This window comes from Arthrobacter sp. 10N44_2, from assembly GCF_056394385.1.
The window spans coordinates 502,039-607,385 of record NZ_JBFTHT010000001.1; the positions used below are offsets into that span (position 1 = coordinate 502,039).

Below are 105,347 nucleotides of genomic sequence, written 5' to 3' on the forward strand. Positions count from 1 at the left end.
ATTTGGTGACGTTGATCATGGCTTCGACGACGATGTTGCCGCTCATCTTCGAAGCGCCGAGCTCGCGCTCCACGAAGGTAATGGGCCGTTCCACGATGGTCAGGCCGAGCTTGGCCACGCGCCAGGCCAGATCCACCTGGAAGCCATAGCCAACCGAGTCGACCGCATCCAGGTTCAGCTTCTCCAGGGTGGTGCGCCGGAAGGCGCGGAAGCCGCCGGTGACGTCCTTGATCTTCACTCCGAGCATGATCCGCGCGTACGTGCTGCCGACGCGGCTGATGGCCTGGCGGTAGAGCGGCCAGTTGACCACACGGCCGCCGGGAACCCAGCGGGAGCCCATGGCGAGGTCCGCGCCCTGCTCCACGGCCTCGATCAGCTGCGGCAGCTGCTCGGGCTGGTGCGAGCCGTCAGCGTCCATCTCCACGAGGATGTCGTAGCCGGCGTCCAGGCCCCACTTGAAGCCCGCGATGTACGCCGCTCCCAGGCCGGCCTTTCCGGCGCGGTGCAGGACGTGGACCTGTCCGTCTTCTGCGGCCATGCGGTCCGCCAGCTGCCCCGTGCCGTCAGGGCTGTTGTCGTCGACAACCAGCACGTCGGAGGCGGGCACGGCTGTGCGCAGGCGACCGAGGGTCTTGGGCAACGATTCCAGCTCGTTATAGGTCGGGATGATGGTGAGGACACGCACAGCGAGGCCTTTCCTTGAAGGGAGCGGTCGGTGCGCCGAAAGTCAATGGTTCCGGATATTCAGGCGCAACTTCCCATTATAGGGAGTTGCGCGCCCGCGGGGCGCCCGTGCGGCCGCCCGGGCAGGTCCACCCGCTTCGGGCCAGTTCCGGCAGGCCACGAATTGCGGCGCCGGAACCGTTTTCTGCTGCGAAGTAGACCCGCCCCCTGGGGGTGCCCGTGGTCATGACCAAGTAAAGCTCCCGCGGGTGCGGCAACCTGGGAAGGACCGGGGACTGCCGGAGTCTGCGCGGTACGCAACCCTCCGTTGCCCCTCAATGCTACGGGGGCGGGCCGATCTGTCAACCGAGCCGTGACCTGCCGTTTCGTCTGTCGGTGCAGGTCAGGGCGGGGTCGCGGGTGGAAATGTTTCCGCTCCGTAAGCTGGATGACGGGACGGATCAGGCGCCGGGTGGTCAGGCGTGGAGGGCGCCGCTGGCATAGAGTTCCTGGCCGTCCCGTACCGTCAGGAGGCAGGCAGGATCGCTGCCGGTGTCCAGCGCCGGCAGCAGCGGGGTGCGGGCGCGCGGGTCGGTGCTCCACGACTGCACGCGCCCGTCGGCCACCTGGACCATGAGCTCCTCAACCTCCCAGACCGCAAAGCTGGCCGGAGCGCCCGGCACCAGTTGCCCGGCCATGGGGTTGGGGTAGCGGGCTGCCCGCCAGCCGGCCCGCGTGTGGCCGAGGAACGCGGCGCGGGCCGAGATCTGTTCGGCGGGATTGGTGTGCTGCAGGCACGCTCGCACGCTGGACCACGGCCGGAGCGGCGTCACTGGGCTGTCGCTGCCGAAGCAGATCGGCACACCGGCCGCGTAGAGGCTGCCAAAGGCATTCATTCCCAGCCGGCGGGAGCCGAGGCGCTGCTGGTACAGGCGGTCCCCGCCACCCCACAGGGCGTCGAAGACCGGCTGCGCGCTGACGCTGACCGAATAGCGGGCCAGCCGGCCGATGGCCGCGGCATCGGCGAGTTCGACGTGCTCGAACCGGTGCCCCGCGGCACGGACGCGCTGCTCCCCCACCTCAGCCGCGGCGAGGTCGAGGGCGTCGAGGGCCGCGTCCAGGCCGGCGTCGCCGATCACGTGGAAACCCGCCTGGATCCCCAGGAGGGAGCACGCCGCGAGGTGGGCGGCTGCCTCGGCCACGGAGAGGTACAGGTTGCCGCGCTCTCCGGGCGCGTCGGTGTAATCCTCCCGCAGGGCGGCGGTCCGTGAGCCGATCGAGCCGTCGATGTTCAGGTCACCGGCCAGGCCCAGTACAGGCAGGCCCAATTCGTCCAGGATGGACTGGGCATGTTCGGCGGATCCGGCGAGCTCGCCCCAGTACGGCAGGATCTCCGGCGCTGCCACGCCGTCCACCCCGGTCGGTCCTCCGCCGGAGGTGCTGTTCCAGGCCGCCGCGAGCCGCAGGTCCTCGATGCTTCCGATATGCGGCGCGGCCATCTCGGCGAGGGCCACGTAGCCGTTGGCCGCAGCCTCGGCGAGGGCGCGCTGCTGGTACGCGCGCAGGGCGTCCGCCGGCAGCCGGCGGGCCGCCAGGCGGGCCGCGGTGTGGGCGTCGCGTTTGACCTGGCTTCCGGCGCCTCCGCCGTCGAGCCCGTCCAGTCCGGCCGATGCGGCCAGGGAGTTCGATACCAGGGCCGAGTGGACATCCACGCGGGACAGGTAGACCTGGCGGCCGCCGGCCGCGCGTTCGATTTCGTCCCGGGAGGGCAGGGCGGGATCGGCCCAGGTGGTCTCGTCCCAGCCGTGGCCCAGGACGGGACCGTCCGCGCTGGAAGCGGAGGCGGCGGCGACGGCGTCGAGCAGTTCAGCGGAGGAGCGCACCCCGGCCAGCTGGAGGCCCTCCAGCGCGATTCCGGTTTCCGTCAGGTGGATGTGGGAGTCGACGAAGCCGGGTGCCAGGAGCGCGCCCTGCAGATCGATCACCTCCATGGAGGAATCGGCGATGGACGTGGCGGCCTGCTCGGAACCGACCCAGGCGACGGTGTCGCCGTCGACCAGCATCGCAGTCGCAAAGGGATCGGCCGCTGTGTAGACCGAGCCGTTGCGGTACAGCGTGACGTTGCGGGGGGCGGGGGCGGCCGGCGAATCGGTCATGGGGCGGGAACTCCTTGTTGCTGGGGCCGGCCGAGCGCCGGCGGGTTCGAAAATCTGGGAGGCCGCGGCAGCGGCCCAGCGAGTGGTGCAGGCAGCGGGCCGGTCCGGCCCGCGCCCTAGGCCACGGAGGAATAGGCGACGACGCCGCGTTTGACGAGCTTGATGGCCTCCGCGCACAGCCGCGCAATCCGGGGCTCGAGGTTCGGGATGTCGGCGAGCTGGTCCAGGAGGTCGATCACCTGTTTGACCCAGCGGACAAAGTCGCCCGCGGCCAGGTCGGTGCCGCTCAGCACGTCCTGGAGGTGCCGGCCCTTGGCCCATTTGAAGATCGGCCACACGAGGCCGAGCTCGGGCTCGCCAGTGAGGGGCAGCTTGTTGGCTTCCTCGACGTCCTCCAGCGCGGACCATTCGCGGACCACGGTGTCTACCGCGGATTCCAGGGACACGCTCGGCATCTTGGGCCGCAGGCCGCGGTCCTCACGCTTGGCCTGGTAGACGAGCACACTGGCCAGCGCGGCGATCTCGGCGGCGTCGAGGTCGTTGAAGGCCCCCATCCGCAGCGACTGCGAAATCAGCAGGTCCTTTTCGCCGTAGATCCGCCGCAGGCGTTGCCCGTCCGGGCTGATGGACAGCGCGCCGGTGTCCGAGGTTTCCAGGTAGCCGTAGCCCGTCAGGACGCCGCACACACGGTCGAACGTCTTGGCGATGGTGTTGGTCCGGCCCTGGATCTGGCGGATGAGCCCGTCCGTTTCCTGGCGGAGTTTCCACCAGCGTTCGGACCACCGGGCATGGTCCTCGCGTTCGCTGCAGCCGTGGCACGGGTGGGCGCGCAGTTCCCGGCGCAGCTCGGCGATCCGCTTCTCCTGGTTGGGCGCGGCGGAGGCCCGGCCGAAGTCGTCGTCGCGGCGCGGCGGCGCCGGCGGCCGGTGCTCGCGGATGGCGTTGCGCACCGAGGAGGCCAAGTCGCGGCGGGACTTGGGAACCTTGGCGTTGAAGGTCTTGGGAATCCTGATCCGCGTGATCGGCGACAACGGACCCTCGACGTCGTGCAGGCCGATCCGGCGGAGCTGGTTGTCCAGCGTCATGACGGCGGGGCGGGGCTCGCGGGATTCGTGGTCGGAGCTGAGCACCACCGCGAGCCCGGGCGACTTCCCGGCCGGAACATCCACCACGTCGCCCGGGAGCAGCCTGCTCAGGGAGTCCTCGGTCAAGGACTTCCTGGCCCGGGACGTGCTCCGGGAGGCCATGGTTTCGGCATCGCCCAGGGCCCGCCGCAGCCTCGCGTATTCGGTGAAGTCGCCCAGGTGGCAGGTCATGGCCTTGCTGAACCCGGCAATGGATTCTTCCCGGCTCCTGACCTGCCGGGCCAGTCCCACCACGGAACGGTCCGCCTGGAACTGGGCAAAGGATGATTCGAGGATCTCCCGGGCGCGCGGCCGGCCGAACTGCGCCAAAAGGTTGATCGACATGTTGTACGTGGGCCGGAAGCTGGAGTTCAGCGGGTAGGTCCGCCGTGAGGCCAGGCCGGCGACGGCGGCCGGATCCGTTCCGGGCTGCCACAGCACGACGGCGTGGCCCTCGACGTCGATGCCGCGGCGGCCGGCGCGGCCCGTCAGCTGGGTGTACTCCCCCGCCGTGATGTTGACATGGGCCTCGCCATTGAACTTGTCCAGCTTTTCGAGCACGACGCAGCGGGCCGGCATATTCACGCCCAGGGCCAGTGTTTCGGTGGCGAAGACGGCCTTGACCAGCCCGTCGACGAACAGCTTCTCCACAACCTCCTTGAAGGTCGGCAGCATGCCGGCGTGGTGCGCGGCGAGCCCGCGGAGCAGGCCGTCCCGCCAGCTCCAGAAGCCGAGCACATCGAGGTCATCCGAGGGGATGTCCTGGGCCGCCTCGTCGACGCGCCGGGCGATGATCTGCTGTTCGGCTTCGCTGGTCAGCCAGTGTCCGGCCGCGACGCACTGGGCCACGGCGGCATCGCAGCCGGCGCGCGAGAAGATGAAGGTGATGGCCGGCAGAAGGTCCTGCCGGTCCAGGCTGGCGATGACCTGCGGCCGGCTGGCTTTCCGCACCGGGCTGCGCTGGGCTCCCTGCGGTTCGTCCCGCTGGCTGCGTTGCTGCCGGCGCTGGTTCCGGCCGCCGTGGCCGAAGCGGCCACGGAAATTCATCTGGCTCTCGGCCCGGGCCATGGACAGCAGTTCCGGGTTGACCTCGAAGCCGGCCCGCCCGGGCACTTCCGAGGTGACGGCGGCCGCCCGGCCCCCGACGACAGCCTCGGCTACGGCATCGGCGGACGCCTCACTGGCACTTGTCTCACTGGCCGTTGCCCCCCTGGCACTTGTCTCACTGGCAGTTGCCCCACCAGGCAGGGCGATCTCGTCAAAGCTCGTGTCGCCGGCAAACAGGTCCACGATCTTCCGGCCCACCATGACGTGCTGCCACAGCGGCACCGGGCGGTGCTCGGAGACGATCACATCGGTCTGCCCGCGGACGGTGTCGAGCCACGCACCGAACTCCTCGGCGTTGGAGACCGTGGCACTCAGGGACGCCACCTGGACCTCGCTGGGCAGATGGATAATGACTTCCTCCCACACTGCGCCGCGGAAGCGGTCGGCGAGGTAGTGGACTTCGTCCATGACCACGAAGCCGAGATCATCCAGGGTGTCCGAATCCGCGTAGAGCATGTTGCGGAGCACTTCGGTGGTCATCACCACCACCGGGGCGTCGCCGTTGATGCTGGTATCTCCGGTGAGCAGGCCCACCTGGGCGGCGCCGTACTTGGCGGCCAGTTCGGAGTACTTCTGGTTGCTCAGGGCTTTGATGGGGGTGGTGTAAAACGCCTTGAGCCCACGCTGGAGGGCCAGATAGATGGCGAACTCCCCCACAATCGTCTTCCCGGCGCCGGTGGGGGCGGCCACCAGCACGCCCCGGCCGGCCTGCAGGGACAGGCATGCTTCGCGCTGGAAGTCATCGAGTTCAAATTCGAGCGAGCGGATGAACCCGCCCAGATAGGTCTTGGCTTCAGCAGCCCGCTCGACGCTGGCGCGGTAACGTTCGGACGGTGATTCCGGCCCGGGGTGTGAGGACATGTTTCCAGCCTAGTGCGCGAAAGGCTAGAGATTCTCCAGCTCGGAGCTGGGGGTGGCGTGGTCGGCGGTGGCTTCGGTCTCGGCGTCGCGTTTGACGGCGCGCCGCTCGCGCCGGCGGTCGTTGAGCAGGCACAGCCCGATCGCGGCGAAGAACAGCGCCAGCATGGGTCCGGCCAGGTAGAACATGCTCATGGCGTCGGCGCCGGGAGCGGCCATCGCGGCGAACAGGCAGACCAGGAAGACTGTGATCCGCCAGCTCTTGAGCAGCTGCTGGCCCTTGATGAGCCCGGCCAGGTTCAGCCCGAACAGGACCACCGGGAGGAGGAAGGCGATGCCGAAGGCGAGCAGCAGCCGCAGCACGAAGGACAGGTACACCTGGGCGCTGATGAAGTTGGAGCCGCCCGACGGCGTGAAGTCGGTCAGGACACGGACCGCGTTGGGCAGCACGAGCCAGGCCAGCAGGACGCCGCCGACGAAGAGCGGCACGGCCGCCGCCACGAAGGACAGGGCCAGGCGGCGTTCCTTCTTGTGCAGCCCCGGCACGATGAAGGCCCAGAGCTGGTAGAGCCAGACGGGGCTGGCGATAATCAGGCCCAGGAACACGGAGACCTGGATCATGAGGTCGAACGAGCTCGCGACGCCGTCGAAATTCAGGGTCGCCTGGCGGCCTTCGTGTTCATTCAGGTCGCGGATCGGCTTGATCAGCGCCGCCAGCATTGGCTGGTAGACAAGGAAACCCACTACCGTCCCAAGGACGACGGCGATTGCCGCCTTGAAGAGCCGGTTGCGCAGCTCTTTGAGGTGGTCGAGGAGCGCCATCCTCCCCTCGGGGTTCGATCGACGGCTCATGGTTACTGCCATGCGGTCTTAGGCGCGGGTCGACGGCGGAACGTCGGTTCCGTCGCCCGTGCGGCTTTCCGGTGCGCCGGCCTGCGGGTGGTTGATGACCCGTCCTTCAACCGGCTCGGAGCCATCCTTGGCATCGGTGGTGCCGTCCTTCTTCATTTCCCGGACTTCCGACTTGAAAATGCGCATCGACTGGCCCAGGCTGCGGGCCATGCCCGGCAGCTTCGGCGCAGCGAACAGCACCAGTGCCAGAACGATGATGATGATGAGATGCCAGCCTTCAAGCCTCATGGGGAGAGGTCCTTTCGTTTGAATACATCCTATGTCTAACGCGTTTCGATGTCGCGCAGTGCCTGGGGTTGCCCGCGGTCCTTCTTGCGTTGGATGCGGCGCAGCCGGCGGGCGTTTTGCCGGGCGAGCTTGGATGCGTGGTAATCATGTCGCATCCGCGCGGGCGAGGCAAAAATGGCGTCGCCGGGCGCCGGCCGAAGGGACTCGTCCGCGCTGACCGGGTCACCAACGCCGGCCGCTGTCGAACCGGCCGCTGAAACGGTGCCGGTGCCCGCTGGTGCAGGCAGGGTGGAAAAGCGGTCCGCGGCTTCACCCAATTCGGTGAGCGTCGTCGTGGCCTGCCGGAACAGCCGGAAGCCGAGCACGCCGAAGAACAACAGCGACAACGCGACAAGCGCTATCCAAATAACGATCCAGGACCACCAAGGCATGCTGATCAGTCTATCGGGCGATCCGGGAAGGCTTCGTATTGCGTCAGGGCCGCGGCGAGCCACTCCCGCGACGCGGCCGCGAGGGCCTCTGGCTGCAGGATCCGGACCATCCCGCCGTGCTGGGCCACGAACATCGGCAGCCAGTCCGTGCTGCCAAACCGGATTTCGGCGAGCATTCCGCCGCCAGGCAGAGCCGCGGTCCGCTCGGCGTAATAGTCGTCAGCGAGGCCGGTGCCGCGGGGTGCGAGTTCCACCACGACCACCGTGTCGTCGTCGTTCGGGGTGAACAGTTTCACCGGAAAGCTGTCCGCCGGCTTTGCCGTCGCGGCCGCCCGCCGGCCGTTGGGCTCAAGGGCTTCGATCCTGTCCAGCCGGAAGTTACGGAGGCCCTGGGCGGAGTGGCAGTACGCCTCGAGGTACCACGTGTTGTCCAGCGAATAGAGCCGCAGGGGGTCCACGTCGCGTTCGGACACGGCGTCGCGCTGCGCCGAGAAGTACCTCAGGTGCAGCTGCGCGCCGGATTCGAGGGCGGCGCGGGCGGTGTCGAGGACGGCGGAATTGCCGGGGGCCACCTCGGGGCCGGAGAGCGCCGCCGCTTTGACGCCTTCCTCCCCCGCCGCGGCCATGAGTTTCAGCGTCACCGATTCCAGGGCGCCGCCTTCGGCGAGTTCGGGCAGGCTGTTGAGGGTCTCCAGGCCGGTCAGGAGCGCACAGGCCTCGTCCACGGTGAACCGTACGGGGCGGGTCAGGTCCAGTGCCTGGGTGATGAATACGTGGTCATCGTCCCACTGGATGTCCAGCAGATCGTCGGGGTACCCCTCCGGGAGGCCCGAGCAGATCAGGATCCGCAGGTCGTCCTCGAGTGCCTTGCGGGTGATGCCAAACCTGGCGGCGACCTCGCTGATGTGCAGTCCCTGGTTGTGGACAAGGAACGGGACGAGTTGCAGCATCCGCTTGAGCTGGTCCTCCGAGGTTCGTTTCCGGGTACGGCCGGCGCGGCCCGCCGCCGGGAAGGCCACATCCGGCAGGGGCCTGTCGGCGAACTCGGCGGCTGCCGTGAGGCGGCGGTGGACGGCGCCGGCGAGTTCGGGGGGTGAAATCACGGTGACGCGGGGACCATAGGAGGCCAGCTCCTCGCCCAGGGTCTCCGCATCGCGGAAGGGCACCGCGAGGCGGTCCGTCCCGGCCGAATGCCCCGGTGTTCGGGCTTCCGGCGCTGCGGCTTCCGGCGCTGCGTCCGGAAGCGGCTGGGCGCGTTTGCGGAGGCCCAGGAGCCGCCCGTGTTCGACGTCGACCACGGCGCTCTGCACCGGCAGCTCGGCCAGGCCGGCCAGCTCGGCGCGGACGTTGAACCCGGCCGGCGGCGTGAAGCTCTCCTTGTCCATGACGGTCACGGCGGACGTCAGGCGGGACAGGCGGAAGAACCGTTTGTCCCCCCGGCCCCGGTCGTGGCCCACGAGGTACCACTGGCCGAAGCGGCTGCCCAGGCCCCAGGGCTCCACCAGGCGTTCCTGGTCCTGGCCGGTGCTGCCGGCGAGGTAGCTGAACCGGACCGGGTGCTGGGCGTGTATCGCGGCGACCAGGTCCTCGAAGGCCTGGCCGGCGGGGCGGATGCGCGGCTGGACGCCGGTGGGGAGTTCGGCGTCGACCAGGCCGCCGGCGGCCTGCAGCTTCCGGACCGCGTCGACGGCGGCGGAGCCGAGGGCGGCGTGCTCCCAGAGCTGGGCCGCGAGGATCAGGACCGTGCACTCTTCGGGGGTGAGGGAGACGTCGGGCAGCCGGTTCGATTCCTTGCCGATCCGGTAGCGGGTGGTTGCCGGGTCGTCGGAGCCCCAGCCCGTGTCCGTCACGGCCTCGACGTCGAAGCCAAACTGGCGCAGCTCGCCCTTGTCGCGTTCGAACATGCGGCCGAAGGCGACGTCACTGCTCGTGGTGTCGTGGTAGACCTTTTCGCGCAGCTCGCTGCGGCGCAGGCCGTACTTGGTGTTGAGCAGGGCGATGAGCAGGTTCAGGAGGCGTTCTGTACGTGAGGCGGACACCCCGCAAGGGTACTAAAGCCGGTCGCGGAAAATGACGAAAGCGCGGCAACAGCCGGAAGAACTTTTCCGATTGTTACCGCGCTTCGTTCCCCGGGGGGCGGGTGGGGACTAGCGGACGGCGACGAGGTCCACGACGAAGATCAGGGCCTCGTTGGGGCCGATCGCCCCGCCGGCGCCACGGGAACCGTAGGCAAGCTCGGACGGGATCTCGAGCCGGCGGCGGCCGCCGACCTTCATGCCCAGCAGGCCCTGGTCCCAGCCCTGGATGACCTGGCCGACGCCGACCCTGAAGTCCAGCGGCGCGCCGCGGCCCCAGGAGGCGTCGAATTCTTCACCGGTGGACCAGGCGACGCCCACGTAGTGGGTGGATACGGTGTCGCCGGCTTTGGCCTCGGCGCCGTCCCCTTCGATCAGGTCGGTGATGACCAGTTCGGTGGGGACGTCTCCTGCGGGGAAGTCAATTTCCGGCTTCTCGCGGTCGAGGTTGCGCTGTCCAAATGACATGGTTACTCCTTTGAGGTGACGTGTAGTGGTGGCAGTTGTAGCGGTGGATTACTTGACGCCGAGGATATCGACGACGAAGACGAGGTCGCCCTTCGCGTCGCCCTGGCCCTGATCTCCGTAGGCGAGGTCCTTCGGGACGACCAGGAGGACGCGGGAGCCGACCGTCTTGCCGGTCAGGCCCTGGGTCCAGCCCTTGATGACGCCGGTCAGCGGGAAGGTGGCCTTCTTGCCACTCTCGAAGCTGGAGTCGAAGACCTTGCCGGTGGCGAGGGCGACGCCGACGTAGTTGACGGTGATCGTGTCGGTCTCCTTGAGGGCCTGGCCCTTGCCGGTGATGAGGTCCTGGGAGACCAGCGCGGTCGGAGCCTTGACGCCGGCGACGGAGATCTCCGGAACGCCCTTGTCGTTTTCCTTGACGGTCGGCAGTCCGGCCGGCGGGGTGACGGCGTCGCCTTCGGGCTTGTCCAGGACCGGCGGTGCGTCCTTGGCGGAGAGCACCTTGACGATCAGGAGCTGGGTCGGCTTGGCCTCGGCACCCTCGGCTGCGGCCTGGCCGGGAACGGCGAGGGCGAGGTGCGAGCCGATCTTGGCGCCCACGAACGCGTTGTAGATGACGGGGCTGCTGCCCTTGAGCTCGTCGTTCAGTTCCAGCGGCTCGGGATCGTTCGGGAACGTGTCCTCGAGGGTGGAGCCGTCCTTGCCGTTGAACGCCACAATCGAAATGTCGGCGATCTGGTTGGCCTTGACCCGGTCGCCACTGCCCTCGGTGACCACCTTGACAGTGGGTTCCTTGACGTCGAGGGGCTTGGTGAAGTCGACACCGGGGGCCTTCTTTTCACCGTTCTCAGTCAATTTGACCGAGTCCAGCTTGGCGGTCTCACCGGCGGACTGGCTGGTGGGTTCCGGAGCCGGAGGCGCTTCGTTGCCGCCGCAGGCGGTCAGCAGCAGCAGTCCGGGAAGAAGAATTGCTAGTAGTCGGCGCAATTGGAAACTTTCGTCGAGGCAGGGTGGACTCAGTGCCGTTCGGTTTCCCGTGGCAAAGAAAGCGGCGGCCGCAGGGCGGCCCTACCCCAGAATAACGTGCGAAGCTGGGTATCAGCCCATCGAGTCCAGCAGCGCATCCACCCGGTCGTCCATGCTCCGGAAGGGATCCTTGCACAGGATGGTCTGGTGGGCGCGGTCGTTCAGCTTCAGATGGACCCAGTCCACGGTGTAGTCGCGGCCGAGTTCCTGGGCGCGCCGGACGAAGTCGCCGCGGAGTTTGGCGCGCGTGGTTTGCGGCGGGGCATCCACCGCGTCCTTGACCGCGGTGTCGTCCACCACCCGGCGCACGGCCCCGCGGGCCTGGAGCAGGTAGAAGAGCCCGCGGCCACGGGAAATGTCGTGGTAGGTCAGGTCCAGCTGCGCAATCCTGGGAGCGTCAAGGCCCAGCCCGTGCCGTTCCCGGTAGTTGTCCATGAGCTTTTTCTTGATGGCCCAGTCCACTTCGGTATCGATCGTGCTCGTGTCGCCGCTTTCGATGGCGTCCAGCGTGCGCTCCCAGAGGTCCAGGATCAGCGGCACGTGGGGGTTGTGCGCGCCGTGTTCGGCCACGAACGCGGTCACCTTGCCCAGGTATTCGCGCTGGATTTCCAGGGCCGTGAGCTGCCGGCCGTTGGCGAGCCGGACCAGTGCCCGGCCGCTGAGGTCGTGGGAGATTTCCCGGATGCTGCGGATCGGGTTCTCCATCCGCATGTCGCGCATGATCACCCCGGCCTCGATCATCCGCAGGATCAGGTCCACCGTGCCGATTTTGAGCAGCGCCGTCGTTTCGGACATGTTGGAGTCGCCCACGATCACGTGCAGGCGCCGGTAGAACTCGGCGTCCGCGTGCGGCTCGTCCCGGGTGTTGATGATGGGCCTGGAGCGGGTGGTGGCGGAGGAGACGCCTTCCCAGATGTGGTCGGCCCGCTGGGAGAACGCGAAGGTCGCCCCGTGCGGGGTCTTGAGGATCTTGCCGGCCCCGGCGATCAGCTGGCGGGTCACGAGGAACGGGATGAGGATTTCCGCGAGCCGGGAAAATTCCCCGCGCCGCGGGATGAGGTAGTTTTCGTGGCTGCCGTAGGAGTTCCCGGCCGAATCCGTGTTGTTCTTGAACAGGTATACGGTGCCGTTGAATCCCTCCGCCGCCAGCCGTTCCTGGGCTTCGTCCACGAGGTCGCAGAGGATCAGTTCCCCGGCACGGTCATGGGCGATCAGCTGGGCGAGGTCGTCGCACTCGGCGGTGGCGTATTCCGGGTGCGACCCGACGTCCAGGTAAAGGCGCGAGCCGTTGGTCAGGAAGACGTTGGAGGACCGTCCCCAGCTGACCACCTTGCGGAAGAGGTAGCGGGCTACTTCCTCCGGTGCCAGCGGCCGGGACTCCGGGCTTGAATAGGAAATTCCGAATTCGGTTTCGATGCCGAATATGCGCTTGTCCATCTCACTTCTCCTCAGCCAGCAATGCCACGATGTCCGGGTCCTCAAGCCGGCGGAACGCCCGGCGGGTGCCGCGGCCGCTTTCCGATCCCCGGTCCAGTACCGCAACTTCCAGTGCGGATACGGGCAGGGTGGTGGTTTCCTTGTCCGCCACGAGCCCGGCGAGGGCCAGCCGGATGGCGCCCGCGAAGTCGAGTTCGCCCTGCCAGCCCGCCGCGACAGCCTCGGAGACCTTGTCCGCCTGGCCGCCCATCACAATAAAGCCGTGCTCGTCGGCGATGGACCCGTCAAAGGTCAGCCGGTACAGATGGTCCGCCTCCTGGGCCTGACCGACTTCGGCCACGGCCAGTTCGACCTCGAAGGGTTTCTGTTCGGCCGTAAACACCGCGCCGAGGCTCTGTGCGTAGACGCTGGCAAGGCCGCGGGCCGTGACGTCCTCGCGGTCGTAGGAATAGCCCCGGACATCGGCATACCGCACCCCGGCTTGCCGCAGGCTCTCAAACTCGTTGTACTTCCCGACGGCCGCGAACGCGATTTTGTCGTAGATCTCGCCGATCTTGTGCAGGGACGGGGACGCGTTCTCCGCCACGAGGGCAATCCCGTCCCGGCAACTGATGACCACCACCGAACGTCCGCGGGCGATGCCCTTCCGTGCGAAGTCCGCACGGTCCTTCATCAGTTGTTCGGGAGATACATAGAACTGCTGGGTCATCTCAGGCCTCCCGCTGGGCGACAGTGCGGGATTCGATGACGCGGCCGGCCACGGCGGCAAGGTCGCGGTCCGGTACCCGGAAGGCGCCTGTCCGGTTCACGATGTACACCACCGGCCATAGCTGCCGGACGGGGTCCGGGCCGCCGGTGGCGGAGTCGTCGTCGGCGGCGTCGTACAGGGCCTCGACGGCGACCGCCACGGCGTCCTGCTCCGAGAGGCCGGGACGCCAGAGTTTCTTCAGCGCGCCGCGGGCGAACATCGAGCCGGATCCCACCGCGTGGTGCTCCTGTTCCTCGTAGCGGCCGCCCGTGACGTCGTAGGAGAAGAGCCGGCCGAAACCTGCGGGCCGGTCGAATCCTGCGAAGAGGGGCACGACGGCGAGGCCCTGCATGGCCATGGGCAGGTTGCCGCGGACCATGGCGCCGAGCCGGTTCGCCTTGCCGTCCAGGCTCAGGAGCGTGCCCTCGATCTTCTCGTAGTGTTCAAGTTCAACCTGGAACAGCCTGGTGATGTCCAGGGCGATGCCGGCGGTCCCGGCAATGCCCAGCACTGAATACTGGTCGGCGGGAAAGACCTTCTCGATGTGCCGGCTCGCGATCACGTTGCCCATGGTGGCGCGGCGGTCCCCGGCCATCAGCACTCCCCCGGCATAGGTCATCGCCACGATCGTCGTCCCGTGCGGGGCCTGCAGCGGTGCTCCCGGCTGGCCGGCGTGCCCGCCGGCAGGCAACTGGTTGAAAGGCACTTGGCCGAAGGGCATCAAATCGGGCCGTTCGCGCTGCAGATGCTCGGTGAATGAGGACGTCGCGTTGGCTGCTACTCGGTTGGCTGTTGTTTCCTGCACTAACGCTCTCCCTCAACGTGGTGGATCAACGACTCTTCCGGCCCTTAGCCCCTCCCGCCGCCCTCATCCGGCGGCCGGCGGCGCTCCTACTGGCCGCCCTTTTGGACGAATGCGCGGACGAACTCCTCGGCGTTGGACTCCAGCACGCCGTCGATCTCATCGAGGAGATCATCGACGCCCTGGGTGGCTGCCGACGCCTGGGCGTCCGCCGGGGCCGGCGGCGCGGCGGGGACGTCCTCGTCAACCTCGGTGTCCCGCGACTGCGGCTGCTGCTGCTCCTGGCCTGCCATTGTTTTCTCCTTCATGTCCGTCCCTTTTCTCCTAAGGGACATCCTGTAGCAATAGTGCCACGCCCGGGGCGCCCGCGGGGGGCTTTGTTTTCAGGAACCGGGGCTGAGCCCGAGCAGTTCCGCCAGGAACGTCCCGGCCTCCCGGTGCCTGGCAAACAGGCCGCCGGTGAGGGCTTCGGTCCCGCGCAGCGGCTCGCGGGTAGGGACCCGCTGGAGCCTGCCGCGGCCGGGGACATCGAAGATCACCGAGTCCCAGCTGGCCCCCGCGAGGTCTGCACCGAACCTGCTGACGCAGCGCCCGCGGAAGTACGCCCGCGTGTCCGACGGCGGTTCGGTCACCGCACGGGCAATCGCGGCGTCGTCGACGATTCGGTGCATCCGGTCGCGCGCCAGCAGCCGGTAATAGAGCCCTTTTTCGGGGCGGATGTCGGCCCACTGCAGATCCACGAGGCCCAGCCGTGCGTTGTCCCAGCCCAGGCCGTCACGCTGGCGGTAGCCCTCGAGCAGGGACAGTTTGGCGAGCCACTCGACTGAGGATGCGGCCGCCGCCCGGTCACCGCCGAGTTCGCTCAGCGTGGCGAACCACCGCTCCAGGACCTCGTGGGTGTGGCCGTCACCGTCCACGGCGTCCGCGACGCCGGTGTCCTGCGCGTGCTTGGAGGCGGCCTCGAAATAGATCCACTGGAGGTCCAGGGCGCTGATCCGCCGGCCGTCGCCCAGGCGCAGCAACCCGGTGAGCGAGGTGTCGTGGCTGACGGCCTGCAGCGCGGCGACGGGCTCATGGACTTCGATCCGCGGCGCCAGCCCGGCCTCGATCAGGCTCAGGACCATCGCGGTGGTGCCGAACTTGAGGAAGTTGGAGGCCTGGCTGAGGTTGGCGTCGCCGATGATGACGTGCAGCCTGCGGTATTTGTCCGCGGTGGCGTGGGGCTCGTCCCGGGTGTTGATGATGGGGCGGCGGATGGTGGTTTCCAGGCCCACTTCGGTTTCGAAGAAGTCAGCGCGCTGGCTGATCTGGTAGCCGGCCCGGGCGCTGTCCTGCCCGAGGCCCACCCGCCCGGCACCGCAAATGATCTGCCGGGTGACGAAAAACGGTGTGAGGCCGCGCACGATTTCGCCGAAGGGCACCGAGCGGGGCATCAGGTAGTTCTCGTGCGAGCCGTAGGAGACCGATTTGTTGTCCGTGTTGTTCTTGTACAGGTTGATGGGCGGCAGTTCGGGATCCGCAGCGAGGCGCCGGACCGCGGCCAGTGCCACGAGGTCGCCGGCGGCGTCCCACGTGACGGCGGCGCGGGGGTTGGTCACCTCGGGGCTGGAATACTCCGGGTGGGCGTGGTCCACGTACAACCGTGCGCCGTTGCCCAGCACCATGTTCATCAGCAGCGTGCCGGACTCGTCCTCGCCGTCGGCCTCGAGTTCCTGCCGCCCGTAGGCGAGGGCGATCGCCTCGGCGTCGAGGACGGGAGGCTGGTCGGTGAGTTGTTCCGGGTCCGCGCTGCTGCGCTCCAAGGTCCAGCCGCGGGCGTCGTGCAGCGGTTCCTCGTCCGTGTAGTCCCACCGGGTCTCGGCGCCGCCGGCGGCCCGCTGCCGGGTCACCTGCGCGTACGCCTGAATGACCCGGGCTGACATCATCGTGGCGTTGGCTCCCGGGGCCGAGGGCGCGTGGATGCCGTATTCGGTCTCCGATCCCATGACCCGCATCGCCCCGCCGACCGGCAGCCCGCCCGCGGTGTCGGCGGGCTTGCCGGGGACAACAGCCGTCACAGGTACTGGCCTGTGCTGGGCATCGTCTCGATGGACTTCCCGGGCTCCTGGCCGGCCTTGCCCTGGACGATGGTGCGGATGTACGTGATGCGCTCGCCCTTCTTGCCGGAGATGCGTGCCCAATCGTCCGGGTTGGTGGTGTTGGGCATGTCCTCGTGTTCACGGAACTCGTCCACGACCGCCCGGAGCAGGTGGTCGATCCGCAGGCCCTTCTGGCCGATGGTCAACAGGTCCTTGATGGCGTACTTCTTGGCCCGGTCCACGACGTTCTGCACCACGGCGCCGGAGTTGAAGTCCTTGAAGTAGAGCATTTCGGTGTCGCCGTTGGCGTAGGTGACCTCGAGGTATTCGTTGGACTTCTCGGTGGAGTACATCGCCTCGACGGTGCGTTGGACCATGGCGTCCACGGTCGCCTGCACGTCGCCGTTGTGCTCGCCGAGGTCGGACTCGTGGAAGGGCAGGTCCGTGGTGATGTACTTGTTGAAGATGTCGGCCGCGGCCTCGGCGTCGGGGCGCTGGATCTTCACCTTCACGTCCAGGCGGCCCGGGCGCAGGATCGCCGGATCGATCATGTCTTCCCGGTTCGAGGCGCCGATCACGATCACGTTGTCCAGCCGTTCGACGCCGTCGATCTCGCTGAGGAGCTGCGGGACGATGGTGGTTTCGACGTCGGAGGAAATGCCGGTGCCACGGGTGCGGAACAGCGAGTCCATTTCGTCGAAGAACACCACCACCGGGCTGCCCTCGGACGCCTTTTCCCGGGCGCGCGCGAAGATCAGGCGGATGTGGCGTTCGGTCTCGCCGACGTACTTATCGAGTAGCTCGGGTCCCTTGATGTTCAGGAAGTAGCTCTTCATGTCCGTCTTGCCGGCGCGCTCGGCGGCCCGGGCGGCCAGCGAGTTGGCCACGGCCTTGGCGATCAGGGTCTTGCCGCAGCCGGGCGGGCCGTACAGCAGGATGCCCTTGGGCGCCTTCAGCCCGTGCTCCCGGTACAGGTCCGGGTGCAGGAAGGGCAGTTCGACGGCGTCGCGGATCTGTTCGATCTGCGGGCCCAGTCCGCCGATGTCCTGGTAGGTGATGTCCGGGACTTCCTCGAGCACGAGGTTCTCCACTTCGGAGCGCGGGATCTTTTCCAGCGCGTACCCGGTCCGGGAATCAATCGAGAGCGCGTCGCCGACCCGGAGCCGCTGGGCGAGCAGGGCACCGGAGAGCCGGATGACCCGCTCCTCGTCGGCCCGGCCCACCACCAGCGCACGGTCAGGCCCCAGCATTTCCTTGAGCGTGACGAGGTCCCCGGCCCGCTCGTAGCCGAGTCCGGCGACCACCATCAGGGCCTCGTTGAGCAGGACTTCCTGCCCGACGGCGAGCTGGCTGATGTTGACCAGCGGGCTGATCCCAACCCGCATCTTGCGGCCGGCGTTGAAGATATCCACGGATTCCTCCGTGGCCGCCTGGCCGCTGTTCCCGGCCGTCGGCTGCCGTTTGGGGTTGAGCTGGAGGATGGTGCCGAAGCTGTACGGCGGCTGTCCCTCCTGGTCGAGGGCGTTTTTCAGCCGCAGGATCTCGGCCTTGGCCGTTTCCAGCATGCTGACCAGTTTGGAGTTGTTCTGCGTCGCGGCGGCGAGCTGGCGGTCAATGTGGCGGAGCTTGTCCCGGAGGATGTTGACCTGGCGCTCGGCGACGGACAGTTCATTGGCGGCATACCGGTCACCCTCGCCGGCTGCGGCGCGCACCGCATCCGTGCGGGCGGCAGCATCTGCTGCGTCCTCGGCCGGTGTGCGGCCCGGGTCAGTATTCGGAGTCTCCATCGTGCATCAGCCCCTTCCTGCTCTTCTGTTAAGACCATAGCCCTAAGAAGGCGGGTGCCGCTGGAGACATCCGAAATATGCTGCCTAGTTCGTTATCTCCGGGGCGTCGACGACGTTCGTTCCGGCGATTGCGTCGCGGGCGGCGCGGCGCAGCTTTTTGTCCGAGACCGCACGCTCGCCCACAGCGCCCGGGGTCCAGGCGTTGACGTCTTCTTCGTTAAAGTCGGTCTTGGAGGGGCGGCGCTTTACCGAAATGCCCGTGACGCCGTCGGCGAGGCGGCGGGTTACCAGCAGGAAACCCGTGTGGGCGACCATGCGGTGGTCCGGGCGGACGGCCAGGCCTTCGAGATGCCAGCCGCGGACCATGGATTCCCACGCGTCGGGTTCGGTGAAGCGTCCGTCCGCGCGGATGGCTTCGGCTGTCCGCGAAAGCTGCGTCACAGTCGCGACATAATTGATCCACACGCCGCCGGGGGCCAGGACGGTGGCGACGGCGTCGAGGCATTCCCACGGCGCGAGCATGTCCAGGACCACGCGGTCCACGGAGCCGGGTTCCTCGGTGCGCACCACTTCCTCCTGGAAGTCGCCAAGGGAGATCTTCCAGGCCGGGTGCGGTCCGCCGAAGATGGTCTCGACGTTGCCGCGGGCGATGTCCGCGAACTCCTGTCGGCGTTCGAAGGAATGCAGGTAGCCGTTGTCCCCCACCGCGCGCAGCAGGGAGATGGACAGGGCGCCCGAGCCGACACCGGCTTCGACAACGCGTGCGCCCGGGAAGATGTCCGCCATGGTCACGATCTGGCCGGCGTCCTTGGGGTAGACGACGGCCGCGCCGCGGGGCATCGAGAGCACGAAGTCCGAGAGCAGCGGACGCAGGGTCTGGTACTGCTGTCCGACGTTGTTGACCACCACTGAGCCGTCGGGCTTGCCGATGATCTCGTCATGGTTCAGGAAGCCCCGGTGGGTGTGGAAGGCCCCGCCGACTTCGAGGGTGATCGTGTTCATGCGGCCGCGCTCGTCCGTGAGCTGGACGCGTTCGCCTTCGCGGAAGGGTCCGCGGCGGCGCGCCGCGCCGGTGGCACCATTAGCGCTGGCGGCAGTGCTGCCCCCGGCGGCGGGAGTGTCGGTGCCTGCGGCGGCGGTGGTGTTGGCAGTGTTAGTGCCTGCGGCGGTGTCGCTGCTCATGAAGATGTTCCTCGCTCCTGTAAAGCTGTGTGGCCGCGGACATGCCGGCGGGCGCCGGTCCTTGCGCGTGGGGGCCGGAAATTCACGACCGCCCAGTAACTCTACCGGTTCTGCCCCTGGTTCTGGCGTTCGTTCCGGTACTTGCCCGTTATGGCCCGGACGACGGCGGACTGGCGCAGCAGCCCGGTGACGGCGCCCTCGCGGTTCACCACCGCGTACTCCTGGCCCTCGAGCTGGGCCAGGTACTGGACGAGCTCCTGGCCCTTGGACCATTCGGGGACATAGGCGCCCGCGCCAAGGGGGTAGGAGACCGCGGTCAGGGCGGTCGCTGCGGCCAGTCCGGCAGGCACACTGGCTGCGGCGCCGGCGTCGACGATGGCCACGGGACGGCCGTCCCGGTCGCACAGCACCACGGCGGGCTTTCCTGCCGGCGCCCGGTCCAGGAGGTCCGCGACCGTCGCGGTTTCCGGAAGGCCGAGGGCGGGTTCGGCGAGGGCCGCGGCGTCGACGAGGTGCAGCCGGCCCCGCAGGCGGGCCTGCTGGATCGCGGCCGACGCCCCCATCCACAGGAAGCTGCCCACCAGGGCGGTGATGAGGGTGAAGGAAATATCCGGACGTGCGCCGCTGACCAGCGGCAGGACTATGAACCACAGGGCGAGGGCGATCACGATGATCCGGCCCGCCCAGCCTGCCGCAATTGTGCCCTTCTCCTGGCTGCCGGTGGCTTTCCACACGGCGGATTCGACCAGCCGGCCGCCGTCCAGCGGAAGGCCGGGAAGGACGTTGAAGATGCCGATCAGCAGGTTGGCCCAGACGAAGATGTTGGCCAGGATGTCGGCCACGCCGTTCAGGTTGCCGTAGGCAAGCGGGAGCCAGCCTGCGCCGGCAAGGACGAAGTTCGCGGCCGGCCCGGCCATCGCCACCAGGACGGAGCGGCCGGGTGAGGCCGTGAAGCTCTGGAACTGGGTGTGGCCGCCCCAGAGGTTGAGGACAATTTTCTCCGTGGGCCAGTGGAACAGCTTCGCGGTCAGCGCGTGCGCGAGTTCATGGGCCAGCACGGAAATCAGGAGCAGCAGCGCGTAGGCGAAGGCGACGAAGAAGGCGGTGACGCCGAGGCGCGGATTGTTGCTCTGCAGGACCGGCCCGTAGGCGATCACCGTGAAGGCCGCGATGATGAACCAGGAATACGCCAGAAATACCGGAATGCCGGCGATCCGGCCCAGCGGGATCCCTTCCCGGCGGTTAGCGGGAGTCTTGCCGGGTTGCCCCTGGCTGCCGGTGTCAGCCACGGGCGTGGCCCGCGGTCGAGAGTGTGGTCGAGACCGTAGTCGAGACCGTGCCTAAGCGGCCGGTTGGGTCCGCGGCGGCGCCGAAGGTGGCGTCGGGGAAGTCGTGCCGGAGGGCGACGAGCTCCTCCAGGTCAGCGACTGTCCTGCCCTCCAGGGTGTTCCAGGTGGCGCGGCGGGGATCGTGCGGGAGGGGCAGGATGTGCGGGATGGCGACCGTGACGACGCCGGAGGCCACGGCGGCGGCGACACCCGGCACGGAATCTTCCAGGGCCACGCAGTGGTGCAGGCCGAGCTCGGGATCCTGCTGCTGCAGGAGCTCAACGGCCGTGAGGTAAGCCTCCGGGTGCGGCTTCCCCTGCGTCACAGTGTCTCCCGTGACGAGGAACTCGAAGTAGGGCTCGGGCAGGCTCGCAACGATCTCCCGGGCCAGCGGGGCCTCGGACATGGTGACCAGGGCGCAACGGACGCCGGCGTTGTAGAGTTCGTCGAGCAGTTCGCGGGCCCCGGGCCGCCAGGGAATGGAGCTCCGGACCTGGCTGATCACGTGGCCGGTGAGGGTGTCGATGATCTCGCGCCGTTCCAGGGTCACGCCGGCTTCCTGCAGGATTCCCGCGGAAAACATCAGGGACTGTCCCACGAGCTGCATGGCCTGTTCGTGGGACCATTGTCCGCCGTGGGCTTCGACGAGTGCGTGTTCGGCTGCGATCCAGTAGGGCTCGGTGTCGACAATGGTGCCATCCATGTCCCAGAGCGCTGCTTTAAGGAGGGGCCGGGAAGCTGAGGATCGCATGCCTTCCAGTCTACGGGGAAGCCCGCGGCCGGGCGCCCGCGCTACGCCTACGGCGAATTCCGCGCGCCTGACCCTGGGATTTCGGGCGGAAATTGCGGTTCCTTGGCGCGCGATTGCCTGCGCGCGGCGGGTTCTTGGACGTAGGGTGATGGCATGAACAGCTTCGAGGCAGACCCCACCGAACCAGGCGCCGTCTCCGAGCCGGAGCGGCTGCTGCAGCCAGTCCCCGAGGGCCGGCGCATCACCGTCATGCTCGCGGCCTTCGAAGGCTGGAACGACGCCGGAGAGGCCGCCAGCGATGCCCTGCGCTACCTGAACAAGCTCTGGGGCGGCAAGAAGGTCGGGGCGATCGACGCCGACGAGTACTACGACTTCCAGTTCACCCGGCCCACGATCCGGCGGACAGCGGCCGGTGAGCGGAAGATCAAGTGGCCGTCCACGCGGATCTTCAAGGCCAGCGTCCCCGACTCGAATGTGGACGCCATCTTCGTCCAGGGCACCGAGCCGTCCTACAAGTGGCGTGCCTACACCGCCGAACTGCTGGTACATGCCGAGGCGCTGCATGTCGACTACGTCATCCTGGTCGGTGCGCTGCTGGCTGACGTGCCGCACAGCCGGCCCATTCCGGTCAGCACCTCCACGGACGACGCCGCCCTGCGTGAGCGGATGGACCTGGAGGCCTCGCAGTACGAGGGCCCGGTAGGGATTGTGGGCGTGCTCGGCGAGGTGGCCCTGCTGGCCGGGCTCCCGACCGTGTCGCTCTGGGCGGCCGTGCCGCACTATGTAGCCCAGGCCCCGTCGCCGAAGGCGCAGCTGGCCCTGCTGCACCGGGTCGAAGAGCTGCTCCAGGTCCCGCTGGACACCACGGAACTCGTGGAGGAGGCCGACGCGTGGGAACGCGGCGTGGACGAGCTCGCTACAGAGGATCCGGAAATTGCGGCGTATGTGCGCCAGCTGGAGGAGGCCAAGGACACCGCCGACCTTCCGGAGGCCAGCGGTGAATCGATAGCCCGCGAATTTGAGCGCTACCTCAAGCGCCGGGGCAAGGACAAGCCCTAGCCCGCGTCCCGCGTTTCCCTCCCCCTTCCCCCTCCCACCTTTCCCGCGCACTTCCCCTATGGGGGTCTTCCCCCGGACCAGAGTCTTATGACCCTGCCGGCGGCCGCCTGTCGCGGCGAGAGTTGGACCTGGCCGCGACGCCGGCCAACACCGAGTGGAGGGCACACCATGACAGATCACAACTACATCTTGTTCGTGTCGTCGTACGCCGACGAGGGCTCGGCGGCAGAGGATTTCAAGGCGATCAAGGGCTTGGACGACGCGGCCGTCGCGGCTGCCGTCGTCCTGTCGCGTGACTCCTCGGGCAAGACCGAGGTCAAGGAGCACGGCGGCGGACTGGTCGCCGGGGGCACCAAGGCCGGCGCAGTCGGCGGGCTGGTGGTCGGACTGTTCGCTCCGCCACTGCTGCTGTCCGGCGTGATCGGTGCCGGGATCGGCGCCGGTGTGGGTGCCATCAGGAAGCGGCACGAGGAGAAGTCCATCGGCGTCAACGCGGAGGAGTTTCTGCCGCCGGGCTCCTCGGCGATCGTTGCCATCGTCGATGACCTCTACCTCGACCGCGTCGACAAGGCGATCAGCAAGGCCACCAAGAAGGTCAGCAAGGCTGTCGACAGTGGTGACTACGACGCCGTCGTCAAAGCCGTGAACGAGGGCGACGAGAAGATCATCGAAGCCGCTTCGTCCTGACCGGCCGACGCAGCCACCGTGGAGACGGCCGCTGGGTTTTGGGATCTTCCTCCGGGCCGACCGAAAACCGGTTAGAGTTCGACGCCGAGCAGGGCGTTGACGGCGTCGCTCACCAGCGCGGCGTCCGTGGCCGAGGCCTCCCCCGGGGCTGCCAGGGCGGCCTTGGCCCAGGCGTCGACGGCGGCGAGTGCGCCGGGCGCGTTCAGGTCGTTGGCCAGTTCGGTCCGCAGCCTGCCAAGCAGGGCCGCGGCGGAGCTTTCCGGCGCCACGGCGAGGGCCTCGCGCCAGGTGCGGAGCCGGTCTTTGGCCTCGGCGAATCCGGCGGCGGTCCAGGACCAGTCCGTGCGGTAGTGGTGGGCCAGGATCGCGAGGCGGATCGCGGCAGGTTCTTCCCCGTCAGCCCGGAGCCTGGAAACCAGGACAAGATTGCCCTTGGACTTGCTCATCTTCTCCCCGTCGAGGCCCACCATGCCCGCGTGCGCGAAGTGGCGGGCCAGCGGCACGCCCGCCAGCGAGTACGCGTGGCCGGCGCCCATTTCGTGGTGCGGGAAAATAAGGTCCGAGCCGCCGCCCTGGACGGTAAACGGCTTGGGCAGGTACTCCTGGGCGATCACGGTGCATTCGACGTGCCAGCCGGGCCGGCCCTCCCCCAGTTCGCCACCGGGCCAGCTGGGCTCGCCCTCGCGGGCAACCCGCCAGAGCAGCGGATCCAGCGCCTGGCGCTTCCCGGCCCGGCCAGGGTCGCCGCCGCGTTCGGCGAAGAGTTCCAGCATTTCGGCGTCGGAGAGTCCGGAAATGGATCCCAGGGTCCAGGCGTCGACGTCGTCCGTCGAGTGCTTCCCGGCGGCTTCGACGTCGTAGTAGACGTCGCCGTCGGGCTCGCCGCCGGCGCCGGGGACGCGGTACGCGAGCCCGTTGCGCAGCAGGCGCTCGATGGCGGGAACGATCAGGGGAACGGCCTCAACGGCACCGATGTAGTGGTCCGGGGCGAGGACGTTCAGGGCCTCCATGTCGGTCTGGAACAGCTCGATTTGGCTCGCGGCGAGGTCGCGCCAGTCGACGCCTGTGGCCGTGGCGCGCTCCAGGAGGGGATCGTCGACGTCGGTCACGTTCTGGACGTAGGCGACGTGCTGGCCGCCGTCCCGCCACGCGCGGTTGAGGAGGTCGAAGGCGACATAGCTGGCCGCGTGGCCCATGTGCGTGGCGTCATAAGGGGTGATGCCGCAGACATACATGGACTGCTCACCCGTGGCCTCCAGGGTCACAATTCCGCCCTTGGCGGTATCGAAGAGGCTCAGGGCGGGCATGCTGCCGGGGAGCTGGGCAACAGGGCGGGAGGTCCAGGATTTCACAGACCAAGCCTAGTGCTAGGCACTGATGACATTGAAACCGAGCAGCAGGAACAGGGACATTCCCAGGATGATCCGGTACCAGACGAAGAGCCGGTAGCCGCGGGTGGAGACGTATTTCAGGAACCAGCCGATGATGACGTAACCCACAATGAAGGCGATCACGGTGGCCAGGGCGGTTTCCGGGAGACCGTACGGGCCGGTGATGCCTTCCTTGGAGACCACCTTGTACAGCTGGTACAGGCCGCTGCCGAAAACGGCAGGGATTGCCAGCAGGAAGGAGTAGCGGGCCGCCGCCTCACGGGTGTAACCCATCAGGAGCCCGGCGCTGATCGTGCCGCCGGAGCGGGACACACCGGGGAAAAGGGCCAGGGCCTGCGCCAGTCCGTAATAGAGCCCATGTTTGTAGGTCAGCTGCGTCAGTTCACGGTCCTGCCGGCCGATGGTGTCGGCTACCGCGAGGACCATGCCGAAGATAATCAGCATGGTCGCGACGCCCCACAGGCTGCGGAGTACCGATTCGATCTGGTCCTGGAACAGCAGGCCCAGGACGATGATCGGGATGCTGCCCAGGATCACCAGCCAGCCCATGCGCGCATCCGGGTCATGCCGGGACACTTTGCCGGTCAGCGAACCGGCCCAGGCACGGATGATCCGCAGGATGTCGCGCCAGAAATAGACGATCACCGCGGTCTCGGTGCCCAGCTGCGTGATGGCCGTGAAGGCGGCGCCGGGATCGGACGCTTCCGGGAGGAAGGCGCCGACAATCCGCAGATGGGCGCTCGAGGAAATCGGGAGGAACTCGGTCAGCCCCTGTACCAGGCCCAACAGAGCCGCTTGTATCCAGTTCACGTTTATAGACCCTACGTTACGAAGCAGCCCGACCCCGTAAGCTAGCTGACATGCAGCAGCGTTATGTCGGCAACAGTGGGTTGCGCGTGTCCGCCCTATCCCTCGGCACCATGTCCTGGGCCAGGGAAACCGAGGAACAGGATGCCGCCGCCCTGGTGCGCTCCTTCGTCGATGCCGGCGGAACCCTGATCGATACAGCGGCGTCCTACGCCGACGGGCAGGCCGAAGCGATGCTCGGCGGAATACTGGGCGACGTCGTGGCGCGCTCCGAAGTGGTGATCTCCACGAAGGCCGGACTGACGACGGCGGACGGTCGCCGCAGCGTCGACACGTCCCGCAACGGCATGCTCTCCGGGCTGGACGCGAGCCTGGCCCGGATGGGAACCGATTACGTGGATCTCTGGTTCGCGCACGCCTGGGATCCGAATGTTCCGCTGGAGGAAACCCTGTCAGCGCTGGACCACGCGGTGCGGTCCGGCCGGGCGCGTTACGCCGGTGTCTCCAATTTCAACGGCTGGCAGACTGCAAAGGCCGCCGCAATCGCGGGCTTCCCCCTCGTGGCCAACCAGTCCGAATACTCGCTCCTTCAGCGCAACGCGGAGATTGAGCTCATTCCGGCCATCGAGGACGCGGGGCTGGGCCTGATGGCCTGGGCTCCGATGGGACGCGGCGTCCTGAGCGGCAAATACCGTGGCCACATCCCGGCTGATTCCCGGGCCGCCAACCAGCGGTTGGCGACGTACGTGGAACCCTATCTCGGGGGACCGGCGTCCAGCGTGGTGGAAGCCGTCGCCATGGCGGCGAAGGGGCTCGGCCGGACTGCCCTGGATGTGTCGCTGAGCTGGCTGTTGTCCCAACAGGGGGTGGCAACCGCCGTCGTCGGCCCCCGGACACCGGTTCAGCTCAAGGAGATCCTGGATTCGGCGCTCGCGCCGCTGCCGCCGGAGATCGCGCAGGCGCTCGAAGACGTGTCCGACCCCGGCTGAGGCCGCGGGGATCCTCAGGTCGCCCTAGTTCTCGGAATTCTCGAGGATCTCGAGGTCCTCTTCGTCGTCGACATCGTCTTCGTCGCCGTCTTCGTCGCCGTCGATCACTTCGAGCGGCGTCACTTCCCCATACGCCTCATACAGGGCATCGTCGTAGACTTCAAAGGCATCGGCAACGGCGAAGAACGCCGCCTCGACCGCGGGATCCCCGTCACTTCTGCGGGCAGAGGCCGCCGCCAGGTGTTCTTCCAGTGCAGAGGTCAGGGACTGAAGCGCGACACGCGGATCGATGCTCATGACTTCACGTTAGTCGGAAAAAGACGAAAATGGAGAGCAATGAAAGAACATTTTCTGAGCAGCTCGGTCCGGCGGGAACGGGACTATGTCAAGCAGTACGAGTACCTCGTTCTGACGGTCGGCCCTGAGGATTCGCTCCCCGAGGCCCGCCGCCGGCTCGTGGAGCATTCCGAGTACGGCAAATGGGAACTGGAACGCAGCCGCCTCTACGTGGGCGGCGGGCGGCGTTTCTGGCTGCGCCGGAAAGTCATCCAGGTCCAGCGCACCGTCTAGGCCGCACACGGATCCCGGCCGCGCATCGGCCGGGATCGGCAGCCACGAACGCCGCGGGGAGTCCTGGGCGCCTAGTGTGTCTCCAGCGGGCCCAGCCAGGCGTTCGCCACGGTATTGTGCGCCGACTCGTCATCTGATGGGTGGAACATGCCGGCGAGCACGTCCCGGTACAGCCGCTCCAGCTCGGAGCCGCGGAAGTAGCTGGAGCCGCCGGATACCCGGATGGCGAGGTCCACCACGGTGCGCGCCGTCTCCGTGGCCCGGACCTTGAGCCCCACGAGCCGGGGGAACCATTGGCTGCCGTGGTCCGCGAGGGCGTCGACGTCGGCCGCCACGGAGGACAGCTGCGGGTAGAGCGCATCCATGGCCATCGCCGCCTCCGCCACCTTCCAGCGGATGTCCGGGTCCTGGGCGTAGCTGCGGCCGCCGTTCTTGAACGATGTCCGGCGCTGCACCGCTTCCACCCCGAGCGTGAGGGCCCGTTCGCCGATTCCGGTGTACACAGCGGCGAGGAGGGTTTCGAAGCAGGCGAAGATCGCGAAGATCAGGGGGTCGGCGTTCGGGCCCACCGGCAGTTTCCGGAAAATCCGTTCGGCCGGGACGACGGCGCCCTCCAGGAGGGTCGTGTTGGACTGGCTGGCCCGCATGCCGAGCGTGTCCCAGTCGGGCAAAATCTCGTAGCCGGGGGTTTCCCGGGTGATGAACCCGTGGACCAGTTCCCCGGCGCCGTCCGCGGCGCTGGCGTCCTTTCCGAAGATGCCCAGCCGGGTCCACGCCGGTGACAGGCTGGTGAAGATCTTGCGGCCCGTGAAGCTGTAGCCGCCGTCGTGCAGCGGGACGGCCTCCGTGCGGGAATCGAACAGCACGGAATCGTTGCCTGCCTCCGAATTGCCGAAGGCGAAGACCTCACCCTGTGCCGCCTCCTGGAGGATGAAATCCAGCGAGGAGTCACCGCGGGCGGCAAGGACGTGGGCGACGCCGGTCCACACCAGGTGCATGTTGACGGCCAGCGCCGTGGCCGGCGCCGCGGTCGCCAGCAGGCGTTGCAGCTGCGCCGCTTCCGCAAGCCCGAGTCCGAGTCCGCCGTCGATCACCGGGACGAAAATTTTCAGGTAGCCGGCCGCCGTGAGCTCCGCGAGGTCCTCGTGGAAGAAGGCGTTGTCGCGGTCGTAGCCGGCGGCGCGGCCGCGGATCCGTTCCAGCAGCGGACCACTCAGGATGTCCTCGGGCGTCATGTCAGGCGGTGTCCGCTCAGTAGTTGGTGAGCAGGGTGTCCAGCACCCGTGCGCCGAATTTCAGGGAATCCGCCGGGACCCGTTCGTCGACGCCGTGGAACATGCCGGTGAAGTCGAGCTCGTCCGGCAGCATCAACGGGGCGAAGCCATAGCCGGTGATGCCGAGCCGGCTCAGGGACTTGTTGTCGGTCCCGCCGGAGAGCGTGTACGGCAGCACCTTGGCGCCCGGATCCTCGGAATGCAGGGCGTCGATCATCGAATCGACGAGGTTGCCGGCGAACGGCACCTCCAGCGAGACGTCGTTGTGCACGTAGCTGATGTCCACTCCGGTGCCGGCGAGTTCGCGCACGATTTCCAGCACCTGCTGTTCCTGCCCGGGCAGGGTCCGGCAGTCGATGAGGGCCTCGGCCGATTCCGGAATGACGTTGTGCTTGTAGCCGCCTTTGAGCAGGGTGGGGTTGGTGGTGTTCTGCAGTGTGGCGCCGACAAAGCGGGCCACCGTGCCGAGTTCCTTGAGGATCTTCTCCGGATCGTCGGGATCGAATTCGACCCCGGTGAGTTCGGTAACGCCGTCGAGGAACTGCCGCGTGGTCGGCGTGAGCTCGATCGGCCAGTTATAGGCACCAATCCGGGATACCGCGCCGGCAAGCCTGGTCACGGCGTTGTCGGTGTTGATCTGGGAGCCGTGGCCCGCGCGGCCGTGGGCCACCAGGCGGAGCCAGGAGAGGCCCTTTTCCGCCGTCTGGAGCAGATAGGTGCGCTGGCCGCCGATGGTGGCGGAGAAGCCGCCGACTTCGGAGATCGCCTCCGTGGCGCCCTCAAAGAGTTCGGGCCGCTTCTCGACGGCGTAGCGGGCGCCGTAGGTGCCGCCGGCTTCCTCGTCGGCGAAGAACGCGAAGATGAGGTCGCGCTTGGGTTTGCGTCCCGTGCGGGCGAAGTTGCGCAGCACGGACAGGATCATGGCGTCCATGTCCTTCATGTCCACGGCGCCGCGTCCCCAGATCAGGCCGTCCTTCAGTTCGGCGCCGAAGGGGTCAACCGACCACTGTTCGCGCAGGGCCGGGACGACGTCCAGGTGGCCGTGGACCACCAGTGCGCTGGCGGAGGGGTCCTCCCCCGCCAGCCGGGTGACCACGCTGGCGCGGCCGGGGGCTGCTTCGAAGATTTCGGCGTCCAGCCCGACTTCGGCCATGAGCCCGGCGGTGTATTCGGCGGCCGCGCGTTCACCGGGGCCGGAGCCGTCGCCGTAGTTGGACGTGTCGATCCGGATCAGCTCCTGGCAGATCCTGACGACCTCATCCTCTGGCCTGGTTTCGGTCCGGGTGTCAGTCATAGCGGCTCCTCGTGGCGGGTGGCTCAATTGCTTGCTTCAGCCTACCCACACCACCCCCGCGGACCCCGATTATTTGTTTCCGGAAAAGTCGTGCTAGAGTCTTTCTCGCTGCTTCCGAGAAAAGCAAAACGCTGAAAGGCGAAACGAACTCGGAATTACCACCTGCGCGGGTGGCGGAATGGCAGACGCGCTAGCTTGAGGTGCTAGTCCTCGAAAGGGGGTGGGGGTTCAAGTCCCCCTCCGCGCACAAGGGAAAACCCCTGGAATCCACGGATTCCAGGGGTTTTTTTCTGCTTCCCCGCCGACGGGCCGCGGCTTCGCCCCCGCTGCCGCTGAATACCAATACCCGCTGCCCCGGCCCGGAGCCCACCGGACGTGCCCGCCAGAGGATGGCCGCGCAGCGTTCTCGCCCCGTGGTCGCCGGCGTAGAGTCTGCGCAAGAGACTTGCAAGCAGATCGAGGGATGACAAATGACAGTTAGAGGCTGGAACCCGCTGGTGCTGTTGCCCGTCGCGTTCATCGTCGTCTTCGTGGTTTGGGCAGCTCGACGGGCCCGAGGCCGGAAGTCCAAGGACTAACGACCCGCTGAGCCGCTGTGCGCTTGTCGGTACAAGGGTGCTGAGCCGCCGCGGCCGGGCCAACCAAAAGACCGCATCCCTGCCGGCCCCCCAAAAGCTCCTGCAGGAATGCGGCCGTCGTGGCGTCAGCCGGAGCGTGGCTCCCCTGACGGGCAACCCTTAGGCTGCGTGCCTCCACTATGGAGGCGGTACCGGAGGCGTGGCCCGGTGCCCCTCCGATGCAGAAATAGACATGTCCAATTCTGTTTTCAGAGGGTAATGCAAAATTATTGGACATGTCCAATCGGATGATATTGTCTTCTGGATCCACCCTTCGACCGCAGAAAAGGAGCCGCGCGATGAACGACGCGTCAGTCGATTCCGGGCCGGGCGCGGCACTCGCAAGGAAGCTGAACCTTCTCCTGGATTCCTCGGAAGCCGCCGGGAATAAGATCACCTTCAACGACGTCAGCGCCGCCATGAAGACGGCCGGCACCCCGATCTCCCGCGCCCGCTGGCACTACATGCGCACCGGGTCCGGGCCCGAGGTGAAGAAGACCGAGCTCCTGCAGAACCTCGCAAAGTTTTTCGGCGTGAACCGCGACTACCTGCTGCACGACCAGGACGAACTGCCCCGGAAAGTCGAAGCCCAGCTGGACCTCCTGGCCAGCATGCGGGCCAACAAGGTCCGCAATTTCGCTGCCCGGCAACTCGGCGGCCTGTCACCCGAGACGCTCCTTCAGATCCGGGACCTCATCGACGAGCAGCTGGCGGAGACGAACGTCACTTCTTCCGACACGCCGGGTGCCGGAAAGGCCTCTGAACAGGGCTGATACGCTCCTCCTTGGAGTCGGAGGGACTCCGGCCCCCTATCGGACCATCCCAAGGATCAGCGCCATGGACTACAGCGTCGCCCGAGCGCGGGCCCGGACTGCGGAAGAAGGCCTGCGGCTGCAGGAGCCGGTCTCCATGCGTTCCATCAAGAGCCGCCTGGAGACCGCGAGCGGGCGTCCAATTGTCATCAGGCCGATCGACAACACCCCCACCGACAAGGTCTGTGGCCTGTGGTTCGGCCTGGACGGCCTGGACCTCATCCTCCACGCCAAGTCGGCGTCAGAGGTGCACCGCCAGCAGATCGTCCTGCACGAGTTCGCCCACATGATCCTCCGCCACGAGCAGGAAGTCCTCTCGCACGACTACGCCCAGGTCTTCTTCCCGGACCTCGACCCGGAGCGCGTCGTCTCGGCCCTGAAACGCACCGACTTCGCCGACGAGCTCGAGGTAACGGCCGAACTCCTTGCCGACCGGCTTGCCTCCCGCATCCGCCGCTCCTACCAGCAGCCGGACGCGGAGCCGGGCAACTTCGGGGCGGTCTTCGGATGATGCAGTTCCTCATGGCCGCGGCACTGTTCCTGTTGGCCGGGGCCCGCATTCCCGCCCTGCTTCGCAGCCGGAGCGACCTGGTGTTCTCCTGTGCCGTGTACGGAGGCGTGGGCTCTTTGCTCATGTCCCCGATTGTCTACGTCCCCGTCGATACGGCCCTCGGCGGCATGAACCTGGTCAAACTGGTCCTGAACTCCCTGATGATTATCTCGCTCTGGTATCTGCGCCTCGCCGCATACGCCGCCATCGCCCCGGAAGCCGGCGGCCGCCGGACCTGGTGGACACGGACACTGCCTTTGACGCTCACGCTGAGCCTGCAGACCGCGTTCTTCCTCCTCACAGGACCCACCGTCACGACCACCGCCTGGGGCATCTACGAGGACCGTTTCCCGGCTCTCCTGTTCTCACTGATGCTCACCCTCTTCATCTGTTCGATGAGCGCGGAAATTGCCGTGATCTGCTTCCGCTACGTCCCGCGGATGAGCCGCCCGTTCCGCGTCGGTTTCTCCATGCTGGGCGCCGGCTGCATCATGGGCTTCCTGGTGATGGCCGAGATGTGTCTGTCCTTGTTGGCCCGGCACCTGACATTCCTGGCCGTACTGGTCAGGCCTGGCTTCCCGTACCATCAGCTGGAACTGGTTGCGACCGTCCTGGCCGGCGCCGGGCTCACGATCCCGGCGGTTGCCGGCAGGGCTGCCCGCAAAAACCTGCACCGCCGGAACACCGAAACCCTCGCACGCGTCGAGGCCATCTGGTCCAAGGCGCTGAAGAGCACGTCGCTTGACCGGACCCTTGAGGCCGACCCCCAGGCACCGGTACAGGACAGGCTGCACCGGATGGTTGTCGAAATCCGGGACGCTGAACTCGCTGCGGGCACTTCGGCGACGTTCCTGACCGCGGAGGAGCGCAGCTACCTGCTCTCCGTTGAAGCAAAGCTCCATAACTCCCCCGCCCCGGCATAGCCTGCGACAGCTACAGAAAGCCGCCATGCAACTCCTCACGCACCCGACCCGCCGAACACGCCCGAGCGGTACGGACATGTACGGGATCTACCGGAACATGGTCCTCTTCGATTTCAAGACTGAAATCCATTCGGGCTTCTTCGTCGCCTATTACCGCAACTTCGCCATCCCCTCCACAGCGAGGACCCTGGCGGCGACCGGAGAGATGAAATCCCGGCCGATGAAGCGCTCCTACGACACCGGCATCGTCCTCCACGAGATCATCGCCAACGGGTTCGAGCACGAACGCAGCCAGGCCATGATCAAACTGCTCCGCCGGGTCCACAACGGGGTGTCCGGCACCCCGGACGACTTCGTCTACGTCCTCATGACCTTGCTTGTCCTGCCGCTGCGCTGGACCGAACGTCACGGCTGGCGCCGGTTGACGGAGTTGGAGAAGCGGGCCGCCACGGATTTCTACGCCGAACTGGGCCGGCAGATGGGGCTTGAGGGCATCCCGGCCACCTTCGCGGAGGCGGAACGGTTCCTGGACGAATACGAGGACCGGAACATGGGCCCGAGCCCCGAGGGCTCGATGCTGTTCAATGCGACCGTCGCGGCCTTCGCCAGCCGTATCCCCGCCCTGCTTCGCCGATTCACCCCGACCATCCTGGCGCTGATGATGGACAAACCCCAGGTCGCTGTTGCCCTGGGCCTGAAACCTGCCCCGGCAGTGCTGCGCGTACCGTTCAACGCGGTGCTGCGGTTCCGCTCCCTCAAGGCCAGGTTGCGTCCCTTGCCGACCGAGCCCATATTTGTGCCGGGAAGGATGAACGTCGTGGCATACCCGGACGGATACACCCTGGACCAGATCGGCCCTTGGGGGAAATCAGCCAACGTCTGAGGCCCGGGCTGCTTACCGCCGTCGACCCTGGGGTGGACCCGACGCACCCGTGACGGGCCTGCGTGCTGACCGAAGACGACGACGCGGACTCCGACTACGCGCGAACAGGCCCGCCGGAACCTGAACTGCTCAAATCCCGGCGGGGCTGTTCGTTGTGGTTAGAGTGCGCTCTGCCTAGCCCACGTGGATGGCGGGCCGGAGTGCCTGGTCGGGCTCGGTCTCGCGGAGGATTTCGCGCACCAGCGGCGCGGTGTCGCCCTCGCCCAGGAACAGGTACCGCATGAGGTGGCCGACGGGGTTGCCCTCGGACCACTCGAAGTAGCACTGGGGCTTCGTGCCGGTCGAGTCGCGCATGGCCAGCAGGACGGCCGCGATCGCGTTCGGCACGGCCGGGGACTCCACCCGCAGGACCCGGTAGCCGTCCACTTCGACGCCTTCGACCCGGAGCGTGTGGCTGAACGCCGAAGGATCGGAGATTTCCACTTCCAGGAAGATGACATCCGCCGGGCCCGGGACGGGGTTCAGCCCGCGCTGTTCGTACTCTTTGTCCGCGTACTCAGCCTTGTCACCGGCTTGGCGCTTGTTGGCGATGACGTTCAGTTGCCCGTCGAAGGCAATCGAATCGGTGATGAACTGCCGGGCTGCCTCGTCGAACTCGATGGTTTCCAGCCGCAGTTCGGTGGTGCGCTGGACCCGGGAGATGAGCGAGACGACGATGATGCCGGCGATGAAGAACGCCGAGATCGCGATGCCGTCGGGCTTTTCGATGACATTGGCGCCCAGCGCGTACAGCAGGACCAGGGTCAGCGCACCGAAGCCGATGGTTCCGGCGCGGCTGTGCCGGCGGATCGCGGAGACGGTCACGGCGACGGCTCCGGATACCATCATGGCCAGGATGCCGGTGGCGTAGGCACCTGCCTGGGCGTTGACGTCGGCGTTGAAGGCGATGGTGATGCCGACGCTCAGCACGGTGTAGACGATTACGACCGGGCGGACGGCCCGGCCCCATTCCGGCGCCATGCCGTAGGCCGGCAGGTACCGGGGCACGATGTTGATGAGTCCGGCCATGGCGGAGGCTCCGGCGAACCAAAGGATCAGGGCGCTGGAAATGTCGTAAACGGTGCCGAACTCGGCGCCGAACAGGTCGTGGGCGAGGAACGCCAGGGCGCGGCCGTTGGCCTGTCCGCCCTCCTCGAACTCCTTGGCCGGGATCATGACCGTGGTGAGGAAGCTGGTGGACATCAGGTAGACGCTCATGATGGCCGCCGCCGTGGTGAGCAGCTTGCGGGTGTTCCTGACCCGGGACGCCATGATCTGCTCGGGGCTGTCGCCGGTGGCCTTGATCAGCGGCATCATCGAGACGCCTGTCTCGAACCCGGACAGGCCCAGGACCAGCAGGGGGAAGGCGATGACGGCGGGCCCGATCAGGTCCATGGGGCCGCCGCCGGCGCTGGCGAGCAGCCGGTCGGTCCAGCCGGCGATCAGGGACGGTTCGGAGAGAACATGGGCGAATCCTGCGGCGACGACCGCGGCGTTCAGGAGCAGGTAGACGGCCACAAGCGGAATGGCGACGCCGACGGCCTCGTTGAAGCCGAGCAGGAACACCCCACCCAGGATCAGCAGCAGGATCACCGTGATGATCACGGCACTGCCTTTCAATCCCGCAGGCACGATCGGGTTTTCGAGCAGGTGCACCGTCGCGTCCGCTCCGGAGAGGGTGATGGTGATGATCCACGAGGTCGCAACGAACCCGAGCAGCAGCAGGACGAAGAACTTGCCGCGCCAGAACGGGAGCAGCTTCTCCAGCATGGCAACCGAGCCCTGCCCGTGCGGGCTCTCCTGCGCGACCCGGCGGTACATGGGGAGCATGCCCAGCAGGGTCAGGGCCACAATGAGCAGGGTGGCCAGCGGCGACAGGGCACCGGCGGCCAGGGCGGCGATACCGGGAAGGTATGACAGGGTGGAGAAATAGTCGACGCCGGTCAGGCACATGACTTTCCACCAGGCGTTGGGCTTGTGATCTTCCTCGGCTTCGGGGCCGGCGGGTGCGACCTGGTTGGCCAGTAGCCAGCGGACCAGGGGCTTGTGGTCCGGGCGGTCGGCCTGCTTCAGGTCAACTTGCGCCGGGACGGCGTGGTCAGAAGTGGTCTGCATCGGATCTTTCTGTTGGTGGCCGGGCGTGTGCCGGGCAGGAGCAAGTCCTGGGAACCGGTCAATTGTAGTGCCGGGTCCCCGTTGCCGCGGTCAGCTTCAGGCAGCGTCCGGAACGGCGGGCCTACCGCGGCTCTGGTCCGGGCGGCTCTGGTCCGGGCAGCTCTGGCCCGGGCAGCTCAGGTCCGGCCAGCTCTGGCCCGGCCAGCTCAGGTCCGGCCAGCTCCGGCCCGGGCGGCTCAAGTCCGGGCAGCGGGTCCTTGCCGGTCCATGTCTTCACGACCGTCCACGTGACGGCGGTGATGGGCACGGCCAGCAGCGCGCCGACAATGCCGGCCAGTATGGTGCCCGCCGCCAGGACGAGCAGTATCGCCAGGCCGTGAATGCTGAGGACCCTGCCCATCAGGACCGGCTGCAGGAAGTGGTGTTCGAGCTGGTTCACGCCGATGACCACGGCCACAACAATGAGCGCCTGGACCAGCCCGTTGGAGACCAGCGCGACGACAATGGCGAGGGTTCCTGCGACGGTAGCGCCGACGATCGGGATGAATCCGCCGATGAAGATGAACACTCCCAGCGGCAAGGCCAGCGGCACTCCCATGATGGCGAGGGTGATCCCGACGACGAGACCGTCAACGGCGGCCACCATGGCCGTGCCGCGGACATACCCGCCCAGGACGACGGTACTGCGATCCGCCGCCAGCCGTGCCCTGGCGCGGTGGTCGGCCGGCAGCATGCCAATGAGAAAGGCCCGGATTTCGGGACCGTCCTTGAGGAAGAAGAACAGGGTGACGGCCATCAGCACCGCGCCAGTGAAGATTTCCACCGCGGTGCGGGCACCGGTGAGGGCTTCTGCACTGAACGTGCTCGAGGTGAAGAACTCCCGCGCCGAGTCCATGACGGCGGTGATCTGTTGGTCGCTGACAGGGACAGGTCCGTGGTTCAGGAATGAGTGCAGTTGCTCGACCCCCGCAGCGGCCCGGGCCGTGAGCTCGCCCCACTGGTTGGAGACCAGAATGACGATGCCGGCGATGACGCTGCCGAAAACGGCGAGAATGGCCACGAACGAGGCAACCACCGCGAGGGCGCGCGGCCAGCCGTGCCCGGTGAGCCAGCGGACCAGCGGGGAGATCGCTGCGGCCAGGATAACGGCGATGAGGACGGGGATGATGACGAGCGGGATGCGGCTGGCGGCCCAGATGATTGCCCACGCGAGGGCGGACACGGCGAGGACCTGCACGGAGCGGATGCTGGCGCGGCCCAGTCCGTCCGACCAGATGGCCGGCATTGCGTTGCGGGGCTCGATCATAGGGGTTCTCCCGGCGTTCGGACGCGGTGGCTAGGCCCAGCGCAGGGGTTTCGGCCTGGACTGTTGCCACGCATCGTAGAACCGCAAGCGGGCTTCGTTGCCGCGCTGCTGCTCGAGGGCGTGCAGGCGCCCGAAGGTAAATCCGCTGCCGGGGGCATCCGCGGCCTGCCCCGCCAGCACCAGTAGGGTTTCCCGGGTGACGACGCTGTCCTGGAAGTCTCCGAGGATCTCCTGGATGCCCTCCGCGGCCCGGGCAACGTTCGTTGCTTGAGTGCCGAAAATGGGGGTAGCCGCCTCTGCGGCATAGCGCAGCCGCTTGGCAGCCTTCGGAACTTCATGCAATGCGGCATCCTGCGGTGTCCCGCCTGTGCCGCCGTCAAGGGACCGGACCGCCGCCTTGAGGCGTTTTCGTTCCGCGGAGACGAGCCGGCCAACCGTCCCCGGCGCATCATTGCCTGCCCCGCCGCTCAGCGGAGGTACCGCAAGGAAGGCATCGAGGGCATCGAGGAGGCGGAAGTAGCGGGTGCTGTCCAGCGCCGCCAGTCCGGCGGCAAGGCCCTGTTGCTGGACAGTGCCGAGGTGCTCCTGGATCTGCTGCGCGACTGGCCCGATTAACAGCTCCGGAGGTTCGGCACTGATCATTTGCGTCAGCCGGGCACGGATGACCTCGGCGTCCCGGGCCTGGCCCACGTTGCCGGCGAGCCACTGGAGCTCGCCGCTAAGGAACCTGGCCGACGTCGTATCTGTGAGCGTTCGAAAGGTTGCCAGTGCCGACCGCAGCCGGCGGGCGGCCACCCGGAATTGATGCACGGCATCGGGCGCATTGACCCGGACGCGAGGATCATGCAGCTTCACGGCGCGTATCTGTTGGGATACGTACGAGAGCATGACGTCCGAGGCCGGCCCGCTCGGGCTCGGTTTCGGAACCGTGCCCGGATTCTCCGGATAGTCCGGTCCGAGCGCCCGGGCGAGCTTGGACGGGTGGGTGGCGATGGTGACTCCCTCTGCGGCGCACAGAGCGTCGGCGTCCTGCAGCAGCCGACGGGGGCCGCCGGCGAGTTCCAGTTCCCATTCCCGCCACCGCGACGGTCCCGCGCGGGTTAGCAGGGATTGGGCCTCGACACGGTCGTCACTGAAGTTGGCAAGGACTGCGCCGTCGGCGGCGTACAACCGCGTGACCCTCCGGCTGGTCCGGATGTGTGCAACCGGCATCAGCGCGTGGCAGCGGGTGTGGACGAGCACCAGCTGCCGCAAATTTTCCGGCACGGCATCCTGATCGCCGCCAAGCGGCTCCCGAATCGCCCGGCGCTCCCCCACGGCGACCGGCAGTTTGAGATGCCATCCTGCATCCCGACCGCCTGACCGCCGGCACAGGGTGATCCGTTGCCTGGCCAATGCCAGTGCTTTGGTATCAAAGTAGACGGCGTCCAGCAATTCGTTGACGGGCTGCCCGGCGCGATCTACCCCTGGGATTGATGCCAGTGGCGGGAGGGCGTCGGATTCCGAAGGGCTGTACTTGCGTTCCACCTCGATCGCGTCGGCGGCCATGCTTCATTTTAGGAACTCCCGCACGCGCCGGGCTTGTGCCCAAAGGCCCCTATCGGAGGAGATTGTCACGGGAACCGGGCGCTGGGGACGGGCGGCCGCCCAGTTCAGGGCGGCGGCCCTCCGTAAGGCACACAGACGCGCGGTATGAGGCTGGAAAAATGACTTGCCCGGGCATGCGGCGGCGAGTAACTTTCGGAGCAGTGGGCCGGCGGACCGCTGGCCCCCTGCGAGAGGACCGCCATGCCAACCATAATCGGCCACCACGATGTCAAGGACAAGGATCATTGGCTTGCCTCGCCGAAGCGCGAAGAGGTGTTCGGCCCACTGGGGATCACCAACATTCGTACGTTCGTCAACCCCGAGAACCCGACGCAAGTCGCAGTGATGATGGATGTCCCTGACGTGGATGCCCTCATGGCCGCGATGCAAAATGACGTAATGGGCGAGGCGATGGCCTACGACGGCGTACTGCCCGAGACCCTGGTCTTCCTCGTCGAGGCCAAGCCCTAGCTTCACCCGGGCGGACACCGCCGGCGGTGCAGGCGGATGTGGCGAAGCTCCGGTCAAATAGCGGTTGACCGGAGCTTCGGGTCCATTATGGGCAGTGGTTCCTGTGTATTGGCCGGGAATAGGCTGACCGCTAGTGGTTCAGCAATTCACCCATGAGCGGCGCATTGCGGACATCATCGGTCAGGGGGCTCAGCCCCCACACGTCCTCGATGGTGTGCAGCAAGGAATAGTGCGAGTAGGCGGCATTGGATGTGAAGTGCTTCCGCGCTGCCGGGCCGGCAAAAACCGTAGCCACCCGGTTGTCGTCTTTGCTGCCTTCATCCCACGTGATCACCAGCAGGGAGTTCTGCGTCGTGAAGGCCGGGGATCCCAGGATCCTCGGCACTTCGCGGGCGAGCCAGTCGTCTCCGGTGCCGATGGAGCAGTCGTGGGTGTCGTTGCACATGTCCGGGCTGATGAAAGAGTAGTCCGGCAGGGTCGACGGCGACCGCAGGTCCTGCCCCAGCCGGTCATACGGAACAACATGGTCCGAGCAGGAGGCCACGTCGTCCGTCACGGCAGGGTAATACATGAACGGATTATGCTTCACCGCATACCGGCGGGAGTCATGCGCGGCGCAGGGCGCGGGCATGCCCTCGGCGTACATTTTCCAGGTCCGTCCGGATTGGGTGATCTCATCGGCGATCGAGCGCACATCGGCGGTGCACGAGTCCGGCTTGCAGTCGCTAGTGATCCCCGCGCTGGTTCCGCTCGTGAGGGCGAGATAGTTGGGCAGGCTCGGGTGGGTGATGGCCCGATAGTTGGCGGCCACGGAGAATTCCGCTGCAAGCTTGTTGAAGTAGCCCGCTTCGCTGGCGCCCATGATCTGCGAGGCCGCCTTGTTCTCCTGGACGATGACCACAATGTGCGCGATTCCGCCGCTGGCCTGCCCGCCCGGAGCGGGGTGCGGGGCCGGCTGCGCGAAATACGGGGATGGTGGCGGGGTCGCGGCGGGCGTGTCCTGGCCGGGGGACGTGGGCGGCGATTCGGTCCCCGCCGGCCCGGCAGGCAGGGACCCGGCCGGTGGGGACTCGGCAGATGGGGACTGCGAAGGCGGGCCGGCCTGGAGGGGCTGCACCGACGTGCACCCCGCCAGCAGCATCGCCAGCGCCCATCCGCCGGCCAGGGAGAGTCGGCCGATCCGCGTCATCGGTCCATGCTAGCGGCCGGTATTGGTGCGGCCAATGCTGTCTGCATTCCCGGCCTCAGGCCAGGCTCAGGTCAAGAAGCTGCCCGCGCCCGGTCCACGGTCCGGCTCCCCCGTGTCCGGCCTCCCTCCGGGATGCAGCGCGCCGCGGACGGTGCCCAGCAGGGACAGGAACCGCTCGTTGTCCGGCAGGTCGTCTATCAGCACCACACCCTCGGGAGCGGCCAGCGGAATGCGCCAGTTCGGGTATTCGGTGCTGGTGCCCGGCTGGTTCTGGGTCCGGGTCTCCCCCACGGCGTCGACCAGCGCCACCCCCAGCAGCGCTGACGGGGCCAGCGCCGTGTAGGCGTACAGCGCCTCCACCGTGGTCCGGACGTCCGTGCCATTTTCCGCCAGCAGGCCGCGTGCCCGGACCCGGGCCAGCACGGCCTCCTGCTCGGCCGCGGCCTCGGCGCGTTCTTCCGCCACGGGCCGCCGCAACAGCCCGAGCGATTCGCGCAAGGTGACGTGTTCACCGGCGAGGTAGCCCGCCGTCGGGGGCAGATCGTGGGTGTTGACGCTGGTCAGGCACTGCTCGCGGTAGTGCTCCGGCGGAATCGGGCCATCGGCGTCGTGTTCGAACCACAGGATCGACGTGCCGAATATCCCCCGCTCGGCCAGGTAGCCGCGGACCCACGGCTCGAACACCCCCAGGTCTTCGCCAATCAAGATCGCCCCGGCCCGTTGCGCCTCGAGGGCAAGGATGCCGATGAGCGCCTCGTGGTCGTAGTGCACATACGTGCCGCTCTCCGGCCCCCCGCCCTCGGGGATCCACCACAACCGGAACAGGCCGAGGATGTGGTCCACCCGGATGCCGCCGGCGTGCCGCAGCACGGTCCGGAGCATGTCCCGGTAGGCGGCATAGCCGGATTCGGCGAGCCGGCCCGGATGCCATGGCGGCTGCGACCAGTTCTGGCCCAGCTGGTTGAACATGTCCGGAGGCGCACCAACGCTCACGCCCCGGGCAAGTACGCCGGAGAGGGTCCAGGCGTCGGCGCCGCCGGGTTTTACCCCGACGGCGAGGTCATGGACGACGCCGATCCCCATCCCCGCCTGGCGTGCCGAACGCTGGGCCGCCTCGAGCTGCTGGTCGCAGAGCCACTGCAGCCAGCAGTGGAATTCGATCCGGGCTGCCAGCCTCGGCCGCTGCTCGACACAGTAGGGCGACGCCGGGGATGCCGCCGCTCCGGCCCATTCCGGCGCCGACGGCGGCAGCTCTTCGGCGAGCGCAGACCACAGCGCAAAGTCCTCGAGCCCCTGCCCCTGCTCGGCGCAGAAGCCGGCGAACTGGCGGGTGCGGGCCGGCCCGCGGCGGACCGCAAACACGCGTTCCAGGGCGGCGAGCTTTGCCGCGTAGCTGGCGTTGCGGTCCAGGAGGTCCCGGGAACGGTTGGCCGCCTGCAGGCCTTCGGCCAGGCGTGCCACCTCGGCCCGGCCGGCTGCGTCCAGGTAACCGTATTCCGGGATTTCCTCCACCCGCAGGTAGAGCGGGTTGAAAAAGCGCCGCGTGGTGGGCAGGTACGGGGAGTCCTCGACCGGCGGCACTGGTTCGGCGGCATGCAGCGGATTGACCAGCACAAACCCGGCCCCCTGCTCCCCCGCAACCTCGGCGAGGTCCCCGAGATCGGCGAAGTCGCCAATCCCCCAGGACCGGGAGGACCGCACGGAGTACAGCTGGGCCGTCAGTCCCCAGGTGCGGCGTTCCTTGAGCAGGGCCGAGGCGCGGAGCCGGTCTGGCGTAACAACCAGCGGACACTGCGCCGCCGTGCCCGCGGCGTCGGCTCTCAAGGTGTGCCAGCCGAGACCGAGGCCGCCGGGTATGGCGAACGTGGCACGTCCCGTGAGAACGCCGTCGACGTCGACCGGCTGGTCCCAGTTCTCCCGCTGGGCGGCCTCATAGCTGCTTCCGTCCTCGGCGTCGATCCAGACGCGGACCTCGCTTCCGTGCGGGACGTGGACCTCGACGCGGGACTCCTGTCCCTCCCTCACTACAAGGACCGGGGGCAGGATGCGCCGCCAGGGTGCCAGCCGGGACTCGGCCAGGGAGCGTTGCTGTTCCTGGGGCCCGTTGGCGGGGACTCCGAGGGCCGCCAGCACGTCCTGCAGGGTCCCGGCGGCCACGGAACGCTGCACTCCGTCCCAGCCCCAGTAGCTGGTGTCGACGCCATAGGCTGCGGCGAGTTCGCGCAGGAGCGCGTCGGCCGTATCAGCGTCCCCGGTCTGCCCTGGACTCCCGGGGGCCGCGGCGTTGCCGGCGTCTGCAGGATGATCGGGGTTTGGACGGTCCTCGGGGTTTGCGGGGGTCTCGGGGTGCGTCTGGTCCACCATGCGCCCACTCTAGACGCTGCCCCCACCGCCCGCGCTCTTTCCGTGGATGTGGGAATCATCTACCAGTTCGTTGAGTCCTTGGCCGGCTCCCGGCGCGGACGGCTCCTTCGGCCCGTTTAGGCGCCCCCGCAGCGGCCGCGCTAGCCTTGAAGCCTATGGTTGACGTCGAACGGTTCCGGATCCTCCTGCGCGAGGAACGTGACCGGAAGCTTGCCCTCCTGCCCGCCCTCCGCCGGGACATCACCTCGGTCAATGCCGCCCGCCTCGACTCCAACGTCGACGACGAACACGACCCCGAGGGCACAACGATCGCCTTCGAACTATCCCAGGCCTCCGCGCTCCTGGAACAGAGCAGGGCTTCCCTGCTGCAGATCGATGCCGCTCTCGCGCGGATGGACGAGGGCACCTACGGAATCTGCGCTGTATGCGCCACCCCGATCCCCGAGGACCGGCTGGAGGCCAGGCCCTGGACCGCGTACTGCATCGCGCATGCCTCGGGCAGGGCATGACCCCGCCCGGCCTGCTGGGGGAACCGAACCTGGCCCTGACATGGTGGGAGCGGATCGTTGCCGGATTCACCCACGCCCCCAGCCCGCATGTGAGCAGTATTGAGCTCGTTGCGGTGGTCCTGCTGGCAGTGGCCGTCTCCCTGCCCCGCCTGTCCTGGCGCTACTTTGGCCTGCTCGCCACCGTGACCCACGAACTCGGCCACGCGTTTGCCGCCCTTACCACCGGCCAGCGGCTCGGAGGCATCCGGCTGGGCCTGGACCACTCCGGCACCACCACGACGTACAGCAGGAGCCGCCTCTCCGCCGCCTGGTCGACGTTCTGGGGCTACCCCGTGCCGGCCGTCGTCGGGGCGGCGATGGTCTGGTGCGGTTTCAACGGCTGGGGGCCGGCCGCGATGTCGGTGGGCACGCTCATCCTCCTGGCATCCTTCCTGTTCCTCCGCAACGGCGTGGGTCTCCTCATCACCGCCGCCGCCGTACTGGCCTCGGCGCTCCTGGTGCTGTTCGTGCCGCCGGTATTCAACGGCCACGTGATGATCGTGCTGGGCCTGGCGCTACTGGTCGCTGCCGTCAGGGACCTCGGCAAACTGGCCAACGTCCATTTGCGGCACCGGGACAGGCTCCCGACGTCGGACGCCTATCTGCTGGCCCGGGCCACCTCCATCCCCGCCGCGGTGTGGATTGCCCTCTTCGCCGTGGTTGTGGCCGGGGCATGGTGGTTTGCCTGGCAGCCGATGGCGCCCGTGTTCACGGCCGCGTTCGGGCCGTTCCCTTCCCGGCCTTAGGCTGGGACCATGAGCCTGAGTACCCACACCGACGATCCGGGATTCAGCACCAAGGGCGCGTATGTGACCGGCGGCGAGGAATTCACCCGGGATACCAACTACATTGAGGACCGGATCACCCGGGACGGTGCCACGGGCGCCCACGGCGAACCCGGCTGGCCCGTGGAACCTGGCCGCTACCGCCTCATCGCAGCGCGCGCCTGCCCGTGGGCCAACCGCACGGTGATCGTGCGCCGGCTCCTCGGCCTGGAGGCGGTCATCTCGCTCGGCCAGCCCGGCCCCACCCACGACGCCCGGTCCTGGACCTTCGACCTCGACCCGGACGGCTTGGATCCGGTCCTCGGAATCGAACGCATCCAGGACGCCTACTTCCGCCGCTTCCCCGACTACCCCCGCGGGATCACCGTCCCGGCGATCGTGGACGTCCCCAGCGGGCAGGTAGTCACCAACAATTTCCCCCAGATCACGCTCGACTTTTCCACGGAGTGGACCCAGTACCACCGCGCCGGCGCGCCGGAGCTGTACCCGGAGCACCTGAGGGAAGAAATAGACGCCGTCAACAAGCGTGTCTTCACCGAGGTGAACAACGGCGTCTACCGCTGCGGCTTTGCCGGTTCCCAGGAGGCCTACAACGCCGCCTACGATCGGCTCTGGACGGCCCTGGACTGGCTCGAGGAACGCCTGGCGGGCCAGCGGTACCTGGTCGGCGACACGATCACGGAGGCCGACGTCCGGCTCTTCACCACACTGGCCCGCTTCGACGCCGTCTACCACGGGCACTTCAAGTGCAACCGGCAAAAGCTCAGTGAAATGCCGGTGCTGTGGGCCTATGCACGGGACCTCTTCCAGACCCCCGGCTTCGGCGACACCACCGACTTTGTGCAGATCAAGCAGCACTACTACATCGTGCATGAGGACATCAACCCCACCGGAATCGTCCCGCGCGGGCCGGAACTGGGCAGCTGGCTCACCGGGCACGGCCGCGAAGAACTCGGCGGCCGGCCGTTCGGCGACGGCACACCCCCGGGACCGGTCCGGGCCGGCGAAGAGGTTGCCCCGGGACACGGCGCAGCCTGAAGCCGCCGGCGCCCGGGACGGCCGTTAGGGTGTTGGTCATGAATATGGGGTCCATGGAACACGCAGCGCAGTCCCTCTCGGCCGGCTTTGCCACCCGGGAGTTCGCCGAGGTGCGTGAGCTCTTCGACTCCTTCCTTTCCGAGGACCAGGACTACAGCGCGCAATTGGCCGTCTACCGTTTGGGAACGAAAGTGGTGGACCTCCGCGGCGGCCCGGGGTTCGCTGCCGGCGACATCACGGGCACGTACTCGTGTTCCAAGGGCGCCGCCGCCATGGTCATCGCCGTGCTCGTCCAGGACAACCTTCTCGATCTGGACCGGACCGTCGCGTCCTATTGGCCGGAGTTCGGCGTCCACGGCAAGGACCTGCTCACCGTCCGGCAGGCGCTGTCCCACCAGGCCGGGCTGCCCGGCGTCGCCGGCGGGTTCGCCCTGGCCGACTTCACCGAACCCGAGGCGGCCCGCTGTCTCGCGGCCTCAGCGCCGCTGTGGCGGCCGGGCACGGCTTTCGGCTATCACGCCCTGACCATCGGGATCCTCATGGAGGAACTCTGCCGCCGCACCGCCGGAGTGCCGCTCCAGCGGCTCTACGACGAGCGTATCCGCCGCCCGCGGGGCATCGACTTCTTCCTGGGCCTGCCCGAGGACCAGGAACCGCGGTACCGCGAGGTGCTCTACGACCCTGACCCGGCCCAGCCGTGGCTGGACCCGCTCAGCCTCGACGGCCTGAACAGCAACGCGCCGGTCAGCACCATCATGGAACTGCCCAACCACCGCGTCGTCCGTGCCGCGGGAATGAGCAGCGCCGGCGGCGTGGGCTCGGCCGACGGACTGGCCAGACTCTACGCCGCCGCCACGACCGGGGTGGACGGCGGTCCCGCGTTCCTGAGCCCGGCCACCATCGAACTCATGGCCGCTGAGCAGGTGTGGGGACTGGACCGGTGCTCCGGGCAGGACAACGCCTTTGCCGTCGTGTTCATGAAACCCCAGCCGGGGCGGAACTTCGGCAGCCACCTGGCCTTCGGACACGAGGGCGCCAACGCGGCCCTCGGCTTCGCGGATCCCGGTTACGGGCTCGGATTCGGGTACGTGCCGCGCCGCAGCGAAGAAGGCCGGACCAGCGGCCGGGCCCAGCGGTTGTCCGCGGCAGTGCGGCGGGCCGCCCGCGCCGCGTCCTGACCGGCCCCCTGCAGGCTCCTGCGGCGCCGCAGCAGGTTCGTCCATTTGTAGCAGCAACCACGCGGCCCTAGGGTGAGCCGGGATGGTCACTCCAGAAAAGACAACAGACAAGCCGCCCTCCTGGCTGCGCATACGGGCCCATGGCGCGGCCAGCGGCGTCGCGGCGGCGCTCGTGTGGCCGCGGCTCCAGCTGGCTCTGAAGGCGGCGCTGGCAGCGGGCATTGCTTTCGCGATCGCGCCCTTCATGCCGGGCTCCGCCGCTGACTACCCCTACTACGCCCCGCTCGGCGCCCTGGTGGCCATGTACGAGAACGTTGCCGGTTCCATGCGCCAGGGCCTGCAGGCGCTGGTCGGTCTGGCGATCGGGGTGGGACTGGCGTTCATGCTTTTCAGCCTCGGCTCGCCGTCGCCGTGGACGGTCGCGGTGGTCATGGGACTGGGCGTTATCCTCGCCGGCCTGCCCAAGATCGGTTCGGGCCGGGACTGGATCCCGACGGCGGCCCTGCTGGTACTGCTGGTGGGCGGCCACAACCCGGACTCGTTCTCGTTCGGGTATCTTTTCCAGATGGCGGTCGGCGTCACGGTGGGCATCGTCGTGAATCTGTTGGTCTTCCCGCCGCTGCATTTCCGGGCCGCGGCCCTGAGCATCGTGGAATTGCGCCAGGCGCTCGCCCAGCAGCTCTGGGACATGGGCAAGGCGCTCAAGGAGAGCTGGCCGCCGGAGCATGTTGACTGGTCCCGCCGCTCGGAAGCGCTCGCGGCGCACGCCCGCTCAGTGCGGCTCGCCGTCGAGAAAGCTGACGCCAGCCGCCGGGCCAATCCCCGCCGCCGGCTGCATCCGCGCGACATCACCCTCGACTACCGCAACCTGCGGGACCTGGAGCGGCTCACATTCCACGTCCAGGACGTCACCCAGGTGCTCTCCGACGTCATCTGGGCCGAGGACACCCCGTTCGTGATTCCGGACGAATACGCGGCACCCCTCGGTGACGCCATGTCCGCCGTCGGCGACGTGCTGCGAGCCACGGAGGAGGACAACCCGGATCGCCAGGCCGAGCTGGCCCGCACCGCCGACGCGGCGATCAACGAGCTCACCGCCAGGCTTGGCTCGGTGCCGCACACCCACGACGCCCCCAGCGCGGTGGAATCCATTCTCTTGAGCATGCACCGCATGCTGCGGGTGGCGAAGCCCGGCCGGCCGGAAGAGCAACCGGCGGACCCGTCCGAAACCCCGTCCGCAACCTAAGCAACCGGCAGGCACAACGACGGCGGCTCCCGCCGGGGTAACCCCACAGCGGATGCCGCCGTCGGACTGTCTGTCCTGCCCGGCTATGGCAGTACCGGTTAATCCAGCGCGGCGACCGATCCGCTGAAGTGCCGGCGACCGGACAGCGGGTTCCACGCCACGTAGTCCGAACGCCGCCAGCCGCCGCCCTCGGTCTGGACGGTGCTGATGTCCAGCGCCACCCGGGCGGGCAGGAACACGGGCGCCTCGAAGGCCACCTCCCAGCTGAACGCGTCGCCTTTGACGGCACCGACGTCGGCCAGTGCCCGCGACGCGAGGTACATGCCGTGGGCAAGGGACCGCCGCTGCCCGAGGGCCTTGGCGGTCAGGACGCTCAGGTGGATGGGGTTGAAGTCTCCGGAGACAGCCGCGTAGGCACGCCCGGTATCGACGCCCAGCTGCCACAGGGCCGTGGGATCCGGCACGGAGAACGGCGACGGCGGCACGGCCACCGAGGCCTTGTCGATCCCCGGGAGGAACACCCCCTTGGCCAGGTAGGTCGAAACCCCGCGCCAGAGGACCTCTTCCTGCCCGGCGGCGCGCACCTCCGCGACGACATCGAGCTGCGTACCGGCGCGGTGCCCCCGCAGGTTCTCCACGCGGGTCCGGATGTCCAGGGCCTCCGTGAACAGGACCGGCCCGGACTGCACCACCCTGTTCGTCAGGTGGATCATGCCCAGCAGGGGCAGCGGGAAATCGTCCCGGTTCATCACGCTCATGGCCAGCGGAAATGCCAGGGCATGAATGAGGCCCGCAGGCAGGATATCGCTCGCGGTCTCGCCGATCAGGTGCTGATACGCCGTCAGATTGGCGACGTCGGCCCGCACGCCACGGACCTCGTGGATGTAGGCGGGCAGTTCGGTGCCGCCGTGGGTGCCCAGGACCCGGCGCCGTGCCGCGGCGGCGGCCGCGTTGACGTAGAGCTTGGACAGGGCCGGCATCTCGCCCAGGATGACGGTCTGGAAACCGTTCATGCGCCCACCAGGTTCTGCCCGCAGACGCGCAGCACCTCCCCGGAAATCCCGCCCGCGGCGTCGCTGGCCAGGAACGCGATGGCCTCGGCAACATCCCCCGGCCGGCCGCCCTGCTGCAGGGAGTTGAGCCGCCGCGCCACCTCGCGGGTGGCGAACGGGATCCTGGCCGTCATCTCGGTTTCAATGAACCCCGGAGCCACGGCGTTGATGGAGCCGCCGCGCTCGCCGATGAGAGGCGCCGTGGCGCGGACCATGCCGATCACGCCGGCCTTGGACGCGGCATAGTTGGTCTGGCCGCGGTTTCCGGCGATCCCGCTGGTGGAGGCCACGGACACGATCCGGGGCGAGTCCTGGAAGTGCTCCGAGGCCAGGAGGGCCTCATTGATCCGCAGCTGCGCGGCGATGTTGACGGCGAGCACGGAGTTCCAGCGGCCGGCGTCCATGTTGGCCAGGAGCTTGTCCCGGGTGATCCCTGCGTTGTGGATCATGATGTCCAGCCGGCCGTGCCGTGCCGCGGCGTGGCCGATGATCCGCTGGCCGGCGTCGTCGCGGCTGATGTCCAGCTGCAGGGCCGTCCCATGGACCTCGTTGGCCACTGCCGCCAGATGCTCTCCCGCAGCCGGAATGTCGACGAGGATGAGCGTGGCGCCGTCGCGGTACAGGGTGCGGGCAATCGCGGCCCCGATGCCGCGTGCGGCGCCGGTCACCACGGCCACCTTGCCGGCCAGCGGCTTCTCGACGTCGTCGGGCAGCTGGCCGGCGCCGGAGCTGACGGTCAGGAACTGCCCGTCCACGAACGCCGAGCGGCCCGAGAGGAAGAACCTCACCGCCCCCAGTGTTGCCGGGCTCGTGGTCCGGGCGCCGTCGGCGAGCAGGATGCCGTTGCCGGTGGCGCCGGCACGGAGTTCCTTCGCCAAAGACCGCAGCAGACCGTCCACGCCCTGCCTGGCAGCCGCCGTTGCCGGTTCCGTGGCCGAGCCCGCCGTGCGGGACACGGTGATGACTCGGGCGTTCGGGGCGAGGTCACGCAGCGACGCGGCGGCGGTGAGGACCGGTTTCTCAAGATCGCCCGGGTGGGCCAGCTCGTCCAGCACCAGGATGATGGCGCCGAGCTTCTCCTTGGGTATCGCGTGGCGACGGACATCGAGGTTCCAGTCCAGCAGGGTGGCGGCGAGCTCGTCGGCGCCGCCGGTTGATCCCTGGACCAGGACCGGTCCGTCGATGAGGCGGCGGCCGGGCTCGTGCCGCCGGAGGACCACTGGCTGCGGGAGGCCGAGACGCTTGGCGAGGTCTTTGCCGAGTCCGTGGCTGACCAGCCGGGTGTACTTGTCGCTCATCCGGTTCTCCCTAGAGTGCTTCGAGGATTGCGACGACGCCCTGGCCGCCGGCGGCGCAAATGGACACGAGGCCGCGGGCCGGACGCCCGTTGACGTCGCCCTTTTCGTGCAGCATTTTCGCCAGCGAGGCCACGATCCTGCCACCCGTGGCCGCAAACGGGTGTCCGGCGGCCAGCGAGGAGCCATTGACGTTCAACTTGGCCCGGTCGATGCTGCCGAAGGCGCCGTCCAGGCCCAGGCGGGTGCGGCCGAATTCGTCGTCCTCCCACGCAGCGAGGGTGCTCAGCACCGTGCCGGCGAAAGCCTCGTGGATCTCAAAGAAATCGATGTCCGCGAGGCTGAGATTGTGGCGTGCGAGGAGCCGGGGCACCGCGAAGGCCGGGGCCATGAGCAGCCCGTCTTTGCCGTGGACAAAGTCGACGGCGGCAGCCTCGCCGTCGATCACCGCGGCGAGCTTGGGGAGGTCGTGGGCGTCGGCCCATTCCTCGGACGCCAGCAGAACGGTGGAGGCGCCATCTGTCAGCGGGGTGGAATTGCCGGCCGTCATGGTCGCCTCGGCGCCCAGGTTCTTGCCGAAGACGGGCTTGAGGGTGGCCAGTTTCTCCGGGCTCGTGTCGGCGCGCAGGTTGGAGTCGCGGCTCAGTCCCCGGTAGGGGGTCAGGAGGTCATCGAAGAAGCCGGCGTCGTAGGCCGCGGCCAGGTTCCGGTGGCTGTTGAAGGCCAGCTCGTCCTGGGCCTCGCGGGTGATCTTCCACTGCGCCGTGGTCAGCGCCTGGTGCTCGCCCATCGACAGGCCGGTGCGCGGCTCCCCCGTGTTCGGGGCATCGGGCGCCAGATCCTTGGGACGGAGCCGGCTGAGGACCTGCAGTTTCCGGGACATCGTCTTGGCGCGGTTGAGGTCAAGGAGCACCTCGCGGAGTCCCTCGCTGACGGCGATGGGGGCGTCAGAGGCCGAGTCGACGCCGCCGGCGATCGCGGAATCGATCTGGCCCAGCTTGATCTTGTTCGCCAGGCCAAGCACCGTTTCCAGGCCGGTGGCGCAGGCCTGCTGGAGGTCATACGCCGGGGTCTCGGCGGAGAGGGCCGAGCCGAGCACCGCTTCCCGGGTGAGGTTGAAATCCCGGGAGTGCTTGAGGACCGCCCCCGCAGCGACTTCCCCGATCCGCTCGTCCTGCAGGCCGAAGCGGGCGATCAGGCCATCCAGGGCGGCCGTGAGCATGTCCTGGTTGGAGGACTTCGTGTACGCGCCTCCGGTCCGGGCGAACGGGATGCGGTTGCCACCCACGACCACGGCCTTGCGGAGTTGCGCCGGGCCCGCGCTGGCGTGCTGTATCTTCCCGGCGGCGGGTGCGGCGGCTGGCTGGGGGCGGGGCACTGACTGTCCGTTGACGGACATGGGCTGTCTCCTTCGATCAAAGCGATTACCGATACCCAGCGTACCTGATACGCTGGGTATCGTGAACATCCCCAAAGCCGCCGTGCCCGCCGGGCAGGCCGCCGTCGACGGCCGCGCTTCCCGCTGGCAGTCCCACCGCGAGGAACGGCGGCGGGAGCTGATCAAGTCCGCCCGGAAGGCGGTGCATGCCCTCGGCAGCGACGCATCCATGGAGGACATTGCCGCAGCCGCGGGAACGTCGAAGTCCGTGTTCTACCGCTATTTCGGCGACAAAGCCGGACTCCAGCAGGCCGTGGGCGAGGTGGTCCTGAGCCAGATGCAGCGGCGCATCCAGGAGGCGGCCCAGAGCGCCCAGACGCCCCGCGAAGGCCTGTTCGCAATGGTGTCCGCGTACCTGCAAATGGCCGAGACCAGCCCGAATGTCTACACGTTCGTGACGCGCCATGCTTCCGGCGAGGCCGAAACGGCCGGCCCGTCCATGTCCACGGCGGGAGCCTTGAGCCACTTCTTCGCCGCCATCAGCGACATGATTGCCCGGCCGATGCGCAGCCATCTGGGCGGCGGCCAGGACAAGGAAGCCGTGATCGGCTATTGGCCCAACGCCGCGATCGGCCTGGTCCGGAATGCCGGCGAACAGTGGCTCGCCAGCCCGCCCGGGCCGGCCAAGCCCGGCCAGGAGGCCATGGCGCGGCAGATCACGGATTGGCTCTGCTTCGGCATCGCCCCCGAGCTGCAGGCACCTCCTCCCGCAGAAGCAGCACAAACGGAACGAACAGACCCGGCAGGCCAGGGCGCGCCGTAGCAGCGGCACACCGGTCCCCGCCCGCGACCTGAACTGTCAGCACTAAAGATTGTCAGAACCACAGAAGGAAGCGACATGACTGAACTAGCCGACCGTACCACCGGCAACGCACCCCGGCGCCGGCCGCAACCACAACAGCCGGCGGCAACCACGGCAACCGGCCGTTCCGGCCAGCCCGGTACCCCTGAGGCGCCCGCCGTCGACGTCGCGGCCCTTGGCGAACAGCTGCTCGGCAAGTGGGCCGACATCCGGCTGAAGTCCAGGGGCCTCGCCGGCCGCCCGGAACTGCACAAGATCGAGGGCCAGACCCACACAGAACACCGCCGGCGCGTCTTCGGGCAGCTCAGGATCCTGGTGGACAACGGGGCCGTCCACCGCGCCTTCCCGGAGTCCATGGGCGGCTCCGATGACCACGGCGGCAACGTGGCCGGCTTCCAGGAACTGGTCATCGCCGACCCGTCGCTGCAGATCAAGGCCGGCGTGCAGTGGGGCCTGTTCGGCTCCGCAGTGAACCACCTCGGCACCGCGGAACACCACGAGAAATGGCTGCCCGGCATCATGAGCCTGGAGATCCCGGGTTGCTTCGCCATGACCGAGACCGGGCACGGCTCCGACGTGGCCAGCATTGCCACCACCGCCACCTACGACCCCGCCGCCGGGGAGTTCGTGGTCCACACGCCGTTCCGGGCAGCGTGGAAGGACTACATCGGCAACGCCGCCACCGATGGCCTGGCCGCCGTCGTGTTCGCCCAACTGGTGACAAAGGGCGTCAACCACGGCGTGCACGCGTTCTACATGGACCTCCGGGACCCCGGGACCAAGGAGTTCCTGCCGGGCATCGGGGGCGAGGACGATGGGGTCAAGGGCGGCCTGAACGGCATCGACAACGGCCGGCTTCACTTCACCAACGTCCGGATCCCCCGCACCAACCTCCTGAACCGCTACGGCGACGTCGACCCCGAGGGCAACTACACGTCCCCCATCGCCAGCCCGGGCCGCCGCTTCTTCACCATGCTCGGCACGCTGGTCCAGGGCCGGGTCTCCCTCGACGGCGCCGCCGTGACGGCGTCGAAGCTGGCCCTGAAAACCGCCATCCAGTACGCCACCGAACGCCGGCAGTTCAATGCCTCCTCCCAGACCGACGAGGAAGTGCTGCTGGACTACCAGCGGCACCAGCGCCGGCTCTTCACCCGGCTGGCCACCACGTACGCCGCCAGCTTCGCCAGCGAGCAACTGCTGCAGAAATTCGACGATGTCTTCTCCGGCCGCCACGACACCGACCAGGACCGCCAGGACCTCGAAACCCTGGCCGCGGCCCTGAAGCCGCTGAGCACCTGGCACGCCCTGGATACGCTGCAGGAATGCCGCGAGGCCTGCGGTGGTGCCGGATTCCTGATTGAGAACCGGTTCGCCTCGCTCCGCGCCGACCTCGACGTCTACGCCACGTTCGAAGGCGACAACACCGTCCTGCTGCAGCTGGTCGCCAAGCGCCTGCTGGCGGACTACGCCAAGGAATTCCGCACCGTCAACGTCGGCGTGCTGGCCCGCTACGTCGTGGGCCAGGCCACCGGTGCGGCGATCCACCGCACCGGACTACGCGGCGTCGCCCAGTTCGTGGCCGACACCGGATCAGTGCAGAAGGCGGCGCTGGCGATCAAGGACGAAGCAAGCCAGCGGACCCTGCTTACGGACCGCGTCCAGACCATGGTCGCGGAGGTGGCCACGGCCCTCAAGGGCGCGAACAAGCTCCCGCAGCAGCAGGGCGCCGCCTTGTTCAACGCCCACCAGCACGAACTCATCGAAGCCGCCCAGGCCCATGCGGAGCTGCTGCAGTGGGAAGCCTTTACCGAGGCCCTGGGCAAGGTGACAGACCCGGGCACGCACAAAGTCCTGACGTGGCTGCGCGATCTCTTCGGCCTGTCCCTGATCGAGAAGAACCTGTCCTGGTACCTCATGAACGGCAGGCTGTCGATGCAGCGCGGACGCACTGTGGGCGAATACATCAACCGCCTGCTCGTGAAGATCCGTCCGCACGCCTTGGACCTGGTGGACGCGTTCGGGTACGGCCCGGAGCACCTCCGCGCTGAGATCTCCACCGGCGCGGAGAAGGTCCGCCAGGACGAGGCCCGGGACTACTTCCGCAAGCAGCGGGCCAGCGGCCAGGCGCCACTGGACGAAAAGATCCTGCTTGCCCGCGCCGTTCACGGCACAAAAGCTCACGGCACCAAGGCCCAGGGCACCAAGACCCGCGGCTGACCCAGCCGAAATGCGACGGCGGCGCCGCCCCCTCAGCCGGGGCGGCGCCGTCGTCGCAGTGCAGTGACTCTGTAGTGCAGTGACTCCGCAGTGCAGTGACGCTGTGGTGCTGTTCCGTCGCGGGGTCAGGAGCCCTGCTGGAGCACCGAGCGGTAGACCTCGAGCGTGGTCTCCGTGATGGATTCCCAGGAGAAGTGCTCCTCGGCCCGGCGCCGGCCGGCTTCGCCCATGGCGCGGGCCCGGGCAGGATCGGACACCACTTCGATGAGGGCCTCGGCAAAGTCGGTGACGAACTTCTCCGGGTCCAGAGGGATTCCGGTGCCGTCCGTGACCTGCTCGATCGGAACAAGCAGTCCGGTCTTGCCGTGCTCGACGACCTCCGGGATACCGCCGGTGGCGCTGGCCACCACGGCGGCACCGCACGCCATCGCCTCAAGGTTGACGATGCCCAGCGGTTCGTAGATGGACGGGCACGCGAACGCGGTCGCGTGGCTGAGCACCTGGATGACCTCGTTGCGGGGCAGCATCCGCTCGATCAGGATCACGCCGCTGCGCTGGCTCTGCAGCTCCTCGATCAGGCGTGCCGTCTCGGCCGCCAGTTCCGGGGTGTCCGCGGCACCGAGGCACAACACCAGCTGGACGTCGGCCGGGAGCTTGGCGGCGGCCCGCAACAGGTACGGCACGCCCTTCTGCCGGGTGTTCCGGCCCACAAAAACAACGCTGGGGCGCTCCGGATCGATTCCGAGCGGACGGATGATGTCATCAGCCTCGTCCCGGTTCCACTGGCTGACATCGATGCCGTTGTGGACCACCTTGACCTTGGCCGGGTCAACGTCCGGATAGCTGCGCAGGATGTCCTGGCGCATGCCTTCCGAGACGGCGATGATGGCGGCCGCGGCCTCGTAGGCGGTCTTTTCCACCCAGGAGGACACCGCGTAGCCGCCACCGAGCTGCTCGGCCTTCCACGGGCGCAGCGGCTCGAGGCTGTGCGCGCTGAGGACATGCGGGATGCCGTGGAGCAGCGACGCGATGTGTCCGGCCATGTTGGCATACCAGGTGTGGGAGTGGACCAGGTCCGCGCCGGCGATGTCCGGAACGATCCTCAGGTCCACCCCGAGGGTCTGGATGGCGGCGTTTGCAGAGCCCAGGTCTTCGGGCACGGGATACGACGTGACAGTCGCTCCGTGATACCCGGGCTCGCGGGGCGCGCCGAAGGCACGCACCTGAAGGTCCACGCGTTGGGCCAGCACCCGGCTGAGCTCGGCCACATGGACACCGGCGCCGCCATAAATTTCCGGCGGGAATTCTTTGGTCACAATATCTATTCGCACATGCACCAAGGTAGTCGTTACGGTGGAACTGATCTAGTGTGAAGACGTTCGGGCATGCCGGACTGTATTGGGGAGTAACGAAGGCGTTCAGGAGCTATCACCATGCCGCATCAAAAGAGAGTTTTGGCAATTGTCCTCGCAGGTGGCGAGGGAAACCGGCTCATGCCGTTGACGGCGGACCGGGCCAAGCCTGGTGTCCCGTTTGCCGGAAGCTACCGGCTCATTGACTTTGCCCTTTCAAATCTTGTGAATTCCCGCTATCTGCAAATTGTGGTGTTGACGCAATACAAGTCCCACAGCCTTGACCGGCACATTTCCGAAACGTGGCGGATGTCCACCCAACTCGGCAACTATGTGGCCTCGGTTCCGGCCCAGCAGCGCGTCGGCAAGAGCTGGTTCCTCGGCAGCGCCAACGCCATTTATCAGTCGCTGAACCTCATTCACGACGCCAACCCCGACATCGTGGTCGTGGTCGGCGCAGACCACGTCTACCGGATGGACTTCTCCCAGATGGTGGCGCAGCACGTCGCGAGCGGGGCCAAGGCCACGGTCGCCGCGGTCCGCCAGCCGCTGCACATGGCGGACCAGTTCGGCGTGATCGAAACCGATGCGGACAACCCGGACAAAATTGCCGCGTTCGTGGAGAAGCCGTCGTCGACTCCCGGCCTCGCGGCCGACCCCAGCCAGTTCCTGGCCTCCATGGGCAATTATGTGTTCGACGCCGATGCCCTGATCGAAGCCCTCCACGTGGACGCCGAGCGCCTCGATACCAAGCACGACATGGGCGGGGACATCATTCCCTACTTCGTGAACCAGGGCGAGGCCGGTGTCTACGACTTCACCCTCAACGACATTCCCGGGTCCACCGAACGGGACCGCACCTACTGGCGCGACGTCGGCACCATCGATTCGTTCTACGACGCCCACATGGACCTGATCTCCCCCGTCCCGGTGTTTAACCTCTACAACTCCGAGTGGCCGATCTACACCCGCCAGACCATCTCTCCGCCGGCCAAGTTTGTCCGCGGCAAGTCCAACACCGTGGGCACGGCACTGGATTCCATCGTGGCCAGCGGCGTCGTCGTCTCCGGCGGCATCGTGGAAGGCTCCGTGCTCTCCAACGACGTCTACGTGGGCACCTCGAGCCGGGTCCTGGACTCGGTCCTGATGGACAAGGTCAATGTCGGCGAAGGCGCCGTGATCAAACGCGCCATCATCGACAAGAACGTCAGGATTCCGGCCGGGGCCACGATCGGGCTCGACCCCGAACTGGACCGAGCCCGCGGGTTCAAGGTCACCGACTCCGGAATCACGGTCCTGTCCAAGGGCCAGCACGTCCCGGACCCCAGCGACGCGGAAAGGGCGCTCTCCGCGGCCAACCTGCGCCTGGTGCCCGACGCCGTCCGGACCGCCACCGAGAACTGGCCTGAGCTGCGGGAGTCCGTGGACAAGGTTGCCGACGTGCAGGCCGCAGCTGTGGGCACAGACGCACCGGTCAAGCACTCACCCACGGCATAGGCAGGCGGGGGCCCGGCAGGCACGTCCGGCCGGGCTCCCCGCACCCTGTAAAATTAGGGCAATGAGCTCCCCCGATCTGTCCTCCGACTTTCCCTCTGCCGAATCTGGTCTTGCCGGGTCTGATCTCGCCGGACTGACCCCGGAGGAAATCCAGGCCTGCCTGAAGGTCCTGAACACGATCCACGCCTATGACGAGGAGCACCCGGACTACGTCTCAGTGCGCCGCGCCACCGGGAAGATGTTCAAGGCCGTCAAGCGCCACCGGCGGGTCAGCAAGCGCGATGAGATCGCCGAGGCGGACCGCGCCGTGATCGCACAGACGGCGACGGCGGCCCCCGACAGGATCGACGACGAGACGCGCGGCAACAAGCTCGCCACGTCCGCCACCGGGGAAATCGCCGGCCACCTGATCAGGTCCCGGCCGTGCTACATCTGCAAGCAGCACTACACCCAGGTGGATGCCTTCTACCACCAGCTGTGCCCCGAGTGCGCCCTGTTCAGCCACAGCAAGCGCGACGCCCGCACCGATCTCACCGGCCGCAGGGCCCTCCTGACCGGCGGCCGGGCGAAGATCGGCATGTACATCGCGCTCCGGCTCCTCCGGGACGGTGCGCACACCACCATCACCACCCGGTTCCCGAAGGACGCCGCCCGCCGCTTCGCTGCGATGGAGGACAGCGCCGACTGGCTGCACCGGCTCCGGATCGTGGGCATCGACCTCCGTGACCCGTCCCAGGTGATGGCCCTGACGGATTCCCTGGATGCCGCAGGACCGCTGGACATCATCATCAACAACGCGGCCCAGACCGTGCGGCGCTCCGGCAACGCCTACAAGCCGCTCGTCGACGCCGAGGACGAGCCGCTGCCCGCCGCCCTCCAGGCTGCCAACGGGGGCCCGGAGCTTGTCACGTTCGGCCACGCCCACGACAAGCACCCGCTTGCCCTCGCCAGCAGCGTGCTCGACCATCCCGTGCTGGCCGGGGACGCGATCACGTCCCTGGCCCTGTCCACCGGGTCGGCGTCGCTGGAGCGGATTGCCTCCGGCACCGCGATCGACGCGGGCGGACTGGTCCCGGACCTCGCCACCATCAACAGCTGGACCCAGGTGCTGGACGAAGTGGACCCGCTGGAGATGCTCGAAGTGCAGTTGTGCAACGTGACGGCTCCGTTCCTGCTGGTCAGCCGGCTGCGGGGGGCCATGAAGCGCTCCACCGCGCGGCGGAAGTACATCGTCAATGTCAGCGCCATGGAAGGCCAGTTCTCCCGCGCCTACAAGGGCCCCGGGCACCCGCACACGAACATGGCCAAGGCGGCGCTGAACATGATGACGCGAACCAGCGCCCAGGAAATGCTCGACGCCGACGGCATCCTCATGACGGCCGTGGACACCGGCTGGATCACGGACGAGCGGCCGCACTACACCAAAGTCCGCCTCATGGAAGAGGGCTTCCACGCGCCCCTGGACCTAGTTGACGGCGCCGCCCGCGTGTACGACCCTATCGTGATGGGCGAATCCGGCGAGGACCAGTACGGCGTGTTCCTCAAGGACTACAAGCCCAGTCCCTGGTGACCGGCGCCGGCGGGCCGCGGCGTCCGTCACTTACGTGTCCGCTGCGGGACCTATGGCCCTAATCGGGGTCCGGGCCGGCCCGTAGTGTGGCTCGACATGGACTCAACCACGCCCTCGCCGGAATACTCGCTGACCATGGACCAGTGCTGGGCGCTGCTCGACACCGAAGTTGTGGGGCGCGTAGCGCTGATCGTAGACAACCATCCGGAGATCTTCCCGGTGAATTTCGTCCTCGAACGGCGGGCGATTGCCTTCCGCACCGCCGGCGGCACGAAGCTGTGGGGCGCGATCACAGGCAAGCCGGTTGCATTTGAGATCGACGGCTACGACGCCCGCGACGAGACGGCCTGGAGCGTAATGGCGCGCGGGGAAGCCGAGGTCATCGAGAGCCAGGAGGAGAAGGACGAAATTGACTCCCTGCTCCTGGAGCCCTGGCAGCCCGGCGAGAAGGCCTACTACGTGCGGGTGGCGCCCAAAGCCCTGACCGGACGACGCTTCAAGGTCAACCGGCCCGATGTGTGGACCACCCGGCTCGCGGATCCGCGCCGGGCCACCTTCGAATAGAACCCCCGGGCACCCTCCCGGCAGGATTGCGGCGTCAGCCGTGTTCTGGCGAGTGGACCACCAGCACCGGGCAATGCGCATGTGCCACACAGGCGGAACTCACAGATCCCAGTAACAGTCCACCGAATCCGCCGTGGCCGCGGCGGCCCAGAACAAGCATGTCCGCGGCTTTGCTCTCCTCGATCAGCACGCGGCGGGGGTGCCCCTGGATGAGGCGGGCCTCGACGTTGTCCGGGGTGTCCGGGCCGAAGGCCTTCGCCACCGCCTCGGCCAGGATTTCCCCGGCCCGGACGTCGAAGTCCTCGATGCCGACGGCGACATAGCCGTCGTACACCGGCGGGTAGTCCCAGCATGCCACTGCGACGACCTTGGCGGCCAGGGGCACCGCGAGGGCCTGCGCATGCCGCAACGCGGACACCGAAGCGTCCGAGCCGTCAACGCCTACCACGATCTTCCGGACGTCCCTGACTTCGTTCATCGCAATCCTTTGCCCTCGTACCGGCCGAGCTTCCCGCGCCAGATGGCGACGCTCCCATGATTTCCTTCGGCCGGCATGACGCCTAGGGCCAAAGGGCATGCACGCAGCCCGGCTGGCGGGCCACCCGAAAACGTTCCGGGCGACTGGCCGGAGGCGGCCTGTTGGGCACTATGACCCTTGTCCGCGCCGCCCCGGTGCACAAGAATGGCAGAGGCTGGGGTCAGCAGACGAAGGACAGCATCTCGTGACAAAGAGCATGGTGTCATTAACAGTATCGAGCGGTCGCGCGAGCGGCCGGACGGGAGAATCATGATTGCCTGGGCAGACGCAGGTCTCACTGCACCTGATGGCGGGCAGGCGGTGATCCGCGTCTTTATCCTTGATGATCACGAACTTGTCAGGCGCGGGCTGCAGGAACTTCTCGAAGGCGAGGGGTTTGCCGTCGTCGGCAGTTCCGGATCCGCGGTGGAGGCGACCCGGCGGATTCCCGCGCTGCATCCTGATGTCTGTGTGCTGGACGCCCGTCTGCCGGACGGAACCGGCATCGAGGTCTGCCGGGACGTGAGGTCGGTGGACCCGTCCCTGAACTGCATCATCCTGACGAGCTTCGACGACGAACAGGCCCTGCGCGGCGCCGTCCTGGCCGGGGCACGCGGATACGTGCTGAAGGAGATCGGCGGCACGGACCTGATCGGCGCCCTGCGGCGGGCAGCAGCGGGCGAGTCCCTCTTCGAGGAAGGCGTGGCCGCCGGCGTCGTGGACAGCCTGGTGGAGGCCGAAGAGGTCGACCCGCGCACCTCCTCCCTCACGCCCCAGGAACGCAAGGTCCTGGAGCTGGTGGGCGGCGGACTGACCAACCGGCAGATTGCCGCCGAAATGTTCCTGGCGGAAAAGACCGTCAAGAACTATGTGTCGTCCCTGCTGGCCAAGCTCGGATTCGAACGCCGCACGCAGGCAGCCGTCTTCATCGCCAGCCCGGCATTTCCGGCGGCCGCCGGCGGGAGGACCGGCGAAGTAATCCGGCCCCGCAGCGTCGGATAGGCTCCGCGGAAACCGGACCTTCGGGCGTGCCGGTTACAGGGGCACCGACCATTCCAGGCTGGTACCGGAGTCGGGCACGCTCGTGATGGTGCATTCGCCGTCGAGCATGCGCGCCCGGTCCTCGAGGTTGCTTAGCCCGTTGCGTTTTTCGGGTTGAGTGAATCCGGCGCCGTTGTCGCTGATCACCACCGTCACCCTGCCCTTGACGACCGCAACCGAGACCGAGATTGTATCCGCCCCGGAGTGCCGGATGGCGTTGCTGAGCCCCTCGGAAACCACGGCCACGACGTTGTCGGCCTTGTCCGGTGTCACGGCATCCACGGGTCCCGTGATGGTCAGGCGCGGCGGGAACGGCATGGACTTGGACGAACTGCGAGTGACCCGACGGATCCGGCCGCTCAGCAGTTCGATCTCGCCTGTGTTGCTCTTGAGCGAGTAAATGGTGTCGCGCAGGCTGCGGATCGCTTCGTCGAGTTCGCCGGTGATGTTGCGGATGCGCTCCAGCGCCAGATCCTCCTTGGTGAAACGGGTCAGGCTCTGTACGCTCAGCCCGGCGGCGAACAGCCGCTGGATGACGAGGTCATGCAGGTCCCGGGCGATCCTGTCGCGGTCGGTGAAGACCAGAAGCTCCTCGCGCAGCCGGTGCACCCGGGCAAGTTCCAAGGCGAGGGCCACGTGGGAGCCGAAGACGGCCCCCATTTCGATGTCGGTCCGGGCGTAGCGCACCGACTCCTTGTCCCGTGCCAGCAGCAGGAGGCCATGGTGGGCGCCCTGGGTACTCAGGGCCACTGCCAGCAGCGGGCCGGTGACTGCACCGTCGACCTCCCCCAACACTTCGGATGCGTCGTCGAACAGCACTGGCTCGCCGCCTTCGAGGACACCTTCCAGGAGATTTGACTCCAAATGCAGTGACCGTCCCGAAAACGCCGTGCCGCGCTCACCGGCAACGCCGATCACCACGTGGGCCATGGCGTTGGCGGCGGGGGCCACCAGGAGGGCGAGTGAGGACGCGGACTCCTGGAGCGCGCGGCCGGCTATCGGGTCCAGGCCGCCCGAGGTGTAGTCGCGGTCCGTGCTCAACATCAGCCCGGAGACGTCCATGCAGGCCTCCAGCCAGCGTGCCCGGCGGCGGGCGTCGTCGTAGAGCCGGGCATTTTCGATGGCGACGCCGGCCGCTGCGGCCAAGGCGACGGCCAGGGCCTCGTCTTCGGCGGAAAAGTCGTCTCCGCCTTCTTTTTCCGTGAGGTAGAGGTTGCCGAACACCACGTCCCGGACGCGGACCGGTACCCCCAGGAAGGACTGCATGGGAGGGTGGTGCGCGGGGAACCCGTAGGCCTCGGGGTGCTTATTCAATTCATGCAGCCGGAGCGGCCGCGGGTCTGTGATCAGGAGGCCGAGGACGCCGTGGCCGGTCGGCAGCGGACCGATCTGACGCGCCAGTTGGCCATCGATGCCGACAGTGATGAAGTGGCTGAGCGCGTGGTCATCACCGATGACGCCAAGGGCGCCGAACCTGGCGTGCAACAACCGGCAGGCCGATTCGACGACGCGTTCCAGGACGGCATCCAGGCTCAGGTCCTCGGCCAGGGCGACGACGGCTTCCAGCAGGCCGGTGATGCGTTCCTTGGATTGGAGCAGCTCTTCCGTCCGGGCGCCGAACCCCATCAGCAGTTCCTCAACGACGGGATTTGGTTCGGACACGGTATGGCCTGAGCCCTCACCCGCTGAATGCATGTCATTGCCCCCATTCGCTCCGGCCAATGTAGACGCTGACGGCCTTTTGCCAGAATACCGCGAACTACTCAGGAAAGCCTCAGAATTCGCAGATTAACCCGGCGGCTGGGTCCATTTGCCCTAGCCGCCGTCAGCCCGGCCGCGTACGCTCGCCGGCATGAGCACTGAATCGAGCCCTGGCCGTCACGAGCCAAAGGACCAGACCCACGCCGTCGAAGACCTCGACCACCACGAATGCTGGCGGCTGTTGCGCAGCGTCTCCGTCGGCAGGCTGGCGGTCTGGGTGGACGACCATCCCGACATTTTCCCCATTAACTACAAAGTGGACCACGGCACGCTGGTGTTTCGCACCGCGGAGGGCACCAAGCTGCAGGCGGCCACCGGCGGCACGCCGGTGGCGCTGGAGGCCGACGGCATCAACGCGGACACCGGAGTCGCCTGGAGCGTCGTCATCAAGGGCCAGGCCGCGCCGGTGCAGAACCCCCAGGAAGTCATGGATACGGTGGGTCTGTTGCTGTTCCCGTGGCAGGCCGGAAAGAAGGAACATTTCGTCCGGATTGCGCCGGACACCGTCACGGGCCGGCGGTTCAAGGTGGTGCCGCCCCAGACGTGGTGGACGCCGTTGGACGACGCCACGCGCTCCGGCCTCGAATAATCCGCCCCCCCTAAAAACACATCTTGCGCTTTCAGATCGGGTTGCCCTGAGGGCTTCAGGGCAACCCGATCTGATAGCGCAACGTGGGGCGCGGCGTGCGGTCAGGCGACGCGGGTGATCTCCACGCTGACGCTGAGGGCCGATCCCCCGCCGCCGGACAGGATGCCCTTGAGCGGCGGCACGTCGCGGTAGTCGCGGCCCCGGGCCACGGTGACGTGGAAGTCCCCCGCGGGTTTGTGGTTGGTCGGGTCCCAGCTGCGCCATTCGCCGTCCCACCACTCGAGCCACGCATGCGACTGGCCGGCAACTGTCTCGCCGAGCTCCGCCGTCGAACGCGGGTGAAGGTAACCGGACACGTAGCGGGCCGGGATACCGCAGCTGCGCAGTGACCCGATGGCGAGGTGCGCCAGGTCCTGGCAGACGCCCTGCCGCTGGTTCCACGCCTGTTCGGCGTTGGTGGTGACGCCGGTGGAGCCCTTCATGTAGGTCATTTCACCGCGCATCCAGGCAAAGACCGCCATGGCGGCCTCGTGCGGCGATTTCCCCTCGACGACGCCGGGAATGATGGCGAGCACCTCGGAGCCGGGACCTGTCAGCTGGGACTGGGGAATCCAGTCGCTGAACTGGTTCAGGGTTTCCGGTGCGGCCAGGACGTCCCAGCCGACGATGTCGGCCTCGGTTGCGATCTTCTCGACCCGGTGCACCTCGACGGTGGTGGTGGACAGCACCTCGAGGTGCTCGTGCGGCATCTGCATGTCGAAGGCGGTCACCCGGGTGCCCCAGTAGTCGCGGTAGCTGCTCAGGGCCGCCTGCGAGGGCGAAACCTTCATGGAGGACTCCAGTACCACTTGCTGCGGGTCCGTCAGCGGGGTCATCCGGGCCTCGTTGTAGGACAGGGTCACGCGTTTGTTGTACTTGTAGGCCGTCTTGTGGACGATGTTCAGCCGGGTCATGAAACTTCTCCCACCCAGGCCAGTTCGTCTGCCTGATTGAAGTACTTACGGGAAATGGCGTCCGAGGCCTGCGACACGGCCTTTTGCACACGCTCCATGTGCTCCGGCAGCTCCGACATGAGGTCATCGGTGCGGTGGAACTCCAGGAAGGTGCGGGCCTGCCCGACGATCCGGCGGGCGTCGTTGATGAAGCCGACGCGCTGGGCCGAGGGGTCGAGCTTCGCCAGGCACTCGTCGGCGTCGCGCAGCGCGTAGACGATGGACCGCGGGAACAGCCGGTCCAGCAGCAGGAATTCGGCCGCGTGCTGGTCCCCGAACGCAGCCCGGCGGGTCCGCAGGAAGGATTCGTAGGCCCCGGCGCAGCGGAGCATGTTCACCCAGGACATGCCGGCCGAGAGGACATCGCGGGTGGAGAGCATGCGCGCGGTCATGTCCGCACGCTCCAGCGACCGGCCCAGGACCAGGAACTGCCAGCTCTCGTCGTGGCTGACGGTGGTGTCGGCGAGGCCGCTGACCATGGCGGTGCGCTCCAGGACCCAGTTGCAGAACCGGTAGGTGCCCACCACGTCCTTGCGGTGCTGGTTGAGCCCGTAGTAGGTCGTGTTGAGGCTTTCCCAGAGCCCGGAGGAGACGGTCTCGCGGGCTCGGCGGGCGTTTTCCCGTGCGGCACCGAGGGAACCGGCAATGGAGGTGGCACTCTGCTTGTCGTAGGCGAGGGCGTTGAGCAGTTCGGGCAGGCCGAAATCGTCGCTTTGTGCGCGGGCACCCATGACGGCGAGGAGTTCCTGCGCCACGCTGCGCTGTTCCTCCATGGGCAGATGGTTGAGCCGTTCGAGGTGGACGTCGAGGATCCGGGCGGTGCCGTCGGCCCGTTCCACGTAGCGGCCGATCCAAAACAGTGACTCGGCAATACGGCTAAGCATTCGCGGTTACCTCCTGCGCGTCAGAAATCTGCTGCTGCTGTTGCTGCTCTTTCTGGCTGTCGCGCCAGTTGCTCTCCACCGGCCAGACCGAAACCCGCTCGCGGACTGCGATGGTGGGTCGCGGGATCACTTCGACGGGGACCTGCGGGGAATCGGCCAGGACCCAGGTGTCCTTGGAACCGCCGCCCTGGCTGGAATTGACGATCAGCGAGCCCTCCTTGAGCGCCACGCGGGTCAGTCCGCCGGGGAGAACCCAGACGTCCTCGCCGTCGTTGACGGCGAAGGGGCGGAGGTCCACGTGGCGGGGGCCGAACTTGTCGCCGCTGAGCGTCGGCACCGTGGACAGCTGCAGGACCGGCTGGGCGATCCATCCGCGGGGGTCGGCGATGATCCGCTTGCGCAGGGCGTCGAGTTCCTCCCTGGACGCGTCCGGGCCGATCACGAGGCCCTTGCCGCCCGAGCCGTCCACCGGTTTGACCACGAGCTCGTCCAGGCGGTCCAGGACGTGTTCCCGGGCTTCCTTCTCTTCGAGCCGGAACGTGTCCACGTTGGCGATCACGGGCTCCTCGTTGAGGTAGTACCGGATGAGGTCGGGCACGTAGCTGTAGACCAGCTTGTCATCGGCGACGCCGTTGCCCACGGCGTTGGCGATCGTGACGCCGCCGGCGCGGGCGGCGTTGACCAGGCCGGGGCAGCCGAGCATGGAGTCGGCACGGAACTGCAGCGGGTCCAGGAATTCGTCGTCGATGCGTTTGTAGATGACGTCCACGCGCTGCTCGCCCGCGGTGGTGCGCATGTAGACCCGGTTGCCGCGGCAGATGAGGTCGCGGCCCTCGACGAGTTCGACACCCATGAGTCCGGCGAGCAGGGTGTGCTCGAAGTAGGCGCTGTTGAACACGCCGGGGGTCAGGACCACCACGGTGGGATCGTCGACGCCGGAGGGCGCCGTCTTCCGCAGGGCGGACAGGAGCCGGCGGGGGTACTCCTCGACCGGACGGATGAGCTGCTGGCCGAAAGCCTCGGGCAGGCCCTTGGCCATGGCCCGGCGGTTCTCGAGGACGTAGCTGACGCCCGAGGGTACGCGCACATTGTCCTCCAGGACCCGGAACGTGCCCTCGGCGTCGCGGACGACGTCGATTCCGGAAATGTGGACCCGGACGCCGCCGGCCGGCTCAAAGCCGTGCACCTGGCGGTGGAAGTGCGCGCTCGTCGTGACGAGCTGGCGCGGGATGACGCCGTCGGACACCACGGTCATCTTGTCGTAGACGTCATTGAGGAAGGCTTCAAGGGCACGGACGCGCTGGGCCACACCGCGTTCCAGCACGCTCCACTCATCGGCGGGGATCACGCGGGGGACGATGTCCAGGGGGAAGGGCCGTTCCTCACCCGCGAAGTCGAAGGTCACGCCGCGGTCCAGGAAGGTCCGGGCCATGGAATCGGCGCGGGCGCTGACGTCAGCCAACGAGAGTTCGCGCAGGGCCAGGGCCACCTGCCCGTAAGATCTCCGGGCCTGCTGGCCGGGGGCAAACATCTCGTCGTAGGCGCCGGTGCGGCCGGCGGCCTCGGAGTATTCCTGGAATAGGTCAGACATGGTCACTAGCCAACCACTTTTTTGTTGCGAAATCATTTCGGCGGCCCGCGGCGCGGCGCTCAGTGCTGGCCGCGCAGTCCGGGCCGCCTGCCGGGACGGCCGCGGTTACGGGTTTTCCGGCCGGGTACGGCAATGTAGGGGCGTGCCCCCCAAGAGATCCGCCCCCGCCTCAGCCCTGACAGACGCCGCGCCAGGCCTGGCCGGCGCCGCGGCGGCCGTCGCCGTCGCCGTCGCCGCCCACCTGCTCCTTCCCGCGCTGCCGGCGATGACAATGGCCGTGCTCCTCGGGCTGCTGGCGGCCAACCTGCCGGGCGTGTCTGGCTGGACCGCCGGGCCGGCGCGGCCCGGGCTGGACTTCGCCGGCAAGCACCTCATGCGGGCCGGGATCGTGCTGCTGGGGCTGAAAGTCAGCCTCGGCGATGTGCTGGGCCTGGGCTGGGCTGCGCTCCTGCTCGTGACCGCCGTCGTGCTGGCCGCTTTCGCCGGGACGTACGGAATCAGCAGGCTCTTCCGGCTGCCGCCCCGCGTGGCGCTGCTGGTGGCCACGGGATTCGCCATCTGCGGGGCGTCAGCGATCGGGGCGATGGCCGCCGTGCGCCGAATCCGGCAGGAAGAAACCGTGCTGCCGGTGGCACTCGTGACCCTGTGCGGCACGCTGGCGATCGGTGTGCTGCCGCTGCTCGCGCGGCCGCTGGGCCTGGGTCCGGAGATCTTCGGGGCGTGGACCGGCGCCTCCGTCCACGACGTCGGGCAGGTGGTCGCCACCGCCCAGACCGCCGGCACCGCGGCGCTGGCCGTCGCCGTCGTCGTCAAACTCACCCGGGTGATCCTGCTGGCACCGATGGTCGCCGCCGCGGGCTTCCATCACCGGCTGGGCACCGCAGCCGACGGCGCCAAGCGCCCCCCGGTGGTCCCGCTGTTCGTCCTCGGATTCGTGGCCCTGGCGGGCCTGCGCACCACCGGGTGGCTCTCCCCCGCGGCCCTGGACGCGGCCGCCGCCGGCCAGGACCTGCTGCTCGGCATGGCGCTATTCGGGCTGGGCTCCGCCGTCCGGGTGGGCCAGCTGCTGCACACCGGCGCACGCGCGCTGCTGGCCGCGCTGGCGTCCTGGCTGCTGATCGCCCTGCTGGGCCTGGCGGCCGCCTTCCTGATGTTCCCGCCGGCGTGACCGGGCACACACGCTCCCGTGATTAGATAGCGGGGTGTCAAACCAGAATCTGAGCCGCGACGAGGCCGCGGACCGCGCCGCCCTCATCACCACTCACAGCTACGATGTCTCCCTCGACGTCCGGCAGGCGGCCGACCCGAACGTCGCCGGCTACACGAGCCGCAGCATCATCTCCTTCTCGGCCAGCGAACCCGGCGCGACGACCTTCGTGGATTTCATCGCCGGCAGCGTGCACAGCGTCTTCCTCAACGGCAAGGGACTCGCCGTCGCCGACGTCGTGGACGGTTCCCGGATCCGGCTCGAAAACCTGCAGCCGGAGAACCAGGTCACCATCACGGGAACCGCCCTGTACAGCACCTCCGGTGAAGGCATGCACCGCTTCGTCGACCCCGCCGACGGCCAGTGCTACCTCTACACGCAGTATGAACCCGCCGACGCCCGCCGGGTGTTCGCGAACTTCGAACAGCCCGACCTGAAGGCCGAGTTCACCTTCCACGTCATGGCCCCCTCCGACTGGCAGGTGTCCTCCAACGGCGCCGAGGTGCTGCGCACCCAACTGACGAGTGATCCCGCCACGAGCCGCTGGGACTTCGCGCCCACCAAGGCGATGTCCACCTACATCACCACCGTCCTCGCCGGACCGTACTTCAAGGCCGAGGACGCCTGGCGCGGCACGCTCGCCGACGGCACCGTTCTGGACGTACCGCTGGCGCTCTACTGCCGCGCCTCCATGGCCGCGTCCTTCGACACCGACGCCCTGTTCCGCCTCACCAGGAACGGGCTGTCCTTCTTCAACGAACTCTTTGATTTCCCTTACCCGTGGGGCAAATACGAGCAGGCGTTCGTCCCCGAGTACAACCTCGGCGCCATGGAAAACCCGGGCCTGGTGACCTTCACTGAAAGCTACGTCTTCACCTCCCGGGCCGCCGATTCGCAGTACCAGGCCCGCGCCAACACGCTCCTGCACGAGATGGCGCACATGTGGTTCGGGGACCTCGTCACCATGAAGTGGTGGGATGATTTGTGGCTCAAGGAATCCTTCGCTGATTACATGGGCACCCTCGGCGTGGACCGGACCACGGACTGGGACACGGCCTGGGTGAACTTCGCCAACAACCGCAAGGCGTGGGCCTACGTCCAGGACCAGCTGCCCACCACCCACCCGATCGTCGCCGACATCCCGGACCTGGAAGCCGCGAAGCAGAACTTCGACGGCATCACCTACGCCAAGGGCGCATCGGTGCTTAAGCAGCTGGTGGCCTACGTCGGGTTCGAAGCCTTCATCGCCGGGTCCCGCCAGTACTTCCGGGACCACGCCTACGGCAACACCACCCTCGCCGAACTGCTGGCCGCCCTCAGCGCCGCGTCCGGCCGCGACCTCAGCGAATGGGCCCGCCAATGGCTCCAGACCTCCGGCATCTCCACCCTGTCCAGCGAGATCACCGAATCCACCGAAGACAGCAGCGCGCTCAGCTCCGTCGCCGTCCTGCAGGACGCCGTGGATCCCACCACCGGCCGGCAGGAGCCCCGCCCGCACCGGCTGCGGGTCGGCCTCTACGATTTCGACGACGCCGGCGCCCTGGTCCGCACTGACAGCGTCGAGACCGATGTCCGCGGCGCCCGGACCGATGTGACCGCGCTGGCCGGCAAACCGCGCCCTGCGCTGCTGCTGGTCAATGACGAGGACCTCAGCTACGCCAAGGTCCGGCTGGACCCGCATTCCGAGGCCACTGTCCGCGGCTCCCTGGACAAGCTGGACGACCCCATGGCGCGGGCGCTGTGCTGGACGGCGCTGTGGGACTCGGCCCGGGATGCCGTCACACCGGCCGCACTCTACGTCGACGCCGTCGAGCGCTTCGGGCCCGCCGAGCCGGGCATCGGCGTCCTCCTCAATGTGCTGGGCAATGCCTCGACGGCGGTGGAACGCTACGTGCCCCGGGGCCAGCGCGATGCCGTGCGCCACGGCTTCCTCACCACGGCCGCCGAACAGCTGCACGCGGCAGCGCCGGGTTCCGACCAGCAATTGGCCTGGGCCCGGACCCTTGCCGCAACCAGCCGCTACGACGCCGGCCGGCTGGACCTGCTCAGGGGCATCCTGGACGGCAGCACGGTGATCGAAGGCCTCGCCGTGGACGCCGAACTGCGCTGGAATCTCTGGCATGCGCTGGCAGCCAACGGCCAGGCCCCGCAGGAGCAGCTCGACCAGGAGCTCGCCCGGGACAACACGGCGGCAGGCAAGTCCGGGCACGCCACGGCCCTCGCCGCGCGCCCCGAGGCATCCGTCAAGGCGGCCGCCTGGGAGGCCGCCGTCCACGGCACCGGCCTGTCCAACCAGCTCCTCGGCGCCACGATTGCCGGATTCAACACCGGCGCGGTCTCCCTGCTGGCCGGGTTCATCGACCCGTACTTCGAATCCCTCGAGGACGTCTGGGCGGACCGGAGCATCGAGATCGCCAGCCGGATTATCCGCGGCTTCTACCCCGCGGCACAGGACCTGGACGGCGGAACGCCCGAAACCCACGCCGTGATTGTCCGCACCGACCAGTGGCTGGCCGCCCACCCTGATGCGCCGCGTGCCCTGCGCCGGATCATCATCGAACAGCGCAGCCAGCTGCACCGTTCCCTCAGGGCGCAGGCACTGACAGCACCGGCCCAGGCACCATCGACTGCTCCGTAACGGCCCTTTTGACGGCTGAAAACGGCAGCTGGGCCCACGCCGGCAGCTGGGCCCCTGGCCGAGCGTGCGAGGCGAGGGTGCCGGTGGGGAGCAGCCGATGGGGTAGACCGGGCCGCTTTGGAACTGGCCGTTACGGGACCCGGTGCAGCCACTCCGCGGTGCCGAACTTGGTCTCCACGCGGCGGCGGGCCGCCTCCAGCTCGGCGTCGGTGAGGACGGAGGGTGTTGCGCCGTAGCGTTCGGCGAAGACGTCCATCATCGCCGCAACGATTTCGGCGCGGGCCAGGCCGGTCTGGCGGCGGAGCGGATCGACGCGCTTCTTGGCGCTCCTGGTGCCTTTGTCGGACAGTTTCTCCTTGCCGATCCGCAGCACCTCCACCATCTTCTCGGCGTCGATGTCGTAGCTCATGGTGACGTGGTGCAGCATCCCGCCGTTGGCGAGCCGCTTCTGCGCGGCCCCGCCGATCTTGCCGTGCTCGGTGGCGATGTCATTGAGCGGCACGTAGAAGGCGCTAATGCCAACCTTTTCCAGGGCCGCCATCACCCAGGCGTCGAGGAAACGGTAGGAGTCCGCAAAGCTGATGCCGTCCACGAGGGTCTGCGGGAGGTACAGCGAGTAGGTGATGCAGTTCCCGGCCTCCATGAACATCGCTCCCCCGCCGCTGATCCGCCGGACCACGCTGATGCCGTGCCGGGCCACGCCTTCGGGCTGGAGTTCGTTGCGGACGGACTGGAAGCTGCCGATCACCACGGAGGGCTCCTCCCAGTCCCAGAACCGCAGGGTGGGATTGCGCCGCCCGGCGCCGACTTCCTCGGTCAGGACCTCATCCAGTGCGACGTTGACGTGGGTGGGCAGGACGGACGGGGCGATGATGTTCCAGTGGTGGTCCGCCCAGCCGGTGGCCTTCGCCAGGGCGCGGCGGACGGTGACGGCGACGGCGTCGGCGGAAAAACCGAACAGCACGGTGCCTTCGGGCAGCGCCGCCGTCACGGCGTCCGCGATGTCCGCGGCACTGGTCTCGACGGGCAGCCCGGTCAGCGCCCGGTTAATCTCCGGCAGCGCCTCGTCGGGTTCGAGGAAGAAGTCCCCGCTCAGCGAGACGTGGGCCAGGACGCCGTCGACGACGTCGAAGTCGGCGACCACGAGCTTGCCGCCCGGGACCTTGTACTCGCCGTGGTGACGGCCGCCGCCGTCGTCGGGGCTGGGGGCGGTGGCCGCGGGATGGGATGTCATGACCTCCATCCTGCCGCATGCGTCCGGGAACCCGGGAACCCGGGAACCCGGGTCGCCCGGTTAGCCGGAACGGCAGCAGAGACGCAGAAAGCCCGCACCGTTGCCGGTGCGGGCTTTCCGTAAGACCTTGGGGAAGAAAGTTACTTCTTGCCGCCGAAGCCCTTGAAGCGAGCGTTGAAGCGCTCGACGCGGCCTGCGGAGTCCATGATGCGCTGCTTGCCCGTGTAGAACGGGTGGGACTCGGAGGAGATTTCGACGTCGATGACCGGGTAGGTTTTGCCGTCTTCCCACTCGATGGTCTTCGAAGAAGACACGGTGGACTTGGTCAGGAACTTGACGCCGGAAGCCAGGTCGTTGAAAACAACAGCTTCGTACTTCGGGTGAGTATTAGACTTCATAATTGGACCTTTGTTCGCACAACTGGATTTTGCCAGTTGCCAGGTATGAATGGGATGGCCGGCGGAAAGCACCGGACGGCCAGCTATCAATGATAGCCGATCCCCGGACCGCTGACGAACACCATTGGCGCACGTCAGCGCGGCGCGGCCGCCGCACGATGCAGGGGCCTCAGTCCTTCGGGCGGAGCTCCCAGAACGCCACCGCCGACGCCGCGGCGACGTTGAGCGAATCGACGCCCGGGCGCATCGGGATTTTCACTGCGAGGTCGACGGCGGCCAGGGTTCCTTCGCTCATGCCCGTGCCTTCCGTGCCCAGCACCAGGGCCAGCCGCTCCGGGCGGCGCGCCGCGAGCACGTCGAGGTCCACCGCGTCATCCGTGAGTTCCATGGCCGCCACGGTGAAGCCTTGCTCCTGCAGCGCGGCCAGGCCTTCCGCCCAGTCCTCCAGCCGGGCCCACGGAACCTGGAACACGGTGCCCATGCTGACCCGCACGCTGCGGCGGTAGAGCGGATCCCCGCAGCGCGGCGAGACCAGGACGGCATCCACGCCCAAGGCCGCGGCCGAGCGGAAAATGGCCCCGACGTTCGTGTGGTCCACGATGTCCTCCAGCACCGCAACCCGGCGGGCCCCGGCGAGCAGGTCCGCCAGCGGCACCGGGGCGGGCCGGTGCATGGCGGCCATGGCGCCGCGGTGCAGGTGGAAGCCCGTGATTTCCTCCAGCAGCGCCGCGGAGCCGATGTAAGCCGGGACGTCCGGGAACTGCTCAAAGACATCGGCAAGGTCCCCGGCCCACTTCTCGGCCAGGAAGAAGGACCGCGGCCGGTGCCCGGCGGCCAGGGCCCGGCGCAGGACGCGGGAGGACTCGGCGATGTACAGGCCCTCGGCGGGTTCCCGGACTTTGCGCAGGTGCACGTCGGTGAGCTGCGTGTAGTCCGCAACCCGCGGGTCGTCGGCGGATTCGAGAAAGTGAAAGGTCACGGGCAGGTCATTCCTGTGGGGCTGTTGGAAGGGGCTATTTGAACAGGTTGGCGATCATGAATCCCAGTGCCACCAGGCCCAGGGTGAAGATGACCCCGCGCAGGACCGCCGGGGAGAGCCGGCGCCCCACCTTGGAGCCAATCACGCCGCCGATCAGGGAGCTGACGGCGATCAGCCCGACCACGCCCCAGTCGATCCGGTCGAAGGCGAACAGGAGGTAGGAGGCGGCGGCCACCACGTTCACGCCCAGGACCAGGAAGTTCTTCATCGCGTTGGCGTTCTGGATGGTCCCGGTCATGAACACGCCCAGGATGCCGACCAGCAGGATGCCCTGGGCCGCGACGAAGTAGCCGCCATAGACGCCGGCGAGGTACACCAGCACCACCAGCAGGACACTGTGGCGGCGGTCCCTGATCGCGTGCTCGGGGTTCTCCTCGCGGTTCCTCACCCACCGCTGCAGCCGCGGCTGGAACACCACCATCAGCAGGGCCAGCACGATCAGGACGGGGGCGGCGTAGTAGAAGACCATCTCGGGCAGGTGCAGGAGCAGGTAGGCCCCGGTGACGGCGCCCAGCAGCGAGGCCGGCAGGAGCCGGAGCAGCTGCTTGCCGCGGCCTTCGAGTTCCTTCCGGTAGCCCCAGGCGCCGGTGGCGTTGCCGGCCACGAGCCCCATGGCGTTGCTGATGGAGGCCGTGACGGGGGCGTAGCCGAGGGCGATCAGCACCGGGAACGTGACCAGGGTGCCGGATCCGACGACGCTGTTGATGGTGCCCGCCCACAGCCCGGCGAAGAATATGAGGGCGCTATTGAGGAGCTCCACGCGCGGTCAGCAGCCCCGTCAGCGGCTGGCGGTCGCGGTGTACCGGCCCGCGTTGACGCTGACGTCCAGCGGCAGGCCGAACGTTTCACTCAGGTTTTCCGCCGTGAGGACCTCCGGCAGCGGGCCGGAGGCCACCACGCCGCCGTCGCGCATGAGCATCGCGTGCGTGAAGCCCGGCGGCACTTCTTCGAGGTGGTGGGTGACCAGGACGATCGCCGGGGCGGCGTCGTCGCGGGCGAGTTCGCTCAGGCGCTGGACCAGGTCCTCGCGGCCGCCGAGGTCGAGCCCCGCGGCCGGCTCGTCCAGGAGCAGGAGCTCGGGATCGGTCATGAGGGCGCGGGCAATCTGGACGCGCTTGCGCTCCCCTTCGGAAAGCGAGGCGAAGGGGCGGTTGAGCAGCGGGCCCATCCCCCACTCGTTCAGCAGCCCGAAGGCGCGCCGCTCGTCGTCCTTCTCGTAGCCCTCGCGCCAGCGGCCGGTCACGCCATATGCGGCGGTGACCACCACGTTGAGGACCTTCTCGTGCTCGGGGATCTGGCTGGCCAGCGCAGCGGAGGACAGGCCGATCCGGGGGCGGAGCTCGAAGACGTCGACGGCGCCGAGGACTTCCTCGAGGATGCCCGCCATTCCGGAGGTCGGGTGGATGCGGGCCGCGGCCAGCTGGAGGAGCGTGGTCTTGCCGGCGCCGTTGGGGCCCAGAATCACCCAGCGTTCGCCCTCTTTGACCTGCCAGTCGACCTTGTCCAGGAGCGTCTTCGCCCCACGTACAACACTGACCCCGGCCATTTCAAGAACATCACTCATAGGAGTAGACACTAGGACAAAAAAGCGGGCGACTGATAACCGGCGCCGCGCCCTGCCGTGGAGCGTCACGCGGCGCCCGCCCGGGCGCAACGAATTCGGGCCGCGCGCCGCCCGCTCGCTAGGATTGAGGCCATGAGTTCGAACGTGACCGCAGTGAGCTACGGCCTGAAACTGTCCCTTCCCGACATCCAGCGGCTGCGTTCGCTCCTGACGGCCGCCGGGCTGGGCGTCGGGACGGAAACCCGGACCGGCGACGCCCGCTTCGAGGTGTATGCCGTCGACTGCGCCCTGGACAGCGTGCAGGACGACTCACTGGACTCCTCCCGGGGCGCCTCCCAGGCCGGCGGAGTGGACAGCCGCCCGGACACCGGACGGGACGGACGGACTGCCGACGCCGCCACAGCCGCCGCGGTTGCGGAAGGCCGCCTGGACGGTGCGCGCCGTGCGCTGGCGGCCGCCGGCATCGAGGGCGTCGACACGGCGCTGGTTCCGGCAGCACTGCGCAGCGCGCCCCGGAAGTTCCTCATCATGGACGTGGACTCCACGCTCATCCAGCAGGAAGTGATCGAGCTCCTGGCCGCCTACGCCGGCAAGCGCGAGGAAGTGACGGCGGTGACCGAGGCGGCCATGCGCGGCGAGCTGGACTTCGCCCAGAGCCTGCACGCCCGGGTGGCGGTCCTCGCGGGGCTGCCCGCGGACGTCGTCGAGTCGGTCCGCGCCGAGGTCAGGCTGACCGAGGGCGCCGCCGAGCTGGTGGCGGCGTTCCAGGCCGCCGGCCATGCCGTGGCCGTCGTGTCCGGTGGCTTCAACCAGATCCTCCGGCCGATCGCCGAAGACCTGGGGCTGCACTACTGGATCGCGAACGAACTCGAAATCGTCGACGGCGCCTTGACCGGCAAGGTGCTCGGCGACGTGATCGACCGGGCGGCCAAGGAGAAGTACCTGCGCGAATGGGCTGCAGCCGAGGGCATCCCGATGGAACACACGATCGCCGTGGGCGACGGCGCGAACGACCTCGACATGCTGGGCGCCGCCGGGATCGGCATCGCCTTCAACGCGAAGCCGGCCGTCCGCGCTGCCGCGGACGCCGCCGTCAACCTTCCCTATCTTGACGCCGTCCGGCATATCGCCGGAGTCTGATGCATTAACCGGGAAGGCACGTCCCGGCAATGTTTAGTCAAACATTGCCGGGACGTGCCTTCTCTACGCGCCATCCCGGCGCGCGTGGCGGCCTGAGCCTAGCTGGAGCTCTTATCCGCTGCCTGGTCTGCGGTCTTACCGAAATAATCCGCACCGCCAACGTATTCCGTGTGGCCGGTTTCGACCTCGGCCGAGGCCATCTTGGCGACCTCCGCGGCAAACTCCTTGACCGAGTACAGCTTGCCGGCTTCTGCGCGGCGGGCCTCGATGGCGCCGGGGTTGGACCGGTCAAGCAGGGTGGCCGTGACGGTGCCCTCGATCATGTCGCCGGAGACGACCACGAGCGTGATCCCCTTCTCGGCCAGGTTCGGGACCAGTGCCCGGAGTGCATCCTCGCCGGCGCGCTTGCTGCGGGCCACGGGCTCGTACTCGGGCATGGTGGGCACCGTGTCGATGAAGTGGGCCTGGTGGCTGGTCACGAAGACCACGCGCGAGCCGTGGGGCATCAGCGCGACGGCGGCGTTGAGCATGTTCACCTGGGCGTCGCGGTTCAGCTTCAGCGCGTAGCCCTCTTCCATGCCCGTCTCCATGCCGCCGGAGGCGTTGAGGACCAGGAGGTCGAGCGAGCCGAAGTTCTCCATCGCGGCGCTGGCGAGGGCCTGGACGCCTTCCTGGGTGGTGAGGTCCGCCCCGACGGCCGCGGCACGGCCGCCGTCGGCTTCGATCTCGGCGACGACCTTGTTGGCGCGCGGCGCCTTCTGGCGGTAGTTGACGACGACGGCCGCACCCTCGGCGGCGAGGATTTTGGCCACTTCGGCGCCGATTCCGCGCGACGAACCGGTCACGATCGCAGTCTTGTTCTCCAGCAGTCCCATACGAGCTCCTTTGTTCCAAACGTCCAAATACTGTGGGTCTGCAATCCATCATGCCAGCGGACCGCGCCATTACAGTTGTTCAGCATCCACAAAGAAGCCCCGGCGGCGTAGTTCCGTCGTCACGTGGCTTGAACATGCCGGGGGTGGGTCAGCCGCGGTCGATCCGGATCTTCGTCGTCGCTTCACCGGTCACAACCTTGGGCGCCGGTGCGCGGACTTCCAGGACGCCGTCCTTGTACGTGGCGGTGATGTCTTCTTCCCTCACCCCTGCGGGCAGCGCGATGCTCCGGGCGGCCCGGCCGTAGCGGAACTCCGAGCGGTAACCGTCCTTGCTCTTGTGCTCGGACGACTCCCGCCGCTCCACCGCAATATTTAGCACGCCCTCGCCGACCGAGACGTCGACGTCCCGGTCCGGGTCGATCCCCGGCGCTTCCGCCCGCACCACCAGGGTGGTGCCCTCCTGGAACTGTTCGATCTTGATCCCTGGCGCTATGGACAGATCACCGTCAAGGAAGCGGCGGACCGGTTCCAGCATGTCCGAGGGCGTCCATTTGCTGAGATCACTCATGATTTCCTCCTGCGTCCACGCCCCTGCCGCGGCATGGTCAGGGGCTGTGAGCCCATTACACGCTCCAGGAGCCCCGGAGCCAAGGGCAAAAAGGCCCGCCGCGGAACCCGGCACGGTTCCCGGCCCGGAAAAGTGTGCGTCTCCAGTGGCCCGGTCCGGGTTGCAATAGACAGCGGACTCAGAACAAGCGGACACAGAACAAGCGGACACAGCACAGCGGACGACGGCGGAATCCGCCGTCGTCCGCTGTGCTCCGCAGGAGTCCTGTGTCGTCCTGCTGTGTCAGGGGCTAGTGGCCCATTCCGAGGCCGCCGTCGACCGGAATGACCGCACCGGAAATGTAGGACGCCTCGTCGCTGGCGATCCAGCGCACGACGTTGGCGACCTCGGAGGCCTCGGCGAAGCGGCCGGCGGGGACCTTGGTCAGGTAGTCCTTCTGCGTGGCCTCGGGCAGCTCGGCCGTCATGTCGGTGTTGATGAAGCCGGGCGCGACGACATTCGCGGTGATCCCGCGTGCGCCGAGCTCGCGGGTGAGCGACCGGGCGATGCCCACCAGGCCTGCCTTGGAGGCGGAGTAGTTGATCTGGCCCGGCGCGCCGTAGAGGCCGGAGACGGAGGAAATCAGCACCACGCGGCCCTTGCGCGCCCGGATCATGCCCTTGGATGCGCGCTTGATCACCCGGAAGGCGCCCGTGAGGTTCGTGTCGATCACCGAGGTGAAGTCGTCTTCGCTCATCCGCATCAGGAGCGTGTCCTTGGTGATGCCGGCATTGGCCACAAGGACTTCCACCGGGCCGTGGGCGGCTTCGACTTCCGCGAACGCGGCGTCCACCGACGCTTCGTCTGTGACGTCCGCTTTGACGCCGAGGATGCCCTCGGGCAGCGGCGATTCGCTGCGGAAGGTCACGGCTACCTTGTCGCCGTTGGCCAGGAAGGACTCGGCGATGGCCAGGCCGATCCCGCGGTTTCCGCCGGTGATCAGAACGCTGCGGCCAGTGGTGGATGTGTCAGTCATATGGGGCTCCGGGATTCTGCGGCAGGGAGGGCCGCGTTGGGGGCTGGAATTTTCCTGCCTCCGATCTTAGCGCCCGGTGCGCTTCCGTTTGGGCGGCTCCGCCGATGGTGAGAGAATCGAAGTAAGCCTTGGGAGCGTGATCTGACAGCCGTGACACTCAAAAACCGACCCGGTGCTCATGTGCCCGGGAGGCCGGACTCCGAGTCCGGCGGTACCGAGGTGCACAGCATCACCGACGCCGCTGCTGCGCACTCGGACGAGATGCACCAGCGGATGGTGAAGTATGCCATCGCCATGGGCATCCGCATGGTCTGCCTGATCCTGATTTTTGTCGTGGATGGCTGGTTCAAGCTCCTGCCGATTGCCGGCGCTGTCTTCCTGCCCTGGGTGGCGGTGGTGATCGCCAACGGCAGCGACAAGGCGGAAATCCACAGTGACTCGCTCCTGGACTATGCTCCGCTCGCAGAGCTGGACGCACCGGACACCGCGGGCCCCGCCGGGCAGGATCCAAACGGGCAGGATCTGAGCGACGGCGCAGATGGTTCAGGGACGCTGCTGCAGGGTGAGCTGATCGAAGATGAGAACGACGACGACCACGGACGGGCAGCTTCATGAATCTCTTTGACCTGGCCGGGACCGGTGGGGACAAGGCCGCGGCCCCGGGCACCGTCTGCTCGCGGAAAGCCTGCCGCGCGGCGGCGGAATGGCAGCTGCTGTGGAACAATCCCAAGATCCACACCCCGGAGCGGCGCAAGATCTGGCTGGCGTGCGGGGAGCACCGCGCGTGGCTTGAGGACTACCTCCAGACGCGCGGACTGTGGAAAGAGACTGTGGTCCTCGGCGCAGAGAACGTCCCCCTCCCGCCAGTGACCGCCCCTCTCGACCCGTCAGGCAGGATCGGCTGAATGTACCGCTTTCTCTTCTCCAGTAAATGGCTGGGGTACTTGTTGCTGGCCGCGATTTTCGCTGCCGGCTGCGTTGGGCTGGGCCGGTGGCAGATGGACCGCCGCGCCGAGACCCTGGCCGAAATCAACCGGGTGGTCTCCAACTACTCGGCCACCCCCGTGCCGTTCGCCGATGTCCGCGACCAGTTCAGCCGGCTGAATCCGGAGCGGGAGTGGACCCAGGTGGAACTGAAGGGCAGCTACGACGCCGCCGGCCAGCGCATTGTCCGCAACCGCCCGCTCAACGGCCAGCCCGGCTACGAGGTGGTGGTCCCCTTCAAGCTCCAGTCCGGCGAAACCGTGGTGATCGACCGTGGCTGGCTGCCCATCGGCAACAACACCCCGGGACGGCCCGACTCAGTGCCTGCCCCGCCGCAGGGGCCGGTGACGGTGGTTGCCCGCCTCAAGCCGGCCGAGCCCGAGCTGCAGCGCGGCGCCCCTGACGGACAGCTGGCCTCGATCGACCTCTCCGCCTATTCCGGGCAGCTGGGCTATCCGCTGCTGACGGGCGCCTACGGACAGCTGGCCTCCGAGTCGCCGTCGGTGCAGGACATGCCGTTCCCGTTCCCTAAACCGACGACTGATGAGGGCACCCACCTGTCCTACTCCCTGCAGTGGTTCGCGTTCGGCGTGCTGATGTTCGTCGGGTTCGGCTACGCGGCCAGGCAGCAGGCCCGCAACGCCGCGATCGACGCGGAGGACGCCGAAGCCGAGGCCGCCGAGGGCGTGTTCCTGCACTCCAGCGGCCCGGTGGCCCGCCGTCGTCCTGCTCCGCGGAAGCGCAAGAACGCGACGGCGGAAGAAGAGGAAGACGCCATCCTCGACGCCCAGGGGTTCTGAGCGATGAGCCCTGACGCCTTTCCCGGCCCGGTGGCCAACGTCAAGCGTGCCCTCACTGCCCTGGGCGCCCAGGACACCGTGACGGTGTTCGACGCGAAGGTGCCGACGGCGGCAGCGGCCGCCGCTGCGCTGGGCTGCGATGTCGCGGCGATCACCAACAGCCTGGTGTTCGAGCTCGAGGGCACCCCGCTGCTCATCCTGGCCAGCGGCGCGGCCAAGGTGGACGTCCGCAAGGTCGCGGACCGGCTGGGCACGGGCAAGATCCGCCGTGCCTCCCCCGAGTTCGTCCTGGCCCACACCGGCCAGGAGGTGGGCGGCGTCGCCCCGGTAGGCCACCCGGAGAAGATCCGGACTCTGCTGGATGAGTCGTTGTCGGCCCATCGCGTGCTCTGGGCGGGCGCAGGGGACCACAACTCGATGTTCTCGATCAGCTACGCGGACCTGCACCGGATCACGGGCGCGGAAGAGATGCCGGTCCGCTGACCCGGCTGCCTCGCTGCTGGGGCCACCCGGCTGCCTCGCTGCTGGGGCCGTTTTCAGTGCCGGGAACGGCCCCGGCTGCGGGTCGGTTGGGTGACTTACGCCAGCGTGATGAGGTCCAGGTAGTCTTCGTTCCAGTGGTCCTCGATGCCGTCGGGAAGCAGGACGACACGCTCCGGGTTGAGCGCCTCGACGGCTCCCTCATCGTGGCTGACCAGGACGACGGCGCCGGTGTAGTTGCTCAGGGCCCCGAGGATTTCGGCGCGGCTGGCGGGGTCCAGGTTGTTGGTGGGCTCGTCGAGGAGCAGCACGTTCGCGCTCGAGGCCACGATGGTGGCCAGCGCCAGCCGGGTCTTCTCGCCGCCGGAGAGCACACCGGCGGGCTTGTCGACGTCGTCGCCGGAGAACAGGAATGAGCCCAGGATGTTGCGGACTTCCGCGTCGTTCATGTCCGGGGCGGAGGAGCGCATGTTCTGCAGGACGGTGCGGTCCACGTCGAGCGTCTCGTGCTCCTGCGCGTAGTAGCCCACCTTCAGGCCGTGGCCTGCAACGACTTCGCCGGTGTCCGGCTTGTCGACGCCGGCCAGCATCCGCAGCAGCGTGGTCTTGCCGGCGCCGTTGAGGCCCAGGATGACCACCTTGGACCCGCGGTCAATGGCAAGGTCGACGTCGGTGAAGATCTCCAGCGAGCCGTAGGACTTGCTGAGGCCGTCCGCGGTGAGCGGGGTCTTGCCGCAGGGTGACGGATCCGGAAAGCGCAGTGCTGCCACGCGGTCGGTCGCGCGGACGGCTTCGAGGCCGCCGAGCAGGCGCTCGGCACGCTTGGCCATGTTCTGGGCGGCGACGGCCTTGGTGGCCTTGGCGCGCATTTTGTTGGCCTGGTCGATGAGGACCTGGGCCTTCTTTTCCGCATTGGCCCGCTCACGCTTGCGGGCGCGCTCGTCCGTTTCGCGCTGGTTGAGGTAGCGCTTCCAGTCCATGTTGTAGAAGTCGATCTGCGCGCGGTTGGGGTCGAGGAGGAAGACCTTGTTGACCGTCGCTTCGAGCAGTTCGGTGTCGTGGCTGATGACGATCAGCCCGCCCTGGTGGTTCTTGAGGAACTCACGGAGCCAGGAGATGGAATCGGCGTCGAGGTGGTTGGTGGGCTCATCGAGGAGCATGGTTTCGGCGTCCGAGTACAGGATGCGCGCAAGCTCGACGCGGCGCCGTTGTCCACCGGACAGGGTCTTGAGCGGCTGGTTCAGCAGCCGGTCCGGCAGGGCGAGGTTCGAGCAGATCGCTGCCGCCTCGGCTTCGGCGGCATAGCCGCCGGCGGCCAGGAATTCGGATTCAAGCCGGTCATAGCGGTTCATCGCCTTGCGCTGGACCGTAGCGTCCTCGCTGGCCATCTCTTCGTGCGCCAGGCGGAGCTTGCCCACGGCAATGTCCAGGCCGCGGACGGACAGGATCCGGTCCCGCGCGAGCTGCTCCATGTCCGGGGTGCGCGGATCCTGCGGCAGGTAGCCGATTTCGCCGGTGCGGGTTACCTTGCCGGCGGCGGGCAGGCCCTCGCCCGCAAGCACCCGGGTCAGCGTTGTCTTGCCTGCACCGTTACGGCCGACCAGACCGATCTTGTCTCCCTTGTCGATCCGGAAGCTCACCTGGTCCATGAGGAGGCGGGCGCCGGCGCGCAGTTCGAGATCCTGGACGGTAATCAATGCAGCTAAGGCCTTTCACAACAGGGAATGCCGCGGCACGACGGGTGGAGTCTGGGCGGGGCCGGGGCAGGGCGATGCGAGAGCACGGCCTCTGCAAGTCTACCGGCACCACCCCGGCTCCCTGACATTGGCACGTATGGCAGCAGGCAGCCGCCGTCGCGATGCTGGCCCGGCCGGCTGGCCGTGTTCATTGGCGGTGCCCTCCAGCAACCGGGCCGCGCGTTAGTGGGGCGCCTACAAAAAACCGTCCGCGCGGCGGCCGTACAGTCAATATCACAATCCATATTTCCGCCGCAGCCCCCTGAGCAGCACCCCGACAGGAACATCATGACGCAAACCGACCGTCCCGCCGCAGCCAGGACCCCGCGCCGCCGGGTCCGCTGGAATGCCACCGACCTTGGCCTCATCGCCGTCTTCGCCGCCCTGGTGGCCGCTTCGGCACTGATCGCCGCCATTCCCGTAGGCGGCCTCGGCGTGCCCATCACGCTGCAGACCCTAGCCGTCATGCTCACGGGCCTGGCCCTGGGCCCTGGCCGGGCCTTCGCCGCCGTCGGCCTGTACCTGCTCCTGGGCTTCGCCGGCTTGCCGATCTTCAGTGGCGGCCGCAGCGGGCTGGGCGTCCTCGCCGGACCCTCCGCCGGCTACATCATCGGGTTCCTGCTGGCCGCCACGGCCGTCGGCTGGCTGACCGTCGTCGTGCTCAAGCGCACCGCCAACCGCAAAGGCAGACTGCGGGCCATCCTCTTGTTCGCCGCCGCCATGGTGAGCAGCATCGTCTTCATCCACGGCCTGGGCATCCTGGGCATGATGGTCAACGCCAAGCTGGACTTCTCCAAAGCCTTCCTGGCCGATCTCGTGTTCTACCCCGGCGACATCATCAAGAACGTCCTGGCCGTCAGCATCGCCTTGGCCCTGCACAAGGCCTTCCCGGACCTGCTGCTGCGCCGTGTCCGGACGGTTGACACCCGCCCGTGAGCATCATCGTCCTGGACCGGGTTTCGGTGCGGGTGCCGGTTGACGGCCGCCCCGCACCCAAGACGCTGCTCCAGGAGTTTTCGCTCGACCTGACGGAACGGCGGATCGGGGTTATCGGGGCCAACGGCTCGGGCAAGTCCACCCTCCTGAGGCTCCTGAACGGCCTCGTGGCACCCAGCGACGGCACCGTGAGAGTCGACGGCGCCGATACCGTCCGGGCCGTCCGGGAGGTCCGCCGCCGCGTGGGCTTCGTGTTCACCGACCCGCTCTCCCAGCTCGTCATGCCCACCGGACGCGAGGATGTGGAACTGTCCCTGCGCCGCTCCATCCGCAACGCCACCGAGCGCAGGGCCCATGCGGAGTCGGTCCTGGAACGCTTCGGCCTCCTGCCGCTGGCGGACCAAAGCATCTACGAACTCTCCGGCGGCGAACGCCAGCTCCTGGCGCTCGCCGCCGTCCTGGCCGTCGATCCGGAGGTGCTGGTCCTGGACGAGCCGTCCACGCTGCTGGATCTGCGGAACCGCGAACTCCTGCGGCGCACGCTCGCCGGGCTCCGCCAGCAGGTGATTCTGTCCACCCACGACCTTGAGCTGGCCCTGGACATGCACCGCGTCCTGGTGGTGGACGCCGGGAAGGTGGTGTTCGACGGCGAACCGGCGGCCGCCGTCACCCGTTACCGTGCCCTGTGCGCGGCGGGCCTGCCAGCGGCTGACGGCGTCCCAGCAGGCGGTGGGCTCGGCGGCGTAGCCGGCGGCCGGCTGGAGCGGGCCGTGCCCGACCAGGCCCGGCGGGAGCAGGCGTGAGCGGCCACGGCTTCCTGCTGGCGGCGTATGTGCCGGGCTCGTCCCTGGTCCACCGTGCGCCGCTGTGGCTGAAGTTCCTGCTGGTCGTTGGGTGCGGAATGACGTCGTTCCTGATCGCGGACTGGGCCGTGTCGGCCGTCATGCTGGTGCTGCTCTGCGGACTGTTCCTGCTCAGCGGGGCCGGCCCGGCCCGGCTGTTCCGGGCGGTGCGTCCGGTCCTTCCGGTACTCGTGGCGATCGGGCTTTTTCAATGGTGGCAGCTGGGCGCACCGACCGCCGCCCGGATCGTCCTGAACGTCCTGGTCTGCGTCGTCGCGGCGTCTATCCTGACCGCCACCACTCCTGTGCAGGCACTCCTCGACGGCGTGGCGTCGCTTGCCCGGCCGTTCCGGCGCTTCGGTGCGGACCCGGAACGCTTCGCCCTGACCATCGCCATCATGCTCCGCAGCATCCCGTTCGTTGCCGGGGCCTACACGGACGTGCGCGACTCGGCCCGGGCGCGCGGACTCGAACGCAACCCGCGGGCCCTTGTGTTGCCCGTCTTCATCAGCACGGTGGCCTTCGCCCGGCAGACCGGCGAGGCCCTCGCCGCCCGTGGGCTGGGTGAGCCGGAGGACCCGGAAGACTAGGCCCGGATGGCCGGGCCGCGGTTCCGCTGCCAACCCAGTGGACATGCCCTCCCCTGGCCGCAGCCAGTGGACCTGCCCTCACGTCGCTGCGGTGGCGTTCGCAGGTGACCCGGTGCCGCCGGTGATGTTCAGCGGTTTGATGCTGACGAAGGCGTCCCAGGTTCCGGTCTTCTTCATGTGTCGGCTGAGGGGTCCCAGCTTCCAGAGTTCGCCGAGCGGCATGCCGAGTTTGGCCAAGAGCTGTTGGTGCATCATGCCGTGGTCGTTGGGCGCCGATAACAGAAAGGGGCTTTCGGGAATGACGGGCAGGCATTCGAGGGCGAAGTTGTCGGCGGCAATCAGCGCGAGGCGGTGGTCCCAGGCCCAGGCGACGAATTCCTGTGATTGGGCGATGCCGGTGGCGCGGCGGCTCTCCCGGGTTTGTTGCTTGTCCGCCATGGTCAGGGCCAGGAACCATTCACACCATCCGGTGTGGAGCATGAGGATGTCGCCCGGCTGGATGGTGAGGGATTGGGCCTGGATGGCTGCCTGGATCAGGTCAAGCCCGAGGGGCTCACCTGCTGTGTGGTCAATGGGAGTGCCTTCGCCGGTGCGGTAGCCGTCGAGGTCGACGAGCACTCCCCTGCCGACGATGGGTTTGTCAGCCCATTCCTGGATGCCGAGGTCCGGGGTGCCTTCCGTAATCCGGTCATCGCGGGTGCCGTTGTAGAAGCCGATGTCGTCTGCCCGGCGGTGCCGGAGCCCGTCGACCTGCGTGGATCCCTGGAGGTAATACCCGTCCAGGTAGTCGTCCCGGTGGGCCGGGTGGGAGGAGTAGATGGTGTGACGAGGGGCGCTGCGCTTGAGTGACATTCCGGGATCGAAGGCATCGGCCGGGTAGTCCAGGCCGAAGACCACGCCGGTCCTGATGCAGTTCCTGGCCTCCAGGGTGGTGTCCTGCGTGATGAAGGACGGCGTTCCGCGGTCAGGTTGGGGAAACAGCCCCCACGACGTCCCGGATAGCGCGCCCTCCCGTTCGAGAAGTTCGGCGAAGGACGGGTAGGTTCCGGATTCCCTGGTGTCGGTCATCGCGTCGCTGCCTTCTGGGGAGTCTGTTCCTTGTTTTCGGAGCGCTTGTAGTTGAGGAAGAACCCGGCGATCGCACAGATCGATGCCGCAAGGCACATCGGGGGCTTGACGGATTCGTTGAAGAATACGAGCCATTCGCTCTGGCCGGCGGCAAGGGCGATGGCCTGGCCCGTCACGAACAGGACTCCGCCGGCGAGGAGGGCGGCGAGGCTCACGATGAAGATGACTTCGATGGCTCGTCTGATCTTGTGCATGTCGCGGTTCCTTTAGATCGGCAAGATGCCGAGGATGATGAGCACGCCGATGCCCAGCAGGGGCAGGGCGTAGTGGGTGAGCAGTCGGGCGAAGGTTTTGATCGGGTCCACGTCCGCGATGCCGCAGGCGACATACAGGGGCGCGCCTCCGGGGGGAACGGCGGCTTCGCAGGATGAGAAGACGAGCACGGCGACGGCGGCGGTGGTCGCCGGAACACCGGCGCTAACGAGTGTGGCGACACCGACGGTTCCGACGGCGGCCATGGTGGCCGTGGCGGAGAGGGGCGCGGCGACGGCGATGACGATCAGCCCGATGAGGATGGCGAGGAGCCACAGGGGCAGGTTCATCCGGTTGAGCAGTGCCGTCATTTGCTGGGGCAGGCCGGTGGCGGCGAGGGCGTTGGCGCCGGCGAAGGCGAAGACGACAGTGATGCCGACGATCCCGAACCTCGGGGCGGACTCCTGCAGCAGGGTCCACCAGCCCCGGCCGCTGCGTGGGAGGTTTTTTCGGCCGAGGACGGCGCCGGTGATGATCAGGACCACCGGGATCCAGACGATGATGCTCAGGGACTTGGTGATGTCTCCGCCGGTCCAGTCCGACAGTGCGGTGGCGATGAAGCCGGAGGTGATGATCAGTGGGATGGCCACCACGACGAACAAAAGCAGCGTGGCCCAGCCGCGGCCGAACGCCGCCCGGACCGGCAACCGGTGCGCGGCATCCAAGGGTGTCATCCCGCTCTTGCGGATCAGCAGCCAGGTGACGATCAGCCGGTGCAGGAAGCACCACAGCCCGCCGATGAACAGCGGAAGCACGAGTTCATTGACGTTGAGCAGGGGCCCGACTGTGGCGGAGCCGACCAGGACGAACATCGAAGCGCTGAACGGGAAAGTGATGCCCATTCCGGCGTTTCCCGCGACGAGGGTCGCGGCCGCGGGCTTGTCGAGCCGGGACTTTTCCATCCACGGGATGGTCACGGAACCCACGGTCGCGGCGATCGCCGCCTGGTTGTGGACCACCCCGCCGAGGCCTGCCGACGCCACGGTGGACACCCAGGCGGGGCCTCCCTTGGTACCGCCGATCAGTGAGTTCAACAGGTCGATGAGCCGGTCCAGCACTCCGGTCTTGTCCAGCAGGTACCCCATGAAGACGAACGCCATGGTGGCGTAGACGATTTCATCAGTCACCGCCGTGTAAAGGGAGGACCAGCCGATCTGCGCCGCTGTGACCCCCGTGAAAGGCAGGACGACCAGGAATCCGAGGATCATGGCCTCTCCAACGCTGCGCTTGAGAAGGGTCGTCCACAGCAGGATGACGGCCAGATAGGCTGCCAGGGCCCAGATGCCGATCATGCTGCTGCTCCTGACGGGGTAGTGCTGGTTTGCGGATGGTTCATCATTGATTCCTGTAAACGATTCTGCCTGAGGTCGGGGTCAGCGCAAGGCCGGCGCCGCCTGTGCTGATTTCTCGGCGATGCGCGTAAGTGCCGCAGCGGAGGCTGTGGTCATTTCGGCGGGGACTCCGAGGTCGGTGAGGTAGCCGGCAGTGTCCTGCATCTCCTTGGAACGGCGCAGGGCGTGCTTGGCTGTGCCGGTGAGGAACCTGTCGATGACTGCCTGGCCGTCCCCCGCCAGCTGCCTGGCGATCTGACTCCGGATCCAATCTTCCAGTCCCGCGGCCCGTCCCGCCGTGACGGCTTCGACCACCACGGAGGCCAGGCCTTTCATCAAGACGCTGCGGAGCAGTTTGTGGGCCATCGCGGCCCCGGGCTCGCCGTCGGCGATTTCGACCTCGGCACCAAGCGGCGCCAGGAGATCGGCAACGGCCCGGGACCCCGGGCCACTGACCATCAGCGGGGTCTTCTCGCCCAGCGCGGCTACGGGCCCGAGGATGGCGACGTCAACGAAGAGTGCCGGACTGGGCAACTGCCCAAGTTCCCGCATGACGTGCGGTGAGGACGAGGTGAAGTCGGCATAGCAGCTGCCCTCCGGCAAAACGGGCAGGCATTCCTGGGCCACACTGCGGGCTGCGGCCGCTCCGGTGAGGACCAGGACAACGTCTGCGCCAAGGCACGCCTCGGCCGCGGTTGCTGCCCTGGTGACGCCGGCCGGGGTGGATGGTGCGACGGGATCAAATCCTGTGACGCTGTGGCCTGCCGCAATGAGTGCAGTCGCGTAGGTGGCTCCGGCTTCGCCGAGGCCGATGATGGTGCACGCGGTCATAGTTTTCTGTCTTTCTTGCTTTAGTGTCGGTCGGCGATGATGGCGGCCCGGCGGGTGGTTTCGTCGTCGAAGACTGCTTCGGCGGCTTCGGCTACAGCAATTGCCTGTTCCCTGGGGATGACGACGACGCCGTCGGAGTCGCCGATGATGATGTCCCCGGGCAGGACGGGGATCCCGCCGAAGGAGATGGGCGTGCCGAGACGGGAGGGTCCGTTCTTGTATGGTCCGGCCGGGGTGATGGCGCGGGCAAAGACGGGCATGCCGATCTCGCGGAGGGCTTCGGCGTCGCGGGCTGCCCCGTCCAGGGCGAAGCCGGCGAGGCCAAGATTGATGGCCCGTTCGCCGATGAGCTCGCCCAAAAGTGCCCGGGATTCGTCTCCGCCGCCGGCGACGACGATCACGTCCCCGGCGCGGGCGAGCTGCAGTGCGCGGTGGATGCCCTGGTTGTCCCCGGGGCGTGTCCAGACGGTGAAGGCTGGTCCGGCGAGGCGGGCGCCGGGCCAGATTGCCTGAATGGCTGAGTCCGCGATTCCGAGGCGGTCCATGGCGTCGCCGATGTTGGCGGCGGGAAGTTTGGCAAGGCGGCCTATCAGGTCCCGGTCGGGGCGGACGAAGTTTGCGTCGATGTCCTCAAGGACAGGAGTTGTCATGGTGGATTCTTCCGTGGGTGGCGGCTGGTGGTTGGACTAGTCTTTTTTCTGGACCAGCGGGAGGACCTTCTTGAAGTCCTCTTCCTGTCCGGCCCAGAACTTCTCGTAGTCGGTGCCGGAGAGGTAGCTGGTCTGCAGGCCCAGGGCGCTCATCTTTTCCTTGACGGCAGGATCCTCGATGGCCTTTTGGAGGGCGGCTTCCAGCTTCTTGGCAACGGCGTCCGGCAGCCCGGCCGGTGCGGAGTAACCGCGGACCGTACCGGCTTCCACCTCATAGCCGGATTCCTGGAAGGTGGGAACGTCAGGCAGCGAGGGTGAGCGTTCGGCGGTCATGATGCCCAGGACCCGGGCCTTGCCCTGCTTGGTCAGGTCGGTCACGTCACTGACGTTGGCAACGAGGACGTCCACGTGCCGGCCGAGGAACGCGGTGGTGGCCTGGGAGGCGCCTTCGGAGAAGTGCACGGGGGCGAATTCGGAGCCGGTGGTTTCCTGGATCTGGGCCAGGGCGAAGTGTTCGCCGGTCTGCAGTCCGGTGGTGCTGGCGGTCATGGATTTCGGGTTTGCCTTGGCGGCGTCGAGGAGTTCCTTCAGCGTCTTGTACGGGCTGTCCGGCTGGACGGCAATGACGGCGGGGTCGATGACCTGACGGCCGAGGGGCTGGAAGCTGGCGCGGGTGTATTTGGCGCCGCGGGCCGGGTCCAGCGGTGAAACGACCACTGACGGTGAGCCGGTCGCGCCGATGGTGTACCCGTCGGGCTTGGCGCTGGTCAGTGCCGTGTAGCCGATCTGTCCGCCGGCGCCTGGCTTGTTGATGACCTCGACGTTGGTGCCGAGTTCCTTCTCCAGGATCGGCTGAACGAGGCGGGCTGCGGTGTCCACGGCTCCGCCGGAGGAGAAGGCAACAATCAGGTCGATGGACTTGCCCTTCTTGGGGAAGTCCTCCCCTGAGGTGTTGGAGGCGCTGGCGTTGGCGCCGCAGCCGGTGAGGGCGATAAGTGCTGCTGCTGCGAAGGCTGCGGTGATTATATTGCGTGACAAGGGTCTTCTCCTTTGAAGAAATGCGTTGGTGGCTGGTGGGTGTTTGGACGGTGTATTAGGAGGGTCAGGCTTCGGGATCCTCGGTGAGGGCCTTGGGTTTGCGGAACTTGAGCAGCGGGCTGCAGATGATCAGCACGCCGGCGCCGATCAGGACGGCGGAGATGGAGCGGCTGGTGAAGACGCTGAAGTCGCCTTGGGAGATTTCCAGGGATTCGCGTAGTGAGCGTTCCATCAGGGGGCCGAGCACCAGGGTGAGGACCATCGGTGCCAACGGGATGTCCAGGTTCCGCAGGGCCAGGCCGAGGAGACCGAACCCGATCATGACGAAGACGTCGAACACGCTGAAGTTGATGGTGTAGGCGCCGATGACCATGAACAGCAGGATCAGGGCGGTCAGGATCGGCGTGGGGACGCGCAGAATGGAGGTCCAAAGGCCGACCAGGGGGACGTTGAGCAGCAGCAGCAGCACGTTTCCGATGAAGAGGCTGGCGATGATGGCCCAGGCGATGTCGGAATGTTCGGTGAAGAGGCTGGGTCCGGGGGTCAGGCCCTGTTGCAGGAACGCGCCCATCAGCACGGCGATGGTCGGGGATGCGGGGATGCCGAGGGTGAAGAGCGGGATCAGGGCGGCATTGGCGTGGGCGTTGTTGGCGGTTTCGGGACCGGCGACGCCTTCGACTGCGCCCTTGCCGAGTTGGTGGCGGAAGCGGGAGAACTTCTTTTCCGCGGCATAGGACAGCAGGGACGAGACTGATCCGGTCATGCCGGGAATAAGGCCGAGTCCGAAGCCGACGCCGGTGCCCCGGGCCATGGCGGGGGCGCTGCGGCGCCATTCCGTCCGGGTGGGGAGCAGCGAGCGGAGTCCGGGGGCATGAACCAACGGAGTTTCCGCGTTCTTGCGGTGGGACAGGATTTCGGAGAGCCCGAAGACGCCGACAATGACGGCCACGAAACTAACGCCGTCCAGGAGCCGGTCCATCCCGAAGGTGAAGCGCGGGGCACCCGCAACGGGGTCGATGCCGACCATGGAGATCAGCAGGCCCAGGGCTCCGGAGATCAGGGCCTTGACCATGGATTTGCCAGCCAGGGCGACCAGCAGGGAGATGCCGACGACCATGAGGGCGAAGAACTCCGGCGGACCGACGAGCAGGCCCAGTTCGCCCAGGGGCTTAGCAGCAGCGACCAGTCCGATGGTGGCGATGGTTCCGCCGACGAAGGAACCTACTGCGGCCAGGGTCAGCGCCGCACCGGCCCTGCCGAGCTTGGTCATCGCGTAACCGTCGATGGTGGTGATCGCCGACGACGCCTCACCCGGAGTGTTCAAAAGGACACTGGTGATGGTTCCGCCGTACTGGGTGCCGTAGAAAATGGCGCACAGCATGATGATCGAACCGGTGGGGTCCAGGTTCAAAGTGAGCGGGATGAGCAGGGCTACACCGGCCACCGGGCCAACTCCGGGAAGGACCCCAATGATGGTGCCCAGCAGGCAGCCCAGGAAGGCGAAGATCAGATTTTGCCAGGTCATGGCGGCTGCGAAGCCGCCGAGCAGTTCGTTAAGTGTGTCCACGTCTATAGTCCGATCAGGTTCAGCGGAGCGAATGCCGAGACGGGGAGTGCGACGTTCAGCCCGTAGTTGAAGGCAAAGAACGCACCGACGCTTCCGGCAAGGGCGATGATCAGGGAGGACACCCAGGTCCGGCGGCCCCGCAGTTTCAGGTGATAGAGCAGGAACAGGAACATGCTCAGCTGAAAGCCCAGCAAATCCATGACGGACGCCACAAGCACAAGGCTGACCACGACCGCGATCACCAGACCCCTGTCGATCCCCTCGGCCCTCTCGCTCGGCCGGCGCAGCTCCTGGACCAGCCAGAGCGCCGACATCGCGACCAGCACCCCTCCCATGGCGAACGGGAACAGGCCGGGGCCTGGCCCCAACGACGTCCAGAGGCCGAGGCCGACCGAACTGACCAGAACATAGACGCCGACGGCGGTGAACGTGCCGATGCCCGCAAGCACCGACGGAGCGACGCGGATGGCGCGCTCGGGTTTAGTCAGTAGTGACTCCGTTGTCATCGTTTTCCTTCTTACGTTTCGCGATATTCTATTTCATAGAATGAAAGAACATTTCGTCTGAAGAAATAGTGACAGGAGACACAAACGCTGTCAAGCGCAGTGCAGTTACATAGAATGAAACAATGACAGTGACTTCGACACATTCGGCCGGCTCCGCTGAAGAGGGCGGCCCCAAGGCCGGGAACATGCGCTCCCTGTCCAGGTCTATGGAGGTTTTCGCCGAACTCCAACGTGCGGAGCGGCCCCAGCGCCTCAGTGACCTGGCCAGGACCTGCGGCATGAGCCTGCCGACGACGCTGCGGATCCTGCGGGTCCTTCAGGATTTCGGCATGGTCAGCCAGACGGACAAGTCCTACCGGATCGGCCCCGCGGTCCTGCCCGCGGCCCGGAGCTACCTGGAGAACGACCCCCTCGTGGTTGCCGCGCGGCCGATCCTCCAACAGGTGGCCTCGCAGACGGGACTCACGGCCTCGCTGTACACCAGGCTGGGCTTTGAAAGGATCCTCGTCGCACGTGTCGACGGCGACTCGCCCCTCCGCTATGACCTGCCGCTGGGTAAGCGGCTCCCCCTCACCGTCGGAGCGGCCGGGAAGATCCTGCTGGCCACCGTTTCCGATGCGGAACTCGGGCAAGTGGTAGCCGCGGCCGTCGCATCCGGCCATGAGGAGAGTACATTTACTGCCGACGAGCTCCGCGCACGCCTGCCTGAGCCCGGCGTCGATTACGCGTATTCGGCCGATGAGCGTGCCACCGGCGTGCTGTCGGTCGCCGTCGCTGTGCCGAACGGAACCCGACGCCCCAGTGAGTCCATGGCACTAACCAGCCCCGTTGAGTCAGCCACCGAAGCCGGCCTCGAGGCCGGCGTTCCTGAACTCCGGCGCGCCGCCAGCCGACTCTCAGAACTCTTGGAAGGGTCCGTCTACTAGGCACGGCCTCACCGCCACCACGCCACCACGTGCCCACTCCCCGTGCCCAAGAATGGGCATCTCCCTTCCCCGAGGCCGCGGCGGGGCATGCCCGCACCGGGCACAGGGACATGCCCTCCCCTGCCCGCCGCCAGTGGACATGCGGCCCAAATGTCCACCCCGCGCGGTGAAGAATGGGCATGTCCCCCTCCCGGGGTCAGGTCAGGCGCGCGTACCCCAGCAGCGCGGCCGTGCCCATGCCGCCTGCGATGCTGATCATCGCCAGGGAAAGCTGCCCCGGCTCCGGGGACCTGCGGGCCTGGAACAGCAGCCGGGTGACCAGTACCGCGCCCGAGGCTCCATAGGCGTGACCAAGGGCCAGGGCGCCGCCGTCGAGGTTGGCCTGGTCCGGGTCGATTCCCAACTGGTCAAAGCACGCGAGCGTCTGGGCCGCGAAGGCCTCGTTGAATTCCACCAGGCCCACGTCCGCAGCACTCAGTCCGTGCGCCGCCAGGAGCCGTTCGGTCGCAGCGGCCGCTCCGATGCCCAGCAGCTGCGGCGCCACCCCGGCAGTGTCGGTTCCCAGGACCAACAGCCCGTCGGCGGCGCCCAGCTGCCGGGCCCGCTCCATGGACGTGACGAGGACGGCGGCGGCACCGTCGGCGTCGAAACAGGAGTTACCGGCCGTGACCGTGCCGCCGCTGGCAAATACAGGCGGGAAACGGGCCATCAGGGCCGGGCCAAGACTCGGCCGCGGACCGTCGTCGGCTGCCGCGGACCCCCCGGAGCCGGCGGCGAGGGGCACGATTTCGGCGTCGAACGTCCCGGCGGCCGCGGCTGCCAGGGCGCGTTGGTGGCTGCGGAGCGCGAAGGCGTCCTGGCGTTTCCGGCTGATGCCGAAGCGGGCTGCGACGTTTTCGGCCGCCACGCCCATGTCGGGGTCGCCGAAGCTCAGCGGCACGAACTGGGCCCGGCTGTAGAAGTCCGGGCTGCCGTCGTCGTTGCGGTGGGCGCGGAGCGGAGCCGTGCTGATGCTCTCGACGCCGCCCGCGAGGTACAGGCCGCCGCCGCCCGCCGCGACCAGCCGGGAGGCCAGGACGATCGCGTCCAGACCCGAGCCGCATTGCCGGTCCACGGTGACGCCGGGGACGGTGACCGGCAGGCCCGCCTCCAGCGCGGCGAGCCGGGCCACGTTCCCGCCGCCGCCCACGGCGTTGCCGATCACGACGTCGGTCACGGATTGCCGGCCGGGGCCGGCGCCGGCATCGGCGAGCAGGCTGCGGAGCACCGGAGCCAGGAGTTCGTGAGCGCGCAGCTTCTTCAGGGCCCCGTTGGCCCGGCACAGCGGCGTCCGGCGCGCGGCGATGATCACCGGCTGCCTGTCCTCAGGCAGCAGCCCCGGGAAAGACAGCCCGGGAACAGACCGCCCGGGGAACGACGTCCCGCGGGTCGGCCGCCCGGGTGCTGCCGGCCCGCTGCCCGCGCGCGGCTCAGTCAAGACGCCGGATCCTGGGATCGTTCCGGGCCACCCAGTCCAGCAGCAGCTGCCGGCTGATTTTGCCGCGGTCCGTCAGGGGCAGCTCAGTCAGCACGAAGTACTCCAGGGGGCGCTTGTTCCGGGCCAGCACATCGTCGATCCCGGACCGCAGCTGGGTGGCGGTGACCGCCCCGTGCGAGGGCACGACGCCGGCCACGACGCGCTGGCCGCGAAGATCGTCAAGCATGCCGGCCGCCACGGCCGCCGCGACGCCCGGGACGGAGGCCAGCGCCATCTCGACCTCATGCGGGTAGACGTTGGTGCCGGCGGTGATGATCATGTCGGAGCGGCGGCCCAGCATGTGCAGGGTCCCGTCGGAGAGGTAGCCCTGGTCCCCCACGGTGTACCAGCCGTCGAAACAGCGCAGCGCCTGGCCGTCGTCACCCCACAGGTAGCCGTTGCTGACCATGCCGCTGCGGACGCAGATGTTGCCGTCGCTGCCGTCCGGGAGTTCGGCGCCGTCGTCGCCGAGGATGCGGATTTCGACGCCGGGAAAGGGCTTCCCGATGCCGGTCCCGCCCGGCTCGACGGGCTCGCCCGGGCGCAACCCGGCGCCCGAGACGAAGCTGAGCTCGGAGGCGCCGTAGTACTCGAAAATGGTCGCGTTGGGGGCCCAGCGCCGGGCCGCCTCCAGCGTCCGGGCGTCCAGCTTGGAACCGGCGCAGATGATGCTGCGGATGCCGGAGGCATCGACACCGCCGGTAAGGCCCCGCTCGCTGAGCAGCCGGAGCATGGTGGGCACCAGGACCAGGCGGGTAATGCCGTCGTGGCTGACGGCCGCGTGGGCGGCACCGACGTCGAAGTGGTCCAGGCTGTGGAACTCGGCGCCGGCATACAGGCATTCGGCGAGGGCATAGAGGTTCAGGCTTGCCGCGAGCGGCCCGGGAGCCAGGGACTTGTCGTCCTGCGTCAGTGCGAAGAATTCGATGGAGGCCTCGAAGGATTCCTGCCAGGACCGCCGCGAGCGGGTGAACGCCTTGGGCACCGAGGTGGTGCCGGACGTCAGGCCGACCAGGAACGAGGTCTCCGGCGGCCCGTCGACCAAGAACGGGTCCGGCCCGGGAACTGCACGCGCCGGACCCGTTTCCGACCCGGCGATGCGGGCGGTGATGCCGTCCTGGAGTTGCTGGGGCCAGGCCGGGTCCAACACGGCGCACTGCCGCTCACCAGCCACGGCCGCGGCGAACGCTATGGCGAAGTGGGTTGAATTTTGTTCGGACAGCACAGTGATGGCCGGCGCCGAGGGCACCAGGGCCGCCGCGTTGTCCCGCAGGGCAGACCAGCTGAGGTGCTCTCCGGACACGACGACGGCTGTCTCGTCGGGACGGTCATCGGCCCAGCGCTGGAGTCTGTCGAGAAAAGGCATCGAACCAACTTTAGCGTTGCCGGGCGCCGCGGCTGCGTGTGCGGGATATTGTGACTCCATGAGCTTTAACGACAACGCCCCGCTGGACCCGTCACAAGTCCAGGACCGTCGCGGGATGGGCCGCGGCCCGATGATCGGCGGCGGGATCGGCGGCGGCATCATCCTGCTGCTGGCAGCCCTCTTTGGCATCAACCCCCAGCTTCTCGAGGGTCTGGCCGGCACCGTCCAGGAGCCCCAGTCGCAGAGCCAGGGCTCTGCCCCCGCCTGCCAGACCGGCGCTGACGCCGACGCCCGCCTCGACTGCAGGATCACCGGCACGGTGAACAGCCTGAACGCCTTCTGGCCGGCCTATCTGTCGCAGTACAACACCAAGTACCCGCGGCCGAAGGCCGTGATCTTCACCGGCGGAACCAACACCGGCTGCGGCGCCGCCACCTCGGACGTGGGGCCGTTCTACTGCCCCGTGGACACCACGGCGTACTTCGATCCCGGCTTCTTCCAGGAGCTGGTGGACCGGTTTGGCTCCTCAGGCGGTCCCCTGGCGCAGGAATATGTGGTGGCCCACGAATTCGGCCACCACGTCCAGAACCTGCTTGGCGACCTCGACCGGGCGCAACAGGATCCGCAGGGCCCCGGCTCCGGGGGTGTCCGGGTTGAGCTCCAGGCCGACTGCTACGCAGGGCTGTGGGCCCACTATGCAACGACGCAGGCGGATCCCAAGACCGGCCAGCCCTATCTCGACCCCTTCACTGACCAGGACGTGAAGGACGCCCTGTCGGCGGCCTCCGCCGTCGGTGATGACCGCATCCAGAAGGCCGCCACGGGCCGCGTCTCACCGGAGGCATGGACCCATGGCTCAAGTGCCCAGCGGCAGAAGTGGTTCTACCAGGGGTACACCACCGGGGACATCAACAAGTGCGACACGTTCGCGGTGGCAACGCCTTAGCCCCACCCCCTGGCCCCAGCCCCCTGGCCCCAACCCTTCGGCCCAACTCTCGGGCCTAAACCCGAGGCCTCACCCGCGCTGCCGGCGCCGGATCGGGACCTCGACGTAGCTGAGGAATCCGGCGTGGCCCAGGTGCCGGTGCTTTGCGTGCCACACGGGCCGGTATTGGTGCCCGAAGGGGTCGGTCACGAGGACCGATTCCAGCCGGTCGTTTCCGGCCAGGAGGCGGTCGACGTCGGCCAGCGCATTGCGCCGCGTCGCCAGACCGTCGATGTCCAGGCTCCAAAGTCCCAGCTCAGCATCTGTTCCGCGTTCCAGCTGCAGCGTCTCGAACAGTCCGGCCACGAGCCCGGCGAGCCCGACGGGGTCAACCCGTTGCAGCCGGAGGGACTCGGGATGCACGTCACGCGCCTCGGCGAGGGCCTGGCGCAGCCAGTGGAACTCCACCGATCCCAGGGGCGGTCCCATGCGCAGGTGGCGGTTCTCGTCCAGCTCCAGCCGGTAGGTAGTGGCGCTGCGGTCCATGATGCACGGAGCTTCGCCGACATATTCGAAGTCGGCCAGCAGGGCTTCCCGGGACCGGTAGTAGGAGAACTCGCCGCTGTCCTCGACCACCACGAAGTCCTTGCCGGCATCGGAGGGCCGCGGCGGTGGCGTGGCATCCATTCCCGTGTGCCTCCTGTTCGACGGCGTGCCCGGCCCGAAGCGTGTGGACCCGTTGTCTTTATCAGACCACCGCCGGGACGATATGGGAACGGCGGCGGGAACGCCGGGACGAAATGACGACGGCGGCCCCGCCTCAATGAGGTGGGGCCGCCGTCGGCGTAATTAGGGAGGCGGTGGGGACCTAGATGTTGAAGCCCAGGGCGCGCATCTGGTCGCGGCCGTCCTCGGTGATCCGTTCCGGACCCCATGGCGGCATCCACACCCAGTTGAGCCGCCAGTCGTCGACGATCCCGTCCAGGGCCTTGCCGACCTGCTCCTCGATCACGTCGGTGAGCGGGCAGGCGGCGGTGGTGAGGGTCATGTCGATCAGCAGGGCGCCGTCGTCGTCCGAGTACTTCAGACCGTACAGCAGGCCCAGATCAACGATGTTCACCCCGAGTTCCGGGTCGATCACATCCTTGAGCGCCTCTTCGACATCCTCGAGGCCCGTGCGGGCCACATTGAGTTCGGTCATTGCGGAGTCCTAACTACGCCTGGGCTGCAGCCGAGGCGGCAGCGATGGTGGCCGCCCCTGCGCCGGTGGCGTAGCGGTCGTAGCCTTCGTCTTCGAGGCGGTCGGCGAGCTCCGGGCCGCCCTCTTCCACAACCTGGCCATCGACGAACACGTGCACGAAGTCCGGCTTGATGTAGCGCAGGATCCGGGTGTAGTGCGTGATGAGCAGGGTGCCCATGTTGCCTTCGCCGTGGGCGCGGTTGACGCCCTCGGAGACAACCTTGAGCGCGTCGACGTCCAGGCCGGAGTCGGTCTCGTCGAGGATGGCGAACTTCGGCTTGAAGAGCTCGAGCTGGAGGATCTCGACGCGCTTCTTCTCGCCGCCGGAGAAGCCTTCGTTGACGTTGCGCTGGGTGAAGTCGGCGTCGATGCGCAGCTGCGCCATGGCGGCCTTGACGTCCTTGGTCCACGTGCGCAGCTTGGGGGCTTCGCCGTCGATCGCGGTCTTGGCGGTGCGCAGGAAGTTGGTCATGCTCACGCCCGGGACCTCGACGGGGTACTGCATGGCGAGGAACAGGCCGGCGCGGGCGCGCTCGTCGACGCTCATGGCGAGGACGTCTTCACCGTCGAGGGTGATCGTGCCGGAGGTGACGTTGTAGCGCGGGTGCCCGGCGATGGTGGACGCCAGCGTGGACTTGCCGGAGCCGTTGGGGCCCATGATGGCGTGCGTCTCGCCGGTCCTGATGGTCAGGCTGACGCCCTTCAGGATTTCCTTGGTGCCCTGCTCGGTGTCAATGCTGACGTGCAGGTCCTTGATCTCAAGAGTCGACATGTGTCTTGTTCTCCTCTGCACCGTGCCCTCGGCACTGTGCGTTTTCTTGGCGATAAGTTTTCTTGTGCGGGTTGCCGGCTGCAGGCAGCTAGCTGAAGTTGGGAGCCTCGGCGCCGTTCAGGACGTTGGTGAAGTCCACGTAGACCTCGTCATCCAGGACGGTCACGGCAAACACGGGAACGGGATCATAGGCCGGCAGCTGGAGCGGCTCGCCGCTGCGCAGGTCGAACTGGGAGCCGTGGCCCCAGCACTCGATCTTGCAGCCTTCGACTTCTCCTTCGGAGAGCGAAATGTCCGCGTGCGAGCAGGTGTCGCCGATGGCGTGGATCTCCCCCATCGAGTCCTTCACGATCGCTACCGGGTAGTCGTCGATCAGGATCCGCAGCGCCTGCTTGAGTTGGATCTCGCTGGCGTTGCAGACTAGCTCGCCCTTTGGCTGTTCAGTCATTGATGTCGTCCGTGTTCTCTGGTGCTGCGCACTAGTGGTTGGTCGCCGCGAGTTCGCGCTCGACGGCTTCCGTGAGGCGCTCTTCGATGGCCGGAACGTTGATCTTCTGGATGATCTCGTTCAGGAACCCGCGGACCACCAGGCGGCGGGCCACCTCTTCCGGGATGCCACGGGCCATCAGGTAGAACAGGTGCTGATCATCGAATCGTCCGGTGGCGCTGGCGTGGCCGGCGCCGGCGATCAGGCCGGTCTCAATCTCAAGGTTCGGCACGGAATCGGCGCGGGCACCGTCGGTCAGGACCAGGTTGCGGTTGGCCTCGTAGGTGTCGGTGCCTTCTGCTTCCTTGCGGATCAGAACGTCACCGACCCACACGGTGTGCGCGTTGCGGCCCTGCAGGGCGCCCTTGTATAGGACGTTGGACTTGCAGTTGGCCACGGCGTGGTCTACGAACAGGCGCTGCTCGAGGTGCTGGCCGGCGTCGGCGAAGTACAGGCCGAACAGTTCCACTTCGGCGCCCGGGGCGGTGAAGCGTGCCGAAGGCGTGACCCGCACGAGGTCGCCGCCGAGGCTGACGACGATGTGCTTGAACTTCGCGTCGCGGCCGAGCTTCGCCTGCTGGGAGGAGGCGTGGACGGCGTCGTCGTTCCATTCCTGGAGCGAGATGACGGTCAGCTGCGCGCCGTCCTCAACGAGGATTTCGATGTTTTCCGAGACGACGGCGGTGCCCTGGTGGTCCAGGACGACGACGGACTTGGAGAACTTTTCCGCGACGATCACGACGTGCTGCGCGGAAGCTTCGGTGCCCTGGCCGGTCAGCAGCACGCTGACCTCGCCCTCCACCTCGACCTCGGACGGGACCGTGATGACGGTGGCCTCGGCGAAGTTCTCCCAGGCGTTCGCGGAGACGCGGTCCTCGGGGATGGCGGCGGAGCCGATCCGGCGGTCGTCACGGCCGACGGTCTCGACCCTGACGCTGTCCGGAGCGGTGACGCTCACGGCCGGCGCCGCACCGGTGAGGACCTCGGTGTGCAGGCCGCGGAGGCGCTTGAGCGGGGTGAAGCGCCAGTCCTCCTCCATGCCGGTCAGCGGTTTGAAGTCCGCCAGCTTGTAGGAGGTCAGGCGGCCGGCGCGTGAGCTGTCCGGTACGCCGACGCCGCCGCCGTGCGAGTGGCGCTTGACGGCTTCGCCGGCCAGCGGCGCCTTGGACTCCGCGGCGTTCAGCGGTGAGAGGCTTTCGCCTTCCTCGGTGAAGCCGTTGATGAACGGCTGGGCTGAGGGCGCGCCGATGCGGGCCTTTTCAGTAGTGATGTCAGTCATTAACCGACCGATCCTTCCATCTGCAGTTCAATCAGTCGGTTCAGCTCGAGGGCGTATTCCATCGGCAGTTCGCGGGCAATCGGCTCGATGAAGCCGCGGACGATCATCGCCATGGCCTCGTCTTCGCGCATGCCGCGGGACATCAGGTAGAACAGCTGCTCTTCGCTGACCCGCGAGACCGTGGCCTCGTGGCCCATCGTGACGTCGTCCTCGCGGATGTCGATGTACGGGTAGGTATCCGACCGGCTGATGGTGTCCACCAGGAGGGCGTCGCAGCGGACCGTGTTGGCCGAGTGCTTGGCGCCTTCGCGGACCTGGACCAGGCCGCGGTAGGCAGCACGGCCGCCGCCGCGGGCCACGGACTTGGAGATGATCGAGCTCTTGGTGTTGGGCGCGATGTGGACCATCTTGGAGCCGGTGTCCTGGTGCTGGCCTTCGCCGGCGAACGCGATGGACAGGGTCTCGCCCTTGGCGCCTTCGCCCACGAGGTAGACGGCCGGGTACTTCATGGTGACCTTGGAGCCGATGTTGCCATCGATCCACTCCATGGTGGCGCCCTCTTCGCAGATGGCGCGCTTGGTGACCAGGTTGTACACATTGGTAGACCAGTTCTGGATGGTCGTGTAGCGGACGCGGGCGCCCTTCTTCACGATGATTTCCACGACGGCGGAGTGCAGCGAGTCCGAGGTGTAGATCGGCGCGGTGCAGCCTTCGATGTAGTGGACGTAGGAGTCCTCGTCGGCGATGATCAGCGTGCGCTCGAACTGGCCCATGTTTTCCGTGTTGATGCGGAAGTAGGCCTGCAGCGGGATGTCCACGTGGACGCCCTTGGGCACGTACACGAAGGAACCGCCGGACCAGACGGCCGTGTTCAGCGACGCGAACTTGTTATCGCCCACCGGGATGATGGTGCCGAAGTACTCCTGGAAGATTTCCGGGTGTTCGCGCAGCGCGGTGTCGGTGTCCAGGAAGATGACGCCCTGGGCTTCCAGGTCCTCGCGGATCTGGTGGTAGACCACTTCAGACTCGTACTGGGCGGCGACGCCGGAGACGAGGCGGCTGCGCTCGGCTTCCGGGATGCCCAGCTTCTCGTAGGTGTTCCGGATGTCCTCGGGCAGGTCCTCCCAGGTGGCGGCCTGCTTCTCGGTGGAGCGCACGAAGTACTTGATGTTGTCGAAGTCGATGCCGGACAGGTCCGCGCCCCAGGTGGGCATGGGCTTGCGGTCGAAGTACTTCAGGCCCTTGAGCCGGAGGTCGAGCATCCATTCCGGCTCGTTCTTCTTGGCCGAAATATCGCGAACAACGTCCTCATTGATGCCGCGGCGGGCGTTGGCCCCGACGTCGTTCTTGTCGGCCCAGCCGTACTCATAGGTGCCAATTCCGTGGAGCTCGGGATTCTTTTCCAGAATCTCCGAAATCACAGTAGAGTCAGCAACCTTCTTCTCTGATAGTTGGTCCGTCATCACGGCCTTTCTTGGAGATGGTTGGATACTTCGTCCGGGTTGACCGGTGCAGCGGGACTGGGAGTCCCGACGGCGGCCGGACGGCCCGTAGGTATGTGGGTGGTGCAGACGTGCCCGCCGCGCGCCAGGGTGGACAGCCGGCGCACATCGACGCCGACCAGCCGGGAGAACACTTCGGTCTCCACGTCGCAGAACACGGGGAACTGGGCAGCCAGGTGCTGGATGGGGCAGTGCCCCTGGCAGAGCTGGACGCTGGAGAGCGCCGCCGGGAGCGGGGCCTTGGCTTCGATCGACTGCGCCGAGGCGACGAACCCGTCGCGGCTCAGCGCCGCGGAGAGAGCCTGGGCGCGGGCCGTGATGTCCGGTCCGGCCTGCTCGATCTCCGGTGCGTAGCGGCGCTCCATGTCGGCGAACCGCTCGACGGCGAACTGCCGCACGGCCTCGGGGCCGGCCGCCTCGCCGAGCCGGCGCAGCGCCACGGAGGCGATGTCGAGGTAGTCGTTGCCCAGGTTCGACTGGCCCTGGGAGCTCAGGACGTAGCGGCGGGCGGGCCGTCCGGCGCCGGCACCGGCGCGGGCAACCCGCTTGACCTCAATCACTCCGGTGCGCGCGAGGTGGTCCAGGTGGCGGCGCACGGCGGCCGGAGTGAAGCCCAGGAGGTCGCCGAGTTCGGCCGCGCTGATGGGTCCGTGCTCCAGCACCGCGTTCAGGACGCGGTCACGCGTGCGCTCTTCGGCGTCGTGCGTGTGGGTGCCGGCAGCCGCGGGAACGGCGTCCGGAACGGCCGCCACGTGTACCCGGGCAGGCCGGACGCGCGCGGCGCCGCGCCCGGACGGGACTGCGGACGCAGCGGCTCCGGACACAGGGCCTCCGGACACAGCTGCTCCAGACACAGCGGCTCCGGACACAAGGGGGCTCATGGAATACACAACACAATCATGTCGTAATTTAGTCCGGCATTCCAGTAAGGCATGGCTTGCCTGCGGGACGCCCCCTCCGGGGAGCCGACGTACTACATCGCGTAGAATGCTGTGGTGCGATCTCCCGAATCCCCCGTTCTGACCATCAGCGGGCTTGTCAAGGATGTTGGTCCACTGCCCACCCTCGACGGCAAGATGCTGCGCGTGGTCAGCGGCCTTTCCCTCATCGCCGAACGCGGCCAAGTCACGGCCCTGCTCGGCGCCAATGGCGCGGGCAAGACCACCACCATCGAATGCGCCCAGGGGCTGCAAAAGCGCACCGCCGGCGCCATCAGCCTACTCGGCCACGATCCGGATTCGGCCGGCGCGGGCCTCCGCGCCCGGGTGGGCGTGATGCTGCAGGACGGCGGCCTGCCGCCGTCGGCCCGGCCCATCCCCCTGCTGCGGCACATCGCCGGCATGTACCAGGACCCGTGGCCGGTGGATGAACTCATCGGCCGCCTGGGCATCGACTCCTTCGGCCGCACCAACGTGCGGCGCCTGTCCGGCGGGCAGAAACAGCGCCTCGCCCTGGCCGCGGCGCTGGTCGGCAATCCGGAGGTCCTGTTCCTCGACGAGCCCAGCGCGGGCCTCGACCCGCAGTCCCGCCAAATGGTCTTCGATCTCATCTCCGAACTGCGGAACAGCGGCATGGGCATCATCCTGACGACGCACCTGATGGACGACGCCCAGCGGCTGGCGGACTACGTCTACATCATCGACGCCGGCCGCAACGTCGCCGAGGGCACCGTCGCCCAGCTCCTGCGCCACCAGCTCCCGGCGGGCGACGCGTCGCAGCACATACGCACCTTGTTGTTCGAAACCGAACCAGGCCTGGACTTCGCCGGCGTGCTGCCCGACGGCGTCGACGTCACCGAGGCGCGGGCCGGCAGTTACGCCGTGACCGGAGCCCTGACCCCCGCCGACCTCGCCGCGATCACCGCGTGGTGGGCCCAGCGCGGAATCATGCCCAGCTCCCTGAGCCTTGAAGCGCGCAGCCTCGAGGACGTCTTCCTGGACATCTCCGGAAGGGAGATCCGATGAACCGCGTAACAGGTGGTGCCCCGCTGGAGAGCGCACGCCGTGCCGGCGCGCCCCCCGCCGCGCATGGCAGCGCGCCCGCTTCCCTGCTGCGCCGCATCCTGCTGCAGGGGCAGTACGAAACAGTCACCATGCTCAGGAACGGCGAGCAGCTGATCCTCGCGATCGTGCTGCCGCTGCTGGCCATGGTCGGGCTGACCGTGACGCCGCTGCTGGACGGGCTCGGTTCGAGCCGCATCAATGTCGCCGTCCCCGGCATCCTGGCCCTGTGCGCCATGTCCACGGCCTTCACCGGGCAGGGCATCTCCACCGGCTTCGACCGCCGCTACGGCGTCCTGCGCTTTCTTTCCACGACACCCCTGGGCCGCACCGGCCTGATTGCGGGGAAGGTCCTGGCCGTCCTGGCGGTGCTGTTCCTGCAGGTGCTCATCGTGACCGCGGTGGCCGTGCTGCTGGGCTGGCAGCCCAATCCCGCGGGCTGGCTGCCCGGGCTGGCCATCCTGATCCTCGGCGCCGCCGCCTTCACGGCACTCGGGCTGCTGGTCGCCGGGACGGTCCGGCCGGAGGCGACCCTGGCCATCACCAACCTGCTCTGGATCCTGCTCGGCGCGCTGGGCGGAATCGTGATTCCGGCCGAACGGCTCCCGGCGCTGGCCCAGGCTGTGGTGCATTTCCTCCCCTCCGGCGCGCTGGGCCAGGCGCTGAGGGATGCTTTCCTGTACGGCAGCGTCAATGGTGCCGCCGTTCTTGTCCTGCTGCTCTGGACGGCGATCGCCGGCGGCGCAGCAACCCGTTGGTTTAAGTGGAATTGAGAAAACTGTGAGCACGGCGTCACGAACTCCCCGGATTGTCTCCGGAATCACCTCCCGGCTGCCAGTCCGCGTCGATAAGACGATCAGGCGGCTGGCCGTGCTGTCCCTCATTGGCCAGATCGTCCTGGTGGTGACCGGAGGTGCCGTCCGCCTGACGGCCTCGGGCCTTGGCTGCCCCACGTGGCCGCGCTGCACGGAGGGATCCCTGACGACCACCCCGGAAATGGGGATGCACGGAATCATCGAATTCGGCAACCGGCTCCTGACGTTTGCGCTGGCGGCCGTCGCCGTGATGATGCTGGTCTATCTGTGGAACCTCCGCAAGGAGCGCCGCGACCTCTTCCTGCTGGCCCTCGGCCTGCTCGCCAGCATCCCGGCCCAGGCCGTCATCGGCGGCATCACGGTGCTGACCCAGCTGAACCCATGGGTCGTAGGCCTGCACTTCCTCGTGTCCATGGCCCTCGTGGTCCTGGCGACCCTTCTGGTGAACCGGGCGTACGGCCGCACGGGCAAGGCCCGGACCGTGCAGCTTCCCGCCCTGCCGGGCGTTGCCCGCCCGGTGATGACCGCCGTCGCGGTCCTCTCCGCCGTCGCGGTCTGCCTCGGTGTGGTGGTGACCGGCGCCGGTCCGCATGCCGGGGACGCGAACGCCCCGCGCAACGACCTCGACTGGGACCTGTTCGCGCACATCCACGCCGTGCCCGCCTACCTGGTGACCGCTGGCGCGCTGTTCGCGTTGGTCCTTGTGGTCCGCGGGCGGATTCGGGGGCCGTTCCGCTCCGCGGTGTTCATGCTCCTGGGCGTCACGGTGCTGCAGGCCGCAATCGGCTTCACGCAGTACTACAACGGCATCCCGGCGCTGCTCGTCGGCGCTCACATGCTGGCGGCGGCACTGCTGATGAGCGCGGCGACCAACGCCGCGGACCTCGCCCGCTACAGCCCGGTGGACTAACCGGTGGACTAATCAGCCGCAGCACCCCTGAACAAAGCATCGCGGGGTCACTTACCGCCCTTCCGGCACGCGCAAAGTCATACGGTCGTTGCAACATTCTGGTTTTGGAGGTTGCGATGCCGAGTGGTTATCGGGCGCCCGATGCGCTGAAGGATGAGTTTTTCTCCCTGGTCCGGCAGGGGGTGTCGGTCAAGGAAGCCTCTGCCCGGATCGGGGTG

99 protein-coding genes and 1 tRNA gene (1 of these 100 running past the window's edge) are annotated in these 105,347 nt (G+C 67.8%); 37 read left to right on the top strand and 63 right to left on the bottom strand.

Annotation, left to right across the window (positions count from 1 at the left end; translation table 11 throughout):
• From AC1DBX_RS02465 to AC1DBX_RS02550, 18 genes are all read right to left on the bottom strand, one after another.
• A protein-coding gene (locus tag AC1DBX_RS02465; protein WP_459384751.1) for a polyprenol monophosphomannose synthase crosses the window boundary here: on the bottom strand, positions 1–685 show its 5' portion. It extends 62 nt beyond the left edge of the window; 685 of the gene's 747 nt are visible here — the first part of the coding sequence; it begins with the start codon at positions 683–685; its stop codon lies beyond the left edge, outside the window.
• Positions 686–1,139: 454 nt separating this feature from the next.
• The gene (locus tag AC1DBX_RS02470) at positions 1,140–2,819 is read right to left on the bottom strand and encodes an amidohydrolase (protein WP_476931005.1); all 1,680 of its coding nucleotides are present in this window, start codon (positions 2,817–2,819) and stop codon (positions 1,140–1,142) included.
• 116 nt (positions 2,820–2,935) lie between these two features.
• A complete protein-coding gene (locus AC1DBX_RS02475) occupies positions 2,936–5,911 on the bottom strand; it encodes a DEAD/DEAH box helicase (protein WP_476931006.1) in 2,976 nt (991 codons plus the stop codon).
• Positions 5,912–5,935: 24 nt separating this feature from the next.
• The gene (gene tatC, locus AC1DBX_RS02480; RefSeq protein WP_028275586.1) at positions 5,936–6,730 is read right to left on the bottom strand and encodes a twin-arginine translocase subunit TatC; all 795 of its coding nucleotides are present in this window, start codon (positions 6,728–6,730) and stop codon (positions 5,936–5,938) included.
• A 48-nt stretch (positions 6,731–6,778) separates the two neighbouring features.
• Entirely contained in the window at positions 6,779–7,048 is a 270-nt protein-coding gene (tatA, locus tag AC1DBX_RS02485) for a Sec-independent protein translocase subunit TatA (RefSeq protein WP_018772900.1), read from the bottom strand.
• A 35-nt stretch (positions 7,049–7,083) separates the two neighbouring features.
• Positions 7,084–7,479 carry a hypothetical protein gene (locus AC1DBX_RS02490; protein WP_476855875.1) on the bottom strand — a complete coding sequence of 132 codons (396 nt, stop codon included), beginning with the start codon at positions 7,477–7,479 and terminating at the stop codon, positions 7,084–7,086.
• A 5-nt stretch (positions 7,480–7,484) separates the two neighbouring features.
• On the bottom strand, positions 7,485–9,518 hold the full coding sequence (locus AC1DBX_RS02495) for a helix-turn-helix transcriptional regulator (RefSeq protein WP_476931007.1): 2,034 nt from the start codon (positions 9,516–9,518) through the stop codon (positions 7,485–7,487).
• Between the two features lie 108 nt (positions 9,519–9,626).
• Complete coding sequence (locus AC1DBX_RS02500; protein WP_024365270.1) at positions 9,627–10,022, bottom strand: FKBP-type peptidyl-prolyl cis-trans isomerase; 396 nt, start codon at positions 10,020–10,022, stop codon at positions 9,627–9,629.
• A 48-nt stretch (positions 10,023–10,070) separates the two neighbouring features.
• The gene (locus AC1DBX_RS02505) at positions 10,071–11,006 is read right to left on the bottom strand and encodes an FKBP-type peptidyl-prolyl cis-trans isomerase (protein ID WP_476931008.1); all 936 of its coding nucleotides are present in this window, start codon (positions 11,004–11,006) and stop codon (positions 10,071–10,073) included.
• Between the two features lie 111 nt (positions 11,007–11,117).
• Positions 11,118–12,482, bottom strand: a complete 1,365-nt coding sequence (gene pafA, locus AC1DBX_RS02510; protein WP_476931009.1) for a Pup--protein ligase — start codon at positions 12,480–12,482, stop codon at positions 11,118–11,120.
• 1 nt (position 12,483) lies between these two features.
• On the bottom strand, positions 12,484–13,191 hold the full coding sequence (prcA, locus tag AC1DBX_RS02515; RefSeq protein ID WP_028275580.1) for a proteasome subunit alpha: 708 nt from the start codon (positions 13,189–13,191) through the stop codon (positions 12,484–12,486).
• Between the two features lies 1 nt (position 13,192).
• Complete coding sequence (gene prcB, locus AC1DBX_RS02520) at positions 13,193–14,035, bottom strand: proteasome subunit beta (protein ID WP_028275579.1); 843 nt, start codon at positions 14,033–14,035, stop codon at positions 13,193–13,195.
• 86 nt (positions 14,036–14,121) lie between these two features.
• Positions 14,122–14,325 carry a ubiquitin-like protein Pup gene (locus tag AC1DBX_RS02525; RefSeq protein ID WP_026266331.1) on the bottom strand — a complete coding sequence of 68 codons (204 nt, stop codon included), beginning with the start codon at positions 14,323–14,325 and terminating at the stop codon, positions 14,122–14,124.
• Between the two features lie 90 nt (positions 14,326–14,415).
• The gene (dop, locus tag AC1DBX_RS02530) at positions 14,416–16,089 is read right to left on the bottom strand and encodes a depupylase/deamidase Dop (RefSeq protein WP_476931010.1); all 1,674 of its coding nucleotides are present in this window, start codon (positions 16,087–16,089) and stop codon (positions 14,416–14,418) included.
• Positions 16,086–17,897: a proteasome ATPase gene (arc, locus tag AC1DBX_RS02535; protein ID WP_476931011.1), complete on the bottom strand. Its 1,812-nt coding sequence runs from the start codon at positions 17,895–17,897 to the stop codon at positions 16,086–16,088. Before arc ends, dop begins: the two co-directional genes overlap by 4 nt.
• A gap of 84 nt (positions 17,898–17,981) precedes the next feature.
• Positions 17,982–19,079, bottom strand: coding sequence for a tRNA (adenine-N1)-methyltransferase (locus AC1DBX_RS02540; protein ID WP_476886552.1), 1,098 nt, complete (start codon positions 19,077–19,079; stop codon positions 17,982–17,984).
• Between the two features lie 101 nt (positions 19,080–19,180).
• Positions 19,181–20,368, bottom strand: coding sequence for a site-2 protease family protein (locus AC1DBX_RS02545; protein ID WP_223916369.1), 1,188 nt, complete (start codon positions 20,366–20,368; stop codon positions 19,181–19,183).
• Entirely contained in the window at positions 20,361–21,158 is a 798-nt protein-coding gene (locus AC1DBX_RS02550) for an HAD family hydrolase (RefSeq protein WP_476850917.1), read from the bottom strand. The genes AC1DBX_RS02545 and AC1DBX_RS02550 overlap by 8 nt, the downstream gene beginning before the upstream one ends.
• Positions 21,159–21,311: 153 nt before the next feature.
• Between AC1DBX_RS02550 and AC1DBX_RS02555 the strand changes: the two genes are divergently transcribed.
• Together AC1DBX_RS02555 and AC1DBX_RS02560 are read left to right on the top strand one after the other, a co-directional pair.
• Complete coding sequence (locus AC1DBX_RS02555; RefSeq protein WP_476850918.1) at positions 21,312–22,217, top strand: PAC2 family protein; 906 nt, start codon at positions 21,312–21,314, stop codon at positions 22,215–22,217.
• 168 nt (positions 22,218–22,385) lie between these two features.
• Entirely contained in the window at positions 22,386–22,904 is a 519-nt protein-coding gene (locus AC1DBX_RS02560) for a DUF1269 domain-containing protein (RefSeq protein WP_476931012.1), read from the top strand.
• A gap of 71 nt (positions 22,905–22,975) precedes the next feature.
• On the opposite strand, the gene mshC is transcribed toward AC1DBX_RS02560, so the two are convergent.
• Positions 22,976–24,256 carry a cysteine--1-D-myo-inosityl 2-amino-2-deoxy-alpha-D-glucopyranoside ligase gene (gene mshC / locus AC1DBX_RS02565; protein ID WP_230011252.1) on the bottom strand — a complete coding sequence of 427 codons (1,281 nt, stop codon included), beginning with the start codon at positions 24,254–24,256 and terminating at the stop codon, positions 22,976–22,978.
• A gap of 15 nt (positions 24,257–24,271) precedes the next feature.
• Positions 24,272–25,105, bottom strand: coding sequence for an undecaprenyl-diphosphate phosphatase (locus AC1DBX_RS02570; RefSeq protein WP_476850920.1), 834 nt, complete (start codon positions 25,103–25,105; stop codon positions 24,272–24,274).
• A gap of 50 nt (positions 25,106–25,155) precedes the next feature.
• Here AC1DBX_RS02570 and AC1DBX_RS02575 point away from each other — a divergent pair, with 50 nt between their 5' ends.
• Positions 25,156–26,091 carry an aldo/keto reductase gene (locus AC1DBX_RS02575; RefSeq protein WP_476931013.1) on the top strand — a complete coding sequence of 312 codons (936 nt, stop codon included), beginning with the start codon at positions 25,156–25,158 and terminating at the stop codon, positions 26,089–26,091.
• A 24-nt stretch (positions 26,092–26,115) separates the two neighbouring features.
• Here the strand turns inward: AC1DBX_RS02575 and AC1DBX_RS02580 are convergent, their stop codons facing one another.
• Positions 26,116–26,388: a hypothetical protein gene (locus AC1DBX_RS02580; protein WP_223916379.1), complete on the bottom strand. Its 273-nt coding sequence runs from the start codon at positions 26,386–26,388 to the stop codon at positions 26,116–26,118.
• 39 nt (positions 26,389–26,427) lie between these two features.
• Here AC1DBX_RS02580 and AC1DBX_RS02585 point away from each other — a divergent pair, with 39 nt between their 5' ends.
• Positions 26,428–26,661, top strand: coding sequence for a DUF5703 family protein (locus tag AC1DBX_RS02585; RefSeq protein ID WP_018772920.1), 234 nt, complete (start codon positions 26,428–26,430; stop codon positions 26,659–26,661).
• 71 nt (positions 26,662–26,732) lie between these two features.
• Here the strand turns inward: AC1DBX_RS02585 and AC1DBX_RS02590 are convergent, their stop codons facing one another.
• Both AC1DBX_RS02590 and AC1DBX_RS02595 read right to left on the bottom strand, forming a co-directional pair.
• On the bottom strand, positions 26,733–27,896 hold the full coding sequence (locus AC1DBX_RS02590) for an acyl-CoA dehydrogenase family protein (protein ID WP_476931014.1): 1,164 nt from the start codon (positions 27,894–27,896) through the stop codon (positions 26,733–26,735).
• A 16-nt stretch (positions 27,897–27,912) separates the two neighbouring features.
• Positions 27,913–29,229, bottom strand: coding sequence for a M20/M25/M40 family metallo-hydrolase (locus tag AC1DBX_RS02595; RefSeq protein ID WP_476850923.1), 1,317 nt, complete (start codon positions 29,227–29,229; stop codon positions 27,913–27,915).
• 164 nt (positions 29,230–29,393) lie between these two features.
• Between AC1DBX_RS02595 and AC1DBX_RS02600 the strand changes: the two genes are divergently transcribed.
• The 5 genes from AC1DBX_RS02600 (at position 29,394) to AC1DBX_RS02620 (ending at position 33,014) form a co-directional block, all read left to right on the top strand.
• Positions 29,394–29,476, top strand: a tRNA-Leu gene (locus AC1DBX_RS02600).
• Positions 29,477–30,145: 669 nt separating this feature from the next.
• Positions 30,146–30,619, top strand: coding sequence for a hypothetical protein (locus AC1DBX_RS02605; protein ID WP_476931015.1), 474 nt, complete (start codon positions 30,146–30,148; stop codon positions 30,617–30,619).
• Between the two features lie 64 nt (positions 30,620–30,683).
• Positions 30,684–31,169 carry a hypothetical protein gene (locus AC1DBX_RS02610; RefSeq protein ID WP_476931016.1) on the top strand — a complete coding sequence of 162 codons (486 nt, stop codon included), beginning with the start codon at positions 30,684–30,686 and terminating at the stop codon, positions 31,167–31,169.
• Positions 31,166–32,131, top strand: a complete 966-nt coding sequence (locus AC1DBX_RS02615) for a hypothetical protein (protein WP_476855884.1) — start codon at positions 31,166–31,168, stop codon at positions 32,129–32,131. Before AC1DBX_RS02610 ends, AC1DBX_RS02615 begins: the two co-directional genes overlap by 4 nt.
• 25 nt (positions 32,132–32,156) lie before the next feature.
• Positions 32,157–33,014, top strand: a complete 858-nt coding sequence (locus AC1DBX_RS02620) for an oxygenase MpaB family protein (protein WP_476855885.1) — start codon at positions 32,157–32,159, stop codon at positions 33,012–33,014.
• 174 nt (positions 33,015–33,188) lie between these two features.
• Here AC1DBX_RS02620 and AC1DBX_RS02625 read toward each other — a convergent pair whose 3' ends face one another.
• The 3 genes from AC1DBX_RS02625 to AC1DBX_RS02635 form a co-directional block, all read right to left on the bottom strand.
• Entirely contained in the window at positions 33,189–35,168 is a 1,980-nt protein-coding gene (locus AC1DBX_RS02625; RefSeq protein ID WP_476931017.1) for an APC family permease, read from the bottom strand.
• Between the two features lie 121 nt (positions 35,169–35,289).
• Positions 35,290–36,474: an AI-2E family transporter gene (locus AC1DBX_RS02630; protein WP_476931018.1), complete on the bottom strand. Its 1,185-nt coding sequence runs from the start codon at positions 36,472–36,474 to the stop codon at positions 35,290–35,292.
• A 30-nt stretch (positions 36,475–36,504) separates the two neighbouring features.
• The gene (locus AC1DBX_RS02635; protein WP_476931019.1) at positions 36,505–38,022 is read right to left on the bottom strand and encodes a CYTH and CHAD domain-containing protein; all 1,518 of its coding nucleotides are present in this window, start codon (positions 38,020–38,022) and stop codon (positions 36,505–36,507) included.
• 240 nt (positions 38,023–38,262) lie between these two features.
• On the opposite strand from AC1DBX_RS02635, the gene AC1DBX_RS02640 reads away from it, so the two are divergent.
• Entirely contained in the window at positions 38,263–38,532 is a 270-nt protein-coding gene (locus AC1DBX_RS02640) for a hypothetical protein (protein ID WP_230011455.1), read from the top strand.
• Between the two features lie 130 nt (positions 38,533–38,662).
• Here the strand turns inward: AC1DBX_RS02640 and AC1DBX_RS02645 are convergent, their stop codons facing one another.
• Together AC1DBX_RS02645 and malQ are read right to left on the bottom strand one after the other, a co-directional pair.
• A complete protein-coding gene (locus AC1DBX_RS02645) occupies positions 38,663–39,721 on the bottom strand; it encodes an alkaline phosphatase family protein (protein WP_476850932.1) in 1,059 nt (352 codons plus the stop codon).
• Between the two features lie 66 nt (positions 39,722–39,787).
• A complete protein-coding gene (malQ, locus tag AC1DBX_RS02650) occupies positions 39,788–42,085 on the bottom strand; it encodes a 4-alpha-glucanotransferase (RefSeq protein WP_476931020.1) in 2,298 nt (765 codons plus the stop codon).
• A 155-nt stretch (positions 42,086–42,240) separates the two neighbouring features.
• On the opposite strand from malQ, the gene AC1DBX_RS02655 reads away from it, so the two are divergent.
• The 5 genes from AC1DBX_RS02655 (at position 42,241) to AC1DBX_RS02675 (ending at position 46,880) form a co-directional block, all read left to right on the top strand.
• The gene (locus tag AC1DBX_RS02655) at positions 42,241–42,594 is read left to right on the top strand and encodes a TraR/DksA family transcriptional regulator (RefSeq protein WP_476850934.1); all 354 of its coding nucleotides are present in this window, start codon (positions 42,241–42,243) and stop codon (positions 42,592–42,594) included.
• The gene (locus tag AC1DBX_RS02660; RefSeq protein ID WP_476850935.1) at positions 42,591–43,379 is read left to right on the top strand and encodes a M50 family metallopeptidase; all 789 of its coding nucleotides are present in this window, start codon (positions 42,591–42,593) and stop codon (positions 43,377–43,379) included. Before AC1DBX_RS02655 ends, AC1DBX_RS02660 begins: the two co-directional genes overlap by 4 nt.
• Positions 43,380–43,388: 9 nt before the next feature.
• The gene (locus tag AC1DBX_RS02665; RefSeq protein ID WP_476931021.1) at positions 43,389–44,456 is read left to right on the top strand and encodes a glutathione S-transferase family protein; all 1,068 of its coding nucleotides are present in this window, start codon (positions 43,389–43,391) and stop codon (positions 44,454–44,456) included.
• 53 nt (positions 44,457–44,509) lie between these two features.
• Complete coding sequence (locus AC1DBX_RS02670) at positions 44,510–45,634, top strand: serine hydrolase domain-containing protein (RefSeq protein ID WP_476850937.1); 1,125 nt, start codon at positions 44,510–44,512, stop codon at positions 45,632–45,634.
• Between the two features lie 82 nt (positions 45,635–45,716).
• The gene (locus AC1DBX_RS02675) at positions 45,717–46,880 is read left to right on the top strand and encodes an FUSC family protein (RefSeq protein ID WP_476850938.1); all 1,164 of its coding nucleotides are present in this window, start codon (positions 45,717–45,719) and stop codon (positions 46,878–46,880) included.
• 98 nt (positions 46,881–46,978) lie between these two features.
• On the opposite strand, the gene AC1DBX_RS02680 is transcribed toward AC1DBX_RS02675, so the two are convergent.
• The 3 genes from AC1DBX_RS02680 to AC1DBX_RS02690 are packed head-to-tail and all read right to left on the bottom strand — an operon-like array spanning position 46,979 to position 50,626.
• The gene (locus tag AC1DBX_RS02680; protein ID WP_476870781.1) at positions 46,979–47,893 is read right to left on the bottom strand and encodes a MaoC family dehydratase; all 915 of its coding nucleotides are present in this window, start codon (positions 47,891–47,893) and stop codon (positions 46,979–46,981) included.
• Positions 47,890–49,230, bottom strand: coding sequence for a 3-oxoacyl-ACP reductase (locus tag AC1DBX_RS02685; RefSeq protein WP_476931022.1), 1,341 nt, complete (start codon positions 49,228–49,230; stop codon positions 47,890–47,892). The genes AC1DBX_RS02680 and AC1DBX_RS02685 overlap by 4 nt, the downstream gene beginning before the upstream one ends.
• Positions 49,231–49,240: 10 nt before the next feature.
• Positions 49,241–50,626, bottom strand: coding sequence for an acetyl-CoA C-acetyltransferase (locus tag AC1DBX_RS02690; protein ID WP_476931023.1), 1,386 nt, complete (start codon positions 50,624–50,626; stop codon positions 49,241–49,243).
• Between the two features lie 61 nt (positions 50,627–50,687).
• On the opposite strand from AC1DBX_RS02690, the gene AC1DBX_RS02695 reads away from it, so the two are divergent.
• Both AC1DBX_RS02695 and AC1DBX_RS02700 read left to right on the top strand, forming a co-directional pair.
• A complete protein-coding gene (locus tag AC1DBX_RS02695; RefSeq protein WP_476855897.1) occupies positions 50,688–51,428 on the top strand; it encodes a TetR family transcriptional regulator in 741 nt (246 codons plus the stop codon).
• A 75-nt stretch (positions 51,429–51,503) separates the two neighbouring features.
• The gene (locus AC1DBX_RS02700) at positions 51,504–53,684 is read left to right on the top strand and encodes an acyl-CoA dehydrogenase family protein (protein ID WP_476931024.1); all 2,181 of its coding nucleotides are present in this window, start codon (positions 51,504–51,506) and stop codon (positions 53,682–53,684) included.
• A gap of 125 nt (positions 53,685–53,809) precedes the next feature.
• On the opposite strand, the gene glgA is transcribed toward AC1DBX_RS02700, so the two are convergent.
• On the bottom strand, positions 53,810–55,015 hold the full coding sequence (gene glgA, locus AC1DBX_RS02705) for a glycogen synthase (protein ID WP_476850944.1): 1,206 nt from the start codon (positions 55,013–55,015) through the stop codon (positions 53,810–53,812).
• A gap of 102 nt (positions 55,016–55,117) precedes the next feature.
• Between glgA and glgC the strand changes: the two genes are divergently transcribed.
• The 3 genes from glgC to AC1DBX_RS02720 all read left to right on the top strand — a co-directional run bounded on the left by glgC (position 55,118) and on the right by AC1DBX_RS02720 (position 58,667).
• Positions 55,118–56,533 carry a glucose-1-phosphate adenylyltransferase gene (gene glgC / locus AC1DBX_RS02710; RefSeq protein WP_476931025.1) on the top strand — a complete coding sequence of 472 codons (1,416 nt, stop codon included), beginning with the start codon at positions 55,118–55,120 and terminating at the stop codon, positions 56,531–56,533.
• 61 nt (positions 56,534–56,594) lie between these two features.
• Positions 56,595–58,103: an SDR family NAD(P)-dependent oxidoreductase gene (locus AC1DBX_RS02715; protein ID WP_476886559.1), complete on the top strand. Its 1,509-nt coding sequence runs from the start codon at positions 56,595–56,597 to the stop codon at positions 58,101–58,103.
• 96 nt (positions 58,104–58,199) lie between these two features.
• Positions 58,200–58,667, top strand: coding sequence for a pyridoxamine 5'-phosphate oxidase family protein (locus AC1DBX_RS02720; protein WP_079549614.1), 468 nt, complete (start codon positions 58,200–58,202; stop codon positions 58,665–58,667).
• A gap of 34 nt (positions 58,668–58,701) precedes the next feature.
• Here AC1DBX_RS02720 and AC1DBX_RS02725 read toward each other — a convergent pair whose 3' ends face one another.
• Positions 58,702–59,145, bottom strand: coding sequence for a universal stress protein (locus AC1DBX_RS02725; protein ID WP_476855900.1), 444 nt, complete (start codon positions 59,143–59,145; stop codon positions 58,702–58,704).
• Positions 59,146–59,454: 309 nt separating this feature from the next.
• On the opposite strand from AC1DBX_RS02725, the gene AC1DBX_RS02730 reads away from it, so the two are divergent.
• The gene (locus AC1DBX_RS02730) at positions 59,455–60,186 is read left to right on the top strand and encodes a response regulator (protein ID WP_026538734.1); all 732 of its coding nucleotides are present in this window, start codon (positions 59,455–59,457) and stop codon (positions 60,184–60,186) included.
• Positions 60,187–60,219: 33 nt separating this feature from the next.
• On the opposite strand, the gene AC1DBX_RS02735 is transcribed toward AC1DBX_RS02730, so the two are convergent.
• A complete protein-coding gene (locus AC1DBX_RS02735; protein ID WP_476855901.1) occupies positions 60,220–61,920 on the bottom strand; it encodes a GAF domain-containing sensor histidine kinase in 1,701 nt (566 codons plus the stop codon).
• A gap of 157 nt (positions 61,921–62,077) precedes the next feature.
• Between AC1DBX_RS02735 and AC1DBX_RS02740 the strand changes: the two genes are divergently transcribed.
• The gene (locus tag AC1DBX_RS02740; protein ID WP_476850950.1) at positions 62,078–62,575 is read left to right on the top strand and encodes a pyridoxamine 5'-phosphate oxidase family protein; all 498 of its coding nucleotides are present in this window, start codon (positions 62,078–62,080) and stop codon (positions 62,573–62,575) included.
• A 101-nt stretch (positions 62,576–62,676) separates the two neighbouring features.
• Here AC1DBX_RS02740 and AC1DBX_RS02745 read toward each other — a convergent pair whose 3' ends face one another.
• Genes AC1DBX_RS02745 through AC1DBX_RS02755 form a run of 3 tightly spaced genes read right to left on the bottom strand, consistent with a single transcriptional unit; the run spans position 62,677 to position 66,042 of the window.
• Entirely contained in the window at positions 62,677–63,528 is an 852-nt protein-coding gene (locus AC1DBX_RS02745; protein ID WP_476855902.1) for a transglutaminase family protein, read from the bottom strand.
• Entirely contained in the window at positions 63,525–64,451 is a 927-nt protein-coding gene (locus AC1DBX_RS02750; protein WP_026266338.1) for an alpha-E domain-containing protein, read from the bottom strand. Before AC1DBX_RS02750 ends, AC1DBX_RS02745 begins: the two co-directional genes overlap by 4 nt.
• On the bottom strand, positions 64,444–66,042 hold the full coding sequence (locus AC1DBX_RS02755; protein WP_476858586.1) for a circularly permuted type 2 ATP-grasp protein: 1,599 nt from the start codon (positions 66,040–66,042) through the stop codon (positions 64,444–64,446). Before AC1DBX_RS02755 ends, AC1DBX_RS02750 begins: the two co-directional genes overlap by 8 nt.
• A 142-nt stretch (positions 66,043–66,184) precedes the next feature.
• On the opposite strand from AC1DBX_RS02755, the gene AC1DBX_RS02760 reads away from it, so the two are divergent.
• On the top strand, positions 66,185–67,210 hold the full coding sequence (locus AC1DBX_RS02760; protein WP_476931026.1) for a YeiH family protein: 1,026 nt from the start codon (positions 66,185–66,187) through the stop codon (positions 67,208–67,210).
• 34 nt (positions 67,211–67,244) lie between these two features.
• Entirely contained in the window at positions 67,245–69,887 is a 2,643-nt protein-coding gene (pepN, locus tag AC1DBX_RS02765) for an aminopeptidase N (RefSeq protein WP_476931027.1), read from the top strand.
• A gap of 130 nt (positions 69,888–70,017) precedes the next feature.
• Here the strand turns inward: pepN and AC1DBX_RS02770 are convergent, their stop codons facing one another.
• The 5 genes from AC1DBX_RS02770 to AC1DBX_RS02790 all read right to left on the bottom strand — a co-directional run bounded on the left by AC1DBX_RS02770 (position 70,018) and on the right by AC1DBX_RS02790 (position 74,122).
• Entirely contained in the window at positions 70,018–71,121 is a 1,104-nt protein-coding gene (locus AC1DBX_RS02770; protein ID WP_476931028.1) for a lipoate--protein ligase family protein, read from the bottom strand.
• 140 nt (positions 71,122–71,261) lie between these two features.
• A complete protein-coding gene (locus AC1DBX_RS02775; protein WP_476849644.1) occupies positions 71,262–71,519 on the bottom strand; it encodes a type B 50S ribosomal protein L31 in 258 nt (85 codons plus the stop codon).
• Positions 71,520–71,688: 169 nt separating this feature from the next.
• A complete protein-coding gene (locus tag AC1DBX_RS02780; RefSeq protein WP_476931029.1) occupies positions 71,689–72,498 on the bottom strand; it encodes a TrmH family RNA methyltransferase in 810 nt (269 codons plus the stop codon).
• Between the two features lie 34 nt (positions 72,499–72,532).
• Positions 72,533–73,318 carry a sulfite exporter TauE/SafE family protein gene (locus tag AC1DBX_RS02785; protein ID WP_476931030.1) on the bottom strand — a complete coding sequence of 262 codons (786 nt, stop codon included), beginning with the start codon at positions 73,316–73,318 and terminating at the stop codon, positions 72,533–72,535.
• An 18-nt stretch (positions 73,319–73,336) separates the two neighbouring features.
• Positions 73,337–74,122 carry an ABC transporter ATP-binding protein gene (locus tag AC1DBX_RS02790; RefSeq protein WP_026266341.1) on the bottom strand — a complete coding sequence of 262 codons (786 nt, stop codon included), beginning with the start codon at positions 74,120–74,122 and terminating at the stop codon, positions 73,337–73,339.
• A 132-nt stretch (positions 74,123–74,254) separates the two neighbouring features.
• Between AC1DBX_RS02790 and serB the strand changes: the two genes are divergently transcribed.
• Positions 74,255–75,262, top strand: coding sequence for a phosphoserine phosphatase SerB (serB, locus tag AC1DBX_RS02795; protein WP_476931031.1), 1,008 nt, complete (start codon positions 74,255–74,257; stop codon positions 75,260–75,262).
• A gap of 98 nt (positions 75,263–75,360) precedes the next feature.
• On the opposite strand, the gene AC1DBX_RS02800 is transcribed toward serB, so the two are convergent.
• The 3 genes from AC1DBX_RS02800 to AC1DBX_RS02810 form a co-directional block, all read right to left on the bottom strand.
• Entirely contained in the window at positions 75,361–76,137 is a 777-nt protein-coding gene (locus AC1DBX_RS02800) for an SDR family oxidoreductase (protein WP_476855909.1), read from the bottom strand.
• Positions 76,138–76,285: 148 nt separating this feature from the next.
• The gene (locus AC1DBX_RS02805) at positions 76,286–76,705 is read right to left on the bottom strand and encodes an Hsp20/alpha crystallin family protein (RefSeq protein ID WP_028275538.1); all 420 of its coding nucleotides are present in this window, start codon (positions 76,703–76,705) and stop codon (positions 76,286–76,288) included.
• 289 nt (positions 76,706–76,994) lie between these two features.
• Positions 76,995–77,720: a beta-ketoacyl-ACP reductase gene (locus AC1DBX_RS02810; RefSeq protein ID WP_476872119.1), complete on the bottom strand. Its 726-nt coding sequence runs from the start codon at positions 77,718–77,720 to the stop codon at positions 76,995–76,997.
• Between the two features lie 150 nt (positions 77,721–77,870).
• Between AC1DBX_RS02810 and AC1DBX_RS02815 the strand changes: the two genes are divergently transcribed.
• The 4 genes from AC1DBX_RS02815 to AC1DBX_RS02830 are packed head-to-tail and all read left to right on the top strand — an operon-like array spanning position 77,871 to position 79,987.
• A complete protein-coding gene (locus AC1DBX_RS02815) occupies positions 77,871–78,335 on the top strand; it encodes a DUF3099 domain-containing protein (RefSeq protein ID WP_028275536.1) in 465 nt (154 codons plus the stop codon).
• Entirely contained in the window at positions 78,332–78,625 is a 294-nt protein-coding gene (locus AC1DBX_RS02820) for a hypothetical protein (RefSeq protein ID WP_476849638.1), read from the top strand. Before AC1DBX_RS02815 ends, AC1DBX_RS02820 begins: the two co-directional genes overlap by 4 nt.
• Positions 78,626–79,504, top strand: a complete 879-nt coding sequence (locus tag AC1DBX_RS02825; protein ID WP_476849637.1) for an SURF1 family cytochrome oxidase biogenesis protein — start codon at positions 78,626–78,628, stop codon at positions 79,502–79,504.
• A 3-nt stretch (positions 79,505–79,507) separates the two neighbouring features.
• Positions 79,508–79,987, top strand: a complete 480-nt coding sequence (locus tag AC1DBX_RS02830) for a YbaK/EbsC family protein (protein ID WP_230011473.1) — start codon at positions 79,508–79,510, stop codon at positions 79,985–79,987.
• Positions 79,988–80,082: 95 nt separating this feature from the next.
• Here the strand turns inward: AC1DBX_RS02830 and AC1DBX_RS02835 are convergent, their stop codons facing one another.
• Positions 80,083–81,681: an ABC-F family ATP-binding cassette domain-containing protein gene (locus tag AC1DBX_RS02835; RefSeq protein ID WP_476855914.1), complete on the bottom strand. Its 1,599-nt coding sequence runs from the start codon at positions 81,679–81,681 to the stop codon at positions 80,083–80,085.
• Positions 81,682–82,008: 327 nt separating this feature from the next.
• Between AC1DBX_RS02835 and AC1DBX_RS02840 the strand changes: the two genes are divergently transcribed.
• Genes AC1DBX_RS02840 through AC1DBX_RS02850 form a run of 3 tightly spaced genes read left to right on the top strand, consistent with a single transcriptional unit; the run spans position 82,009 to position 84,088 of the window.
• Positions 82,009–82,656: a biotin transporter BioY gene (locus AC1DBX_RS02840; protein WP_476849634.1), complete on the top strand. Its 648-nt coding sequence runs from the start codon at positions 82,009–82,011 to the stop codon at positions 82,654–82,656.
• Positions 82,653–83,459, top strand: a complete 807-nt coding sequence (locus AC1DBX_RS02845) for an energy-coupling factor ABC transporter ATP-binding protein (protein ID WP_476931032.1) — start codon at positions 82,653–82,655, stop codon at positions 83,457–83,459. Before AC1DBX_RS02840 ends, AC1DBX_RS02845 begins: the two co-directional genes overlap by 4 nt.
• Positions 83,456–84,088, top strand: a complete 633-nt coding sequence (locus AC1DBX_RS02850; RefSeq protein WP_476849632.1) for an energy-coupling factor transporter transmembrane component T family protein — start codon at positions 83,456–83,458, stop codon at positions 84,086–84,088. The genes AC1DBX_RS02845 and AC1DBX_RS02850 overlap by 4 nt, the downstream gene beginning before the upstream one ends.
• Positions 84,089–84,166: 78 nt before the next feature.
• Here AC1DBX_RS02850 and AC1DBX_RS02855 read toward each other — a convergent pair whose 3' ends face one another.
• The 8 genes from AC1DBX_RS02855 to AC1DBX_RS02890 all read right to left on the bottom strand — a co-directional run bounded on the left by AC1DBX_RS02855 (position 84,167) and on the right by AC1DBX_RS02890 (position 91,391).
• Positions 84,167–85,156 (bottom strand): cyclase family protein, encoded by a 990-nt coding sequence (locus AC1DBX_RS02855; protein WP_476855917.1) that lies wholly within the window; start codon positions 85,154–85,156, stop codon positions 84,167–84,169.
• Positions 85,153–85,410 (bottom strand): hypothetical protein, encoded by a 258-nt coding sequence (locus AC1DBX_RS02860; protein WP_476931033.1) that lies wholly within the window; start codon positions 85,408–85,410, stop codon positions 85,153–85,155. Before AC1DBX_RS02860 ends, AC1DBX_RS02855 begins: the two co-directional genes overlap by 4 nt.
• Before the next feature lie 12 nt (positions 85,411–85,422).
• On the bottom strand, positions 85,423–86,760 hold the full coding sequence (locus AC1DBX_RS02865; protein WP_476855919.1) for a TRAP transporter large permease subunit: 1,338 nt from the start codon (positions 86,758–86,760) through the stop codon (positions 85,423–85,425).
• Between the two features lie 81 nt (positions 86,761–86,841).
• Positions 86,842–87,630, bottom strand: coding sequence for an NAD(P)-dependent oxidoreductase (locus AC1DBX_RS02870; protein WP_476855920.1), 789 nt, complete (start codon positions 87,628–87,630; stop codon positions 86,842–86,844).
• Between the two features lie 20 nt (positions 87,631–87,650).
• Entirely contained in the window at positions 87,651–88,280 is a 630-nt protein-coding gene (locus tag AC1DBX_RS02875; protein WP_476872551.1) for an RraA family protein, read from the bottom strand.
• A gap of 36 nt (positions 88,281–88,316) precedes the next feature.
• A complete protein-coding gene (locus AC1DBX_RS02880; RefSeq protein WP_476931034.1) occupies positions 88,317–89,318 on the bottom strand; it encodes a tripartite tricarboxylate transporter substrate binding protein in 1,002 nt (333 codons plus the stop codon).
• Positions 89,319–89,382: 64 nt separating this feature from the next.
• The gene (locus AC1DBX_RS02885) at positions 89,383–90,885 is read right to left on the bottom strand and encodes a tripartite tricarboxylate transporter permease (protein ID WP_476931035.1); all 1,503 of its coding nucleotides are present in this window, start codon (positions 90,883–90,885) and stop codon (positions 89,383–89,385) included.
• A gap of 2 nt (positions 90,886–90,887) precedes the next feature.
• Complete coding sequence (locus AC1DBX_RS02890; protein WP_476931036.1) at positions 90,888–91,391, bottom strand: tripartite tricarboxylate transporter TctB family protein; 504 nt, start codon at positions 91,389–91,391, stop codon at positions 90,888–90,890.
• Positions 91,392–91,513: 122 nt separating this feature from the next.
• Here AC1DBX_RS02890 and AC1DBX_RS02895 point away from each other — a divergent pair, with 122 nt between their 5' ends.
• Entirely contained in the window at positions 91,514–92,317 is an 804-nt protein-coding gene (locus AC1DBX_RS02895; RefSeq protein WP_476931037.1) for an IclR family transcriptional regulator, read from the top strand.
• Positions 92,318–92,513: 196 nt separating this feature from the next.
• Here AC1DBX_RS02895 and AC1DBX_RS02900 read toward each other — a convergent pair whose 3' ends face one another.
• Complete coding sequence (locus AC1DBX_RS02900; protein ID WP_476931046.1) at positions 92,514–93,668, bottom strand: thiolase family protein; 1,155 nt, start codon at positions 93,666–93,668, stop codon at positions 92,514–92,516.
• A gap of 118 nt (positions 93,669–93,786) precedes the next feature.
• Positions 93,787–95,199 (bottom strand): class I adenylate-forming enzyme family protein, encoded by a 1,413-nt coding sequence (locus AC1DBX_RS02905; protein ID WP_476872128.1) that lies wholly within the window; start codon positions 95,197–95,199, stop codon positions 93,787–93,789.
• A 58-nt stretch (positions 95,200–95,257) separates the two neighbouring features.
• Here AC1DBX_RS02905 and ypfJ point away from each other — a divergent pair, with 58 nt between their 5' ends.
• Entirely contained in the window at positions 95,258–96,145 is an 888-nt protein-coding gene (ypfJ, locus tag AC1DBX_RS02910) for a KPN_02809 family neutral zinc metallopeptidase (RefSeq protein ID WP_476849629.1), read from the top strand.
• A 69-nt stretch (positions 96,146–96,214) separates the two neighbouring features.
• On the opposite strand, the gene AC1DBX_RS02915 is transcribed toward ypfJ, so the two are convergent.
• The 7 genes from AC1DBX_RS02915 to AC1DBX_RS02945 form a co-directional block, all read right to left on the bottom strand.
• Positions 96,215–96,811, bottom strand: a complete 597-nt coding sequence (locus tag AC1DBX_RS02915; protein ID WP_476849628.1) for a hypothetical protein — start codon at positions 96,809–96,811, stop codon at positions 96,215–96,217.
• 181 nt (positions 96,812–96,992) lie between these two features.
• Positions 96,993–97,325, bottom strand: a complete 333-nt coding sequence (locus AC1DBX_RS02920; RefSeq protein WP_018772973.1) for a metal-sulfur cluster assembly factor — start codon at positions 97,323–97,325, stop codon at positions 96,993–96,995.
• Between the two features lie 13 nt (positions 97,326–97,338).
• The gene (gene sufC / locus AC1DBX_RS02925; protein ID WP_026537381.1) at positions 97,339–98,136 is read right to left on the bottom strand and encodes a Fe-S cluster assembly ATPase SufC; all 798 of its coding nucleotides are present in this window, start codon (positions 98,134–98,136) and stop codon (positions 97,339–97,341) included.
• Positions 98,137–98,224: 88 nt separating this feature from the next.
• A complete protein-coding gene (locus tag AC1DBX_RS02930) occupies positions 98,225–98,584 on the bottom strand; it encodes a non-heme iron oxygenase ferredoxin subunit (protein ID WP_223917407.1) in 360 nt (119 codons plus the stop codon).
• A gap of 31 nt (positions 98,585–98,615) precedes the next feature.
• On the bottom strand, positions 98,616–99,902 hold the full coding sequence (gene sufD / locus AC1DBX_RS02935) for a Fe-S cluster assembly protein SufD (protein WP_476855926.1): 1,287 nt from the start codon (positions 99,900–99,902) through the stop codon (positions 98,616–98,618).
• On the bottom strand, positions 99,902–101,365 hold the full coding sequence (gene sufB / locus AC1DBX_RS02940) for a Fe-S cluster assembly protein SufB (protein ID WP_223917411.1): 1,464 nt from the start codon (positions 101,363–101,365) through the stop codon (positions 99,902–99,904). The genes sufD and sufB overlap by 1 nt, the downstream gene beginning before the upstream one ends.
• Entirely contained in the window at positions 101,365–102,228 is an 864-nt protein-coding gene (locus AC1DBX_RS02945) for a helix-turn-helix transcriptional regulator (RefSeq protein WP_476858598.1), read from the bottom strand. The genes sufB and AC1DBX_RS02945 overlap by 1 nt, the downstream gene beginning before the upstream one ends.
• A 171-nt stretch (positions 102,229–102,399) precedes the next feature.
• On the opposite strand from AC1DBX_RS02945, the gene AC1DBX_RS02950 reads away from it, so the two are divergent.
• From AC1DBX_RS02950 to AC1DBX_RS02960, 3 genes are read left to right on the top strand one after another with little or no spacing between them, the layout of a single operon-like run.
• The gene (locus tag AC1DBX_RS02950; RefSeq protein WP_476931038.1) at positions 102,400–103,368 is read left to right on the top strand and encodes an ABC transporter ATP-binding protein; all 969 of its coding nucleotides are present in this window, start codon (positions 102,400–102,402) and stop codon (positions 103,366–103,368) included.
• A complete protein-coding gene (locus AC1DBX_RS02955) occupies positions 103,365–104,177 on the top strand; it encodes an ABC transporter permease (protein WP_230008147.1) in 813 nt (270 codons plus the stop codon). The genes AC1DBX_RS02950 and AC1DBX_RS02955 overlap by 4 nt, the downstream gene beginning before the upstream one ends.
• A gap of 7 nt (positions 104,178–104,184) precedes the next feature.
• Entirely contained in the window at positions 104,185–105,129 is a 945-nt protein-coding gene (locus tag AC1DBX_RS02960; RefSeq protein ID WP_476855929.1) for a COX15/CtaA family protein, read from the top strand.
• Positions 105,130–105,347: the final 218 nt, after the last annotated feature.

Coding starts and splice junctions, on each gene's coding strand:
- AC1DBX_RS02470 (WP_476931005.1), bottom strand. CDS start 2,819: ATGACCGATTCGCCGGCCGCCCCCGCCCCCCGCAACGTCACGCTGTAC.
- AC1DBX_RS02475 (WP_476931006.1), bottom strand. CDS start 5,911: ATGTCCTCACACCCCGGGCCGGAATCACCGTCCGAACGTTACCGCGCC.
- tatC (WP_028275586.1), bottom strand. CDS start 6,730: ATGGCGCTCCTCGACCACCTCAAAGAGCTGCGCAACCGGCTCTTCAAG.
- tatA (WP_018772900.1), bottom strand. CDS start 7,048: ATGAGGCTTGAAGGCTGGCATCTCATCATCATCATCGTTCTGGCACTG.
- AC1DBX_RS02490 (WP_476855875.1), bottom strand. CDS start 7,479: ATGCCTTGGTGGTCCTGGATCGTTATTTGGATAGCGCTTGTCGCGTTG.
- AC1DBX_RS02500 (WP_024365270.1), bottom strand. CDS start 10,022: ATGTCATTTGGACAGCGCAACCTCGACCGCGAGAAGCCGGAAATTGAC.
- pafA (WP_476931009.1), bottom strand. CDS start 12,482: ATGGACAAGCGCATATTCGGCATCGAAACCGAATTCGGAATTTCCTAT.
- prcA (WP_028275580.1), bottom strand. CDS start 13,191: ATGACCCAGCAGTTCTATGTATCTCCCGAACAACTGATGAAGGACCGT.
- AC1DBX_RS02525 (WP_026266331.1), bottom strand. CDS start 14,325: ATGGCAGGCCAGGAGCAGCAGCAGCCGCAGTCGCGGGACACCGAGGTT.
- arc (WP_476931011.1), bottom strand. CDS start 17,897: ATGGAGACTCCGAATACTGACCCGGGCCGCACACCGGCCGAGGACGCA.
- AC1DBX_RS02540 (WP_476886552.1), bottom strand. CDS start 19,079: ATGAGCAGCGACACCGCCGCAGGCACTAACACTGCCAACACCACCGCC.
- AC1DBX_RS02550 (WP_476850917.1), bottom strand. CDS start 21,158: ATGCGATCCTCAGCTTCCCGGCCCCTCCTTAAAGCAGCGCTCTGGGAC.
- AC1DBX_RS02555 (WP_476850918.1), top strand. CDS start 21,312: ATGAACAGCTTCGAGGCAGACCCCACCGAACCAGGCGCCGTCTCCGAG.
- AC1DBX_RS02560 (WP_476931012.1), top strand. CDS start 22,386: ATGACAGATCACAACTACATCTTGTTCGTGTCGTCGTACGCCGACGAG.
- AC1DBX_RS02575 (WP_476931013.1), top strand. CDS start 25,156: ATGCAGCAGCGTTATGTCGGCAACAGTGGGTTGCGCGTGTCCGCCCTA.
- AC1DBX_RS02580 (WP_223916379.1), bottom strand. CDS start 26,388: ATGAGCATCGATCCGCGTGTCGCGCTTCAGTCCCTGACCTCTGCACTG.
- AC1DBX_RS02585 (WP_018772920.1), top strand. CDS start 26,428: ATGAAAGAACATTTTCTGAGCAGCTCGGTCCGGCGGGAACGGGACTAT.
- AC1DBX_RS02590 (WP_476931014.1), bottom strand. CDS start 27,896: ATGACGCCCGAGGACATCCTGAGTGGTCCGCTGCTGGAACGGATCCGC.
- AC1DBX_RS02595 (WP_476850923.1), bottom strand. CDS start 29,229: ATGACTGACACCCGGACCGAAACCAGGCCAGAGGATGAGGTCGTCAGG.
- AC1DBX_RS02605 (WP_476931015.1), top strand. CDS start 30,146: ATGAACGACGCGTCAGTCGATTCCGGGCCGGGCGCGGCACTCGCAAGG.
- AC1DBX_RS02610 (WP_476931016.1), top strand. CDS start 30,684: ATGGACTACAGCGTCGCCCGAGCGCGGGCCCGGACTGCGGAAGAAGGC.
- AC1DBX_RS02615 (WP_476855884.1), top strand. CDS start 31,166: ATGATGCAGTTCCTCATGGCCGCGGCACTGTTCCTGTTGGCCGGGGCC.
- AC1DBX_RS02620 (WP_476855885.1), top strand. CDS start 32,157: ATGCAACTCCTCACGCACCCGACCCGCCGAACACGCCCGAGCGGTACG.
- AC1DBX_RS02625 (WP_476931017.1), bottom strand. CDS start 35,168: ATGCAGACCACTTCTGACCACGCCGTCCCGGCGCAAGTTGACCTGAAG.
- AC1DBX_RS02630 (WP_476931018.1), bottom strand. CDS start 36,474: ATGATCGAGCCCCGCAACGCAATGCCGGCCATCTGGTCGGACGGACTG.
- AC1DBX_RS02635 (WP_476931019.1), bottom strand. CDS start 38,022: ATGGCCGCCGACGCGATCGAGGTGGAACGCAAGTACAGCCCTTCGGAA.
- AC1DBX_RS02640 (WP_230011455.1), top strand. CDS start 38,263: ATGCCAACCATAATCGGCCACCACGATGTCAAGGACAAGGATCATTGG.
- AC1DBX_RS02645 (WP_476850932.1), bottom strand. CDS start 39,721: ATGACGCGGATCGGCCGACTCTCCCTGGCCGGCGGATGGGCGCTGGCG.
- malQ (WP_476931020.1), bottom strand. CDS start 42,085: ATGGTGGACCAGACGCACCCCGAGACCCCCGCAAACCCCGAGGACCGT.
- AC1DBX_RS02655 (WP_476850934.1), top strand. CDS start 42,241: ATGGTTGACGTCGAACGGTTCCGGATCCTCCTGCGCGAGGAACGTGAC.
- AC1DBX_RS02660 (WP_476850935.1), top strand. CDS start 42,591: ATGACCCCGCCCGGCCTGCTGGGGGAACCGAACCTGGCCCTGACATGG.
- AC1DBX_RS02665 (WP_476931021.1), top strand. CDS start 43,389: ATGAGCCTGAGTACCCACACCGACGATCCGGGATTCAGCACCAAGGGC.
- AC1DBX_RS02670 (WP_476850937.1), top strand. CDS start 44,510: ATGGAACACGCAGCGCAGTCCCTCTCGGCCGGCTTTGCCACCCGGGAG.
- AC1DBX_RS02675 (WP_476850938.1), top strand. CDS start 45,717: ATGGTCACTCCAGAAAAGACAACAGACAAGCCGCCCTCCTGGCTGCGC.
- AC1DBX_RS02680 (WP_476870781.1), bottom strand. CDS start 47,893: ATGAACGGTTTCCAGACCGTCATCCTGGGCGAGATGCCGGCCCTGTCC.
- AC1DBX_RS02685 (WP_476931022.1), bottom strand. CDS start 49,230: ATGAGCGACAAGTACACCCGGCTGGTCAGCCACGGACTCGGCAAAGAC.
- AC1DBX_RS02690 (WP_476931023.1), bottom strand. CDS start 50,626: ATGTCCGTCAACGGACAGTCAGTGCCCCGCCCCCAGCCAGCCGCCGCA.
- AC1DBX_RS02700 (WP_476931024.1), top strand. CDS start 51,504: ATGACTGAACTAGCCGACCGTACCACCGGCAACGCACCCCGGCGCCGG.
- glgC (WP_476931025.1), top strand. CDS start 55,118: ATGCCGCATCAAAAGAGAGTTTTGGCAATTGTCCTCGCAGGTGGCGAG.
- AC1DBX_RS02715 (WP_476886559.1), top strand. CDS start 56,595: ATGAGCTCCCCCGATCTGTCCTCCGACTTTCCCTCTGCCGAATCTGGT.
- AC1DBX_RS02720 (WP_079549614.1), top strand. CDS start 58,200: ATGGACTCAACCACGCCCTCGCCGGAATACTCGCTGACCATGGACCAG.
- AC1DBX_RS02725 (WP_476855900.1), bottom strand. CDS start 59,145: ATGAACGAAGTCAGGGACGTCCGGAAGATCGTGGTAGGCGTTGACGGC.
- AC1DBX_RS02730 (WP_026538734.1), top strand. CDS start 59,455: ATGATTGCCTGGGCAGACGCAGGTCTCACTGCACCTGATGGCGGGCAG.
- AC1DBX_RS02735 (WP_476855901.1), bottom strand. CDS start 61,920: ATGCATTCAGCGGGTGAGGGCTCAGGCCATACCGTGTCCGAACCAAAT.
- AC1DBX_RS02740 (WP_476850950.1), top strand. CDS start 62,078: ATGAGCACTGAATCGAGCCCTGGCCGTCACGAGCCAAAGGACCAGACC.
- AC1DBX_RS02745 (WP_476855902.1), bottom strand. CDS start 63,528: ATGACCCGGCTGAACATCGTCCACAAGACGGCCTACAAGTACAACAAA.
- AC1DBX_RS02750 (WP_026266338.1), bottom strand. CDS start 64,451: ATGCTTAGCCGTATTGCCGAGTCACTGTTTTGGATCGGCCGCTACGTG.
- AC1DBX_RS02755 (WP_476858586.1), bottom strand. CDS start 66,042: ATGTCTGACCTATTCCAGGAATACTCCGAGGCCGCCGGCCGCACCGGC.
- AC1DBX_RS02770 (WP_476931028.1), bottom strand. CDS start 71,121: ATGACATCCCATCCCGCGGCCACCGCCCCCAGCCCCGACGACGGCGGC.
- AC1DBX_RS02775 (WP_476849644.1), bottom strand. CDS start 71,519: ATGAAGTCTAATACTCACCCGAAGTACGAAGCTGTTGTTTTCAACGAC.
- AC1DBX_RS02790 (WP_026266341.1), bottom strand. CDS start 74,122: ATGAGTGATGTTCTTGAAATGGCCGGGGTCAGTGTTGTACGTGGGGCG.
- serB (WP_476931031.1), top strand. CDS start 74,255: ATGAGTTCGAACGTGACCGCAGTGAGCTACGGCCTGAAACTGTCCCTT.
- AC1DBX_RS02800 (WP_476855909.1), bottom strand. CDS start 76,137: ATGGGACTGCTGGAGAACAAGACTGCGATCGTGACCGGTTCGTCGCGC.
- AC1DBX_RS02805 (WP_028275538.1), bottom strand. CDS start 76,705: ATGAGTGATCTCAGCAAATGGACGCCCTCGGACATGCTGGAACCGGTC.
- AC1DBX_RS02810 (WP_476872119.1), bottom strand. CDS start 77,720: ATGACTGACACATCCACCACTGGCCGCAGCGTTCTGATCACCGGCGGA.
- AC1DBX_RS02820 (WP_476849638.1), top strand. CDS start 78,332: ATGAATCTCTTTGACCTGGCCGGGACCGGTGGGGACAAGGCCGCGGCC.
- AC1DBX_RS02825 (WP_476849637.1), top strand. CDS start 78,626: ATGTACCGCTTTCTCTTCTCCAGTAAATGGCTGGGGTACTTGTTGCTG.
- AC1DBX_RS02830 (WP_230011473.1), top strand. CDS start 79,508: ATGAGCCCTGACGCCTTTCCCGGCCCGGTGGCCAACGTCAAGCGTGCC.
- AC1DBX_RS02840 (WP_476849634.1), top strand. CDS start 82,009: ATGACGCAAACCGACCGTCCCGCCGCAGCCAGGACCCCGCGCCGCCGG.
- AC1DBX_RS02855 (WP_476855917.1), bottom strand. CDS start 85,156: ATGACCGACACCAGGGAATCCGGAACCTACCCGTCCTTCGCCGAACTT.
- AC1DBX_RS02860 (WP_476931033.1), bottom strand. CDS start 85,410: ATGCACAAGATCAGACGAGCCATCGAAGTCATCTTCATCGTGAGCCTC.
- AC1DBX_RS02865 (WP_476855919.1), bottom strand. CDS start 86,760: ATGATCGGCATCTGGGCCCTGGCAGCCTATCTGGCCGTCATCCTGCTG.
- AC1DBX_RS02870 (WP_476855920.1), bottom strand. CDS start 87,630: ATGACCGCGTGCACCATCATCGGCCTCGGCGAAGCCGGAGCCACCTAC.
- AC1DBX_RS02875 (WP_476872551.1), bottom strand. CDS start 88,280: ATGACAACTCCTGTCCTTGAGGACATCGACGCAAACTTCGTCCGCCCC.
- AC1DBX_RS02890 (WP_476931036.1), bottom strand. CDS start 91,391: ATGACAACGGAGTCACTACTGACTAAACCCGAGCGCGCCATCCGCGTC.
- AC1DBX_RS02895 (WP_476931037.1), top strand. CDS start 91,514: ATGACAGTGACTTCGACACATTCGGCCGGCTCCGCTGAAGAGGGCGGC.
- AC1DBX_RS02905 (WP_476872128.1), bottom strand. CDS start 95,199: ATGCCTTTTCTCGACAGACTCCAGCGCTGGGCCGATGACCGTCCCGAC.
- ypfJ (WP_476849629.1), top strand. CDS start 95,258: ATGAGCTTTAACGACAACGCCCCGCTGGACCCGTCACAAGTCCAGGAC.
- AC1DBX_RS02915 (WP_476849628.1), bottom strand. CDS start 96,811: ATGGATGCCACGCCACCGCCGCGGCCCTCCGATGCCGGCAAGGACTTC.
- AC1DBX_RS02920 (WP_018772973.1), bottom strand. CDS start 97,325: ATGACCGAACTCAATGTGGCCCGCACGGGCCTCGAGGATGTCGAAGAG.
- sufC (WP_026537381.1), bottom strand. CDS start 98,136: ATGTCGACTCTTGAGATCAAGGACCTGCACGTCAGCATTGACACCGAG.
- AC1DBX_RS02930 (WP_223917407.1), bottom strand. CDS start 98,584: ATGACTGAACAGCCAAAGGGCGAGCTAGTCTGCAACGCCAGCGAGATC.
- sufD (WP_476855926.1), bottom strand. CDS start 99,902: ATGACTGACATCACTACTGAAAAGGCCCGCATCGGCGCGCCCTCAGCC.
- sufB (WP_223917411.1), bottom strand. CDS start 101,365: ATGACGGACCAACTATCAGAGAAGAAGGTTGCTGACTCTACTGTGATT.
- AC1DBX_RS02955 (WP_230008147.1), top strand. CDS start 103,365: ATGAACCGCGTAACAGGTGGTGCCCCGCTGGAGAGCGCACGCCGTGCC.